At 37.2% G+C, this 99,421-nt stretch carries 102 protein-coding genes, 1 pseudogene and 2 riboswitches; of the genes and pseudogenes, 24 read left to right on the forward strand and 79 right to left on the reverse strand.

Features of this window, described 5'->3' with window-relative positions; all coding sequences use genetic code 11:
* Positions 1–45 precede the first annotated feature (45 nt).
* The 3 genes from QGM71_RS16585 to QGM71_RS16595 are packed head-to-tail and all read right to left on the reverse strand — an operon-like array spanning position 46 to position 2,782.
* Positions 46–456 carry a YwpF family protein gene (locus QGM71_RS16585; RefSeq protein WP_327608686.1) on the reverse strand — a complete coding sequence of 137 codons (411 nt, stop codon included), beginning with the start codon at positions 454–456 and terminating at the stop codon, positions 46–48.
* A 23-nt stretch (positions 457–479) separates the two neighbouring features.
* Positions 480–1,502, reverse strand: coding sequence for a GTP 3',8-cyclase MoaA (gene moaA / locus QGM71_RS16590; protein ID WP_327608687.1), 1,023 nt, complete (start codon positions 1,500–1,502; stop codon positions 480–482).
* A 17-nt stretch (positions 1,503–1,519) separates the two neighbouring features.
* Positions 1,520–2,782: a molybdopterin molybdotransferase MoeA gene (locus QGM71_RS16595; protein ID WP_327608688.1), complete on the reverse strand. Its 1,263-nt coding sequence runs from the start codon at positions 2,780–2,782 to the stop codon at positions 1,520–1,522.
* A 171-nt stretch (positions 2,783–2,953) separates the two neighbouring features.
* Here QGM71_RS16595 and QGM71_RS16600 point away from each other — a divergent pair, with 171 nt between their 5' ends.
* The 5 genes from QGM71_RS16600 to nfsA are packed head-to-tail and all read left to right on the forward strand — an operon-like array spanning position 2,954 to position 5,301.
* Positions 2,954–3,274 carry a hypothetical protein gene (locus QGM71_RS16600; protein WP_327608689.1) on the forward strand — a complete coding sequence of 107 codons (321 nt, stop codon included), beginning with the start codon at positions 2,954–2,956 and terminating at the stop codon, positions 3,272–3,274.
* 29 nt (positions 3,275–3,303) lie between these two features.
* Entirely contained in the window at positions 3,304–3,450 is a 147-nt protein-coding gene (locus tag QGM71_RS16605) for a hypothetical protein (RefSeq protein WP_327608690.1), read from the forward strand.
* 59 nt (positions 3,451–3,509) lie between these two features.
* Complete coding sequence (locus QGM71_RS16610) at positions 3,510–3,689, forward strand: hypothetical protein (RefSeq protein ID WP_327608691.1); 180 nt, start codon at positions 3,510–3,512, stop codon at positions 3,687–3,689.
* Complete coding sequence (locus tag QGM71_RS16615; RefSeq protein WP_327608692.1) at positions 3,652–4,533, forward strand: hypothetical protein; 882 nt, start codon at positions 3,652–3,654, stop codon at positions 4,531–4,533. The genes QGM71_RS16610 and QGM71_RS16615 overlap by 38 nt, the downstream gene beginning before the upstream one ends.
* Positions 4,534–4,548: 15 nt before the next feature.
* On the forward strand, positions 4,549–5,301 hold the full coding sequence (gene nfsA / locus QGM71_RS16620) for an oxygen-insensitive NADPH nitroreductase (protein WP_327608693.1): 753 nt from the start codon (positions 4,549–4,551) through the stop codon (positions 5,299–5,301).
* A 150-nt stretch (positions 5,302–5,451) separates the two neighbouring features.
* Here nfsA and QGM71_RS16625 read toward each other — a convergent pair whose 3' ends face one another.
* Positions 5,452–5,895, reverse strand: coding sequence for a hypothetical protein (locus QGM71_RS16625; RefSeq protein ID WP_327608694.1), 444 nt, complete (start codon positions 5,893–5,895; stop codon positions 5,452–5,454).
* A 175-nt stretch (positions 5,896–6,070) separates the two neighbouring features.
* Between QGM71_RS16625 and QGM71_RS16630 the strand changes: the two genes are divergently transcribed.
* From QGM71_RS16630 to QGM71_RS16665, 8 genes are all read left to right on the forward strand, one after another.
* Positions 6,071–6,277, forward strand: a complete 207-nt coding sequence (locus QGM71_RS16630) for a DUF1657 domain-containing protein (protein ID WP_327608695.1) — start codon at positions 6,071–6,073, stop codon at positions 6,275–6,277.
* Positions 6,278–6,319: 42 nt separating this feature from the next.
* The gene (locus QGM71_RS16635) at positions 6,320–6,835 is read left to right on the forward strand and encodes a YhcN/YlaJ family sporulation lipoprotein (protein WP_327608696.1); all 516 of its coding nucleotides are present in this window, start codon (positions 6,320–6,322) and stop codon (positions 6,833–6,835) included.
* A gap of 18 nt (positions 6,836–6,853) precedes the next feature.
* Positions 6,854–7,333: a stage V sporulation protein AC gene (gene spoVAC / locus QGM71_RS16640; protein WP_327608697.1), complete on the forward strand. Its 480-nt coding sequence runs from the start codon at positions 6,854–6,856 to the stop codon at positions 7,331–7,333.
* Complete coding sequence (spoVAD, locus tag QGM71_RS16645) at positions 7,333–8,349, forward strand: stage V sporulation protein AD (protein WP_327608698.1); 1,017 nt, start codon at positions 7,333–7,335, stop codon at positions 8,347–8,349. Before spoVAC ends, spoVAD begins: the two co-directional genes overlap by 1 nt.
* Positions 8,346–8,696 (forward strand): stage V sporulation protein AE, encoded by a 351-nt coding sequence (spoVAE, locus tag QGM71_RS16650; RefSeq protein ID WP_327608699.1) that lies wholly within the window; start codon positions 8,346–8,348, stop codon positions 8,694–8,696. The genes spoVAD and spoVAE overlap by 4 nt, the downstream gene beginning before the upstream one ends.
* Before the next feature lie 11 nt (positions 8,697–8,707).
* Entirely contained in the window at positions 8,708–8,908 is a 201-nt protein-coding gene (locus QGM71_RS16655; protein WP_327608700.1) for a DUF1657 domain-containing protein, read from the forward strand.
* A gap of 27 nt (positions 8,909–8,935) precedes the next feature.
* Complete coding sequence (locus tag QGM71_RS16660; RefSeq protein WP_327608701.1) at positions 8,936–9,793, forward strand: DUF421 domain-containing protein; 858 nt, start codon at positions 8,936–8,938, stop codon at positions 9,791–9,793.
* A gap of 109 nt (positions 9,794–9,902) precedes the next feature.
* Entirely contained in the window at positions 9,903–10,427 is a 525-nt protein-coding gene (locus tag QGM71_RS16665) for a thermonuclease family protein (protein ID WP_327608702.1), read from the forward strand.
* A 33-nt stretch (positions 10,428–10,460) separates the two neighbouring features.
* On the opposite strand, the gene QGM71_RS16670 is transcribed toward QGM71_RS16665, so the two are convergent.
* The 5 genes from QGM71_RS16670 to QGM71_RS16690 all read right to left on the reverse strand — a co-directional run bounded on the left by QGM71_RS16670 (position 10,461) and on the right by QGM71_RS16690 (position 16,227).
* On the reverse strand, positions 10,461–11,444 hold the full coding sequence (locus QGM71_RS16670) for a zinc-binding dehydrogenase (protein ID WP_327608703.1): 984 nt from the start codon (positions 11,442–11,444) through the stop codon (positions 10,461–10,463).
* Between the two features lie 19 nt (positions 11,445–11,463).
* Positions 11,464–12,387 carry an ArsA family ATPase gene (locus QGM71_RS16675; RefSeq protein WP_327608704.1) on the reverse strand — a complete coding sequence of 308 codons (924 nt, stop codon included), beginning with the start codon at positions 12,385–12,387 and terminating at the stop codon, positions 11,464–11,466.
* A gap of 28 nt (positions 12,388–12,415) precedes the next feature.
* Positions 12,416–12,676 carry a cory-CC-star protein gene (locus QGM71_RS16680; RefSeq protein ID WP_327608705.1) on the reverse strand — a complete coding sequence of 87 codons (261 nt, stop codon included), beginning with the start codon at positions 12,674–12,676 and terminating at the stop codon, positions 12,416–12,418.
* Positions 12,677–12,762: 86 nt separating this feature from the next.
* Positions 12,763–14,502: a carbon starvation CstA family protein gene (locus tag QGM71_RS16685; protein ID WP_327608706.1), complete on the reverse strand. Its 1,740-nt coding sequence runs from the start codon at positions 14,500–14,502 to the stop codon at positions 12,763–12,765.
* Between the two features lie 303 nt (positions 14,503–14,805).
* Positions 14,806–16,227 carry a hypothetical protein gene (locus tag QGM71_RS16690; protein WP_327608707.1) on the reverse strand — a complete coding sequence of 474 codons (1,422 nt, stop codon included), beginning with the start codon at positions 16,225–16,227 and terminating at the stop codon, positions 14,806–14,808.
* Between the two features lie 152 nt (positions 16,228–16,379).
* On the opposite strand from QGM71_RS16690, the gene QGM71_RS16695 reads away from it, so the two are divergent.
* Positions 16,380–16,730: a general stress protein gene (locus QGM71_RS16695; RefSeq protein WP_327608708.1), complete on the forward strand. Its 351-nt coding sequence runs from the start codon at positions 16,380–16,382 to the stop codon at positions 16,728–16,730.
* 160 nt (positions 16,731–16,890) lie between these two features.
* On the opposite strand, the gene thiT is transcribed toward QGM71_RS16695, so the two are convergent.
* Both thiT and QGM71_RS16705 read right to left on the reverse strand, forming a co-directional pair.
* The gene (gene thiT, locus QGM71_RS16700; protein ID WP_327608709.1) at positions 16,891–17,460 is read right to left on the reverse strand and encodes an energy-coupled thiamine transporter ThiT; all 570 of its coding nucleotides are present in this window, start codon (positions 17,458–17,460) and stop codon (positions 16,891–16,893) included.
* A 106-nt stretch (positions 17,461–17,566) separates the two neighbouring features.
* Positions 17,567–17,668, reverse strand: a riboswitch (TPP riboswitch).
* Between the two features lie 75 nt (positions 17,669–17,743).
* Positions 17,744–19,528: a M3 family oligoendopeptidase gene (locus QGM71_RS16705; protein ID WP_327608710.1), complete on the reverse strand. Its 1,785-nt coding sequence runs from the start codon at positions 19,526–19,528 to the stop codon at positions 17,744–17,746.
* Positions 19,529–19,772: 244 nt separating this feature from the next.
* Here QGM71_RS16705 and QGM71_RS16710 point away from each other — a divergent pair, with 244 nt between their 5' ends.
* Positions 19,773–20,309: a YceI family protein gene (locus QGM71_RS16710; RefSeq protein WP_327608711.1), complete on the forward strand. Its 537-nt coding sequence runs from the start codon at positions 19,773–19,775 to the stop codon at positions 20,307–20,309.
* Positions 20,310–20,606: 297 nt separating this feature from the next.
* Here the strand turns inward: QGM71_RS16710 and QGM71_RS16715 are convergent, their stop codons facing one another.
* The 5 genes from QGM71_RS16715 to QGM71_RS16735 form a co-directional block, all read right to left on the reverse strand.
* Positions 20,607–21,467 (reverse strand): VanW family protein, encoded by an 861-nt coding sequence (locus tag QGM71_RS16715; RefSeq protein WP_327608784.1) that lies wholly within the window; start codon positions 21,465–21,467, stop codon positions 20,607–20,609.
* A gap of 79 nt (positions 21,468–21,546) precedes the next feature.
* Positions 21,547–21,798, reverse strand: a complete 252-nt coding sequence (locus tag QGM71_RS16720; protein WP_327608712.1) for a hypothetical protein — start codon at positions 21,796–21,798, stop codon at positions 21,547–21,549.
* A gap of 378 nt (positions 21,799–22,176) precedes the next feature.
* Positions 22,177–23,391 carry an NAD(P)/FAD-dependent oxidoreductase gene (locus QGM71_RS16725; RefSeq protein WP_327608713.1) on the reverse strand — a complete coding sequence of 405 codons (1,215 nt, stop codon included), beginning with the start codon at positions 23,389–23,391 and terminating at the stop codon, positions 22,177–22,179.
* 148 nt (positions 23,392–23,539) lie between these two features.
* Positions 23,540–24,244, reverse strand: coding sequence for an SDR family oxidoreductase (locus QGM71_RS16730; RefSeq protein ID WP_327608714.1), 705 nt, complete (start codon positions 24,242–24,244; stop codon positions 23,540–23,542).
* Positions 24,245–24,257: 13 nt separating this feature from the next.
* Positions 24,258–24,896 carry a hypothetical protein gene (locus QGM71_RS16735; protein WP_327608715.1) on the reverse strand — a complete coding sequence of 213 codons (639 nt, stop codon included), beginning with the start codon at positions 24,894–24,896 and terminating at the stop codon, positions 24,258–24,260.
* 227 nt (positions 24,897–25,123) lie between these two features.
* On the opposite strand from QGM71_RS16735, the gene QGM71_RS16740 reads away from it, so the two are divergent.
* Positions 25,124–25,609 carry an AMP-binding enzyme gene (locus tag QGM71_RS16740; RefSeq protein ID WP_327608716.1) on the forward strand — a complete coding sequence of 162 codons (486 nt, stop codon included), beginning with the start codon at positions 25,124–25,126 and terminating at the stop codon, positions 25,607–25,609.
* Positions 25,610–26,788: 1,179 nt separating this feature from the next.
* Here QGM71_RS16740 and QGM71_RS16745 read toward each other — a convergent pair.
* The 42 genes and pseudogenes from QGM71_RS16745 to dacB form a co-directional block, all read right to left on the reverse strand.
* Positions 26,789–27,130, reverse strand: a complete 342-nt coding sequence (locus tag QGM71_RS16745) for a hypothetical protein (RefSeq protein ID WP_327608717.1) — start codon at positions 27,128–27,130, stop codon at positions 26,789–26,791.
* A 114-nt stretch (positions 27,131–27,244) separates the two neighbouring features.
* Positions 27,245–27,622, reverse strand: coding sequence for a hypothetical protein (locus tag QGM71_RS16750; protein WP_327608718.1), 378 nt, complete (start codon positions 27,620–27,622; stop codon positions 27,245–27,247).
* A gap of 12 nt (positions 27,623–27,634) precedes the next feature.
* Positions 27,635–29,518, reverse strand: a complete 1,884-nt coding sequence (locus tag QGM71_RS16755; protein WP_327608719.1) for a hypothetical protein — start codon at positions 29,516–29,518, stop codon at positions 27,635–27,637.
* 230 nt (positions 29,519–29,748) lie between these two features.
* Positions 29,749–30,183, reverse strand: coding sequence for a hypothetical protein (locus tag QGM71_RS16760; protein WP_327608720.1), 435 nt, complete (start codon positions 30,181–30,183; stop codon positions 29,749–29,751).
* Positions 30,161–30,454 (reverse strand): IS200/IS605 family transposase, encoded by a 294-nt coding sequence (gene tnpA, locus QGM71_RS16765; protein WP_327608721.1) that lies wholly within the window; start codon positions 30,452–30,454, stop codon positions 30,161–30,163. The genes QGM71_RS16760 and tnpA overlap by 23 nt, the downstream gene beginning before the upstream one ends.
* Positions 30,455–30,564: 110 nt before the next feature.
* Positions 30,565–31,116, reverse strand: a complete 552-nt coding sequence (locus tag QGM71_RS16770) for a hypothetical protein (RefSeq protein WP_327608722.1) — start codon at positions 31,114–31,116, stop codon at positions 30,565–30,567.
* 12 nt (positions 31,117–31,128) lie between these two features.
* Positions 31,129–32,403 (reverse strand): hypothetical protein, encoded by a 1,275-nt coding sequence (locus QGM71_RS16775; protein ID WP_327608723.1) that lies wholly within the window; start codon positions 32,401–32,403, stop codon positions 31,129–31,131.
* A 625-nt stretch (positions 32,404–33,028) separates the two neighbouring features.
* Positions 33,029–33,391 (reverse strand): annotated as a pseudogene (locus QGM71_RS16780) (recombinase family protein); the annotation flags it as partial.
* A 678-nt stretch (positions 33,392–34,069) separates the two neighbouring features.
* On the reverse strand, positions 34,070–34,384 hold the full coding sequence (locus tag QGM71_RS16785; RefSeq protein WP_327608724.1) for a hypothetical protein: 315 nt from the start codon (positions 34,382–34,384) through the stop codon (positions 34,070–34,072).
* 15 nt (positions 34,385–34,399) lie between these two features.
* Positions 34,400–35,809 carry a hypothetical protein gene (locus QGM71_RS16790; RefSeq protein WP_327608725.1) on the reverse strand — a complete coding sequence of 470 codons (1,410 nt, stop codon included), beginning with the start codon at positions 35,807–35,809 and terminating at the stop codon, positions 34,400–34,402.
* Complete coding sequence (locus QGM71_RS16795; protein WP_327608726.1) at positions 35,758–36,042, reverse strand: hypothetical protein; 285 nt, start codon at positions 36,040–36,042, stop codon at positions 35,758–35,760. Before QGM71_RS16795 ends, QGM71_RS16790 begins: the two co-directional genes overlap by 52 nt.
* A gap of 268 nt (positions 36,043–36,310) precedes the next feature.
* Positions 36,311–36,556, reverse strand: coding sequence for an Imm59 family immunity protein (locus QGM71_RS16800; RefSeq protein ID WP_327608727.1), 246 nt, complete (start codon positions 36,554–36,556; stop codon positions 36,311–36,313).
* A 12-nt stretch (positions 36,557–36,568) separates the two neighbouring features.
* A complete protein-coding gene (locus QGM71_RS16805) occupies positions 36,569–36,784 on the reverse strand; it encodes a hypothetical protein (protein WP_327608728.1) in 216 nt (71 codons plus the stop codon).
* A gap of 190 nt (positions 36,785–36,974) precedes the next feature.
* Complete coding sequence (locus QGM71_RS16810; protein WP_327608729.1) at positions 36,975–37,757, reverse strand: hypothetical protein; 783 nt, start codon at positions 37,755–37,757, stop codon at positions 36,975–36,977.
* Between the two features lie 241 nt (positions 37,758–37,998).
* Complete coding sequence (locus QGM71_RS16815; RefSeq protein WP_327608730.1) at positions 37,999–38,772, reverse strand: hypothetical protein; 774 nt, start codon at positions 38,770–38,772, stop codon at positions 37,999–38,001.
* A gap of 71 nt (positions 38,773–38,843) precedes the next feature.
* Positions 38,844–39,620, reverse strand: a complete 777-nt coding sequence (locus QGM71_RS16820; RefSeq protein ID WP_327608731.1) for a hypothetical protein — start codon at positions 39,618–39,620, stop codon at positions 38,844–38,846.
* 115 nt (positions 39,621–39,735) lie between these two features.
* Positions 39,736–40,281: a hypothetical protein gene (locus QGM71_RS16825; protein ID WP_327608732.1), complete on the reverse strand. Its 546-nt coding sequence runs from the start codon at positions 40,279–40,281 to the stop codon at positions 39,736–39,738.
* Between the two features lie 351 nt (positions 40,282–40,632).
* Complete coding sequence (locus QGM71_RS16830) at positions 40,633–41,406, reverse strand: hypothetical protein (RefSeq protein ID WP_327608733.1); 774 nt, start codon at positions 41,404–41,406, stop codon at positions 40,633–40,635.
* Between the two features lie 461 nt (positions 41,407–41,867).
* Positions 41,868–42,179, reverse strand: coding sequence for a DUF4176 domain-containing protein (locus QGM71_RS16835; protein ID WP_327608734.1), 312 nt, complete (start codon positions 42,177–42,179; stop codon positions 41,868–41,870).
* Between the two features lie 62 nt (positions 42,180–42,241).
* Entirely contained in the window at positions 42,242–42,874 is a 633-nt protein-coding gene (locus tag QGM71_RS16840) for a DUF443 family protein (protein ID WP_327608735.1), read from the reverse strand.
* A gap of 169 nt (positions 42,875–43,043) precedes the next feature.
* Positions 43,044–43,706, reverse strand: coding sequence for a DUF443 family protein (locus QGM71_RS16845; protein WP_327608736.1), 663 nt, complete (start codon positions 43,704–43,706; stop codon positions 43,044–43,046).
* A 100-nt stretch (positions 43,707–43,806) separates the two neighbouring features.
* Positions 43,807–44,445 carry a DUF443 family protein gene (locus tag QGM71_RS16850; protein WP_327608737.1) on the reverse strand — a complete coding sequence of 213 codons (639 nt, stop codon included), beginning with the start codon at positions 44,443–44,445 and terminating at the stop codon, positions 43,807–43,809.
* Between the two features lie 115 nt (positions 44,446–44,560).
* The gene (locus QGM71_RS16855) at positions 44,561–45,199 is read right to left on the reverse strand and encodes a DUF443 family protein (RefSeq protein WP_327608738.1); all 639 of its coding nucleotides are present in this window, start codon (positions 45,197–45,199) and stop codon (positions 44,561–44,563) included.
* 118 nt (positions 45,200–45,317) lie between these two features.
* On the reverse strand, positions 45,318–45,956 hold the full coding sequence (locus QGM71_RS16860) for a DUF443 family protein (protein ID WP_327608739.1): 639 nt from the start codon (positions 45,954–45,956) through the stop codon (positions 45,318–45,320).
* Positions 45,957–46,147: 191 nt separating this feature from the next.
* On the reverse strand, positions 46,148–46,801 hold the full coding sequence (locus QGM71_RS16865; RefSeq protein WP_327608740.1) for a DUF443 family protein: 654 nt from the start codon (positions 46,799–46,801) through the stop codon (positions 46,148–46,150).
* 40 nt (positions 46,802–46,841) lie between these two features.
* Positions 46,842–48,380, reverse strand: coding sequence for a T7SS effector LXG polymorphic toxin (locus QGM71_RS16870; RefSeq protein ID WP_327608741.1), 1,539 nt, complete (start codon positions 48,378–48,380; stop codon positions 46,842–46,844).
* 10 nt (positions 48,381–48,390) lie between these two features.
* On the reverse strand, positions 48,391–48,699 hold the full coding sequence (locus tag QGM71_RS16875; RefSeq protein ID WP_327608742.1) for a TIGR04197 family type VII secretion effector: 309 nt from the start codon (positions 48,697–48,699) through the stop codon (positions 48,391–48,393).
* Positions 48,700–48,704: 5 nt separating this feature from the next.
* Complete coding sequence (locus QGM71_RS16880) at positions 48,705–49,118, reverse strand: YwqH-like family protein (protein ID WP_327608743.1); 414 nt, start codon at positions 49,116–49,118, stop codon at positions 48,705–48,707.
* Positions 49,119–49,727: 609 nt separating this feature from the next.
* Positions 49,728–54,176, reverse strand: a complete 4,449-nt coding sequence (essC, locus tag QGM71_RS16885; RefSeq protein ID WP_327608744.1) for a type VII secretion protein EssC — start codon at positions 54,174–54,176, stop codon at positions 49,728–49,730.
* A 57-nt stretch (positions 54,177–54,233) separates the two neighbouring features.
* Positions 54,234–55,508, reverse strand: a complete 1,275-nt coding sequence (gene essB, locus QGM71_RS16890; RefSeq protein ID WP_327608745.1) for a type VII secretion protein EssB — start codon at positions 55,506–55,508, stop codon at positions 54,234–54,236.
* A gap of 42 nt (positions 55,509–55,550) precedes the next feature.
* Entirely contained in the window at positions 55,551–55,808 is a 258-nt protein-coding gene (locus QGM71_RS16895) for an EsaB/YukD family protein (protein WP_327608746.1), read from the reverse strand.
* Between the two features lie 11 nt (positions 55,809–55,819).
* On the reverse strand, positions 55,820–56,326 hold the full coding sequence (gene essA / locus QGM71_RS16900) for a type VII secretion protein EssA (protein ID WP_327608747.1): 507 nt from the start codon (positions 56,324–56,326) through the stop codon (positions 55,820–55,822).
* Entirely contained in the window at positions 56,304–59,825 is a 3,522-nt protein-coding gene (gene esaA / locus QGM71_RS16905; protein WP_327608748.1) for a type VII secretion protein EsaA, read from the reverse strand. The genes essA and esaA overlap by 23 nt, the downstream gene beginning before the upstream one ends.
* Before the next feature lie 318 nt (positions 59,826–60,143).
* Complete coding sequence (locus QGM71_RS16910) at positions 60,144–60,440, reverse strand: WXG100 family type VII secretion target (protein ID WP_249872484.1); 297 nt, start codon at positions 60,438–60,440, stop codon at positions 60,144–60,146.
* A gap of 1,074 nt (positions 60,441–61,514) precedes the next feature.
* On the reverse strand, positions 61,515–63,665 hold the full coding sequence (locus QGM71_RS16915; RefSeq protein WP_327608749.1) for a type IA DNA topoisomerase: 2,151 nt from the start codon (positions 63,663–63,665) through the stop codon (positions 61,515–61,517).
* Between the two features lie 218 nt (positions 63,666–63,883).
* On the reverse strand, positions 63,884–65,068 hold the full coding sequence (locus QGM71_RS16920; RefSeq protein ID WP_327608750.1) for a cation:proton antiporter: 1,185 nt from the start codon (positions 65,066–65,068) through the stop codon (positions 63,884–63,886).
* A gap of 25 nt (positions 65,069–65,093) precedes the next feature.
* Complete coding sequence (locus tag QGM71_RS16925; protein ID WP_327608751.1) at positions 65,094–66,503, reverse strand: sodium/glutamate symporter; 1,410 nt, start codon at positions 66,501–66,503, stop codon at positions 65,094–65,096.
* Between the two features lie 174 nt (positions 66,504–66,677).
* On the reverse strand, positions 66,678–67,538 hold the full coding sequence (locus tag QGM71_RS16930; protein ID WP_327608752.1) for a manganese catalase family protein: 861 nt from the start codon (positions 67,536–67,538) through the stop codon (positions 66,678–66,680).
* Positions 67,539–67,662: 124 nt separating this feature from the next.
* Positions 67,663–69,456: a cation:proton antiporter gene (locus QGM71_RS16935; RefSeq protein ID WP_327608753.1), complete on the reverse strand. Its 1,794-nt coding sequence runs from the start codon at positions 69,454–69,456 to the stop codon at positions 67,663–67,665.
* A gap of 179 nt (positions 69,457–69,635) precedes the next feature.
* A complete protein-coding gene (locus tag QGM71_RS16940) occupies positions 69,636–70,595 on the reverse strand; it encodes an ATP-grasp domain-containing protein (RefSeq protein WP_327608754.1) in 960 nt (319 codons plus the stop codon).
* A complete protein-coding gene (locus QGM71_RS16945) occupies positions 70,592–71,656 on the reverse strand; it encodes an LLM class flavin-dependent oxidoreductase (RefSeq protein WP_327608755.1) in 1,065 nt (354 codons plus the stop codon). The genes QGM71_RS16940 and QGM71_RS16945 overlap by 4 nt, the downstream gene beginning before the upstream one ends.
* Before the next feature lie 89 nt (positions 71,657–71,745).
* Positions 71,746–71,858, reverse strand: a riboswitch (SAM riboswitch).
* 130 nt (positions 71,859–71,988) lie between these two features.
* The gene (dacB, locus tag QGM71_RS16950) at positions 71,989–73,515 is read right to left on the reverse strand and encodes a D-alanyl-D-alanine carboxypeptidase/D-alanyl-D-alanine endopeptidase (RefSeq protein WP_327608756.1); all 1,527 of its coding nucleotides are present in this window, start codon (positions 73,513–73,515) and stop codon (positions 71,989–71,991) included.
* A 217-nt stretch (positions 73,516–73,732) separates the two neighbouring features.
* Between dacB and QGM71_RS16955 the strand changes: the two genes are divergently transcribed.
* Both QGM71_RS16955 and QGM71_RS16960 read left to right on the forward strand, forming a co-directional pair.
* The gene (locus QGM71_RS16955) at positions 73,733–73,894 is read left to right on the forward strand and encodes a hypothetical protein (protein ID WP_327608757.1); all 162 of its coding nucleotides are present in this window, start codon (positions 73,733–73,735) and stop codon (positions 73,892–73,894) included.
* A 90-nt stretch (positions 73,895–73,984) separates the two neighbouring features.
* Positions 73,985–74,107 carry a hypothetical protein gene (locus QGM71_RS16960; RefSeq protein ID WP_327608758.1) on the forward strand — a complete coding sequence of 41 codons (123 nt, stop codon included), beginning with the start codon at positions 73,985–73,987 and terminating at the stop codon, positions 74,105–74,107.
* A 264-nt stretch (positions 74,108–74,371) separates the two neighbouring features.
* On the opposite strand, the gene QGM71_RS16965 is transcribed toward QGM71_RS16960, so the two are convergent.
* Entirely contained in the window at positions 74,372–75,322 is a 951-nt protein-coding gene (locus QGM71_RS16965; protein ID WP_327608759.1) for an MBL fold metallo-hydrolase, read from the reverse strand.
* 552 nt (positions 75,323–75,874) lie between these two features.
* Here QGM71_RS16965 and QGM71_RS16970 point away from each other — a divergent pair.
* The gene (locus QGM71_RS16970) at positions 75,875–77,125 is read left to right on the forward strand and encodes a DNA polymerase IV (RefSeq protein ID WP_327608760.1); all 1,251 of its coding nucleotides are present in this window, start codon (positions 75,875–75,877) and stop codon (positions 77,123–77,125) included.
* A gap of 24 nt (positions 77,126–77,149) precedes the next feature.
* On the opposite strand, the gene QGM71_RS16975 is transcribed toward QGM71_RS16970, so the two are convergent.
* Positions 77,150–77,347 carry an RNA polymerase factor sigma-54 gene (locus QGM71_RS16975; RefSeq protein WP_327608761.1) on the reverse strand — a complete coding sequence of 66 codons (198 nt, stop codon included), beginning with the start codon at positions 77,345–77,347 and terminating at the stop codon, positions 77,150–77,152.
* Between the two features lie 40 nt (positions 77,348–77,387).
* Here QGM71_RS16975 and QGM71_RS16980 point away from each other — a divergent pair, with 40 nt between their 5' ends.
* Both QGM71_RS16980 and QGM71_RS16985 read left to right on the forward strand, forming a co-directional pair.
* Complete coding sequence (locus QGM71_RS16980) at positions 77,388–77,525, forward strand: hypothetical protein (RefSeq protein WP_327608762.1); 138 nt, start codon at positions 77,388–77,390, stop codon at positions 77,523–77,525.
* Between the two features lie 505 nt (positions 77,526–78,030).
* Entirely contained in the window at positions 78,031–78,705 is a 675-nt protein-coding gene (locus tag QGM71_RS16985) for a peptidylprolyl isomerase (RefSeq protein ID WP_327608763.1), read from the forward strand.
* 132 nt (positions 78,706–78,837) lie between these two features.
* Here QGM71_RS16985 and QGM71_RS16990 read toward each other — a convergent pair whose 3' ends face one another.
* The 8 genes from QGM71_RS16990 to yhfZ form a co-directional block, all read right to left on the reverse strand.
* Complete coding sequence (locus QGM71_RS16990) at positions 78,838–80,040, reverse strand: phosphopentomutase (RefSeq protein ID WP_327608764.1); 1,203 nt, start codon at positions 80,038–80,040, stop codon at positions 78,838–78,840.
* A 3-nt stretch (positions 80,041–80,043) separates the two neighbouring features.
* On the reverse strand, positions 80,044–81,204 hold the full coding sequence (locus QGM71_RS16995; RefSeq protein ID WP_327608765.1) for a YhfX family PLP-dependent enzyme: 1,161 nt from the start codon (positions 81,202–81,204) through the stop codon (positions 80,044–80,046).
* Between the two features lie 38 nt (positions 81,205–81,242).
* Complete coding sequence (locus QGM71_RS17000; protein WP_327608766.1) at positions 81,243–82,367, reverse strand: aminotransferase class V-fold PLP-dependent enzyme; 1,125 nt, start codon at positions 82,365–82,367, stop codon at positions 81,243–81,245.
* A 2-nt stretch (positions 82,368–82,369) separates the two neighbouring features.
* Positions 82,370–83,284, reverse strand: coding sequence for a phosphotriesterase family protein (locus QGM71_RS17005; RefSeq protein WP_327608767.1), 915 nt, complete (start codon positions 83,282–83,284; stop codon positions 82,370–82,372).
* A 14-nt stretch (positions 83,285–83,298) separates the two neighbouring features.
* Positions 83,299–84,591 (reverse strand): YhfT family protein, encoded by a 1,293-nt coding sequence (locus tag QGM71_RS17010; protein WP_327608768.1) that lies wholly within the window; start codon positions 84,589–84,591, stop codon positions 83,299–83,301.
* A 3-nt stretch (positions 84,592–84,594) separates the two neighbouring features.
* On the reverse strand, positions 84,595–84,960 hold the full coding sequence (locus tag QGM71_RS17015) for a DUF2620 domain-containing protein (RefSeq protein WP_327608769.1): 366 nt from the start codon (positions 84,958–84,960) through the stop codon (positions 84,595–84,597).
* Between the two features lie 2 nt (positions 84,961–84,962).
* Entirely contained in the window at positions 84,963–85,337 is a 375-nt protein-coding gene (locus QGM71_RS17020; RefSeq protein WP_327608770.1) for a PRD domain-containing protein, read from the reverse strand.
* 90 nt (positions 85,338–85,427) lie between these two features.
* Positions 85,428–86,363, reverse strand: a complete 936-nt coding sequence (yhfZ, locus tag QGM71_RS17025) for a GntR family transcriptional regulator YhfZ (protein ID WP_327608771.1) — start codon at positions 86,361–86,363, stop codon at positions 85,428–85,430.
* Between the two features lie 193 nt (positions 86,364–86,556).
* Here yhfZ and QGM71_RS17030 point away from each other — a divergent pair, with 193 nt between their 5' ends.
* The gene (locus QGM71_RS17030; protein ID WP_327608772.1) at positions 86,557–87,846 is read left to right on the forward strand and encodes a serine hydrolase; all 1,290 of its coding nucleotides are present in this window, start codon (positions 86,557–86,559) and stop codon (positions 87,844–87,846) included.
* Between the two features lie 72 nt (positions 87,847–87,918).
* Here QGM71_RS17030 and QGM71_RS17035 read toward each other — a convergent pair whose 3' ends face one another.
* Both QGM71_RS17035 and QGM71_RS17040 read right to left on the reverse strand, forming a co-directional pair.
* On the reverse strand, positions 87,919–88,374 hold the full coding sequence (locus QGM71_RS17035; RefSeq protein ID WP_327608773.1) for a DUF1801 domain-containing protein: 456 nt from the start codon (positions 88,372–88,374) through the stop codon (positions 87,919–87,921).
* 38 nt (positions 88,375–88,412) lie between these two features.
* Positions 88,413–89,186, reverse strand: coding sequence for a GNAT family N-acetyltransferase (locus tag QGM71_RS17040; RefSeq protein ID WP_327608774.1), 774 nt, complete (start codon positions 89,184–89,186; stop codon positions 88,413–88,415).
* Positions 89,187–89,304: 118 nt separating this feature from the next.
* Between QGM71_RS17040 and QGM71_RS17045 the strand changes: the two genes are divergently transcribed.
* On the forward strand, positions 89,305–90,132 hold the full coding sequence (locus QGM71_RS17045) for an alpha/beta fold hydrolase (protein ID WP_327608775.1): 828 nt from the start codon (positions 89,305–89,307) through the stop codon (positions 90,130–90,132).
* Between the two features lie 7 nt (positions 90,133–90,139).
* Here QGM71_RS17045 and QGM71_RS17050 read toward each other — a convergent pair whose 3' ends face one another.
* The 4 genes from QGM71_RS17050 to QGM71_RS21870 all read right to left on the reverse strand — a co-directional run bounded on the left by QGM71_RS17050 (position 90,140) and on the right by QGM71_RS21870 (position 93,743).
* Positions 90,140–90,811 carry an aspartate/glutamate racemase family protein gene (locus QGM71_RS17050; RefSeq protein WP_327608776.1) on the reverse strand — a complete coding sequence of 224 codons (672 nt, stop codon included), beginning with the start codon at positions 90,809–90,811 and terminating at the stop codon, positions 90,140–90,142.
* A 1-nt stretch (position 90,812) separates the two neighbouring features.
* Positions 90,813–92,165 (reverse strand): hypothetical protein, encoded by a 1,353-nt coding sequence (locus QGM71_RS17055; RefSeq protein ID WP_327608777.1) that lies wholly within the window; start codon positions 92,163–92,165, stop codon positions 90,813–90,815.
* Between the two features lie 23 nt (positions 92,166–92,188).
* Positions 92,189–93,355 carry an NAD(P)/FAD-dependent oxidoreductase gene (locus QGM71_RS17060; RefSeq protein ID WP_327608778.1) on the reverse strand — a complete coding sequence of 389 codons (1,167 nt, stop codon included), beginning with the start codon at positions 93,353–93,355 and terminating at the stop codon, positions 92,189–92,191.
* Positions 93,356–93,464: 109 nt separating this feature from the next.
* A complete protein-coding gene (locus QGM71_RS21870) occupies positions 93,465–93,743 on the reverse strand; it encodes a (2Fe-2S)-binding protein (protein WP_407703043.1) in 279 nt (92 codons plus the stop codon).
* Positions 93,744–93,911: 168 nt separating this feature from the next.
* Here QGM71_RS21870 and dpsA point away from each other — a divergent pair, with 168 nt between their 5' ends.
* Entirely contained in the window at positions 93,912–94,802 is an 891-nt protein-coding gene (gene dpsA, locus QGM71_RS17065; RefSeq protein WP_327608779.1) for a dipicolinate synthase subunit DpsA, read from the forward strand.
* Positions 94,803–94,841: 39 nt separating this feature from the next.
* On the opposite strand, the gene QGM71_RS17070 is transcribed toward dpsA, so the two are convergent.
* The 5 genes from QGM71_RS17070 to QGM71_RS17090 form a co-directional block, all read right to left on the reverse strand.
* The gene (locus QGM71_RS17070) at positions 94,842–95,591 is read right to left on the reverse strand and encodes a hypothetical protein (RefSeq protein WP_327608780.1); all 750 of its coding nucleotides are present in this window, start codon (positions 95,589–95,591) and stop codon (positions 94,842–94,844) included.
* A gap of 182 nt (positions 95,592–95,773) precedes the next feature.
* Complete coding sequence (locus QGM71_RS17075; protein ID WP_327608781.1) at positions 95,774–96,160, reverse strand: ectoine synthase; 387 nt, start codon at positions 96,158–96,160, stop codon at positions 95,774–95,776.
* Positions 96,161–96,213: 53 nt separating this feature from the next.
* Positions 96,214–97,488, reverse strand: coding sequence for a diaminobutyrate--2-oxoglutarate transaminase (gene ectB / locus QGM71_RS17080; protein WP_327608782.1), 1,275 nt, complete (start codon positions 97,486–97,488; stop codon positions 96,214–96,216).
* A 15-nt stretch (positions 97,489–97,503) separates the two neighbouring features.
* Positions 97,504–98,049, reverse strand: coding sequence for a diaminobutyrate acetyltransferase (gene ectA, locus QGM71_RS17085; RefSeq protein ID WP_327608785.1), 546 nt, complete (start codon positions 98,047–98,049; stop codon positions 97,504–97,506).
* 314 nt (positions 98,050–98,363) lie between these two features.
* Positions 98,364–99,119, reverse strand: a complete 756-nt coding sequence (locus tag QGM71_RS17090) for an HNH endonuclease (RefSeq protein ID WP_327608783.1) — start codon at positions 99,117–99,119, stop codon at positions 98,364–98,366.
* Positions 99,120–99,421: the final 302 nt, after the last annotated feature.

Consider the following 99,421-nt stretch of genomic DNA (forward strand, 5'->3'; position numbering starts at 1 on the left):
TTTACCTTAAAATGAAAGAAAGGTCAGCTTTGCACCTGACCTTCCCTACGTTAATTCTTTAAATTTCTCTAACAACTCTTTTCCCTGATAACCATCTTCAATTAATCCGGTTAACATTTCTTCGACTTTTCCTTTACGACGATCTATTATTGTTCCTACAAATAAAACGTTTAAGTTGGTTCCTATTTCATTTATTCCAATAATCGATGTTATAAATGTAGCCGGCTCATTACTTTCTTTCGTTATTTTCACTTGAACCATAATCTCTTCTTTTTCTTTGCGTAACAAATCAAAGAAGCTTAAATAGGAAGATTCTGTGTACGCTTCTATAGTCCACTGGTTTTTTTCATCCTCACGGTTAATAATTAACCCATCAAGTAAAGGGATACGTTGTTGAACAATCACTTCGTCTTTTTGCTCCAATATCTCTAAGGTTTTTAACTTGAATGTTTTCAACAAATTCACCTCTTTTCATGATACTAGCCACCTATATAGGACATTTCAATCTTCTTGCGTTTAGTATCTTTCTTCTCAGCTCGCTCGTCTGAGTAGCGATCTTTTCTTGCTCCCCACAAAGCTGTAAGTTCTTCGTCCAATTGTCCATTTGTTAATCCATCTCTTAACTTCTCTTTTATATTAAATCCATCTGAAGCAAATAGGCAAGTATATAATTTCCCATCTGCTGATAGACGGATGCGAGTGCAAGTGTCACAGAAGGAATCTGTTACAGAGGAAATCACACCAATCTCACCACCGCCATCTTTATAACGATACCTGGAGGCAACCTCGCCATAATAATTTTCTTCTAAAGGTTCAAGAGGAAATTCTTTATGTATTGTATCAACTATTTCTTTTTTTGAAATAACGTTTTTAAAGTCCCATCCATTATGATTACCTACATCCATAAATTCAATATATCGAAGAATAATATCTTTACCCTTGAAGTGACGTGCCATTGGAAGTATTTGACTTTCGTTCATACCTTTTTTAGCGACCATGTTTATTTTCACTTGTAAACCCGCATTTTGAGCGGCTTGAATACCTTTTAGTACAGGAAGCGTTCCAACACCTTTACCATTTATTTGTTTAAACACATCATCCTCTATTCCATCTAAACTGATATTCACACGTTTTAAGCCAGCTTCCTTCAATTTTACAGCCATTTTGGTTAGCAATATGCCATTTGTTGTTAATGCTATATCCCGGATACCTGGAATGCCAGTTAATTTAGCAATTAGCTGATCAAGGTCCTTACGCATTAGGGGCTCTCCACCAGTAATCCGGATTTTTTCCACACCTAACTTGGCAAATGTCGTAGCTAGACGAACAATTTCTTCATAATTGAGTAATTCACTCTCATGCAGAAATGGATAATCTTTTCCGAATATTTCCTTAGGCATGCAGTATGTACAACGCAGGTTGCATTTATCGATGACAGAAATCCGTAAATCCTTCAGCAACCTGCCGAAATGGTCATTAATTGGTGTTGATTCTATACTCATAGAGCCAGCCTCCTAAATTAAAATTCACCCTGGCCAATTGGATCGTTAAGTAATAAAGCTTCTACCTGATCTCCTGACTTAAATCCTCTTGTCCCTCCAGGCAGTACCATAAAACAAGTTGTATGCGCTAACGATGTAACAACATTAGATTTATCCATCCCTGCTAATTGTACATTTACCATTCCATTTTCGTATGTTATATAACTTCTTACGAATCTGGTAAATGGATTTGGCTTAGGGAAGTCTGCTGCTAATGTTGCTTTAATTCGTTTTAAATATGGATTATTATTAAATAAATAGTGCTGTATCACTGGGCGAACGAACAACTCAAAACCTACATAACAAGCCGACGGGTTCCCCGATAAGCCAAATAATAACTGGTTACCTTTTACTGCAACTGTAGTAACACTTCCAGGTCTCATTGCAACTTTATTAAACAACACTTCCGCTTCTAGTTCAGCATATATATCCGGCATCAAGTCAAAGTCTCCGACAGATACACCACCTGTTGTTATTAGAATGTCCACTTCCTCAAGGACATCCTTAATCTTCTTATAACTGGGATCAAATTCATCAGCAAGCTTGCCATAATACTTACATATACCACCTGCTTGCTCAATCTGTGAAGCTATCATATAGGCATTCGAGTTTCGGATTTTTCCAGGAACTAATTCCTGATCAACCTCCAACAGTTCCGTTCCCGTGGCAAGTACTCCTATTACCGGCTTTCTAGCCACTTCAACTTGATTATAACCAAATGTCGCCAGTATTGCTTTTACACCCGGGTTTATAATTGTACCTTCTGGTAGAAGAAGTTCACCATTTTTTACCTCTGAGCCCTCTTTTATTATATTTTGCCCTGCAGCCATTTTTCTCTTAAGAGACATGTATTGCTTATTATTTCTGTCACTGGTCTGACAGACTTCAAACATGGCGACACAGTCAGCACCGCTTGGGATTTTAGCACCGGTCATTATTCTGGTAGCCTGATTTACCTTGAGTGTTTTCGTAGGCAGCTGACCCGCACCTATATGTTCAACTACTTCAAATTCTACGGGATTATCACTTGAGGCATTCTGTGTATCTTCTGATCTGACAGCAAACCCATCATAAGGTGACTTATCAAATGAAGGTATATTATGTTTCGCACTAATTTTCTCAGCTAATCTTCTATTATTGCAATTAAGGATGGACACCTTTTCTCTTTCTCCTGTAATTCGGTGTTCCATAACCTTATTAACCGCTTCTTGTACCGCAATAGGTATTCGTCTTTCGACCATTCATACCGCCCCTTTCTAAGGAATTGGCTTAAACTCTCTATCTAATTAAAGTGTAACAAAGATAACTGATAATTGATATTATTATTCTTTATAAAACAAATGCTATGTTTGATGTTTTTTAAATGTGGGTACTGTTTATAGACGAAACAAACAGTCAAGTGAGGTGATTAAGTGGAAGAAATATCATCCTACAAGATTCAGCTGAATGAAAAACTGCAGACAAAAGATGTTATAAAGATTTACAACTATGCTTCAAAGAGTGACTATAACATATATTTATATCGTGAAAACGTTATAGCTGATGCTGAAAATTTACCAAAGCTTTTATCCTTTTTCTTTGTTACACCACTAAATAATTCACTAGTCATGATTGTTGACGGCAAAAACACTCATGATGGATATGAAGAAGTCAAAAGCATATTAGACAAAACAATCCAGGGCGAATTTCGTGTCAGCCATAAAATGCACACCGGCAAATCGGTAGTTGTATAACTAACTAAACCTAAAGGAGAGTTATTTAAATGGATGAACATAAAGAAATCGAACGCAGAGAAAAGAAATCGGATCCTAGTAAAGTAGGCGTAGCAGTAATAAAGTATGTAACCTATCTCGTTATATTTTTCGGTATTCTATGGTTCCTTATCAATTATGTCTTCCAGTTATTCTAAGCTAACGTATAAGAACTTATTATTTTGAACAACATGAATAAAGAATAGGGAGCGATGTAATGACTTGGATAACGTTGTTGATTATAGTAGTCATTTCCATTCTAATTTTTTCTTTTGTCAAAAACAAAAAGAATGTAATTGGAGAGGATTCAATCCAAACGAAAGAAGATCAGGAAGCACTAGAAGAAGATTATTTATCGCATGGAACAAATAAGGATAACGATCAAAAAAATATTTAAGAAGAACACCGCGAATAGGCGGTGTTTTTTTATAACGAATACCCTGTTAAATATTTTTAATTATTGTATAATTATAGAGAATAATTATGTTTTCAAAGCGGGGGTATTTAACATTAAAAAAAAATTAGGAATTATAACTTTTTTAATCTTATTGGTAATAACTGCATGCCAAAACCGCGAACCTGTAATTGAAAAAGTTGATGCCATACCGGAAAAACCTAATAGCGAACCAGAATTAGTTGAGCAGGTAAAAGAAGAGGAAGTTGAAGAATTCATCGAATTTTATCTGGATGATGAACAAATTACAATCAACTTACAAGCAGTTCCTATACTTAAGGAATATTTACATACAACAAAGGATCGTAGAAAGGCAACGGAACAAATGAGGTTCGAACGCATCTACAATAAGGAGCAGAGTGTTTATCTTCTTGAATTTTCCTGCAGTAATGACAAGTGCTCCTATTTAGCTTTTAATCAAACGAAAGACAACCAGGCACATTTAATAGCAGATTTAGCAAAATCGGTAGATGCAGTTATATCTCCAGAGGCAACAAAAATTTTATTTATATTTGAACGCAGTAACAAGTCCCTCCCCCAACCGTTAACAAACATTGTTGTTATTGACATAGATAACTGGGATATCGTACCATTAGTTAATGAAACAACAAATCGTGATATATTGAACTTCAACTGGCCCTTAGCTACTGTGGAATGGAAAGATGATGATTCTATCTCTGTGACAAAGCCTGCACTACTTGAACCAGATGATGAGCCACATTATGAGTGGCAGGAGGACGGGGAACTTCCTATGAGCACGATTACATTAAGAGCCGCGAGCAATTAACAGAAGGAGAGTAACATGAATAATAATCCTACTTTAGAAACTATTCTTAATCACCGTTCAATTCGTAAATTTAAAGACAAAAGGCTAACAACGGATCAAATTCATACAATTGTTAAGGCTGCACAACAGGCTTCAACTTCCAGTCATGTTATGGCATATACAATTATTGGAGTGACTGACGAATCAATAAAAGCAGACTTAGCTTCTATTTCCGGACAGCCATATGTTAAAGATAATGGCCATTTGTTAATCTTTTGCGGAGATTTAAACAGGATAAAACAACAGGCGACACTACAAGAGCAGGTGGATATGCAGGAGACCCTGGAAAGTACAGAACAATTTATAGTTGCTGCCATAGATGCATCACTAGCTGCACAAAACGCAGCCCTGGCTGCTGAATCCATGGGAATCGGTATTTGTTTCATAGGAAGCATCAGAAATAATATCAGACGTGTAAATGACATCTTAGATCTCCCTGACCATGTCGTACCTTTCTTTGGTCTTGCCCTGGGATATCCTGAACAACAGCCAGAAAAGAAACCTCGTTTGCCTATTGACGTTGTTTACCATGAAAATCATTATCAGGGTACTGACCAACAAAGAGAATTAATAAAAGACTTTGATAAAAGCCTTGCAACCTATTATGAAAATAGGTCAAAAAATTCACGAACAGATACATGGACTGAACAAATGATCAGAAAATACAGCAATGCCGTTCGAATGGATGTATCGCCTTACATAAAAGAAAAGAAATTTAACAGGCGCTAAAACAAATAAAACTTTAACTTCTTGCCGACAGTGGCAAAAGTTAAAGTTTTTTTAGTTCTCATTCATAAAGAAAGCATAACTTGTCCCCCCTGCTAATTTTCTGATTTAAAATTAGCAGCGTCAAACTCTAACGGATACTGATACTGATAGCTACTCAAACAATAGATTCTCTTCATGTTCAATGGATAATCTTTCGCCATTTACATCTAATCTTGCATGAACATAAAGCTTACATTCGCCTTTTTCACTTATTGAAAATGAAACAGTGCTTTGCGGATGGTAAATATCACCTTTTCGTAAAACCTTCATTACCGTGCTTCCTGTAAAGTCATGTTTGTTGTTGCCTATAGAGATAGAAACTAAGGGTGACTGGTGTACAATTTTGACCGGTTCCTCCCCAACATACTGAATAGATCGCATTACTTCGATTCCCTTATCTTTTTCATCTACTCTCATATGTAAAATAAAATCTCCTACCTGTTTCATTGACGAAACATTTTCAGACAGTTTTGCATTGGCACTCCCATATTTCAAATACAATACTGATGATAAACAAATGAATAAAATAAGGAAAATTAACAAGAGCTTTTTCACCACAATGCCCCCTGTGTAAATAACTTCTATAATATAAAACGAAAGTAACTCGGTAAAAGTTTCATTTTTCATTATATTTTTCAAAAATAGTTATAAAAGGAAATATATAGAAAGTATATTTCCGCTCAGTTAATCTAATTATAACTAGAGAAGACCTTATAAAGGAGGGCTTAATATGACAGTTGGAAGTCAAGTAAAACAGACAGTTGCTGGATTAAAAAGTGCGCAGGCCAGTTTCGAGCAATTTGCGTTGCAGACTGAAAATAAACAAGCCAAGCAGTTATATGAGAACGCCGCTCAACAAACGATGGCAATCTTACAAACTGTAGAACCAAGAATATTGCAAATGGAGCAAGAAGAACCACAATACAAAGGATTCTAGTGGACATATTTCAACAGCACGAAACGGATTTAATAGAGGAGGTTGGTCAATGCCAGCCTTCTTTATCCACATAACGGAGAAATGGGTGAAAATATGCCTGGTACTAAAATAGTTATTACTATCGCTTTACTCTATCTATTATCTGGATGTGGTCCAGATACAACGTCTGATTCTACAGGTGTTGAAAATCAGGATATTGAGTTTACTACCATATCGACCAATTCCTCAATAGACCAATCGGTTTCAAACAAAGCTAAGGAAAGCCTAAGCTCAAATGATGCTTTAACGTCAGTAAACGCAGTTAATACGGATAAAGATCTGTTGATAGCAGTAGAAGTTCATCATAATCAGCGTTTTAGATTAGCTAAATTACGTAAAGAACTGACCAAACAAATGGAAAAGGAATTCCCAAAGAAAAAAGTAGAACTTTCGACTGACCAGAAGATCGTTCTGGAACTGGAACAACTGGAATATGAAATTCAATCAGAAGCGATGAGTAAAAAAAAGCTGGAGAAGAAAACAAAACGAATAATTAAGTTGTCAAAAGAACAGACATAACGAAATGAGTGAAGGGCAATGGCAGATAAAAAGAAAAAAAAATTACCACCAGAAGCTCAGGAATACCAAGCTTTTCAGCAGCAAAGAGAAGTAAAAAGACCTATTATGAAAAATTGTATAAAAGCATTTTTAATTGGTGGGTTAATTTGTTTTATCGGTCAGTTAATATCCACTTTTTATATACATTTCTTCAATTTCACAGAACAAACTGTTGGCAGCCCTACTGTAGCTACATTAATTTTTATCACGATGATCTTAACAGGATTTGGTGTGTATGACCGAATTGGGCAATTTTCCGGAGCGGGCTCTGCGGTTCCAGTAACTGGTTTCGGTAATGCTGTTATTGCTGCGGCAATTGAACACAGAACAGAAGGGTTCATTCTCGGTGTAGGAAGTAATATGCTGAAGTTAGCTGGTCCAGTTATTGTGTATGGCGTATTCGCTGCTTTCGTGATTGCTCTTATTAAAACTATATTAATTCAGTGGGGTGGCTTTTAATGCTAGTCGGACATCAGACATGGACTTTTGAAAATAGACCTACTATTATTTCCACCGGCACTGTTGGTGGTCCGTTTGAAGCAAACGGAAGTATTCCAAACGATTTCGATATTTTACATGATGATATGTGGCTGCAACAGGATTCATTTGAAAAAGCACAACAAATGATGATGGAGGAAGCATGTCAAGTTGCCATTAAAAAATCTGCAATAGAAAAAGAACAGGTGCAATTTTTTATTAGTGGTGATTTGATAAACCAAATCACACCTACCAGTTTTGCAGCTAAGACCATGAGCATCCCCTACTTAGGGATATTCAGCGCCTGCGCAACCTCCGCACAAAGCCTGGCATTAGCTGCTTTTTTTATTAATGGGAATGGAGCCAACTACATTTTAAGCGGAGCATCAAGTCATAATGCTGCTGCTGAGAAACAGTTTAGGTATCCTACAGAATACGGAGGACAAAAGCCTCCTACTGCTCAATGGACAGTAACAGGAGCTGGTTGCGCCCTTGTAGCTAAAATGGGACAAGGTCCGGCGGTAACCTCTGCCACTATAGGGAAAATAGTTGATATGGGGATTACAGACCCGTTTAATATGGGAGGCGCCATGGCTGCTGCGGCAGTAAATACCATTGAGACTCACTTTAAGGAAAGAAATGTGGATCCCTCCTATTACGACCTAATCGTAACTGGTGATCTGGGACATATAGGCAGAGAAGTATCATTAGATCTTTTAAAGGAACGCGGTCTGCCTATCCAGGAGCAGCAATATGTTGATTGTGGTCTTACCATATATCGTGAAGGTCAGCCTGTATTAGCTGGTGCCAGTGGACCTGCATGCTCTGCCATAGTAACCTATGGACATTTCTTAAAGAAGATGGAAAAAGGCGAGATTAAACGATTACTTATGGTAGCCACCGGCTCTCTGCACTCCCCATTAAGTGTTCAACAAGGTGATCCGATACCATGCATAGCCCACGCCGTATCAATTGAAACAGGAAGTGATAGGATATGATCTTTTTTTGGGCATTCGTAGTTGGTGGAATTATTTGTGTAATTGGCCAGATTATGTTCGATGTATTCAAACTTAATCCCGGTCAAACGCTAACAATTTTAGTTGTAACAGGAGCAGTCCTGGATGGTCTTGGGCTCTATGAACCCCTAATTGATTTTGCAGGGGCTGGTGCTACTGTACCAATTACCAGTTTTGGCAACTCCTTAGTTCATGGAGCAATGGCTGAAGCTGAAAAACACGGTCTGATCGGGGTCGTTACCGGCATGTTCGAGGTAACAAGTGCAGGTATCTCGGCAGCAATTATTTTTGGGGTGATTGGTGCGATTTTATTTAAACCAAAAGGATAGGAGCTGAGCAAATGACGGTAGGTTCTCAAGTGAAAAGTTGCTACTCTTCAATAAAAAGCGTTGAAGCAAGTCTCGAATTATTGGCAAGTAAAACTCAAGAATTAGAAGCGCATGAAAAGCTTAATCAAGCAAAAGCTATTGTATCAGAAGTCAAAAATGATTTAAATTATCAGGTTATCCAACTTACGAAAGAAGAACCGCAATATAAGTAATTATACCAGGGAAGGAAGAAATCCTACATGCCAGAATGGATCATTGTTATACTCAAAACAATAACCTTGCTTACTATCCTTTTTTTTCTTACTAAATGGCTTGGTAAAAAACAGATTTCCCAATTAAATATTTTTGAATACATTTCTGGTATTGTCTTGGGTGGAATTGTGGCTATTCATACTGTAGATCCGAATAGCAATCTTGCTTATGGATTAATTGCCATGTTCATATGGTTTATTGTTCCATTTGCAGTAGAATTTATCTCATTAAAGAGTAAATCTTTCCGTAATTTTACCGAAGGAAAGAGCACCGTATTCATTCAAGATGGAAAGATTATGGAGGACAATCTAAAGAAGGAAGGCTATTCAACAGATGACTTACTTGAAAAACTTCGGGACAACAATGTTTTTCTTGCGGCAGATGTGGAGTTTGCTGTACTTGAGCCCTCTGGAACCCTTAGTGTGTTACCAAAAAAAGAAAATCTCCCGTTAACCGCCAAGGATCTTGGATTAAAATTAGCACCGCAGAAGGAGCCTCAAGCTGTAATAATGGATGGAAAGGTGCTGCTTGAACCATTAGCAAACCTTAACTTAAATACTAACTGGCTTGAAACTGAACTGGATAAAATGAACATTAGCATTGAAAATGTATTCCTGGCACAAGCAGACACAGATGCACAACTAACTGTAGATTTGTACGATGATAAAATCGCAGTGCCTGCCCCTACAGAAAAGCCCCTTCTTTTGGCAACACTCAAGAAATGCCAGGCTGACCTGGAGCTTTTCGCATTAGCAACACAAAACGATGAGGCCAAGAAGATATATAGTCAAAACAGTAAAAAACTGCAGCAGGCTATTGCTCTTGTAACGCCGTATTTAAAGTGATTGCATTTAGTAGTTAAAAGAGGATGTCTCATAGAAATGAGGGACACCTTCCCTTTTCCCATGTTATACTCAAAGCGACAATGAATGACTATTAAGGAGTATAACTAAAATGAAAAAGATAAGCATTCATATTATTTTTATAATCACAGTAATCATACTTACTTCCTGTACAAATAATTCCATGCAACAGAATAGCACTTCATTTGTTCGGGTAGTTGATGGAGATACATTAATTGCATCTATCGATGGAACTGAGGAGTATGTTCGTCTCTTATTAGTGGATACACCAGAAACAAAACATCCGGATAAGGGGAAACAACCCTATGGAGAGGAAGCAAGTATGCTGATGGAAAATACATTTTCTCCATCAGATCCTATTAAGTTGGAGTATGGAACCGAGAAAAGAGATAAGTACGACCGTATTCTTGCCTATGTTTATACAGAAGAAGGGGAAATGTTTAACGAAATGCTGCTGGAAGAAGGTTTAGCACGTGTAGCTTATGTTTTTCCCCCAAATGATAAGTATGTAGATGAATTTAGGAAATTGGAACAGGTGGCAAAAGATAGGGAAATTGGTATATGGAGTATTGAAGGCTACGTTACTGATTACGGATTTGATTCAGAAGCAGATTAGACTCCCTCTCTGAGAGTCTAATCATTGTATGATTCAATCACTGATTTTTACTGCAAGTTTACCAAATTGCTTGTTCCCTTCCAGATAGTTAAACGCTTCCTGGATATTACCCAGCAAATAGGTCTTATCGACAACAGGATGCATGTTGAAGTTTGTTATATGATCCAACATTGCTCGCAATTCCTGTCTGCTTCCCATTGTAGTACCGATTAGCTGATATTGCCCATAGAAGAACTCTCGTAAATTAAAGTCGATTGTATCCTCTGTAGTAGCTCCAAATATTACCATTCGTCCGCCTTTCTTTAACACTTTTAACGAACGATTGAACGTAGCACGTCCCACACTATCAACGACAAGATCAATTGTCTCCTTTTCTAATTCTTTTGGCCAATCAGAAGCTGTGTCTAATACGATATCTGCACCAAGCTCTTTTGCCTGTTTTTGCTTCTCCTTGCTCCTCGAAGTTACAATAACTTTTGCTCCAACATTTTTGGCGAACGAAATTAAGTAAGTTGCAACCCCACTTCCTGCTCCTGGAATGAAGACAGTATCTCCTTTTTTGACTTGGCCCTTTGTAAATAATGCCCGATATCCAGTTAAAGCAGATAATGCTAAAACTCCCGCTTCTTCCCAGGACAGATGGGCAGGCTTGGTTTCTACCTGATCTGCTGAAATGGCAATTTTCTCAGCAAATGTACCATGGTCAGGCATTCCTAAAATATCAAACCCTTTTGGTGGAGCATCACTCGTCTCATACCAGCGCAGAGCTGGATTTATAATAACCTCATCGCCCACCGAGAATTCAGTTACCCCTTCACCTACTGACTCAATTATTCCAGCTCCATCTGAACCTAAAGCTAAAGCCTCTGCTTCAGCTCCCCTTCTATTAGGAATATTCAGGTCTCGTCGATTAAGCCCAGCGGCTTTCAAGGAAACAACTACCTCCCCACTTTCAGCAACTGGTACCTCTATTTCTTTAATTTTTAACTCTCCGTATTCATGTATAAATGCTTTCATTGCTGTCATCCTCTCTACTCTAGTAAAAACTACTAAATTCTTCCAATTGGCTTTTATTTGTTATGTCGTGTGAAAATAACGGAACATAAATCAGTTCTTGTTTCTGAAATGTCTCTTTAATCATTTCCAAATATTGCTCTTCGTGATTTTTTCGTTGCAGCAGAAATTCTCCATCTGCATTTTCTGGTAATACTTTATTCACAATCAATGTTTTCACATTCAGGTGGTATTTATCAAGTAATCCGATCGCTTTTTTTGTTTCCAGAATGGGAAGCCGTTCGGGATTCAATACAAAGATAAATCCGGTCTCTTTCATATCGAGCAATACTTCTCTAGCTCTGGAAAACCGTTCTTGTCTTTCTCTTAAAACATCATAAATTGGATCTTCAATTGGTTCACCGTCATTTAGTAGCTGTGTATAATTTTCGTTTGTTTTTTTGCGCTTTTGCAGTAATCCTTCAATCCACACCCCCATTAACTCTGGTAAGGAGAGCAGGCGAATCGTGTGGCCCGTTGGTGCTGTATCAAATATAAGTTTATCAAAATGCTCTCTTTCTTCCAAGATTATTTGGATAAGCTTATCAAACAGTGCCGCTTCGTCAGCACCTGGGGAAGCTTTGGCTGTATCTAATTGCCGATGAACCTCTTCCACCATACCTGAATGTACAATACCCTTAATATTTTCTTTTACACCTTTTATATAATTATTCGTTTCTATTTCCGGGTCAATTTCCAAGGCGTGCAGATAGTCTGACACCTTTGTTATTTTACCGCCAATTGACTGATTAAAGATATCGCCAAGATTATGAGCCGGATCCGTGGATATTAGCAAAGTTTTATTACCTGCTTGAGCTGATTTCCAAGCGATTGCAGCTGCCGAAGTCGATTTCCCCACACCACCCTTGCCACCTACAAAAATAATCTTTTTCTTTAATTCCTGCATTGAATCACCTTTTTTCTTATAGACTTTTTCAGCAACAGCGTATTCCGGTCATTGGAGACTTCTCCATTCCCATACGTAAATGCCAATCATGGAATTTTTCTATCATATAGGGATAAAGCTCTAATGTATAATAATAAACTGGATTGGGTATCCCTATCATTTCGGAATAGAGCAACAACAAGAATAAATCATCCTCGTCCCGGAGTTCCCTGGCAATTTCCTGGCGATGCGGCATGCTTAATACTTCTTCATAATACTCGATCAATTTTTTCAGTTTATCCAGTACCATAAAATAAACCTCGCTTTCTTAAAATACAGAAAAGGGATCATGGTTTAAATGATCCCTTTTCCTCCTATTTTGCAGTCTCACTCTTATTAATCATCATCATTATCCACTGGTAAGTCGTGCTTCCCAGTTAAAGCTGATATGGCTGTTAATATAATCCATACAGCAAAAACCAGTATAATGGCTCCCAGGACAAATAATAACATATTCGAGTTATTCCCCATCCATGACCATTCAAATGCTACTTGCTGGAACATTGCGTACAGTGTCATGAACATCAAGAATATCATTGGGATTAATGCAATCGCATAATTACGACCCAGTCGCTTTAGCCATATAGCTATTAACAATAAGCTAATCCCCGCGAGCAGCTGATTTGCTGTTCCAAATAACGGCCATAGCAGATACCCTCCAGATCCAAATCCTCTTGGTCCTTCCGGTAACAGAACTAAAGCTGCACTCGACACAACAGCAACGCTAGTCGCTACATGCGTTCTTGTCAGTGCAGGTATCTTATATTCAACACCCAGTTCCGCAATAATATAACGCATTAAACGTACAGATGTGTCCAGGGTTGTTGCAGCAAAACTTACGATTATAACAGACACAATGGTTGTCGCAATATCAGGTGGTATTGCTAAGCCTGTAGCAAGGACGGCAGCGCCCTCTACAAAGACACCAAGACCAACTGCGTTTGCATCTGTAAAACTGCTGTATGTTGCTAAAAATTCATCTGTATTCGAAAAGAATGTAGCAACGGCCAGAATCGCAACTAACGCCAGAATACCTTCACCAACAGCACCTAGATAACCAACAAATCGAGCGTCCGTTTCTTTATTCAATTGCTTAGACGACGTCCCGGAAGAGACCAGTCCATGGAAGCCTGAAATGGCACCACAGGCAATTGTAATAAACAATAAAGGGAACCATGATATGTCTGTATTAAGATTCGCAACAGGGGCGGTAATTTCTGGATTTAAAAAGAGCAAGCCCAGATACAAAATCCCCAGACCAACCAAAAGCTGGTGAGAATTAATGAAATCCCGTGGCTGCAATAGCTTCCAAACAGGTAATGTGGATGCAATATAGACATATACCATCAAAATAATAATCCATATAAAGAAAGCAGAGGAAACTGCGCCTAATCCAAATAATCCGGTGCCATCCTCACCACCCATATAACCAACTAAGTCTATTTGCAGAAACTCTATTCTGCTGGCCATAATAGCAGTTAGATACATGACTGCTAATGCAATTAAAGACGGAACCAGCATCTTTGTATTTCTCTTATATACAGCATATCCAATCCATATTGCAAGTGGAATCTGAATAAATACTGCCAATACACTTGCTGGATAAGAAATAAATAGATTGGCAATTACCCATGCAAACACCGCATTAACCATTAAAACAAGGATTAGGATAATAAATAAAAATAAAACCTTTGCCCTTTGGCCAATTAAACGGTGTGCTAATGTACCAACTGATTGCCCTTTGTTTCGTACTGATAGAACTAGAGTACCAAAATCATGGACTCCCGCCGCAAATACCGTTCCTAATATTACCCATAAAAATGCTGGCAGCCATCCCCAATAGACAGCAATTGCAGGACCAAGAATGGGTGCTGCTCCAGCAATGGAAGTAAAATGATGACCCCACAAAACAAACTTATTTGTGGGAACGAAATCCACCCCGTCCTTGTATCGATGTGCGGGTGTAACATAATTGGGATCCAGCCGAAAAATCTTTTCCGCCACAAATTTTGAATAATAACGATACCCTAAAGCAAACACAATGATACCAATAAGTGCAACTAAAATACTAGACAATACGTTCTACCCCCTCCAAATTTATTAGGACAGTCCCAAACAATCTTAAAATAAAATCAAACGAATAATCAGACTTATCCTATATAACGCTATGTATAAGCATTTCACATTATTACAATCTTATGTTAATTCAAAAATATACAAATTGCAACATAGTTTTACCATAAAAAAGAACTGTATCAATTAGAACAGTTCTGTGTAAGAATAAAGATTTTTATAATATAGCTTACTCTGTCGATATATATTGTTCGATAATTTCATCACACCACGAGCATATCAATTCTGTCTAAGTGGAAATGCATCCTACAGAAGAAATACAGCAAACAGAGTAGTTACGAATAAACCAAGCATAACAGGAAGGAAGTTTTTCCGTACTAACTCCATTACAGAAACACCACAGAACCCTGCAATTGCTATTAATGAAGACCAAGCGACCAATGTCCCTCCTCCAGTCCATATCGAACCCATTTGACCAATCGCTGCTAAAGTCGCAGCATCAATCGAACTATTTTCCAGCGATGCAGCAAGCGCTCCGGTAAGAGGCAGACCGGAAAATCCCGATCCATCAAGTCCTGTAATGATACCAATGATTAATATACTAAACGCGGCAAATAATGCACCTTGCGGCAAGAAATCCTGTGTCGATTGTACAAGGTCAAATAATAAAGATGGGGCATTTTCTTCTACCCCCAGTATACTTCCTGAAAAGTCAGAACTTCCCAAGAAGAAAAATCCTGCAATTGGAATAACAGGCCCCATAGCTCTGAAAGCAAATACAAAACCATCTGTAATGTGAGAACTAATGTAATCCAAGGCATGTTGTCTTCCGAACGCTACTGTTGCTAGCAATAGAAGGATAACAGCAACACCACCAACAAACGCTGCCCCGTCTCCTCCTTCAAGTCCACTCATTCTGCCAGATAATAGCTTTTCGTAGACCATATAAATAACAACACCAAGTAGTGTTATCGGAACCATTATTGCAAATACCTTACTCCATGCAGATAAATTCTTAGCATATGCTTTATTCGCTGATTCTGTTGTGGATTGCATATTTTGCAGATCTAACTCATTTTCCTTATCACCTTTAGACCGGATTGATTTACGGTAGAATAAATAAGCCAGCAGAATTGCAACACTACCTGCCACCACAGATAGGATAAGAGCTTTATCTGCAACTAACGCCGTATCAACACCAGCTGAGGCAGCTGATAAACTAGGTGCAACCTGCACAATATAGTCAGAAGAAAGCGCCATCCCCTGCCCTGCAAGCGCTATGGCAACCGCAGCGGTCATAACTGGTAAGCCTGAACGTACAGCAGCAGGTACTAATAACGCACATATGAGTGGTACTGCGGGTGTCGGCCAGAAGAATAAAGATATAACAAAAGTCACACCTACGAGAACAAAGAATGAAACATGACCATTTATCATCATTTTCTGGATTGGCCTGATCATTCTCTGATCAGCACCCAAATCACGTAACGAATGCAGTAGGGCCAACATGAAGGTAATGATTAAAAAAATACTGAAAAGCTCTTGCGCAGCTACTAAATTCGCATTAAAAATGGCTGTAAATCCATCAATTAAACTCCCCTTGTATACCCAAGCTATGACAAATGTTCCAAGTAAGGTTGGTAACACAACCCCCTTACGGAAAACCATGGTACCTATAATTAGCAGTGTGAATAAACCATACAACCAATGAGAAATTGTTAGATCCATGTATACCTCTTCCTTTCCTGATGAATAGTCCTATAGCCTATGCATAACACAAGCTTAGCGCTACCAAGCTAAGTTCAAGTCCGGTTTACATGTTTAATTCTTTTTCACCTGGGAATATAATAATTGAACAACTTAAGAGGAGGAGATACTACTTGAAACCATTTATTAAGACGTATTCAAATGATGAACAACTTAAGACAGATATAAGCCTTTTAAAGGATAAGGGTGTAAACAAAGAAGATGTGTATGTTTTATCACATGATGAGGATCGAACAAAACGCATAGCTGGAAGTGCGGACACGAATACCATCGGAATCAAAGAAATGGACTTTGGCAATGCGGTAGGAACACTATTCAGTAAAAAAGGCGATGAACTACGCACGAAGCTGGAAGAAATGGGGTTCTCCAAAGCGGAAGCAGAAAATTATGAAGAAGATATGGATGAAGGTAAAGTGCTGTTAATTGTGACAAATAATGAAGCCGTAAATAGCTATTTACTTTAAATAAAAGTGGACAACCTAATGCGCATAGGTTGTCCTTTTCATTTTACATCGTTTTATGATTTTATAATAATTGCAGCAAAACGTGAGGGAATGAACCAAATGAAAAGGTAACCTCTTTTATATGAAGAGGTTACCTTAATGTGAGCGGACTAGTAATCTTTTAAGACGCGTTTAATAATGTTTTAGGCTGCTTGTGGAATAAAAAGAATACAAGCACGGTACATAAAATAAAGGATGGTAACATATAAGAACCATTATATACTAACGAGTACAACCAGACTGGCTGCCCTTCAATTGCCGATCCAAAAAATACGATGCCAGCAAAATAGTGTGCAATAAAACGTAATACTGACCCTAGAAGCACGCCGAGTGCGATATACGTAAGGTATACCTTAGTACTCTTTTCTTTAACTGCTTGTTGGATTTGTTTTGCAAAGATACCAGCGAACCCTAATACGGTAAACGCAATAGCATAATCAATAAACCCTTGTAATGGGTGCAGGATATATGCAGTACCTGTAGCAACCTGCAATACCCCCCATAAAAACCCTGCAAGCAAACCGCCTTTAATTCCCCAGCGAAATGCTATGATAAAAATCGGAATCATTGCAAAAGATATGGATCCACCCTGTGCCCAAATTTTGAAGGACAACGGAAGAATATCCAACAATAAAGCCAATGCTGTAAAAATTGCTACCTCAATTAAAAACAATGTACGCTTTGATTTCATCTAAACTCTCTCCCCTTTTTAAAGCTAAGTTCTATTTTTTGCACAAAAAAAGCAATGCCAAGGGGAAGACTTCCTGATGGGGAATCCGCTCACATTGCTTTTATTCCATCAAAAAAGCCACCATCCCTACGCTAGTATTAACTAACAGGTTCAAAGGGTAAGAACAAATTTGTTCACTCTCAGCCAAATGGCTCCCCCTGAAGGCTTCTATTATATTGCTTTTTTCGTTACTTATAGTATACCGTATCAATCATATATTTACAATTTTACATAACATTCCTTACTAGAGTGAGAGGAATTCCTCTACGTCCTTTACACATAACTGGATGGCAGACTCCCAAAAATCAGTAGTTGTTAAATCTACGTTTAAGTGCTTTCTTGCCAATTCTTCCACATTCATCCGTCCAGTATCCCTAAGCAACTCAATATATGATTCTTCAAAGCTTCCACCCTTCTCCTTTGCATGCGCATAGATACCCAAGCTGAAAAGATAACCAAATGTGTAAGGGAAATTATAAAACGGCACACCTGTAATATGGAAGTGAAGCTTAGACGCCCAGAAGTTTTGATCGTACTCTTCAAGCGCATCACCATATGCCTCTTTTTGTGCTTCGATCATCAACTCGTTTAATCGATTCACGGAAACTAAACCTTCTCTTCGTTCTTCATAAAAATTGTTTTCAAAAATAAAACGGGCATGTATATTCATAAAGAAGGCAACGCTGCGTTGAATTTTGTCTTCTAGTAATGCCTGTTTCTCTTTTTTATTTTGTGCACCTTTCACAGAAGCATCAGCAACAATCATTTCTGCAAATGTAGAAGCTGTCTCAGCAACGTTCATTGCATACCGCTGGTTTAATCCATTAACATCATTCATTACATGCTGATGATAAGCATGCCCTAATTCGTGTGCAAGTGTTGCAATATTAGAGGTAGTTCCAGAGTACGTCATGAAAATACGTGTTTGTTCACTATCCGGAAAACTAGTACAGAATCCACCTGGACGCTTACCAGAACGGTCTTCCGCTTCTATCCAGCGTTTATCAAACGCCATCTGAGCAAAGTCAGCCATTTTCGGACTAAACTCCCGAAATTGCTCAACAATAAAGCTTGCTCCCTCTGTATAACTGGACTTTTTAACAGATTTAGTCACAGGAGCACCAACATCGTACATGCTCAGTTTCTCCAATCCTAATATTTCAGCCTTCTTTTCAAGAAATTTTACAAAATGATGTTTATTATTCGTTATCGCCTTCCACATAGCGTCTAATGTTTCTTTCTGCATACGGTTAATGGTTAAAGGTTCTTTTAAAACATCAGCCCAGTTTCTGTGTTTATAGGTTTGGAGACGAAAGCCTGCCAAATGATTTAAAGTTTGTCCAAATAAATCAGCCTTTTCTTTCCAAGCTTTATCTAATTGTTCAAAAACATGCTTGCGAACTTCCCGGTCGGGGTTGCTTAACTTATTGGAAGCCTGCCCTACAGAATACGAGTTAGTTTCTCCCTCCTCTTCTAGTTCCACACTCATACTTCCAACAATGGTATCGTACATTTGACTCCATCCATGATAACCATCTACAGCAAGATCATTAATCAGTATTTCGTTCTCTGCCGATAATAGTTCTTTTGCCCGTTTTCTATTTTCATTAAGTACAAAAGAAATTTCTATTAATTGCGGGTGGAGCATCATTTCTTTCCATGCAGTATCATCAATTAAGACTAGCTTTTGTTCAAAATTAGTAACAACAGCGCTTAAATCAGCCTGTAATGCACTACGTTTGCCTACTAATAAATTAGCTTTATCATCGTTTACATCCTGTGCACTTAAGCAGCTGATAAAAGCAAAAGCTTCCCGAACCTTCTTCATAGTACTCTCTAAATGTGTAACAATACCTGCTAATTGATTTGTGCTGCCGCCTTCCTGACCAGGTACAAAGTTATCGACAGTCTTTGATAGTTTACCCATTTCTTCCTTAATGGTTTTGAGATAAGTAGTGAATTCTTCAGACTCACTTCCGCCTGGAAAAATAACATCCAAATCCCATGTCGGATTGTAGCTTTGCTGCATTAAATCGCTCCTCATAAAATAATAATTTCTGATTTTTACCCTATCTTTTTATTATAGCGAATAATAGAAATAGTTTCATTAAAAACATAATTTCTGGAAAATAAATGTTTTATTATTCAGTAATAAGGGTAGATGTGCATTAATCATAGGATTAACTACTTGACAACATATCTTTACTTTTGTACACTTAGTAACATAAAGTAACTTACGTACTTTTAATTAAAAACACTTGGAGGGATTTATAATGACAAAAACAGTTTGGAACATTGACACAGCTCATAGTGAAGTGGGATTTTCCGTAAGGCATATGATGATATCAAAAGCCAAAGGTGCCTTTAATAATTTCGACGCAGTTATTGAAGCAGATGTAGAGGATTTAACAAATTCAAAAATTGAATTTACGATTGACGCAAGCAGCATTGATACCCGTCAAAAAGACCGTGATGATCATTTACGTTCTGGAGATTTTTTTGATGTTGAGAATTACCCAAAAATAACATTCATTGCTACTGATATTAAGAAAAAATCAGATAGCAGGTATGATGTAACGGGTGACCTAACTGTTCGTGGAACAACAAAACCAGTTACAGTAGATGTTGTCTTTGAAGGACAAAGCAAGGATCCAATGAGTGGCAATGAAGTTGCTGGGTTTAGCGGCGAAACGAAGATTAACCGTAAAGAATTCGGCTTAACATGGAATGCACCAGTAGAAACCGGCGGTGTGTTGGTTGGAGAAGACGTTAAAATACAATTTGAAATTGAAGCACACAAACAAGCATAATTTAATTTAAAAGCCGAGCACAAGTACATTACGTACTTTGCTCGGCTTTTTTATTTTTTTCTCATGTGAGGTATAAAACTAGTAGACACGCTATGAGGAGAAAGATTAATGGGATTGAATGTTACTCAAAAGTTAATACCAGATCATCTAGTTTCAGGGGTTTCCTTTGAAATTAACCCCCATTTCCGTCAAATGTTAATAAATTTGGTGAAGGAGTTTAACTTTGCAAGCCTCTTAACATCACATCAAGCCAACATCCAACCTCCAAGCTTTTATGCTGTGAACCTGATACATACTTTATTTACCAGTAAAATATTCCGCTGAAGCAGATGTATATAGTTGAATAAGCATTTTCCCATTGTCTGAATTAGCGCGAATAAGCAATGGCTGATTATACATATTCCTGAATACAAAATCTGGCCCCCACCAGCTGACTGTTGCATCTCTGCCCTCCGGTACATATGGAACTGACCTGCTATGTGCATACCTCTCTACGATCTGAATACCTCTTAAATCAACAGCATTAAAAAGGGTGGATGATACCTGGCATATCCCCCCACCGATATCTTCTGCGAGCTCTCCTTTTACGATAACTGGTGCACGCTTATAGCCTCTTTCTTTTGTTCGTTCCCCTACAACATCATTAAATGAAAACACTTCTCCTGGGAATATAACATAATTATTAATCGCTTTTGTTGCTAAATATATATTGTGCGACCGCTCTTCATTACTTTTTTTAAAATGAGTAACATAGCTTCCTAATTCTTTTTCATAAATTTCCTCCAACAGAGCACGGTCAATCCTTGGGTAAGTATTCATGAGCGGGGCTTGTAATCCTTTAGCGTCTTCTTGATAGAATGTCTTTCGGAATAAAATAGTGAATTTATCTATATCCAGTGTAACTCCAAGTTTCTCAGGGATAATTTCCCCACTTTTATTTAGTTTTGCATTTTCAGGTTCTTTATGAACCTTATCCTTTAGTGTCCGAATCAAATTATCTAAACGAATCTCATCTATGAAGAGATGATCTAAATAATTTAATGAATACCTGTCAACCTCCAGTTTATCCAGCCATATGGTATTCTCTTCTTCCTGAACTGAATTTGCCAGGACATGCTGTAATGGAAAGATTACTATAATAATTAATAAAATAATCACTTTCTTCAATTTCTCACCTCCTACGCTTAGTATGAGAAAATGAGAAAAAAATAACCAGTATTTCTCCTTGTTTAATTTATTAGAAAATATAAATAGCAAATGCAACTATTGATAAAATAATAGTAACTGTATATATCCATAATTGTATAGGAATATTAGACTTCAGTGAACTTTTTTCATAATCGAGTGATCGTTTTAATTCATCTTCTACCGTGTCTCCATCTTTTTCATATTTTTTCATTTTATTTTCTTCCTGCTTAAATGCAAAAAGGGTTCCTACTAATGCTACAATAAATAAAATAGCTAAAAAGATAAGCAGCTCTAAACTCATTTTTAATCGCCTCCAGCTTTATAATACACGAATAGTTAACACTATGTCAGTGATGTAAAACACATTTGAAAAAGATAGCAGTAGAAAAATTTAATTATTTTCCATACCGCAGTATTCGTATCAATCTCAGTATTCCCTATTTGGCTATTTCTTTTTTTACAACTTTATGTAAAAAAAGAGCCATCAGTTTAATTAAACTAAATGGCTCCTTAAACCTCAAATTAACGAAAATCTCTTGATTCATCTATATATTGACTTGCAATTCTATATCCTACTAATGAAGCAATTAGAAGTATTATTCCATACAATGTTCCTTTTCTCATTATAAATGTACCTCCTCATTTTGCAGCTTATTTAGTGGTAACACTTTGAAATGTATTAAAACGGACGCATTTTTCCTTTTTTAAGAACTAGCTTCACTCCACCCATAAGGTATAATGAGCGATTATCAACTACTTTTTTCATTACTGCTGCTCGTTTACCTGATAGTTTATAATTAGAGAAAATACTACCAATACCATCCGACTGACCGAGTGAAGCAACTGTACCTTTATCATCAAATACGAAATCTTTTAATGGCTGATTTGTAAGTAATGCTTCTAAATTAGCAGCCACAACATCGGCCTCTTGCATTGCTAACTGGGCAGTTGGTGGATAAGGACGATCCGCTTCCTTATTCCAGACCCAAGAACAGTCACCTATTACAAAAATATTTTCCTCGCCAGGCATACGAAGATCACTATCAACATTTACTTTTCCTTTTGTAAGTTCAAAACCAGAATCTCCTAATACTGGGCTGCCTTTGACTCCACCAGTCCATACTACAGTTCCAGCTTTAATTAATTCATTATCCTCACCTACAATGAAACCTTCCGGCGTACATTCTGAAATAGCAGCACCTATTTTAATCTCTACTCCACGGTCCTCAAGTGATTTCTTCGCGTAATCAACAAGATCCTTATCAAACATAGGAAGGATAGATGGTGCAGCTTCAACATTAATAATCCTTACTTTACTGCGGTCAATATCATATTTTTTACACAGAGCTGGTACTTTTTCTGCAAGTTCCCCTACAAATTCAATCCCAGTGAATCCTGCACCACCGATTAAAATGTTCAGGCTGTCATCCTCAGCCTGCTCGTCACTATTGAATTTGGCAAACTGATATTCGATATGTTCGCTGATTAAACGACTTGAATCGATATCCTCAATTGCAAAGGCATTCTCCGCCATTCCCTTAATACCAAAGTCATTTGACTTCCACCCGAGGGCAACAACCAAATAATCATAGGTAATTTCACTATTTTCGAGTACTACGCGTTTTTCATCTTTTTTAATTTCTACAACTGAATCATAAATTAATCTTGCTTTATTAGGATTAATTACATCACTGATCATTACACGTGCATCGTTAGGTGTTATCGTTCCTGCCGCCACCTCATGCAACCATGTTGCTTCATAGTGATAATTATGTTTGTTGACTAGGACAATTTCTGCCTGCTCTGGTGATAGCTTTTGAATTAATCTTTTTGTAGTTGTCAACCCTGCATATCCTGCCCCAAGAACAACTATTTTTGGTTTATTTAAACTCATAAAATTTCCACCTTTCTCATTTTGTTCTAAGTAAAATTACTAGGAAAAGCACTCAATTAAAATAATGCCAATGCCTGTATGATTGCTCACGCAATAATACACTAATAATATCAAAGTTTCATTAATTACGCTAATAAACCAGCATTATTTATACAGGTCTAACAGTTATTTCATTTACATTTACATAATCCGGCTGCGTTACTGCATAAATTACTGCCCTGGCAATATCATCCGTCTGGAGGGGCTTCCGGTCTTTTGGCATCCGTTCTGTATTCCGTTCGGTCTCTACCATCCCTGGCGAGATATTTGTGACACGCACTCCAGACCGTGCTAACTCTTTTTCAAGTCCCATAGAGATGGCCCGGACTGCATATTTGGTCGCACTATAAACCGTACTGACCTTTGTTACTTCATGGCCTGAAACAGAAGCCGTATTAACAATATGACCAGTGGAGCGTTCCTTCATCTGAGGCAGTACGGAATTAATTCCGTACAATAAACCTTTAATATTCACGTCAATCATTCTGTCCCATCCATCCACGTTGCCGTCCGTTATTGCAGCACGCTCCATCAAGCCGGCATTATTAACATAAATATCAATAGGCCCAAAGGCTTCACTGGCTTTCTTTACCAATGCTTCTACATCTGATTGTTTGGATACATCTGTTACTACAGCCATTGCCTTTTTGTTCCCGGTCTCGTTAATACGTTCGACCACCGCATTCAGCTCTTCCTTTCTTCGGGCCGCAACTACCACATTTGCTCCTTCAGCCGCAAGATGCTCAGCTATTGTTGCTCCAATCCCACTGCTGGAACCGGTAATAATTGCAGTTTTTCCTGTTAACTTTGACATCGGCTTGTCCTCCTTATGGGTTTGGTTCTTCATTCTCCACAGTATCCTCATCCTCATTTGCTTCTCCGTCTTCTTCCTCCGTTGTTTCCTCCTCTATTGAGGATTCTTCACCTTCATCTAGTTTTGGGGCATCTTTATCTTTTTCTTTTTCTTTTTCTTTTCCCTGCTTTTCTGTCTCTTTCTTTTCAGTTTCCTGTTCTTTTTTCTCTTGTTCTATTACCTTTTCCTTTTCTTCTGCATTATTTTCATCTTTAACCGGTTGCTCATTACTATTTCTATTTTCCGTATTGGGAACATCCTTTGTTTCTGAGTTGTTATGTATCTCTACTACCAGCTGTTGTTCTTCCACAATTTCCTCTTCTGCTACTTCTTCCTCCTCTACATTATCCCTCTCTGTCCCTTTTTCTATAAGTAATTCCTGATCTAGGAGAATTCCATCATCAATCCTTATCTCGTCCGGCTCCATCGCACGCTTCACTTTCGAGTCACTAATGCGTTCTTCTTTTTCTGCTATGCCGACATCCTTTTCTGACAGTTTCACCTTCCCAAATTTATCTTTTGATGCTTCCGTTTGGTATATACCAGTACTAACAACTAAGATAAAAGCAACCAAGGTGAACAAGTTAATAACAATGAGTTTTTTACTCTGCATAATCACACTCCTACTTTCTATGTAACAATCAAAAAAATTAGCCAAATTATACCTTCTATTTTTATTGTAAGCTTTTATAACTACAAATTTCAAATTTTATTTTGGTTTTGTTCATAAAAAGTTCAAATTATGTAAAACGCTTACAAAATATATGGTATACTTTCTGTAACAAATTATAAGTTTACTAGTATAACTTAACTATTATTAACATAAAGGTGGGTTGTCATATGGCTGAAACGCAGATACGTGTAGTAAATGAGCTTGGCGAAGATGTAGCACATGACGGAAAAGAAGTTGGAGAGATCATTGTTAAGGGCCGTGGAGTCATGCATGACACAGAAGGCGGCTGGTCACATACAGGTGATATGGGTACAATAGATGAAAACGGTCAGATCCAAGTCATCGACCGGAAGAAAGACATCCTTAGCGATGGAGAAGGTGTTTCTTCTTTTGAAATAGAAAAAGTAATAACAGGGCATCCTGCAGTACAGGAAGTTTCCATCATTCCTACCCCCCACGAAAAATGGGGCGAGATAGCTCATGCATTTGTTGTATTGCATGACGGACATGATATAACTGAACAGGAATTAATTAACTTTACTACGAATAAAGTCAATTCGTCTAAATGTCCAAAGGCCGTTACATTTTTAAAAGAGCTTCCTAAAACAGCCAGTGGGAAAATTTTAAAAACGCAATTAAAAGAAACAGTTTAGCAACGCGATCACTTATAAGTATGAAACAGCTGCCTCACTTCATGGTGGCTTTTTTCATACTTATAGGTTCTTGACTAACCTCGGATACAACTTTAAATACTGTATTATCTCTTTCTAGATACATTAAAATTCACTTGTGAAGATCGGCCACGCAACAGTTTGTCTATAGCTAAGTGAATTTGAGGTCCTACATTGCCAGGTAAAACGGGTAGTTCTTTAACCACCTCATAGGTTACAACTTTATCTATATCTTTTTTTTAATCATGTTTAGCGGCCGAATTATCTTACGTAATTCACATTTGAAATATCATAATGTTCCAAAACCACAGGGTCTACTAGAAGGTTGCCTAGGAGATAATACCATATTTATTTTAGTACCTTTCTCCAGATTAATTTTCTCTGGAGTGTATCCTTCTGGCCATGGTGATTGTTCCTTTATTAACTTAATATATGAATCTTTAATGTCTTCCACTGTTTTATTTCCATCCATTGATAGCTCTAAGAACTCATTCCATGTATTTTTAGATCATCCTTGGTTTATAGCCTCTTGATTTATACTTCTCAAGTTTATTCTAGAATGAATTTCTTCTGAAGTAAGTTTCCCATATTTATTTCTTAAATACTCAATTCTACTCTGTTTTGATTCAATATTATTATTCCCAACATTCACACCATCTGTCTTACCCAATGCATCCCTTATCTTACTAGAAAATAAGTGGGTATTCTCGGTAGGCATACGTATGTTGTCAATCTCATCCATCGCTACAGATTTCGAGACGAAGTAATATTCCTCGTATTCGTAATCGCTGTATCAGCAAGCCTTCCTAAATCTGCTGCGTCTCTTGCTAACTTATCCTTTGCTAGTCTTGCAGTATCACTTAACACATTTCCCGCACTTCGTAGGGGCTTGAGATTGCTTCCCACCTTCAATCACCAAATTGCCAACATGGTTCAATTCCCGCTGAATGCTTGTCTGAAGGGCTTTATTTGACAACCATGACCTCCAATTTTGAGTTGATTTGTCCTGCGATCTCTTGGCTGTTTAATCACCCATTTAGCATTACATCAACAGTGTGGTCATCGTTTATCTTATAGAATAAAAAGAAAAGCCAACCGTTATATTAAAAAAAATCTTGCAGTTGGCATTTCTCTTTCAATTAATTATTTAAAAAACAGGATTTACTTCCAACCATGAAATTCTAAAAATTTATCTGGTATTCTTAATTCTATTTGTTGTTCTAACTCTTTTAAAAAGATAGTCATGTCTGCCTTGTCATACCATTTTTGGCTGCTTTTTAAACTAATTCCCACTTCACCATTAATAATTGCACAACCGAAAGCTCCTCGATCATAATTGAGAACAATATTGAAATAGTTATACATAGTAAATTGCATACTGAACATCGTATAAGGTGTATCTGTTTGTTCATATATAGAAAAACTTCCAATTTTGTCCTTAAAATATCCTTTAAGTTCATTTTTTATCTCATCTTTTATTACTTCGTAACCCCTATTTTGCAATCCATATCCAATCCTTTTTAATGTTAATTTATCAAAACCATAACTATTTTGTAAATACTTTCCCTAAGTGTTTCCTTTTAACCTGTTCTTTTATAAAAAACATATTCTGTTGTATTATAATTTCTTTTTTCTCTCACAAAGGATAACTTCATCTAACGGAACAATTTTTTCATAATAATATTTATCTGTCCTATCAAAGCCCATGCTGTTTGCAATTGTAGAATCTGATGTTCCTAAATTCACAGTTTTCTTTTTTTCATTTACTATAGCATCATACTCTTTATCCCGATAAATTGCATACGGATGTATATAATATACATCGCCTACTTCATTGGAGTCTATTTCCTTTTGATATACTCCATCTGCGTATCTTTCAAACCCTTTTTTCAGATCTTTACTAGCGTTACTAATTAAGAATGATTTACCGCGACTTCCTTTTACTAATCTATATTCTTCACCATTATAATTCGTATATTCTCCTTTTCTTACCATAATTAATTCCTCCTACGGTACTGGAATAAACAGTTTTAGTTTTTCATCGTAAACAGCAACTAGCTTTTCAATATTATTTGTTACACTATAAAGTTCTGCACCATCATTAGGTAAGTATCTACCATCAAATTGCCATTCAGGTACTATTTCTCCGTTTCTCGAGCCAGTAAAACAATTCTGTGTACAAGGGGGACCATCAGTATTTCGTCCTCCAAAACTTTCTCCATACGGTATATCAAAATTATCTACTCTATTTGATTTGAAAATTATCTTACCATAACTATCACCTTCATCTGGAAATGGTCTACTTCCATCCCAAGACTTATAATCTAAACGAGAAGATTCAACTACATCATTATAGTTTTTTATATGACCTACATCATCAGTTTTTGCAACATAACCGCCTATTTCAGTGTACTCACCTAATAAATACTTTTCTATATCATTCGCCGGTATTGTTTTTTGCAGTACAGTATCCTTTGTGATAGGAGGAACAAAATCACGAATATGCTTCATTATCAAAATCTCAGACTCATTAAGCTCAGTTACTGATTTTAATTTCAACTTATTAAACTCATCTATTGTTAAATTATGTTCCTTTAGCACTCTATCTATTTGATTCCTAAAACTACTTGGAGATAATATAGATTCATTCACCTTTGCTCCAACGTTTATACTCTCTGATTTACTTAACGCATCCTTAATTTTACCTTCAAAGAAATGCGTATTCTCGGCATTCACACGTACATTTCCAACCCCATCTATCGTAACTACTTTCCGAGTGGATAATATATTTTTTCCACCAGTAACTGCAGAATCCGCTATTCTCCCCAATTCTACTGCATCTCTAGCTAACTTATCCTTCGCTAATTTTGCAGTATCACTTACCACATTTCCAGCATTTCTCAGGCGAGCTTGAGATTGCTTCCCAGCTTCAATCACCAAATTCCCAACATGGTTCAATTCCCGCTGAATGCTTGTTTTAACACCTGCTTTCAGACCAAATTGTCCCATGTCTGCTGCTTGATTCGATACACGCACAAAACTACTGAATTTCTTCATGCCTGCTACACTCGGGATGATATCCAATGGTGCTAAGGCCCCTCGAAACCAGCGTTCTCCCGTATTCAGTTCTCTACCTGAAATCCAATCCTTACCGGATACGGCTGTTGTTATTTCTAGACTACCATAGACAGCTCCTAGCGCCAAGGCGGCTGGTGGACAAATTACCGCTGTCCCACCAATGACAACCAATGCCCCGATATTCACCCAAAATTCTTTATTAAACTGTTGATCTTTAATGGACTCGTATTCGAACGCATTCATATTAACTGCCGCCATACGATACGATTCGAAGGAAAAATCTTGATCGGAATTTTCTGCCTTCCACATATCATATTCAATTCGCATCTGGTCTCCATAAAAGGTATCTCCGCTGAATAGATCGTCCAGGCTTACTTCCGCTTTTGGCACCTCCCGCTTTTCCTGAATACCTTGCCCATGATAAATAATCTGCGTCTCTGTTACCCCAATTCGATTACTCGTTGTGTAATTCGATATTGTTGCAGCTTGCATGACTTCAATAAATGCATCGATATCTTCGTAGAATGGCTGATCGATTGTACGCTCTACAATGTCACCAACCTTCCCCGTAAAGCTGTGCATTACCTTAAAGTTATCGAATAACTGTTGATACTCATTTTTACGATCAATGTGAGAAAAGGAAATGACACCATCACTATCAAATATTGCAATATCTGATTCTGCATCCTCTAGATTCTCAGTTACATCCTTTAACTCATCGATCATCCCTTTGCCCCAACGTCCTAACCCTATTAGATCTCCTAGGCCCGATCTCATCTTCTCCCAGTCTGCAGGGATGTATTTAACATCCATCTATTAGACCTCCAATTTTGCGATGATTTGTTCTGCTATCGCTTGATCGGTTTCAATGATTATATTTGTATGATAAATTCCATATAAAAGCCAACAGGATCTATTCGAAAGATAGCTGCTGGCTTTTTATTATAAAAGGTCCTAAATTCTTTTGTTGTTTATTATAACTTTATTAATATAAGGAAGATTTAACATTTAGTTCCTAATAATAATTTGGTATTCTTAATACTTCATTTACCCTTACTAACGCCCCCACCATTCCCCTTCCTCACTGCAAAATGATACCCACCCATGCTATCCTGCACAAGTCCGATTTCAGGCATATGTACCCGATACCACTCTCGGATATTCGTTAAGGTTGGTAGCTTTGGGGCAGCTGTAATTGGTGAGGTAGCTACACCACTTTTTGCCGAACTTACGGTTGCTCCGCCTTTTGGGGTACTTGGTTTGGTTTTCGGAGCAGAGACGCCTCGAACGCCAGCAAAGGTGGTCGCAACTCCGAAGCTTGCTAGCCAGTGTTCCTTTGAAAAGGATTCTTCTGGACTTACGGCTGACTGAACCATCTCAACACTACCGATTGTTGCCCAGTTTACAAAATCTTTTGGGGAATTGAACATGTTTTCTGCATTATACTGTAGACCGCTATACGAACTCTGGAAATTCATCCTGCAATAATCTCGATGATCGACCTTTTAGATACTGCATTATTTTGCTTGAAGCCATACTTGGAGGACAAGACAGCAACAAATGAATATGATCCTTCCCTACACTTCTTTGTAGAATTGTTATGTTTCTCGCTTCGCATCCTTGCTTAATCAACTCTCTTGTTCTGAACGCAATTTGGCCTCGTAATACCTTATATCTATATTTTGTCACCCAGATCACATGATACTTTATGTCATAAACCGCATGACTTCTTTTTCTATACCCGTCCATACTTTCACCTCACATTACCAGTATGGACATAGAAGGGAAAGGCTAAAAGCTAATACCGTCTAAAGATGGTGGAGTTAGACCACGCATTTGTAAGTTAAAAAGAGATGATATTAATATGCTAAATTAGCTTTACTCAATTTCCCAGTTTTTATATCTATCATACAATGCCAAGTATTTCTACCGTATGAATCAGCATGTTTTTTACTACCTTCAGTTACAACAGATGGTCTATTGTTAATTGATGACAAATATAGTAATTGATATTCTTCAGGAACAACTTGCTCAAATAGCAACATACCGTTTAATTTAAAACCTAATAATTTTCCGTTTCCTTGCCTAGTTCTGGTAATAACCATAACTACCTCTTCTTCAACATATAACCTTGCATTCTCAATATAATCACAATTAATATCAATGATTTCCCCATTATGTTCCCATGAAATTCCCCCTAATTTTTTATTATATTCGAATATCTTCTTCCCCTCATATGATAGATAGTATATTTGATTTTCTGAGAAGTCTTTTCCACATACTACATATATATGCTTTTGATTTACTTCTAAATTTGCAAAATTAATATCTTGTAAATTTAATGCTATATTTCTCCCTTTGTGATTCCATCGAATACTGTCGGAATCCCATGTAAAATCCTTTATATCCATATTCAAACCCCTTTATCTATTCGGCCGTACCGAAGTAATCTCCAAATAATCCACTTTATTAACTTTCCTATCTAGTAATAATTGCAACTGTGTTCCCCCACCTGGTAAAAACTTATCTGCTGCAAGGTCGATTTGGGGACCAACCGGACCTTCTAAAACAGGTAACTCAACCCCCTTTTTAACTCTATATGTTACTACTTTACCAAAGTCTTCCTTCCACTCTGATTTTATTGCTAAATTATTCTTAGCATACTCCACACCTGCAATCTTGTCGTACGTTCCAAAACCGCCCGGTCTATTTAACGGCTGAGCATTATCTAATACCATTTCAAATGTATCTCCAGGTTGAAGTATCTTCTTAGTTGGATTATACCCTTCTGGCCAAGGTGATTGTTCTTTTACTAATTTTATATATGAATCTTTGATTTCTTCAACTGTTCTTTTTCCACTTTTTGACACTTCTAAAAATTCACTCCAAGTATTTTTTGAACCTTGCTTTATTGCCTCTTCGTTTATTCCTCTCATATTTATTCTAGAATGGAGTTCCTCTGGGGTAAGCCTGCCATATTTATTTCTTAAATACTCAATTCTACTTTTAGTAACACTACTATTTAGCTTAATCCCTCCGACTTCCACATTATAAGTCTTACCCAACGCATCCTTGACTTTCCCTTCAAAGAAATGCGTATTTTCTTTAGGTATACGAACTGTTCCAAATCCATCCATTTGAACAATGTTTCGGGTTGATGTAATATTTTTCGTTTTTGTGAGGGCAGTGTCCGCAACTCTTCCAAGTTCTGCTGCATCTCTCGCTAATTTATCCTTCACACTTGTTGTTGTTTCTTTTATCACTGCTCCTGCATTCTTCAACCGAATTGTGGATTGCTTCCCAGCTTCAACCACCAAATTCCCAACATGGTTCAATTCCCGCTGAATACTAGTCTTAACACCAGCTTTCAGACCAAATTGTCCCATGTCTGCTGCTTGATTCGATACACGCACACCACTACTGAATTTCTTCATGCCTGCTACACCCGGGATGATATCCAATGGTGCTAATGCTCCTCGAAACCAGCGTTCTCCCGTATTCAGTTCTCTACCTGAAATCCAATCCTTAACGGATACGGCTGTTGTTATTTCCAGACTACCATAGACAGATCCTAGCGCCAGGGCTGCTGGTGGACAAATTACCGCTGCCCCAACAATGACAACCAATGCCCCGATATTCACCCAAAATTCTTTGTTAAACTGTTGATCCTTAATGGACTCATATTCGAACGCATTCATATTAACTGCTGCCATACGATACGATTCGAACGAAAAGTCTTGGTTAATTCCTACTTCATTCTCTTTTAATTTGTGATTCCCAAACCAATTTATTTACTTTAAACCTTCCTCAACAATTATTTTCTAGTAAGATAAGGGATACGTTGGGTAAGACGGATGATGTTCATGACTGTTGATCCTTAATGGACTCGTATTCGAACGCCTTTGCCCCAACGTCCCAGTCCTATTAGATCACCTAAACCGCATTTCATCTTCTCCCAGTCTGCAGGGATGTATTTAACATCCTTATCAAGAACAAATATCTTGGATTAAATACCTGCTCAACTACTGTAAACTTACACTTAATTACAGATTGTGATTTTAAAATTATTTCACATGCCTAAAATGTATTTACAGTCACTATCATAGCTAATTAACCAGGATTGTTAGTAATTTTATTGACTTAAATTCCAGACATAGTAACTGTTTTTTACAAAGAGAATATTTCTCTTGATGCGTAAGAGCCATCTATAGTTTATTCAATCTTTATATCTTTCCTCATTATAATGCTTTTTCCAACCTAGACAGTGACCATTTTCTATGTAACTGTTTAAGCTCAAACAACCGTTTCACTACTTCTGCATGACTTATGAATACTGTAAAATGGTTGTTCAATACTTTTAATATCACAACCGTATTTCTTCAACTCTCTCTGTATTAGCACCTTGACAATATCCGACCGCCATAATCGACTTGTATTGAGCACGACCACGTAATCTATTTGAACAGACGAAAGGTGAGCCAACATTTCCTGTAAGCCCACCCTGTCTATTTCCAATGCTTCTTCATTCAGTTTGGCACCGCTAATTCCTTCATCTCTAAAAATATGTATCAAGTTCCAGCCTTGTTCTTCACAATATGCTTTGATTTCATCTTCTTGATACTTCAAGCTGTATCCATCTCTTGCTTGTCCTTGAGTTGAGACTCGTATATACCCAACAACGTTCAACTTTTGACCCTCCCGTTACGGAAATTACAATTTATGTAACGTTTTTTTAAACGAATAGCGAGTATTATACGACCGTCTCTAGTAAAAATACAACCCAATTTTTATAAGCCAAAGCAGTATAAAAAACACTCTTTGGCTTTACCCATTATTAATCGCCACGAGCTTTTTCATTCTCGTTAGTTTGGTAGTTATGTAATGTCATAACTACCCCTACCATTTAAAATGTCATCTCGCCTAATTCTCGTTCTTTTCAACCAACCTAAGTATTAAAATGGTACTCCATGATGGTACAACCATCATGAGTTATGAATTTCAGATAAAATGTCATTAATGTTACCCTATCATAAATTCTTTATTTCTTTTTCGTTCGTTTTACTTAATGTAACAGTTAAATTCCTCCATAATCACTACTAGCTTTGTTTTTCTCGTTTCCAAATAAAATTCGAGTATATAATGTGCTTTCTTTTTGTATCTTTGGTAATTCAACCAACCTTGTACGTCCGCTTACCATCATGAGTTTTTGACTCAAATATTCGTTTTGAAAATAAAGCATTTTAAATTTTTTTTAAAAAAACTTTGAAAGGCATCTTCCAACAAGGCCATTACTATTCTATATCGTTCATTGAACATTTATTGTACTAGGAATCTATTCCTTTTCCCTAAGAAAAAAGTAAATAATTATACTACATCAGTTTTTACTAAATTCCATAATTTATCATTTAGTTCGCTAATAGGTTTGTTTATCATAACTCTTTCCTTGGCATCGTCTTTCCAGACATAGAAATCAGTTAATCCACCTCTGATAGGATAAAGACCTTCAACTAAAGTATTTATTCTGTTTTCTTTTATCTCATTATTGGAATTGGATTTAATAATATTCAATATATCTTCAAGTTGAGCTATTTGATAGGAAATTTGTCCGTTATTATACCTTTTTAATATAGATAGTAAATCAATCACAGTGCTCTCAATATTTTTAATTTTATTATCCATAAAATCAACTCCAAATTATTTTAATGGGCTAGAACCTATCACGCTAACGCCTTCTTCAATGTTCCATGGTTCTTTGATGTATATTTGAATAATATCCAATCCTCCCTGATAAATACCACCTTGGTTCCCAACTGGACCTTTGTAAATTGTGGTTCCAGCAGGAATTTCAATTTTAAATACTGTATTTAATCGAGATGTTCCGCTTAATACACCATTTTTATCAATCCACTGTTCTTTAACTGCTGTATCTATCCTTACTTCCGCAACTGAACTAGGAGGTGTTTCAGTAAACCACTGACCTAAAGGACTATTAATATCACCTGCTCTATAAAATATTTTCGGTTCAGTTAAAACCTTCATATTATATCTACCACCATAGAAATTCTTATTAGGTTGCCCTCTAAATTCTGCCAAAGCTCCAGGATTATTAAAAGAATTATACTCATAACTGTAAAAATCATCATAATTTGAAATTGGATTAGGTCCACTAGCTATTTTACTAGCTTCACCCGTACCCTTAATATTCACCCCTTCAGCCTTATTCCATCCCTTAATCTTATTCTCAAAGAAATGGGTATTCTCGACTGGCACTTTTACTTGACCTACTTGATCAAATGCAAGGACATTTCGAGTCGATGTAATGTTTTTCGCATTCGTAATCGCTGTATCAGCAAGCCTTCCTAAATCTGCTGCGTCTCTTGCTAACTTATCCTTTGCTAGTCTTGCAGTATCGTTTAGCACGTTTCTGGCACTTTGTAGGCGAACTTGAGATTGCTTCCCCGCTTCAATCACCAAATTCCCAACATGGTTCAATTCCCGCTGAAAGCTTGTTTTAACACCAGCTTTCAGACCAAATTGTCCCATGTCTGCTGCTTGATTCGATACACGCACACCACTACTGAATTTCTTCATGCCTGCTACACCCGGGATGATATCCAATGGTGCTAATGCTCCTCGAAACCAGCGTTCTCCCGTATTCAGTTCTCTACCTGAAATCCAATCCTTACCGGATACGGCTGTTGTTATTTCCAGACTACCATAGACAGCTCCTAGCGCCAGGGCTGCTGGCGGACAAATTACCGTTGCCCCAACAATGACAACCAATGCCCCGATATTCACCCAAAATTCTTTATTAAACTGTTGACCCTTAATGGACTCGTATTCGAACGCATTCATATTAACTGCTGCCATACGATACGATTCGAACGAAAAGTCTTGATCGGGATTTTCTGCCTTCCACATATCATATTCAATTCGCATCTGGTCTCCATAAAAGGTATCTCCGCTAAATAGATCGTCCAGGCTTACTTCCGCTTTTGGCACCTCTAGCTTTTCCTGCATGCCTTGCCCATGATAAATAATCTGGGTCTCTGTTACTCCGATTCGATTACTCGTTGTGTAATTTGATATCGTTGCAGCCTGCATGACCTCGATAAACGCATCGATATCTTCGAGAATGGCTGATCGATTGTTCGATCTACAATATCACCAACCTTCCCTGTAAAGCTGTGCATTACCTTAAAGTCATCGAATAACTGTTGATACTCATTTTTACGATCAATGTGAGAAAAGGAAATGACACCATCACTATCAAATTTTGCAATATCTGATTCTGCATCCTCTAGATTCTCAGTTACATCCTTTAACTCATCGATCATCCCTTTGCCCCAACGTCCTAACCCTATCTTATTATGCTACTGGACTTTAATCGATGTTCAATCATTGTATTAACATCAAAAATACCATATAAAAGCCAACAGGAATCTAATCTTCTTAGGGTCACTGCTGGCTTTTGATTTAAAATAGGCTCTAAATTCTTATATTTGCTTGTGCTAAAATTAAATAGAACTGCACTAAATAAAGGGAAATGAAAGTAAGGGAAGTTAATCCACCATCTTTAATCTATTTAACAACAAAATAGATAAATTACCTAAATAAATTTTTTTCTGTTCTTGCCCGAGCAATAAAATTGTCTAAAGCTTTATCCTCCTCAACAAATTTCGTTATAGACCCTGTAACAATGTTAGCTCTCTCATCAGTTACATATACTTCCCATTGATTATCTTCATACTTAATTCCTACTTCATTCTCTTTTAATTTGTGATTTCCAAACCAAATTATTTGCTTTAAACCTTCCTCAACAATTATTTTCTTCGCTTCATCCCTAGTCATGAATTTTCCTCCTTAAATTACTTCTCTTAATAATCCTATTTTTTCTAACCATTCTACTGGTATATATAAAAACCGGATAGCTTCTTCATCTGTGTTTGATAATAAAACCCCTCCAATTATAGTTGTAACACCCGTTATTGCAAAAATAATCGGAATTAAAATACTTAAGCGTGAATTTTTCTTAGCATAAGATTGTAACAAATTCCATGCCATTTTATCGTTTGACATATTCAAGGCTCCTTTTCAAACTCCCAACTATTAACTGAATAGCAGAATATTATCTAATGTGCCTGTAAGTTTAGGGGCTTCATCTAATTTTTAATCAAGTATATTCCTTATTGCTAATCTTTCCTAAACTGCCTTGTTACCGTAGACTAATAGATTATCGATTTGAAGTGAACGCACCTCAATATTCATCTTACACACCCTCTCTACCCATTGGTTTCAATTTCCAATTTTTATTATAGTTAAAACTGTCAAAACGGTATTTGCAGTATAATATGACTAGCTGTTCGGGAAGAACGAAAAGCATGGCGTAGAACAGTGATACACCTAGCACTATGATCCCAATTGATTCTATATCAATAGAGTTAGAGTTTCTGATTACAAACTGTATAATATATACAATACCAGTACTACCAATAATTATCATTGGTAAGAATGGCTTTATATTAAACTCGGCTTTCGTTCTAATCTCATCTTTTTTTGATCCCTTTTTATACTCCCCTCTTTGAAGTAAAATATAAAACCTGACACACGTTGCCATAAAAATTAACAGCCCTATAAATAAAGTTATGAATGTAGACGTTAGTAGCGTTTCCTCTGTTATCAAGTCTCCTTCACCAACTATAAATAAAGCACTAATATATAAAAACATTCCGAACAAATTTTGTGAAACTAAAATAACAACTATGTACTGTATCTTTTGACCTTTCAAACTTGTATATAATTTTGGCATAGCATAAACACCAGATAACAAAATAAGCGTACCTGTAATAATCAAATGGATAATCAATATGCTTTCTTTATATGGAAAGATGGTTGCGTCTGCAGCGACAACATAGGTTAAAATAAACATTAACGCTTGCAAAAAGATGGATAATACTAACATAGGTGCTAAAGCATTAGGGCTCTGTCTCCCAGATTCAAGAGCTCCCCTCAACACAGCAAAATCTTCTTCTGATAACTTTTTTAATAACAATAGATTTTCCTCCTCGTAACTAGCTAAACCAACTATACAATATTGGCCATATAAAACGTTGCTCATATAATTAGCTTCCCCTATAACTTGTTACGACTAATCTTTTCACATGTGTCAGGGACATTGAAAAAGAGGATTTTTTTCAATTAATACGATTACTTATCTTGAAGATCAAGGAATGATTTAACCCCAAGTCTACTTAAGATAACCACCCTATCCAAGTCAGGTATAACCGATGCACTTAGGCTCGCTCCCTATCCATTGGCTTCAATTTTCCGTTTTTATTAAAATTAAAGCTTTCGAAGCGGTACTTACAGTAAAGTATGACTAGCTGTTCAGGAAGAACGAAAAGCATTGTATAGAACAAAGAAAAGCAAAAAATCATCATTATTGTAGTCTCTATATCTGCTAAACCAAATGTTCTAACAAGGAACTGAAGAACAAAGACCAAACCTATACTGGCTGTAATAATTATAGGCATATATGATTTAATATCTAATTCTAGTTTGGATCTTAACTTATCTCTTTTTGATTCTTTTCGGTATGCACCGCTCTTTAATAGAATATAAAACCTCATACAAGTAACTACAAAGTTCAATAGACCGAATAACAGCGTAATATAGGCTAAAGTTAATAAAGACGATTCGGAATCAACGTTTTGTCCTATAAAAAATAATGCCATCAAGTAAAAACTTATCCCGCCTATATTTTGTGATCCCAAAATAACCAGTAAGTATTGTATCTTTTGATATTTCTTATATAAAGTCTTTATTGAAAAAATTGCTGAAAGTACAACAAGACTGATTGTTATAATTAGGTGTATATAATAAATATTATTTATAAATGGGAAATTGGAAGAATCTGCTGCAACGACATATACCAAAAAGAATAGTAGTGGTTGAAAAATAACACATAGAACGAGGGTGAAAGCCAAAGAATTTGGGCTTTGCCTCCCGGATTCCAAAGGACCTCTTAATACTGCAAAATCCGCTTCTGATAACTTTTTTAAAGGCAATAGTTTCCCCTCACAATCTAGAAAACAAACTTTTCTTCTTTATTTTTTTGCGGTGTTTACATTTCAATTAATTATTGAACAGCCCCAAATGTGGACCCTGAACCAGTAACAACACCAGCGCCATCGCTTACTTTTTTAGGTAGACTATAATTACTACCAAGCCCCTTACCTACTAGTGCGAATGTGGCAGTTGTGGCTATTACGCCTTGGCTATAGCTGAATATACTTTGTGTGTGCATTTCTTCTTGATACACATATCTTTCTTCTGCCATAAAATAAAATATTCCTTTACTATCAATTCTATAATGAAGCGTACTCCCGTCATCTAACTCCAGTGGTTCTTTTGTATTTATAAAGCTTAAATCTTTCTTTTGGTAAACGACATAAATATACAATGAAAAATACAAAAATATTAATAGAATAATACCGTGAGTTATAAAAAATAAAAATGCTAGTATCAAAACAACTAAAAGACTAATTACTGCAATTCTTATTTCTAATTTAAAACCTTTCTTTCCCCGTTCAATGTACTCTTTAATCATAGACTCTGTTAAATAAATCTCCCTTACTTCTTCATAAACATATTTCTTATTAAAAAATATACCGGAAAAAATCCCTGAAATGAGGAGAGTTAAAAATATAAAGATGGCCCCTATATTTGAAATAGATATAGATACTTCTTGTATGCCTCTCAGGATTGCTAATACAATGAAAAATGCAATCCAATAAGTCGCTTGACTGGGTTCTTTTTGATATGCCTTGTATGTTAAATTTGTTTGTTTGTCGATAAAGATCGTGTAATTTTGTCTACCTTTTACATTCTCTGTATAGATTGGAATCAGTTTCATACTCATCATTTCCTTACTTTATTATTCTCCCGTGTAGATGCATATTTGAATTCATCCTTCGTACCCTTTCTTAGTAGGTATCTGGATATTAAGTTAATAGTGTATGGTTCCTTTTTTACAATTCTATTTCCCCTTTTTGAAATTGCCTCAATATTTTTATTCGTGTAAACGGTCTCATCAGAAGAAAGATAAAAATAGCTAAACTTCCTAAGCAACCAATAACTAAAAGCTCAAAATGGCTGAACACAAAAAATAAAACAAAACCACCTATTGTAAGTAGGAGACTTAACGTCGCACCTAAATATAACTCAGTACGTAATTGGCTTATTCCTTTGGCTGCATAATTTTCCAGGCTTTCCTTACCTAAAAAGATCTTCGGTGACTTTTCTTGAATATAAAATTTTTCATAAAAATATATTGCCATGAAATAACTTATCACTAATACAATAGTAAACAATACAACATCTACTAAAGGACCTTTATAACTTTGATAAATACGATCAGCATATCTAGAACCATAAAGTACTGCCAGTAAAAGAAAGAAATTCATACCGGATGATTTTTTCCGATGTTGAAATCTATATAAATGATTTTTGTCTGGATCGTAAAAAAATGTGTAAAGTTCTTTTTCTCTATAAATTGGAATTAATTTATTTTTCACTGTCTCACTCCTATCGACCGCTCGTCTATCTATAAACAGAATCTAGATTCCCCAAAAAACCAGAAACTGCATCGTACAATTAGCCTCACTAACGTTTGGATTAGGTCTGTTTAGACTGATTTCTTTTTGAAGCAGCAAGTATTTCACTCGGTAGTAATATGTAAAGTGACCACATTTCTTCTCATTTTGTTCAGGGGCTACGGAGAAGAAATAGTACCGACTTTAAAATTTTCTAAACTAAAATAAAATATTCCATCAAGAATATCCCTTCTTGCCATTCTCTCCTAAACTGCCTTGTTACCGTAAACTAATCGATTATCGATTTAAAGTGAACGCACCTCAATATTCACCTTACACACCCTTTCTACCCATTGGTTTCAGTTTTCCATTTTTATTATAGTTAAAACTGTCAAAGCGGTATTTGCAGTATAATATGACAAGCTGTTCGGGAAGAACGAAAAGCATTGTATAGAATAATAAAATAAATAAAATCATCATTATTATCGTTTCTATTTCAGCTATACCAAATTCCCTAACTAAATACTGAACAACGAAAAGTAAGCTAATACTGGCTAAAATAATTTGGGGCAAAAAAGATTGTATGCTAAATTCAAGCTTCAATCTTAATTTATCTTTTTTAGATTCCTTTCGATATTGACCTTTAACTAACAACACATAAAATCGAATGCAAGTTACAATAAAAATCAATAATCCAAATAATAGAGTTATATAGGTGAAGATTAATAGAGATTCTTCACTTATATATTTGTCTTTTCCAATAATAAATACTACGCAAATATAGAAAAAAACTCCAAACAAATTCTGTGATACTATAACGGTCAATATGTACTGTACTTTTTGTCCTTTCATATACACATTTGGAATAGAATATATAATAGAAAATAACATAAGAATACCGGTTATCAATAAATGAATTACAAACATCTCTTCTTTATATGGAAAAAGTGTTGCATCCGCCGCTACCACATATGTCAGCACAAACATAAGCGCTTGTAAAAAAATGGATAAAACTAATATAGGTGCCAGTGCACTAGGACTCTGTCTACCAGATTCAAGCGGACACCTTAATACTGCAAAGTCCTCTTCGGTTAATTTTTTCAACATTAGATGACCCCCAAAAAATTTCACTAACTAAACCAGCTCTTTCTTTTGTTAATGGCTGATTTTGTATGAACGTAATTGACTTTCTACTTGTTTATCAAATACGTGGATATCATAATAAGGCCTGCCGCATTCTTCCATTATATATTATTTATTATTGATTCAAAAAAGAAGGATTTTTTTTGACATCGGACCTTTAGGAAAGGACAAGCCTTTTCTAATCTTGTCGACTATCTCGGTTCTCCATTAATGACGACCAGATTGAAACTGTGCTCTTGTCACTCCAGTTTTTCCTACGTATTCTTTTTGCGAAATTATATTTGAGTTAAAGCTTTGAATGATCGCTAATTTAATTTCTGGTATAAATTTTTCATAAAAAACTGCATCTCCAGTTGTTAGAGTGTGTCTAACAATTGTGGTGCAGTTCATTTCCACATGCTTCTTTTGTTTGAAAAGTAATTGATTTATTCCAAAGGCCCTGTTACATTTCCCTTTATAAGCGTTGATTTATTGTCCTTCATCCAATTATCATAAATCTCTTGAAAACGCTCTTCTTCTTCATCTTTAAACCCTTCAAAAAGGACTTTATCTATATTTTCTTCATTAAAATAAAATACATTAGTAGGATTCAGACCTTGGGGGTAAAGACACCCTGAATAATCATACATTACTCCTTGACTATCTCCTTTTTCTGGCGGGATGATAGGTCCCCTGTTCAAAATCATTAATTTGCTTGTTCCTTCTTTTAAATAGACGATCGATCCAATTGGTAACATTATTCATCTACCTCTCTCTATATTATTTATTTATATATTCGTATGCAGTCTCCAATTCAATCTTAAAACCACACAGCAGTATTGCCTTCTTGCACTGTGGCACGAGATGATAATAAAATGACAAACGTGAAAACCGAAACAGCAAATAATATCATAATATTCCCAGATACAATATAAACCATGAAAAAGAATATGATAAGTATTAGAAACCAGATATATGCTGCTAACAACTTGAACATCTGTTTTTTTGAACTTGGGCGAATCCATAATTCACGCCTTGATAGCTCTTCTAGATTTACAACGATTTCCAGTTTCTTCTTTCGACGATAGCTCATCGACATATATAAGATAGTAACGAGGATTATAGCAAACACTATAAGCATCCCATTCACCAAAGGAGACATTGGTATCTCAAAGTAACCCATTAAAGGAGCTAGTAGGATACCGAGAAAGTAGCCTATTCCGGCTAAAGACATCACCCATGAACCACCAACTTTCTCCTTATTCGGTTCTTTCAACCGTTCCACGATAGAAGAATCTTCCACTTTAAAAACTGTACTAGGAAGCATCCAAACGAAAAAAGGAAAGATAATTTTCCAAAAGGACCGCTCCATATCCAGGATGTACTGTTCCCCATTAATAGTTAAAATCCGATACCGGATATTATCCTCTAAGCGTTGTACTTCGCAGTTCATGAAACAACCCCCCTTTTTACATTCAACAATTAAACCTCATTAAAAAAGTTAATTTAGTAAAGGACAGCGATCATGACCTTGCCGACACTTGCTTCATGCCTCCATCTCCAATTACAGATAACCTATTCCACTCTCAATATATTTTTAGCATCTAATTCTTTTTAAAGTTTCAACCTGCACGTTTTAAATTTTTAAATCTAATAGTAGTATGGCATTCTTCCACCGTTATTCGACCTAGTAATAAAAGAAGGAACAATAAACCTGATGCAATGATTAGCAACATGATATTTCGAGATACGACATACCCCATAAAGATAAATACATCGAACCCTAAAAGCCAAATATATGCTGCTAATAACGTAAATACTTGTTTTTTGGACTTTGGTCGAATACATAATGCATGTTTAGGAAACATCTCAAGTTTGACAGTACTTTCTAACTTCTTCTTACGATTATGGCTGATAGATAAATATAATAGAACCACAAGATTTAAAGATATTATTAAAAGCATGATATTAACCAACGGAGAAATCGGAATTTCAAAATAATCCATTAATGGAGCTAACAGGATACCAAGAAAGTAGCTAATCCCAGCTAGAGATACCACCCATGAGCTACCCACTTTCTCTTTATTTGGTTCTTTCAATTGTTCCACGATAGAAGAATTCTCAACTTTATATACCTTATTAGGAAGCATCCAAACGAAAAACGGAAAGATAATCTTCCAAAAAGACCTTTCCATATCCAGGATGTACTGTTCACCATTAATAATTAAAATTCGATACCGAATATTATTCTCTAAGCGTTGTACTTCGCAGTTCAGATCTCCCATTCTTAAACTTGCATTAAAATTCGTTAAGTAAGCACATGAATCTTTCTCAAGTTTTATGAATTTTACGGGTATTATTCTTACTGTAACTAAGCTACTCTTTTCAATCTATAAACTTTATCGTAGTAAAGCCTTCTTCCACAGTAATACGGCTTACTAATGAGACTATGAACAAAATACCTGTTCCAATGATTAATGCCATGATATTACCTGTCTGTAGATATGCTACAGAGCCTAATAAAACAAATCCTAAAAACCAAATGTAGACCACTAACACTTTGAAGATATGTTTAATAGATTTTGGCCGAATCCATAATTTATCTTTTTGTAGTGTTTCAAGTTCAACCACATCATAAAGTTCCTTTTTTCGCTTATGGCTGATGGAAAGATACAGTACAGCCACTAGTATTAACAACAAAACTAGTAGCATTGTGCTGGCTACCGGAGTCATTGAGATATTAAAGTATTCCATTAAAGGTGCTAATAGAATTCCAATTAGGTAGGCAATTCCTGCTAATGAGATCAGCACGGAGCTGCCCGTTTTTTCTCTTTTCGGCTCCTTCAATTGCTCCACAATGGCCGGATCATCAACTTTAAATACGGTGCTGGGCAACACCCAGAAAAGGAAGGGAAATACAATCTTCCAAAAAGATCGCTCCATATCCAGGATGTACTGTTCACCATTAATAATTAAAATTCGATACCGAATATTATCCTTTAAGCGTTGGACTTCGCAGTTCATTAAATGATCTCCCATTCTTAAACTTGCATTAAAACTCGTTAAGTAAGCACATGAATCTTTCTCAAGTTTTATGAATTCTATGGATATTATTCTTACTGTAACCTATCTGCACTTTTCATTTTAAAAACTTCACTGTAGTATGGCCTTCCTCCACAGTAATACGGCATGCTAATAAAATACCAAACAATAAACCAGATGCAACGATTAATACCATGAGATTCCGTGTTTGTATATATCCCAGAAAAAAGAATACATCAAGCATGATTAGCCAAGTATATGCTGCCAATAACTTGAAAACCTGCTTGTTTGACCTTGGTCGAATCCGTACTACATGTTTTGATAATTGCTCAAGTATAACAACGTTTTCTAATTTCTTTTTACGCTTATGGCTGATAGATAAATACAATAAAGCCACGAGTAGTAAAGCAATAAATAGAAGTAGAATATTGACCAGAGGAGACACCGATATTTCAAAATAATTCATTAATGGAGTTAAAAGGATACCGAGTACATACGCAAACCCCGCTAAAAACACCAGCTGTGAACTGCCTGCCTTTTCATTTTTCGATTCCTTTAATTGTTCTATGATAGCCGGATCATTAACTTTAAAAATGGTACTAGGGACTATCCAAACGAAAAACGGAAATAAAATCTTCCAAAAGGATCGCTCCATATCCAGGATGTATTGTTCGCCATTAATAATTAAGATTCGATACCGAATATAATTCTCTAAGTGTTGTACTTCGCAGTTCATTAAATAATCCCCTATTCCCATACTTACCAATTACCCAATCTACCAGTATCAGTTGTAAGATTTTTATCATCCAAGCTTGTAATCTTTTAAATCTGTCCTGCTCTTTAACATAGTTCTTTCAATCTTTAAATTTCACCGTGGTATGGCCTTGTTCTACAGTAACACGGCTGACTAATAAGATAGGAAATAACATAATAGATCCAAAGATTAACAACATAATCTTGCGACTCTCAATAAATGCATAAAAAGCTACTAGGGTTAATACTAAAAACCATAAATAAACTAATGAAACTTTAATAATATGTTTGATTGACCTTGGTCTTAACCATAATATAATCTGTTGTAATTCCTCAATTTCAACAGTGCCATCTAGTTTTCTTTTTCGATTGTGACTAATCAAGAAATATATTAAACCTACTAGTAATAAAGTAAGGATAAGAAGTATGGTATTAACTAACGGAGAACTTGGTATTTCAAAATAATCCATTAAAGGAGCTAATAGGATAGTAATCGCATAAGCAATTCCTCCCAATGACAGAGCCATCGAACTACCCATTTTTTCTTTTTTTGGTTCCTTTAACTTCTCCACAATGGCCGGATCGTTAACTTTAAATACGGGACTAGGCAACAGCCAAAAGAGGAAGGGAAATACAATCTTCCAAATAGACCGCTCCATATCCAAGATGGATTGCTCGCCGTTTATTATCAAAATTCGATAACGTATATTCTTTTCTAAATGTTGTACCTCGCAGTTCATGAACCAATCTCCCTTTTCCAAATAAAACAATTAAACCTCGTTAAGAAAGAAGGTTAATCCAGTCAAGGACCTGTAATGGCCTCGCAGATACTATCTGAGAAATCAGCTTCATGCCTCTTCATATCAATTAGTAACCTAGATAAGCTATCCCTCACTCCATGTGTTTTAGCATCTGTATTCTTCTTGAAGTTTTAAACTGCATGTTTTATATCTTTAAATTTCACTGTAGTTTGGCCTTCTTGCACTGTAACACGAGATGATAATAAATAGACAAACGTGAAACTCGATGCAGCTAATAATACTATAATATTTCCGGTTTCAATATAACCTAGGAAAGAAAATCCGATTAGTACTACAATCCAGATATATGCTGCTAACAGCTTGAACACCTGTTTTTTCGAATTTGGGCGAATCCATAATTCACGCCTTGATAACTTCTCTAGATGTATAACGTTTTCTAGCTTCTTCTTTCGACGATGGCTCATCGCCAAATAAAAGATAGCGACGAGGATTAAAGCAAGCACTATGAGTATCGCATTGACTAAAGGAGACAATGGTATTTCAAAATAACCCATTAAAGGAGCTAACAGAATACCGATAAAGTAGCCTATCCCTGCTAATGATGCGACCCATGAACCACCCACTTTCTCCTTATTTGGCTCTTTCAACCGTTTCACGATAGAAGAGTCCTCCACTCTAAATACCGTACTAGGAAACATCCAAACGAAAAAAGGAAAGATAATTTTCCAAAAGGACCTCTCCATATCAAGGATGTACTGTTCCCCATTAATAGTTAAAATCCGATACCGCATATTATTCTCTAAGCGTTGTACTTCGCAGTTCATTAAATAATACTTCCTTTCCTAAATAACATATTAAAATCCTTTAAGAAAACGGATTAATCCAGTCAAGAGCACCTGTAATAGCTTCGCCGACAGTATCCGCAGCATCAGATACCCAACTATTTATCGTATCAAAGCCTTTATTTAATTGTTCGCCTGCCCAATCAAGTTGTTGTCCTGCCCAATCCAAACCAGTTTGCAGTCCCCTGAAATTATTTTCATAAAAATACTCAAAAGTTATCGTTGCTGCTACTCCTATCCCTATAACGCCAGCAACTCCCCATCCTACCGGATTAGAAACAAAGAAAGCCGTAGTTGCCACAGCTCCAGTCCCGACTAACAAGGATGTTGCATTATGAGCAACCGCCTCACCTACAGTTTTATCTTTCTTTACCGTATCTTCATACATGCCATAACTAAATCCAGCGGCTGCGAAAACCGGACCTATTACTTTTCCGTATTTTAAGATCTGTCCAGCTTTATCAAGTAAATCTTTTGATGCCTTCGTCAGTGGAACTGGTTCGTCGCCTAAATACTTTGCCACATCTTTCATCGTAAGCCCTAGTCTGTCAGCGAAGATAGCGATTGCGCCAGGTGTTGCCTCCCAGCCAATCCTAGGCAGGTTATTTAATACGTATTCTGCAAAACTCTTATTACTTGCTACATATTCTTCCAGCATCTGACGTTCTTCCAGGTATTCAATAAGAACTTTATAATCATTATTTTGTAATTGATCTGCATTCACGTTTCCGTCTGTCTTCTCAACAGATGACAGAATGGAATAGAATGTTTCTTCATCAATTTTACCATTGGCAAATTCCTTATAGGCGAGATTGATGACTTCTTTAGACGCTGAATATTTAACATCTTTTAAAGCCGCTTCCTTTGCATCCTTCGCCTTACCTATTATCGCTTCATATCTTTCATCATTATATCCCTTCAAAATCGCTAGACCAGCAGACTTGGAATTTCCAGCATAATCCGTAAAGCGGGCACTCCCAGCTACCGCCCCTGCATTCTTAATTGCAATCTCCAAGTGATGAAGCATTTCCTCTATTTGTGCAATCTCCGGTCTGCCTGAACTTATATAGGATTCTAAATCACTCTCCAAATCTGTTATTACTTTTATCGTAGACTTGTGATTGCTATTGACTGACATCGTTGAGGGCTGGTTTGCACTGCTAATATCAGAGACACTCGCAATTGTCTCCCTAATAGACTCTCGTTCCTCGCTTAAAAGATCAAAATCATCTGATACAGCCCCTTCTGTATCCATTAAATAATTACTCTCTACAATTGCTGAGTCACTAGCATCCACTCTGAATTGGAATGCATTCAGATGTTTCTTTAAATGCTCATCGAGATCGGTAAATAAGATCTCAAAAGATTTTAGTAGTGTCTTATGAAGATCATTAAAGTAATTTTTCGCTTCTTTCGCTGTTTTTCCAGAAAAGGAACGCATTGCATCCAGCCTACTAACACTTTCTTCAACATGGTTCAGACTAGACTTGAGATCTGCGACTGCTGTTTTCAAGTCGTCCGAGAGTTCAATAACCTCAGATATATCTACTTTATGCCCCATTTGTATCCCCCTACGTACGTAATGGTTGCGGACCTGTTACATCAATGTTGGATATTGCCGCGATCCTTTCGTCATTCTCTTTCATTTTCTCTCCGGTTTGTTCCAGCGTATCGATATCCGAATTCAAAAGTGTTTGGTATTTCCTAATCAATTCAATTGCTCTGATGATATGTTCCAAATCATTTGTAAATGGTTCGATATTTGTTTTATTAAAAGTACGATTTGTTTTAATACTACTTTCTATACCGGAAGCCGAAGACCTTAACCTCGAAATATTGGATTGGAATTCACCTAGATTTATGCCGACTTCTTCTATCATCAATATCACTCCCTTTGTGCTTGAATTATTTTCCATTCAAGTGATTCAAGCGTATTTTCCAAGTTGTTTAACCCTGTTGTCCAAGTAGCTTTTTCTGCTTCATACTGCTTAATATCCTGATCAATGGCATCTTTGGCATCTTCTGTGCTAGCTACAAATTTTTTCACACTTTCTTTGTAACTACTATAATTTTCCTCAAACTTATCTTCCTCTTTGCCCTTCCATCTCCCTGTGTCTATTATCAAGCTATTTATAGAACTTTTAAGTGTTTCCAATTCTGAAATACTTGTTGCCAGATTACTTGAAGCCTGTTGTAAGCGTGAGATCTTATATTCCACATTTGAAATATTGTTTTTCGTATCTGCCATGCCCCTTAACACTGTTTTTTTTTGACTCTGTAACTGACTAACTGCCGTCATTTGTTCTCCTCCTTACTTAGGTATTTTAATTCTTATATAGCTGATGATCTAAAAACGGGAAAATAGTGCATCTGTTCTACACGTATGTTCTTCACTTTCTTCACACTCAAGGAAAATCATATCTTCTATATTGGGTCGGTTATAAAGATTTAAGTAAATTCCACTTGCTGTCATTTTATATAATACTAGTTCCTCTTCTATACCCGGAAGCTTGACAAGAGATTTGTGTATTCTTCTTTCTTGGCAAACGTACTAGAATATAGCCTATTAAAAGCTTCCAATACCGTTTTATGAAGCCATCCATATTCCTCCATATAAAGGTTACATTATGCCGTTGTCTTTAAATGGCTTGAGATAACATCATTAAATGTATTACCTCGTTGATTTAATAATGTTAGGTTAATTGCTAATGAACGTTTATCAGGTCGATATATTCTTAAAAAATAAGTCGTGACTTTAATACTTCCTGCACTAACTATCCTTTGTCGAAGCTGTTTGCAATCTTGTAATTTTGTCAGCATTGTTTCCTGGAATTACTCATTCCCTGTAATACGGTAGACCTTTGCCGTCGCAATAAACTTAGATCAGTGCTCATTCTTAACATCCTCCTTATTCTGGTATTTTTAATTTCACATGTTGGTGGTCCATGGCGAAATAACATTCAAACGGATTCGGATATGTTTCTTGCCTTATATACGGCTGCTTGAATATGTCTTGATCACTAAGTCGCATGCTGATTAACCCTACAGTAGACTGACTTCGTACATATTTAGCTACTTGCTCAAAGCTCTGTCCGATATAACTGTAGTCTCCACACAAAACAAAATGGATACCTACTTTTGCCCCTTGTTCGAGCAAGACGGCTATTTCATCATCACCGAGATTACTTCGTTTACAGAAATCCTCTAAGTCTGTTATTTGGACAATCCAATTTATACTATTTTCATTATTTTTTAGACGACTGTTAATTTCCGTTAGTAAATCTTCTTTTACTACAACAATTCCATTTTGCTCAGAAATATAAGCGTTCATCATTTTTCCGATTTCGACTAACTTTTGTTCACTTGTATCAATAAGCATGGTTTGGTAAGAACTGGACAAATTCGAAATATTTTTTGCTAAGGATTGGTTCAGTTTATCGAGTCCATCTCTCCTATCACTCACTACAGTCAGATGACCATGCCTGCTAGGATTAAATGCAACAGGTTCCACCTCTTCAAATTCGAGACCTAGTGGAAATAGATTGCTTTCTATTAACTCTTTTGTCTTTCTTTGTTTTTTAAACTGATTGAAGTCCAGAACCCCTTCAGGAATCATCGGTATCCCCTCCGGCCGCTCACCTTCCCAATGTTCATCCATTTCCTTGGCAATTTCTTGAATGGAACTGATAACCTGCAGTGCTTCTTCACCTTTTGTCGGCAGCATTGTTTGAAACAGAACTGGATCCTCTAATTTAATTAGTCCGCGTCCAGCAATTTCTTCTAATTCAATCTCTGTTCTCCCTACAATCGTGCGTACCTCTGTTGTTTCAATTAAATAAAGTGATATTTGTGTTTTGATATTTGAAATGAGTGGCATGCGCATGGCACTTTGTCTACCTGCACTAATTACTAAATGAATGCCGATACTTGCTCCCTCACGTGCAATTTGCGTCATTAACTTCTCAAACTCATCGGAAAACTCCGCTTCCCGTACGGAATCGTAGTTATCCAGAATGATACATACATTCGGTACTGTTTCGCCGCTAGCTTTCTCATACATTTCCATATTTGCTACACCATAGTGGCTTAGTTTCTGCTTACGTTCTTTCATTTTCGTTGTTAATAAACGAAGTAGTTTACCAATTTTCTCATCCTCATCAATGAGAAGGGTGTCTGCAACATGCGGAATATTTTGCAATGGTAATAATCCATTCGTACCGAAGTCTAATAAATATAATTGCAATTGCTCAGGATTTTGCTGGCGTACTAAGTCCATTACAACCGTTTGTAAAAAGGTAGATTTCCCGTATCCCGGGCTTGAGAACACCGCAATATGACCATCTTTTGTTAGATTGAGTGTAAGAGGAGTCTGTGCCTGCAATTCTGGTTGATCCAATAGCCCAATCGTAGCCTGTAACGGCTTCTTCGGCTCCAGCCACGCTTCTTTAAAGCTGACAGGATGTAGTTCCTCTGGAAAGATTCGCTCTGGAAGCGGTGGAAGCCATGGACGTGCTAATGGATCAATTTGTTCTGCTTCTGTAAAGTCTGCAATATAATCAATTACCGCATCTAGCTCTGTTGACGCCTTCTCAATCTCTTCCTTATTTTCTAATCCACTTAAATCTTCTGTTAAAATATCATATTGACCAAGCTCATTGATCGCATAGATCGTTGTATCCACATACTCGTGATCATCTTTATCTGGAACATAGGCCGCTCCACTCCATGCGCTTTGAAATAATTCGTAGATCTCATTGTTTCCAACCTGTAAATAAGAACGTCCTGGCAAGGTAATTTCTGCTGCATCCGGTGTTTTCAATATTTCATTCGAGTCACTCTCATTTTGTACTTTTAATGCCAGCTTAAATTTGGAGTTTGACCAGATTTGGTCGTCTACCACACCGCTTGGCTTCTGTGTTGCCAAGATTAAATGAATTCCTAGGGAACGCCCAATTCTTGCAGTTGAAACAAGCTCCTTCATGAAGTCCGGTTGCTCCGACTTTAGTTCAGCGAATTCATCGGAGATTAAGAATAAATGTGGCATCGGTTCGCTTGCTTTTCCTTGTTTAAAGAGCTTTTGATACTGGTTAATATGATTTACATGATGTTCCCCGAAGAGCCGTTGCCTTTTTTGTAATTCGGCCTTGATCGATGCAAGCGCCCGCATCGATTGAGCACGCTCCAAGTTTGTTATTGTTCCTAGTAAATGTGGCAAATGTTTAAATAAATTCGCCATTCCTCCACCTTTATAATCAATTAGTAGAAATGCAACCTCATACGGGTGGAAATTTACTGCAAGCGAAAGAATATACGATTGAATAATTTCTGATTTTCCCGATCCAGTCGTACCAGCAACTAAACCATGGGGGCCGTGTGCTTTCTCATGTAAATTTAACTGCACAATATCTTCTTTACCACGCAAGCCAAGTGGTACGGCGAGACTTTTATATGTCTCATTAACATTCCAGCGTTTGGATATTGCTAACTCTTCTACCTTCTCTACACCATACATTTCTAAAAATGTGACACTTTCAGGAATCGAATTTTTTAAGTTCTGCAAATGATTAATCGGTGCTAATGCACGGGATATTTCTTCTTTATTAAAATCTTTGCGGAAATGATCAGGCGTAAAATGCTTGTTCACTAATTCCCCTTCCTCTAAAATAATCGTCCCGTTTTTAGTATCGCGAATATCGATTACCGTTTTCACATGTTCTGGTAGTGCCTGCATCACATCCTGAACAAAGACTAAAGAAACGCCCAATTCACTTGGATCTTCATTAAAAAACTCCATCACGGTATGATCCAGAATCATTTTTTCATCGGTAACAAGTACCATATAATGTGGTGAAAAATACGTTTTCTCATGTTGACTTGTTTTTTCATTTAATATATTCTGACGTTCCTTTAATAACTGATACAGGGAATGAAGAACCTGATCGCGTGACCGCTCATGATAGACGAAGCCACGAACATTCACATCCCGAACACTTGCATGTGGAAGCCAGCGCATCCAGTTCCACTGCTCTTTTTCCTCTTGTGGGAAAACCGTAATAAATTGCAAATCATGATAGCTATGAAACAAGGAAAGCTGCATCACCATTAATTGTAGCTGTTCAATAACTAGCTGCCGATGACCAATATAACCAACAGGTCCTTTATTAAACGAGGTAACGACTGGGACATTTGTAATTTCCTTATATTGCTGGAGCAATTCGATTGCCTCGTCAACCAGTTCATCCTTCTCTTGTGTAAATTCTTCTTCATTAAATTCAATTTCAAAGCTTGAATCAACCTTACCCAGTCCTGTACGGAAACTGAGGAAATCATGGTGGTAAATCGTTTTTTCATAAATTCTCGCTGTTAATCCTATGGCCATCTCCTTGATTTGCTCCACTGTAGGATAATGATACGTCAGAGCGTGCCGTTGTTCTTCACTCGCTTTAAAAAGCTCCTTCGTTTTACGCTGTAAATAAGCTTTATAGCTCTCTTCTCTTTCCTTCATATCTGTCTTATATTTTTTGACACTTTTCACATAGGACGTAATCGAGAATATGATCGTGACGATTGTTACAGAAAGCATGACCATAATATAAATTCCCCGTGGCTGTACAAGCGAAATAAGAACAAGTGCAACAATTAAAACGAGTGGTGGCACAATCGTTCGTGCCAGTTGCTCACTTGGTTTTGATGGCTTATTGGACGGTTTAGCAATTGTCCGCTTATCCTCAGGCTCCCGATAGATGATTCTTGGTGAACGGTGGTAGTCTGGATATTCTCCTTGATAGGGATGATTCTTACCAATTAACGCAACTAGCCGCGAACGAAATTGTTTGTTCGAGGCAGTAATTTGTATATCATTATGATTGACAACAATGATGACACCATCGATAAATAGTTGATCACCTGGTTCGACCGTTGCCTGCCCCTTCACAATGGCAAAATTATGGTAAACATCTCCTTGCTGTACATCCAATGTAAAAGGGAGTGTTGCTTCTCTTCGTAACAGGACGAAGTTAGCTGTTGTATCATGAATCACTACATCATCGTAGTCAGAAGCACTACATGTAATGGACTGTTTACCAGCAATATCATAAAAATACCCCTGATCGAAATGAAGTAAATAAAATTCCATTGGTTGACCTGAAAGCTGTATGGAAAGGTGATTATGTAAAAGCTCATCCCCAACTCTACAAGCTTTCCCATCCCACTTGACTGTCAAAGAACCATCGAGCCCGGGAAAGGTTAGATTGTCCGACCAAGCATTACCTACAGTTATTTCCTTTGGTGTATCCTCAACTAAATGGCATTTATGTAATTGATGATGATAGGTAACCATGAGTAATTTTTGTGCCATTTCTTTCTCCCTCTCTAACGCAAAAGCAAATGTTATTTATTCCGCTAATGACTGCTTTTAATCTTCGTCTTCCGTTTCCACTTGTTCTTCCGTTTCTTGTTCATCTGTTTCATGCTCTTCCATATCATCGATTATTTCACTCGTCGTTTCCTCCACTTGCTCCGCCCCATCACCATCTATGTTGTAATCCTCACTATATTGTCTTAATTGATCCTGTAATGCATTCACTTCTTCGTCTCGTTCTGTACCTGTTAGTGTCGGATCATTTTTAGCCTGTTCTATTTTCTTTATGAGTCCATACATAATAAGCTGTGGGTCATCCATGTACTTTGCCTTTTCAATAGTCTCATCAAATTGACCACGACCATTGTAAATCCAATAAACCAAATAATCTGGAGCGCTTTTCAAACTTACATGCTTTAAAATAACCTCTTTCTCTTTCCCTGATAGATTCTCAACTTGTATATAGGAATACGCTAAAATATATTTCGTTTGACTTGGCAAATCTTCAGGATTCGTTCCTTCTAATGTAGAAATTACACTACCATAATCAGATGCAAGAAACTCTCCATGGGCATCCAATAAATCACCTTGATAAGGATCTTTTACAAAGCTATAATAGGTAAGTGGTGCAGCCAGTAGTATGGATACAATGATCATGATGATTGCGAGTTGTTTAAAGAGGCGAAATCGTTTTCTAAGAACAAGTTCCATTGTGCTTTCGGTTTTCTTTTGTTCCTTTAGATAACTGTCGAACAGAAAGGTTTTCAGCTGGGCAAGATCATTTATTTCACTGATCTGACGTTCAAACTCAGTATCCGTCGCATTTTGCAAGGAACCATTATACAACTGCTCGAACGTATATTTTTTGGAAAAAAGGGCAATGCTCAAACATTTATACTGTTTTAAGAAAACTGCTTCATCCATTTCAAACGGGGGTACCATGTTGCGTAGACCTCGATAAATAATAACCGGCATCAAATTTTCATCATACATCATATTATCTGGATGCAGGAAGAATGTGAGTCTCGTAGATAGATAACTTTCGAGCTTTGCAATATTACATAAAAGCCTTAACTTATCATTCTTATTTAGCTTCCCGGCTTGTGACCAGCTTCTTCGGTTCGGATCGATTGGATAGGAGATAAGAAATGCATCGACTTCTTCAACGATTTGAATAGGAACAAATGATTCCGAGGGGTTCAACATCAAGTCCATTTGCCTGATATCTGTTACCTTTGTTTGTGACTTCGGCAATTGAAGTTGCCAATGATCCTTCTGTATATGAAATTGTAGGGAGATATTCTCCATCTGTATCGTTTTATGCTCCATATGAATTGACTCCTCCATAAATTAACAAACCAAAAATCATTTTTATAAGACAACTAGAATATCCCCGTCAGTAACTGGAAAATCTGTTAATTGGTCGTCATCAGCTAGTAAAAGATTTTTGGTAATTACTTTGATCGAACATCGTGTAACGGCACGATAATCCAGATTTAAAATTTCCATCACATACTGAAGTAGTTGTTTGACGGATAACTGTATCGGAATTCGCAAATCATACATTCCACCTTCATTTATCCATTTACTAAAATCCATTGTCACATTAATATGCGTATTCTGAGCCATCTTCTTACCTCCTAATCAAACAGTTTTTGCATCATAAAATAGAGGCCACCGCAAAGCAGGAGGGCTAGTGCTGTCAACGTTACTAAAACCTTTTCCCCAAAACCAGAGCCACTATCTTCCTGACTCACTTGGTTGGTAAATGATGAAGCAGAACTCGTATAATCACTTGCAAATAAAGCCTCTTTGATATCAAGTGCTGTCGTATTTGAATCGATTTCTTTTGTAAATAAAGAACGTTCCAATTCTTCAAGTGATTCTTCCTGCTCTTTTTTTACTTCTGTAAACCAGACTTGTGTCTCTTCTGTAAATAGTGTTGGAAAAACCTTTTCTAATTCCGTTTGATTCATTTGCGTACGTTCACTCTCACCCTTAATGATTCGATCAATCTTCAACTGTAAACTACCAGATTTGGGTTCCATATCATTCATATTTGTTTCTGCTGATGTCTGATTCACATCAAACATCAGCAGTATGAAAGTTACCAATAAGAATACATTAACTTTCAGCCTTGACTTCATTGTCTAGATCCCTTTCCCCTTTTGAATGATTTAGAACGAGTAAATTAGCTAAAGCTCCGATTACAATCACTCCAGTGATAACTAGAAATGCGAGTGGATAATTTGCCGTTTCTTGAGATATACGTAACAACAGTGATTCAACGTATTGTAAAGGTGAAGCCTTTCTTAATCCTTCTAATCCCGCTATACCTAAGCCAAGTGCATTTGTTAAAAATAAATACAGGCTTAAAGTAATCAGCAAGATAAACATACCAATCATTTTTAACTGTCTTAATAAGTAAGTTGCAACCAGTAGCATCGCGGTCACTAACAAAATAATTAATGCAGTGAGCAATACCATACTTCCGTCGCTAATTTTCAAGAAATAGCTAGAAGTGACACCAATTATTGTTCCTTCTAACACACCGATTCCTGCAGTAATTAACGTAATAGGCGTGTTCCAAGCGATTAATGACTTCTCGGTCGCAAATTGATCAGTATCCACCCGTTTTTGGGTAATGGTTGAAATAACATAGGATGTAAATAAGACAACAATAAAGCAGATCAGAACAAGGAAATATGGTGTAAATGTTTGATTCGCTGTAATTGTCCCTGCATTACTTGTTTGTACTGGATTAGAAAGAAAATCATATAGATTTTCATTTTCTCTATCTCCAATACGACTATTCGCAAGCACACCCGCAAATTTTTCTGCAAATTGTTGATCTTCCAGGAGCTTATTTGTCATGTCTACCGACAATACTTCAGCCTGGTTGACCAAAGCCACACCACTCTCTTCAATTGTTTCTGCCTGAAGGTCGATATGATCAAACGTTTCATACACGTGTTCAGCGGAATCGAAGTTCCTCTGTGCCTGCTCTGCAAGTGATTCACTTGTCATTAAGAGCGGCCTGAACGCATCGCTCAATGTCATAATCGCCATTTGTTCGCCATCATCATTCACTTGAATTTCCATTTGTTCATCGAGCATAGCATTACTTTCATCTCGCCATGCATCCACTTTTGCTAAGGTTTCTCCAAGTGCTTCATTCAGTGCAATTGCTTGCTCTCCTGTAGCAACAACTTGCTCTACAAACTGTTCAGCATTGTTAGCTGCTTGCCGGGCCTCTTGGCGATACAAGCGGATTTGCGCTTCTAGATTTGCTAAAGGCTGACGAATTTCTTCTGTTACACCATCAATGACTTGATTCACAATGTAATCGTTTAGTAGGTCTGCAATGTCTTTTTCATTAAATAAATGATAGAGCGATAATTTAGATTCAGCTCCCCATTCTGTCAATCGTTTTTCATTCAGATCGTTCCTTAAATCATGTGATCCCATTTCTAGCCCGAAATAACTTTCATACGAGGAGAGCAATTTTTGATAAGGGCTTATAGTATTTATAACCGTATTAATCAGGCTTTTTGTTGTTATATCCATTTCTGTTAGTGGTGACATTACTTCATGACGAATCGTATTATTGATCACTTTTACTTTTTCAATAACAGGTGTTTCTTCATCCTCTTTATTTTTTTGAACATCACCAGCAGCGTCTGAATCATTATCACCTTTATCTGGCTGATTACCTGATCCCGATGTATTATCCTCGTCACGTACATCGGTATTGTCATTATTAGTTTCATCTGACTGGTCAGGGCTTTCTTCCGAGTCAGATGGATTTTCTTCTTTTTCAGTAGAATCTTGTAGCTCATTCGATAATTGATTATTGGATTGCTCCAAGTCATCTTCTTGGGCTTCAACGCGCTGGCTTGCAATTAATGGTGCTTTTGCCATTTGTATGGCAACCTCATCTGGTTCATCGACATTGGTTATATCTTCTTGATGCAGTTCCCATCCCCATGATACAGTTTGGTATATATCAATTTCCTTATCTTTATCCAATAGCAGCGTTACATCAACGGTAAAATTACCTTTTTGATTCGCTCGAAGGTTAATTTTTCCATCTTCAAGATACTTTGTATAATCTTTTTCTTCCTTATTTGGAAGCGTTAGTGATAACCTTTCAACCGAATACCCTTCTGGAATTCTTAATTTAAATGTTTGACCAGATTTTTTTTTATTTTCCGGAAGCTCAACCGTGTCTGTAATGGTTATCCCATTTGTTCTAATGTGATCCTTAAGTTCTTTGATCTTATTTAGATCCGATAAAATTTCGTCACCATCACTACGATGCGCCACAAATTCAATTTCCGAATTATATTTATTTGTTACTGCTATAACATTTTTTATCTCGGTAACCGTTTCTTCAGGTAAACCATATCCACCAAAATCCGCTTCGTTTAACGATGGTAATTTAGAGATTTGTTTTCGAATGTTTTCTCTTACGTTTGCATCTGGATTCTCAAATAATGTATTGATATTCAACTGATTATCTTCGGCAAATGCATTAGCCAACAGCTCAGACAAGCGGTTCGATACCTTATTTTTAAAGCTGTTCGGATTCTCTGGATCTAACAGCTGATATAATTTCAACTCGGTATCTTCGACTTTTTTAAGCGATGATTGTAAATGATCCTGCAGAGCTAATGATCCATTCATAATAGTGGTACTACCGAATCCAACTGGTTGGTTATACATCAGTGTGTTTATTGCATCATTTCCTCTTTGCTGAAACTGCTGATTAATAATCGTATTAGCAGCTTGCAGTTGTTCAAGCTGACGATCTACATCTTGATGGCTTAAATCGTTATGGTATTCATTAAAAATTTCATAAAAGTATAATAAAGATTGACGATTCGTTTCTTTTAATTGTGTAACTTCGTCAAGATTAGATACATAGTCTTGCTCTAATTCAGCACCACTTACCAATTTTTCCTCATAGGCCCTCAGCATTTCTTCAAAACCGCTAAAACTATCTTTCGATAACGCTGTGTTATCTTTAATTTGACCGAATTGGCTCGTATACCCTTCAAGTGGATTATAGATCGCACTGTTATATGTATTTGTATGTAGTGCCTGTTTTTCTATTATTTCGCCAATATTGTCCTGTGCATCTTGTAGATTACCGATAATACTAGCAAAATAAACATCGATGATGCGGCGGTTAAAATCATTCAGTATTTGACTAGCTGTTTTTTCAGCTTCAACACTAACTCTTTCATTTTCCGATGCATTAATTTTATAACTTAGTACGACTGGCTCTGGCGCTTCCGTTTCGAAAGATAATGCCTTTATAGAAAAATCGTTCGGGATGATAATCATCATGTCATATGTATTTCTTTCCAAGCCACTTTCCGCAACACCCCGACTAACAACATACCAGTCATGTTCATTGTTACTATCTACACTCTTTACAAAGGCGTCACCAAACACTAATTCGCCACCATTAAACGTGTCACCCTCATCTTCATTTACGAGAGCAATGGCCATTTTGTGTGTTTCATTGGGCGTTTCTTTTTCAGTTTCTGCTTCTTGATTCAAAACAAGAAAAGATAAACCTGAGGCGAGTAAAATGATTAAAATAAGAAAAAGTAACCATCGCTTATCCATATATTTCATTTGCTACTTCAGCTCCTGCGAATTAAATGTACAAAAAAACTCTTAAGCATGATTCAATTGTTAACTAAAATTCAATTCTAGTAATAAGAATAATAGTAAAATGCCGATTAGAAAACTTGGCAACTGCCTAAGCCTTTGGGTGTATGCCTTAGTTGCTAAAAATAAGACACTACTTCTTCATTATGTTGAGTATGTAGAGTTAATTAACTGACATTCTATTGGTAGATTACGAATACATGGGCCACACAACTTTAATTGCGTAGCCCACCATGTGATAGAAGGTATTCTAACTTTAGTTCTCTACGCTAAGCTCACTACTTATCTTAAACCAAAGTTTTGTGAAAGAGCCTGATCCTGCTGAGCAACCGCTTCAGCTGTTTTCGTTAATTGCATTTCAATCTCTTGCATTAGCTGAGAAAAATCTTGTACTTTAGGCTTCAGTTCACGGAATTGATCATCAAAGCGTTCAAACGCTCGACCTTCCCATTCCCCTCTAAGTTCTTCCTGTAAGTTAGACAAGTCCCTTAAAATCTGATCAATTTGTTGTGAACTCTGCCCATACCTTTTTGCTTTTGCCTGTAACTGCTCTGGCGTCATACGAATTTGTCCTGACAAATTTCCCATCTCCTTTAAATCAATAGTGATGAAGGTATAAAGTAAGCTTTTGCTAACACTTCTTCTTACTTAAGACTAATTAACTAGTATTTGAATGTCAACTAAATATATACAATATTTTGAAAAATAAACATTAAGAACCAATTTTAACCAAATAATCGTTTTTTAAATTAAAAAATAGGTAATTTGAACTTACGTTAATACAGGGCTTTTTGCTTATGAAGTGAGATTTACGATATTCAAATAGATTTGTAGTTTTTTACAAAGTGAGTTTTTCTTTTTGGAAGGGATGAAAGCCAAAAACACAGCTTATGTTAGAACGGCTTTCTTTAGGAGAAAGGCGTTTTTCAATGAAAACGCTTTTTGTACTGTAATGAAAATGGTTCGGGGTAAATATTGATAAAGGAATACGTCTCGCTTTTGCCGCATCAAGAACCCCTTGATTAGATAATGGCCTGCTCCATTCATCCGGTGTAAACGTAGAATGTGCATGCCGGACAATATACAAGTTCGTCTGCATGCTTCATCTGTTCATTTTTTCGATGTACCCACTATGTTAATATGATAAAGCACTGTGGTGTAGGATAGGAGCTTGTCCCTTGAAGAAACAGAAGCATCTTAAAACTGATCATGTGAGACTAAAAATACTTAAAATCTAACGTTCTCAAAAAATGAAGAGCTGCGTCTTCTTAAGTATTTTCTTTTTGGCGATATTCTAGAAGTTAATTTTCATGGTAGGTTTGTTAGAGAAATAGATTCACATGTAAAAATATAGTTATACAATGTGATTCCTATATACTTATCCAATTGAGTAGTCAATACTTACATAGAATAAATTGAATCCTATAAGAAGGGAGGGAAATAATTTGGAAAAAAACGATGATTTAGTTCAACAACAACCAAAACCGGAGTGTCCTACTTGCCCTGAAGGATCTATTTGTGAAGATCCCTCCGTTAAATGGACCTATTGTTGAGGAGAAAGGGCTTGCCATTAAAAAAACTTATTTTAACCCCGCCCTTAAATCAGAACGAGGTTTTAAAATTAAATAACTTTATTGTCACTCTACATCAACATCACTTAGTAAATTCCATTTTCCAGCTAAAAAAATTGTTATCTTGATTCTTTTCATATCTCATATTTGCATTAAATTTGTTACCTTTTTTGCTTGTTAATCCTTTTACTGTTACAACTCCGTTTTTCAAAAGAGATTTCACCATCGTTTTAGACGGTTTTTTCTTCATCGTTGCTAGAAATTTATCATTCTTCCAAATGACAAATTTACACCCACTTTTCCAATTACTACAGCCAAACCCTTTCTGTCCTTCAATAACTCCACTTCTGCAAATAGGGCACTTTCCTAATACTTCTTTTGTGCTTGAGGTGGAAACAAGTTCATTAATAATGATGTCCTTCCCACCTTTGATCGTTTCAACTGATTCATTTGTAAAGGAGAAAATCATGCTTAGAAATTCGTTTTTACTAGACTTTCCTTTTTGAATATCGGATAAGCTTTTTTCTAACCGCCCAGTAAACTCTAAATCAAATAAATCCTGAACAGGAAACGTTTCTACTAATTTCTTTCCTAATTCAGTACAAACAAGATTTTTCCCACGGGCAGTGATATACCCTATGTCCTTCAGCTTCTTCATTGTTTCAGCTCTAGTAGCCGGAGTACCTATGCTGAAACCACTCAGAATAGTCCCTGCCATTTCTTCACTTTCGTCCTCCTTGTAGCCTTTTCCGCATGTTTCCATAACTCGAAGCAATGTTCTCTCCGTATGAGACTTCGGGGGTTTGGTAACATGAGAGGAAACCTTGGAATCTAGTAAGTCTACCTCCTCCTGCACATGGACTAATGGTAAAATGGTATCTTTAGATTGAATATTTTCTACTTTCTTCCACCCTTCGACTAACTGTACTTTTCCTTTAGAAGCGAACACTCCCTCTGCTACATCTACTTTTGTCGTTAACTTCGTTTCTTCGTATTCTGCTAAGGGCATAAACTGCATAATAAAACGATTTTTTATTGCTGTGTACACCAGCTGGTCATCACTGGAAAGCCGCTTCGGTTTTACGTAAGTAGGAATAATCGCACTGTGGCTTTCTACTTTGGCGTTGTTAAATACCCTTTTCGTTTTCTGAAATTTAACCTCATCTTTATATGGTAAATCAGAACTATGTGTCTCCAGAACCTTTGCTGTTTTACCAACTAAACTCTCTTCTAATGCCATACTGGAAGTTCTAGGATAGGTAATAAACTTTTTCTCGTATAGTGATTGGGCAACTTTTAATACCTTATCTGATGTCCATCCTTTATACTTGTTTGTTATGTAACCTTGAAGATTAGATAAGTTAAATAGTAAAGGAGCGAATTCTTTCTTTTTCTCCACTTGTTTATCTATAACCACGGCTTGTTTAGCCTGAATAGTTTGATTAACTTTATCTAACATTTCCTTACTTTTAAACTTCTCTTTATTCCCTTCTACATAGGTTCCCTCATACTTATGCTTGTCTTTTGTTTGGAACGTGGCAGTCAGTTTAAAGTAATCCTCCGGAACAAAGGTTTCAATTTCCATATCCCGATCATAAATAATCTTGAGAGTCGGCAGTAATACACGGCCTATATTTAAAGCCTTCCCTTTTCCTTTTTGATATTTAAGAGTTGCAACAGATGTTAAATTAATACCAATAACCCAGTCCGCCCATTGTCTGCTTATACCAGCATCCCGTAATGGCTTCATCGTATCATTTGGCTTAATGCTTTCCAGCCCTTTTAGAACTTCCGTCTGTGTCCACTCATTAAGTAATAAGCGGTAAACTTTCTTGTTGGGCTTCGTGCCACGGTAAATTATGCTATCCCCGATCAACTGACCTTCCCGATCGTAGTCACAAGCGGAAATAATCATATCCACATCATTTCTTTTCATTAAGTTGTGAATAATTCTCAGTTGTTTCTCTGCTCCCCGGTCTGACCTTTGTCTGTTCCGCGGATCGCTTTTAACTTTGTATTTAAAATCAGCTGGGATAAATGGAAAGTTGTCTATTTTCCATCTGGCCATTTTACTTTCATAGTCTTTAGCGTCATAAAGCTGTACAAGATGACCGAAGGCCCACGTTATTACATAATCGTTGCCTTCAAAATAACCATCTTGTTTGGTCTTAATCTGTAATGCATCTGCAATATTTTTTGCTACAGATGGTTTTTCTGCTAAAATGAGTCGCATCTTATCACCTATTTTAATTAAATTTGGAGTTTTATAGAATTCATTTAAAGGAGGGAACTCTGAAGGGGGAAAGGGATAAAGGAATACAGTTAGTATACTATAAATCTTTAAAACATGCCCCTGAAAATAACTTCTGATTTAGTAATATATCATAGCCTGACTAATTTCCTGTTTTAATTTAAATCAATCACCAGAAGTAAACAGGAGCACATTTTTGTTTATTTTTTCAATTGCTTTGTAAGTGGGTGAATTCCAGCGCTTTGGATTACCAACGATAATAGCACGGATGCAAATGTCAGTGAGATTAATATGTCATCCTGATCAACTGATGCTTCCAAGCCCATTAGAAGCGCTACAGACATGGTACCTTTTATCCCCGACCATGTAATTAAAGCTGTATCGCTCATTTTGAATTCACGTCTCCATGACGGTATGCTTTGCGTAATTCCTGTAAGCACCGCAAATCTTATAATAAGCGATAATAAGAATATAATAACCGCTAGTATCCATTGAGAAAAGAGTAGGTAGTCAGCTGCCTGAATACCTATTAATAAAAAGATTAAAGATAAAACGGATGGTTCAACAACATTCCAAAACCCATCCAGCGAATCACGAAAATGATCTTCCTTAATATTTTTTCCGAATTCAAAGGAAAGCATCAGTCCGGACGACACAGTAGCAAGAACTCCAGATACACCCGCTGCTTCCCCTAAGTAGTAACTTCCATACGCAACGATCATACTCAACATTACTTGGTATTCCCGGTGATGGGTATAGTGAACAGCTTTGCTCATCAGCCAGCCGAATGTAACTCCTATGAGGATACCACCTAATGAAACAATCAAAAATTCTCCAATGAATGAACCAAGAGAAAATGTAGTATTTTGCACAAACATGACCAACAGGAGGGAATATAAAACAATGCTCGTACCATCATTCAGCATGGATTCTCCTTCTGCTATATCGGCAATCTTCTCATCGCCGGATGAACCCTTTAGTATAGAAACAACAGACACAGGGTCAGTCGGTGATAATATAGCAGCGATCAACAAGGATCCTACCAAGGATAGGGACACAAACAGATTGCCCACAGCGTAAATGGCTAAGCCAAGCAACAAAACAGTTACTACTAAGCCGATGGTACCTAAAGTTCCTATAATCCACTTATTTTTACGTAAGTTATCCAATGGAAAGCTATATGCCGAAACAAACAATAACGCAGGAAGAAAAATAGTAAAAATCATTTCCTTAGTTATTGAAATAGAATCAAAATAGGGAATGACTGCCAGAGCTAAACCGATACACACCAGTACTACTGGGACTGGAAAATAGTTCTGCTTTTTATCAATAGAAAATACAATGTAGCCAATAGTTAACAACAGTAACACTTGATGTGCACTCAATTAAGCTTCTCTCCCTTTCACATGTTTACTTCCTCCCAAAGTGCAGCAGTCCAACCAAAGCTCCTCCAACACACATGATAATTGCGAAGATAAGAAACGGTATGGCGCCAAGCTGGTAAATCAGCGGGATGGATAATGCGGTAACAAGACCTCCTCCAAGAAAAGGCTCATAAAGCAATTGCTTATAGCCAAACCCTTCAAATGCTGGCGATTCCCCTTTCGGATCAGCAACGCGCATTAATAAAAGCCCTGTCGCTGTAATCCCCATAGACTGACCAAAATCACCAATCCCACGCTCAAACCAGTAGGTCGGAATAATTCTCGGTGCTAGGATCAAGAATCCAAAGACGTTCCAGGCAATTCCGGCACCTGCCATAAGTAAGAATGGCACAATATATTCACCAATTACATCCAGCGAAACCGTTGCAATTGCTGTTAAAATTAAAACATCCAGCGAAAACCCCTGAATCCGATTAATCATTCTGCGATCAAGCACTTCCGCATTATCAATCTTATTGAAAATAACTTGAATAATGATACCGCCAATCATTGCTAATGGAAACAAGGGAATATAAGTCATAAATTCGGAATCAGTAATTGCACCCCATGTAACACTTTCAATCCATATGAGCATTTCAAGGAGCAGCCAACCGACAAACACTGCCATACCTACCACTGCAAAATGCAGGGATAATGGTTCAATTGATTCTGGTCTGACAGTCATATTCGCAGCAGGTTCCCTGTTCTGAAACTCCATTATCCCTTGCTTTCTCAATGTAGAAAAACCTTTAACATCTTTTATGATATTTGTATTTCCTTTACGAACAGCCCAATTGATTAAAATTATTCCAATGATCACACCTGAGAGCACACCTATTGTAGCTAGTCCAATCGCAAGGTCATACCCTTCTGCAAAACCCAGCTCTTCAAATGTTCCAGATAGCCCAGCTGCAGTTCCATGCCCACCTTCAAAGGCCACTTCTATCAGCGCACCAGCCATTGGAGGCAGACCGAAGAACGGTGATAATACAAGGACAGCAAGTAAGATACCAATAACATATTGTCCCCAGCCTATTGTCCAACCAAAGGCTAATTGTGGGCCACCATACTTCCATATCTTAGATAATGTAGGAATGGTTGCTCCGAGAAATAATGTGGCAAATACAATATTAATTGTTAAACCAGGTAATGCTTCCCAAACCTCCATTACTTCCTCAGTCATTATTCCATTCACCCAAAAAGAATCCTCGTTAACAAAATTTTTCAATATATTCCCGAGTAATTGTGGTCCTAAGAAAAGCGCCAGAAATCCACCAATTATAGATGAGGGTAGAAATAAATTCTGCAGCCATTTAATACGAACACGAATCCATTTACCTAAAAGTAAAAAAAAAGCCAAATATAATAAGGTAAACCCTATTTGATCAGGTGTCATCGCTTATACTCCTTTTTTAAAAAAAGTTTTAATTTCTAATTGGCTACCCCATATATGTTTTTTTCAAACTACTATGGTTTACAATTAGGAGTTTATTACCAAACGAAAAAGGCTGAACAAAGTAGATTTCCTATCTTTGTTCAGCCTTTTTATAGAATCTAAAAAAAATCACGATTACATCATATCTGGATCAGGCGCATCATCTGACTTCCGCAGCGCCCACAACGGCGTATCATGGATATACGGTGGTGCCGGAGCAAGATGAGGCGCCGGAGCAAATGCTACAGGCTTATCAACGTAATTAAAAGTACCACAGCTATCCATACTTGGACCATGTGCCCAGCGTCCTGTTGCGCTTTCGTCTCCAGCAGAATAATTAAACAGCGTATATGCTACCTGTTCTTTTTGTAATTCTCTCGGAAATGTACTAGGAACTACAATGTTCTCCTTCTCTTCCAACTCACGGCACGCTGCATACCACTGGTTCTGGTGCATCGTATCCCTGGCAATCAACCAAGAGAGCATATCCCTTACCCCACGGTCAGTTGTTTGTTCATATAATCTTACAGCCTGCAGTCTTCCCTGAGATTCGGCATTCAAATTAGAACGAAAGTCTGCTAGCAAATTTCCGCTCGCAATAATGTAATCGGCGGTCCAGCGATTACCTACACTGTCTGCTGGCATGGCGCCCAAGCCAGATACAATCGTGTGCTGCGGATTTGAACCACCTAAGATTGCTGCTATAACCGGATCTTTAGCAGCATCCTCTAGTTCCACATCTGGTGCTCCGTCTAATAATCTAGCAATCATTGTAGCAAGCATCTCGATATGTGCCAGTTCCTCTGTACCTGTATCCATCAATAAATCCTTATACTTGCCATCTCCACGAGTGTTCCATCCTTGGAATAGATACTGCATTGCTACAGAAATCTCACCAAATTGTCCTCCTAATATTTCTTGCAGTTTTTTAGCATAGACAGGATCAGGCCGTTCTGGCTTTGCGTGGTACTGTAATTCCTTTACATGATAAAACAATACACTCACTTCCTTCATGTAGTTACAAGCTGGGTATTTACCTACCCTCTTACTTAATTATTCCACCAGCCTGAACAATGTGAATAGAAATAAGCGTGAGATCAAATGATATAGCCTATTGTCTTTAGGCAGGTGGTTCTAAACTAATAATAACATCCTCCGTCTCCACCTTTACTTTTTGCTCATCTGTGAAAAATTGCAGTTTCCCAGAAGGTTTCAGATTAAATAGCGGTATCACTTTGGTATTCCTATCCTTTCGAAAATCATCATAACTATAAGCTTCTGTTAAATGTGTTTTTTTAAATTGATACCCTGTCTCCACCTTTTCGATTAACTCTTCTATTACTATCTCTTCTGAAAATAAAACTTCGCCACTTACGGTCCAAATTGGTGAAGTAGACTTCTTGTCTTGTTGTTCTCTGGTATTTAATTTAAATACATGTCTTCTTCCAAATTCTTCGATATGCCTGGAACTGACCAGTGCATTATAAGACTCTGTTTCAGTAGCGCTGATCAAGTAGTCGTAAGTTTGTTTATCAAACTGACCGTCTGATTCTGCAGCTAAAATTTCAGTTTTCACATAAGGAAGCTCGTGATCATCAGCAGACTTCAATCTCTTTTTAGATGTATCAACAAGTAATACCGGAATCCCCATCTCCTTCATAAAGCCACCGAACTTGACAGTAAATGGATTACTTCCGACTAACAAAACACTTGGCTTGCCTTCCATAGCCAACCCTAATTTCCTTGCCAGCCACCCCAACGAGAAGCCATGGAGACATACACTGCCAAAGACCAATGCAAATGTTATAGCACTTACCATTTCTGCGCCTTCAAACTCCTGATCAATTAATAAAGCAGCAAAGTAATTGGCAACCGTTAGTGCAACAATTCCCCGAGGAGCAATCCATCCAAGCAGGATTTTTTCTTTCATTTGCAAGTCGGTTCTTATGGTAGCAATATAAATTGCCAATGGACGGATAATGAACAGCATCACTGCAACATAGCCAAGTACTTCAATATTCATGATCTCGTGTAATGTTTCTCTTGCAATAGAAGCTGTTAACATAACAAAAATAGCTGAAATTAATATAGTGGACACGTTTTCCTTAAATGCCCTCATATCCTGAATAGCAGGAAGATTTAGGTTAGCTAACGTAATCCCCATAACCGTAACCGCTAAAAGTCCTGTCTCTTCCATGATCAAATCTGAAATAGTAAAGGTAGTAATGACGACTGCAAGCATGATTGGCGACTTTATGAATTCTGGTACATACCCTTTTACTAATAACCATCCCAAAACCTTAGCAATTAAATACCCCATTACCCCAACAAGTCCAGAGGTAACAAAAAATACTAATAAAGACAAATAACCAACATCATTATTAAATAAAAATAGGACAACCTGGTAAGCAAGTACTGCAAGTAAGGCGCCAATAGGATCTATAATAATTCCTTCCCACTTAAGTATTTTAGATGGTCTGGATTTTAATTTTGCTTGCCTTAAAAGAGGTAGAATAACGGTGGGCCCTGTTACAATAAATAAAGCACTAATTACAAATGAAACAGGCCAGGACAAACCTGCAATAAAATAAGCAGCAAAAGCCCCAAGCAACCAACGAATCAAAGAGCCGATAGTGACAATACGTGTAATCGGCCGACCAAGACCCCGGATCTCCTTGAAGTGTAAGTTAAGACTACCCTCAAACAGGACAATTGCCACAGCTATTGAAATAATCGGGTCGTACATTGCACCAAAGTCTTCAATAGGGTTAACAATTCTCAATCCCGGTCCAACAAGTAAACCCGTTACCGACATGATTACAATTGCTGGTAATCGAAACCTCCATGCCAACCACTGGGCACTTATACCTAACACGATGACGATTATGACCTTTAATAACATTGAGTCTATCATTAAACTACCCCTTGCATTTTCACTCTAACGTATAAAAATTATACCCTTATTTATCAAAGTGAAACTTTCATGCGAAGGAAACATCCATAACTGGTAGATCACCTGTTTTGATGAATTCACTATACCTACACAAAAAAAACAGCCCCTACATCCCGCTGTTGGGTGTAAGGACACAATTTTCACGATGCTGTAGTAGATCCTTCCAGCCTTTTAAGCTCGTTACCTAGAAAGTTAGCTACTTCCAGCATTCCATATTTTTTACGACTCTTAGCTTCAGCATCGCTATTATAATTGGTGTTTGTATTAATATCATACGTATAAATGTTTCCATCTTTATCCTCAATGAACTCAATTCCCGCGACTTGGATATTGTTTGCAGCAAGGACTTTTTCATATTTTTCAAGTACTGGATGATCAAATCCTTCTCTGATTTGAAATTTATCTGGTGCTGACGCTTCTTCGCCTGCAGGACAAAACAAATCATCAATGGTACAAGCATCTGCTGGACATAGTTCAAAGCCTTCAGATGTATCTACACGAACTGCATAGACAAACTTACCACCAACAAATTCACAGCGCGTAATGTACGACTCCGGAGATTCGATATACTCTTGAATCAATGTTATACCGTCAACCGGCTCTTCAAAATTCTCCCCCTCTACATAGCTTCGTAATGCAGTGACAGATTGGAAGAGTTGGACACCAAGACCTTTTCCAGCCCGGTTATGCTTCGTAATAAATTTAATGCCTTCAAAAGTCTCTGCAGCTTTCAATAGTTCCTCTTTTCCGACTGCAGCTATCGTCTTCGGTGTTTTGATTCCAAATTTCTCAAGTTCCAAATACTGTAATACCTTACTTACTTCCAACTGAAGTGCCCTGCTGCCATTAACCACCTTTCGACCATTTTGTTCCAGCCATGAAAGTACCGCACTCGTTAATTCAGGCGCAAATCGATGTCCCCTAGTATGTGATGAAGCACTCATCCGATTATAAAAAATACCTTCCGGTGGCTCGGACGTCAAGTCAACCTTTCCACTATCCAATAACCAATCCTCATAAGGAAGCTCTAACTCTTCCAATCTTTTAAATAAATGCTCTGTCCATTCATTATTTTCATGTATCACATATATTTTACTCACTGCACTACCTCCTGGTCCGTTTTTTTTGCTCGCAATTCCTCTACCTTGGGCATAACCTGCTTTGAAAAGTTTTCCAATTCCTCTAATTGTGGCGAACATTGTAATAACAATAAGTCGACTCCTGCGTCTTCAAATTCGAGTATCTGCTTAGCAATGTGTTCAGGTGTCCCTACTAAGTTGGGTCGTATTCCTCGATTTGATACGGAGTAATCCTGCAGCTGAATTTGTTGTTCAAGCTGGGATTTGGTTGTAAAATCTTTGAATCCGGCATATGCTCCTGATTCTTTAACAGTAGTAATCCGTTTTAATTCTTCAAGTGCCTCTTCTTCCGTTTCCCGACAAATCACATAGGCTGCCATACCAAAGGATTTTAATGGTTCACGGTCTGAATATTTCCTTCGTTCTTTCATATCCAAAATTTTTGCTCTTGCTTCTTCTACTGTATGCCCGTGCATGACATAAGCATCACATAAAGATGATATAACCTGCTTGCCTTTTTCACTTTCTCCACCAGCATACAATAATGGGTTCGGTCGTTGAACTGGCTTTGGTGCTAGCTTTGTATTTTCAATTTGATAAAATTTACCATTATATGAAAATGTCTCTTCTGTCCATAAACCTTTTAAAACTTCAAGAAATTCGATGGTACGTTCATAACGCTCATCATGCTCTGTGAAATCAGCACCGTACTGTTTAGCTTCCTCAGCCCACCATCCGGAAACAACATTTAATGTGAATCGACCATTACTGATATGATCTATATTAGCTGCCATCTTTGCTGTCACCGCGGGATTATGAAAAACCGGACGAACTGCTGTCATTATCTCAATTTTCTCTGTTACTGCTGCCAAAGCTGCTGCAGTCGACCAAGCCTCTATGGAATCTTCATCTGTTCCCTTTATATCATTTAAATACAATTCAGCAATTAACGTTGTATCATACCCCCATTTTTCAGCGGATTGTATAACTTTTTTTGCATAATCAAATGTGGGTGGCATACCTTCATCCTCAACATTCCTCAACCATCCGCCAAAAATAGGTAACCAAAATCCGTATTTCATGTACCCACTCCTGTTCTTCTTTGCTATTTTAAACAAAAAAACTCTTTTCAGGTTAAGAAAAGAGTTTAAGATCACGAAGGATTCTTCCCCTCTTATCTTTCAAGCTAGCGCTTGTTGGAATTGGCACAGTGTTCTAATAGATTATTAAAACCTGTTGCCGAGGCTTCGCAGGGCCATATCCCTCCACCTCTCTAGATAAGAAACAAAATAAAAATTTATTTAATTGGTATAACTAACCATAGGGCAAAAAGTTAGAACTGTCAATATATTAAGCGCAATATAATCGTATTGCCTAAGCTTAAGAATAAAAGCATCGCAATCCATGCAATGCTTTATCTGTCATTAACAATGATCTCAATTATTTTGTCTTCTATTAATTTGCCATCATCTTCATCTAATAAGTTATTTACCATTATAGAAAAAACAAGCTTATTACCGTTATTTGTTTCTAAAAAACCAGATAAAGTACTAACCCCATTAATAGTTCCCGTTTTCGCTTGAACCGAATGATCATGCATGCGATTTCTCAATGTTCCCCCAATCATTCGGTCTTCCTTTCCAGCAACTGGCATTGAATTCAGGAATTCAGGAAACCATTCTTTATTTTGAATGGTAAATAAGAGATTCGATAGTTCATTTGGAGGGATTGAGCTTACATGCGATATGCCAGATCCGTCTCTAATTAAGATTGTATCTATATTCACGCCAAGTTTTTGGAGTTCTTCTTCCAATACTTCAATTCCCTTCTCCCAACTTCCTTCTCCTCGAACTCTCTTACCCATCTCTTTTACTAAAATTTCACCAATTCCATTATTGCTTAATTTCATAAAAGGTATGAGCAGCTCCGATAAAGGCATTGATTCATGCGTTATAAGTACCGTTGTTTGCTTTGGTGATTGCCCTGTCTTTACCGTTCCTTTCCATGAAATTTCATATTTCTTAAGTGCTTGCTGAAATAGATCCAATGCATAATTCGTTGGTTCCCATACAGCCATCCATTCTCTTTGGTTAGCTGAATCAACTGGAATGACGCCTTGTATGGTTATTGTATTTCCTCCATGCTCCCTCTCAACTTTTAAATCCTCTTCATCGTTTTTAGCTCCCGTGATTGCTGTATTTTCAATTATTATGTAAGCTGTTTCAGGTGATACTGTTACGAATGGCCTTTCTCCTTCTTTTGTGGGAATTATTTCTACAATTACTGTTCCCGTATCATAATCCTCATTCGGTGACACTGTAAGTGCTGACACCTGTGACCCATAATAAAAATGTTCATCACTCCAAATCATATCAGGCGAGAGACGTACATCGTCGAACCATGTATCGTCAGCAATAATATCTCCTTCAATTGTCTCGATCCCCTGAGCCTTTAGCTCCTGGGCAAAATAGTCATAATCAGCTGGCAGTAATGTCGGGTCTCCTTTTCCAGCTAAATAAAGGTTTCCCTCAAGCTTATCATCTCTTTGTTTACCATCTGTTTGCACCATTGTTGGAAACGTAAAGTTTTCCCCTAATACTGAAAGCGCTGCCGTGGCTGTCAGTATTTTCATATTGGATGCCGGACGAAGGCGTATATCACCCATGTTGTCAAATAGGATTTCCCCTGTATTGGATTCTCGAATACTAATACCCATTAGTGCGCCTTTCAATTTTGGTTCATTTTGTATGTAGTCCCTGAGATTTTGTTTTAATTTATTATCTTCTACCACATTGAATTCCGTTTTACTCTGTGAATTCATTTTGTTGACCTCCCCGCTATCTTTAGCCTCTTTACTATTACTTTTTAGAAAAATAGATGCCACGATTAGGATTAAGCTTAATATAATTATAGCACCAACCATATACATGACTTTTTTCATCTGATCACCTCAGCATCAGTAGCATATCTCTCATTTGTAATAGTCTAGCCTTTTAAATCATGATTTACCCTCGCTCCTGCCATATTAATTATTTCCACATAGTTAGCTCAAATCCCTTTTTTATGTAAAAAAACGTGGCAAAACACAATTCTAAATAAGAATAAATAACGCTCTGTTGCCAAAGGATAACAATAGACTTAAAATGGAGGTTATTAGAATGGATGAACACAATCGGCAGTATCGAACAGGACAGGGCGTACCCAAAAAAGGCGAATATCTCTGTCAGTCTGGTAAAAGAGTAACATTTAAAGATAATGATGAATTCCCAGTCTGTCCGGTTAGCGGGGAAGATACATTTTGGAAACATGAAGAACAGTAACATAACACCTGTACTTTTTTTAAATGGTGTAGTATCTCCAGTAACATACCAAATACAGAATAAAAGCACCCTTAGAGGTGCTTTCATTCTGTGAAAATAATTATTGTTGGTTCATCTGTTGTTGACATTGTGCAACCAGTTGTTGAATTTGTTGTAACTGCTGTGCTGCGTTTTGTTCACGCTGGGCCATTGATTGTTGTGTACCCATGTTAGCGTTGTTGAAGTTGCTGTGCATTTTGTTGCTCCTGCTGCTCCAATTGTTGAGCGACCTGAGCAATCTGCTGAAGTGTTTGTTGTGCTTGTTGCTGTGACATAGTATCTCTCCTCCTTTTATATTAAATACTGTTGTATTGTGTGTCTTATTTTTTATTTAATGCATTGATTAGAAGGATTTATATTAACGTTAAATTAAGTTGGAAGCATAAAAAGACCCAAACCGCTCACTTATATGATCATTAGCGTTTTGGGTTTCTCTATTCAGCTATAATACCAGTACTCCCCACTTCTGATTTCCCTATGACAATTTCCCTCGTACCTTAAAAATTCAAGATGAGCCAGTGTTTCTCCAATGGCAAATCTCATCTCGTGAATGGTTAGCTTTTTTTGGAATAGCTTTTGGCAGGTATCGTAGACTGTTCCTCCACTACGAACCCCCTCTACTGTTTGTATAAGCCGATCCTCATGGTGGGATTTTATTTCGTCAATTCTTTTGTTTGCCCCGTAAAAAGGCTCTCCATGCGAAGGAATTACAAAGTCAACATCCAATTTCTTTATTTTATCCAGTGATTGTAAGTAGCTTCCTAATGGATTAGGATCACCGTGAAACCAATAAGAAATATTTGGTGTGATCTTCGGTAGGATATGATCCGTTGAAAGCAGCATGTTTTTCTCTTTATTATAAAAAACCACCATGCCATCTGAATGACCTGGGGTAAAGATAACCTCATAATCATAGCTGCCGAGATTTACCATCTCACCTTCTTGAAAGTAGTGATCCACCTCAGGATATGGTGTAACAAGCGGTGTAAATTCATTGGTGTTACTGGTCATTTCAGCAGAAATCTCGTTTGGTATACCTGCTAAGATGTAATTATCTTTCAATTTACGGATAGAAGCATCCTGCCATGACTGCATCCCATTAGCCTCATCAATCTTCGTCATGGATACCTTTGCTCCTGTCTTTTCTTGTAGAGCGCCAACATAACCGAAGTGATCTGGATGATAATGTGTTACCAGAATGTCTGTGACTTCTTTTCCTGCCAATTCATCCTCCCATCTCTTCACTGTTTGCTTGTTATGGAGACCAGCGTCAATTACTTTCCAACCGTTTTCTCCCTCTGCAATAAAACAATTTACGTGGTTTAGACGAAAGGGAAGATCGAGTTTTACCAATTTTAGGTTATATTCTTCTAACAACTTATCATTCACACTGCTCTCCCCTTTTTCTTTATTAATGGCTTTTTTCTAAAAAATTGGAACTGTACCTGCACTTGCGATTACTTAGTACAAAAGTAAGACACGTGCTTGTTCCCGCAGGAGTCAACGGTCCTCCGCTCCAATCAACTGCCATAATAGTGAAAATTCATGTTTTGATCAATAACGTGATTACTATCGTTCCATAATTGGACATCACATCAGCGGAGGAAATACACGAAGACTTCTGCGGGAGGAAAGGCATAGGTGAGATTCTGAAATGCGTCAGCATGAAGAAGCTCACCAGCCGCCCGCGAAAAGCGTAGTGTATTTCCAGAGCGGTGGCGTACGATGTCGCATTTTATATCAAATGCACGTAACTTTAGCAGTCTTATTAAACTCACTACATAAATGATAATATACTTAGTTCCCTCTTACAAATACAATGCACTAATTTTTAAAATAATCAAATAAATATTTAAATAATAAAAGAATAAATTTCCATTGATAATTTGATTCTCTTTCCATATAATAAGAACAAACGTTCTCAAAAGGTGGTGAATTCGTATGGATTATTCCTCTTATCCTCGTAATGACATACTTTGTATTGATATGCGCTCTTTTTATGCGAGTGTAGAAGCTGTTAAATTAGGGCTGGATCCAATGAAAACGTTGTTAGCAGTAGTTGGTGACCCAAGCAGATCCGGCAGTATTGTTTTAGCTGCATCTCCTGAGTTAAAAAAGAAATATGGAATTAGCAATGTAAGCCGATTCTTTGAGTTGCCGAAAGATCCGGAAATCCACATTGTTCCTGCTCATATGGCCGACTATCTTCATGTTTCCGTAGAAATAACCAGACTGATTAATCAATATGTACCCAAGCAAGCCATTCATCAATACTCCGTTGACGAAGTGTGGGTAACAGTAAATGGCCTGGAAAAATTATTTGGAGATTGCTGGCAGGTAGCCGAGAAAATAAAAAAAGATATTTTGGACAGCTTTGGTATTACATGTTCGATTGGGATTGGGGATAATAAATTTCTGGCAAAGGTGGTCATGGACCTGCATGCCAAAAAGGTAGGAATTGCTGAGTGCAGGTATGAGGACGTAGAAGAAAAGCTTTGGCCATTTCCTGTGGAAGATATTTGGGGGATTGGCAGCAGAATGAAGCATAATCTCAATCGAATGGGAATTGTCACACTTGGGCAGATCGCCAAGTTTAACTTAGCACATCTAAAAAAGCGATTTGGCGTAATGGGAGAACAATTGTATTGGCACGCTTGGGGTATCGACCTCAGCCCCGTTTATGGCGATTTCACAAAGACGGAACAAAAAGGCTTCGGACATGGAATCTCCTTGCTGCGGGACTACACAAAAGAAGACACCGCGATTTGTATTCTTGATCTGTGCGAAGAGGTATGCCGTCGCACCCGCACAGCAGGAATGACCGGGAAAACGATTCATCTTGGTGTATCCTATTCGAAAGAAACAGGTGGCGGATTTTCACGTTCGAAATCTGTTCCCCACCCCACTAATGTAACGATGGATATCTATCAAATATGCATGCAGCTATTCAGCCAATTTTATGATGGAAAAAGCAAAATCAGACATGTATATGTAACCTTGGACAACTTATTTGAAAAAGGTGAAACACAGCTGGATCTATTTGAAGACCGTTCCAAGAAAAATGATATCGGCTATGTCATGGATGCTATTCGTGACAGGTTCGGATCTACTGCCATTTTGCGTGCCTCAAGCTACACCGATGCCGGGATTACACTGGAGCGGAGTAAGAAGATTGGTGGACATAAGGCATAACATGGCCCGCGTTCATATTTATCTTTATAATTTCAATTCCTTCCGCTTGCTTGAAGATGGAATATTGAGTTCCTCACGGTATTTTGTCACTGTTCGCCGGGAAATTGTAATACCTTTTTTCTTTTTAAAAAAATCGGATATTTTCTGATCTGAGAATGGTTTTTGTTTATTCTCGCTTTTCACAAATTCTTCAAGCAGTAGCTTCATTTTTACTTGAGACATAGTAGAGCCGTCTTTTGTTTCTAATTTTGATGAAAAGAACATGCGAAAATCAAAAGAAACTGTTATTGATAATTATCATGGTGTAAAGGTAGCGGATCCATATCGTTGGTTAGAAGACTCTGAATCAATAGATACAAAGAAATGGACAGATGAACAAATTAACATCCTGCCCACCTAAAAGATCCGGAAACTATTAAAACAAATTCTAGAAGAATTTGTGTTTAAAGATGTTAAATGAAGATATGGATACCGTATAGAATGCCAGATGTAAGATATTCTATTTGAACGAGCATAAAGCCTCGCCAATTGGCGGGGTTTTATCTATTCCTTATTAATTATCAATTGGTGTAATCGAATCCTCCAAATTACGGACACCTAAGGTACTTACTAACTATAGAAAGGAGTTTTCAGATGTACATATCAAGCTATTGGAGGTTTTGAGCCTAGAAGATGTCGAGATAGCACTAGTTAGTTGTTTGACAGGAACAGGTATTTACCTCCACTGGTAATTAGATTTATAGAGTTAGTCAAGGAATATTTCAAAAAGAACTCCATTAATTAGAGAGGATTTTTTGGCTTACTTTCTAACAATAAACTGGCAAGTATACGTTTTTCATGAAGTATACATGCTATAATATACACATTCATATCCATGCATCATTAACTACAGGGAGGATTTCTTAATGAAAACCATAGCTTTAAAACTACTTTTTACAACTGTATTAGTAACTTTACTTATGGCTGGCTGTGGAAACCAGACAGAGGACAAGCAAGCAGAAGAAAGTACAGATGAACAAACAAATGAGCAAACAAATGAGCAAACAGAATATCCAAACGTGGAAGAAAATCCGGTTGTTACAATAACAATGGAAAATGATGATGAAATCATTGCTGAATTGTATCCTGATATTGCACCAAATACGGTTGCCAATTTCATATCATTAATTGAAGACGGCTTCTATGATGGATTGATTTTCCATCGTGTAATTCCTGGTTTTATGATTCAGGGTGGTGATCCAGAAGGAAATGGAACAGGCGGTCCAGGTCATGCTATCGAAGGTGAATTTAGTTCAAATAGGTTTGAGAATGATTTAGCACATGATAAGGGAGTTCTCTCGATGGCACGATCTCAGTCTCCGGATTCAGCTGGATCACAATTCTTTATCATGGCAGAAAACTCACCACATCTTGATGGGGACTATGCTGCCTTTGGACAGGTAGTAGAAGGAATAGAAGTAGTTGATCGTATTGTCGAAACAGAGCGAGGTGCTGCTGACAAACCTTTAGAAGACCAGCGGATGAAAACAGTTACCGTCGATACGAAAGGGTATGATTATCCGGATCCGGAAGTGCAATAATCGCCATTTCCATAGAAACCTGATTGACTGCTTATACAAATTAAAATAATAATCAAACATTCTTAGTATAGTACAAAACAGAAAAATACTTTTCGAGATGCTTAACCATGCATTCGAAAAGTATTTTTTAACTTATTCTTCTCTTATCTCATGCAGAAAGCTTTTACCTTCTGCTGTATTTGGTAAATTAAAAAAATCACAGAAGGTGGCTCCTACATCTGCCATAGTTTCCCGTAATCCAATATTGGTTTCTTTTACCGTATTTCCGACAATTAATAAAGGTACATATTCTCTTGTATGATTGGAATGACCAATCGTTGGATCATTACCATGATCAGCCATGATAACTAAAATATCATCTTCACTCATCGCAGGTAGAAACTCATCTTGCAACCACTGATCTGTTTCATTTAATAAATCACAGTACCAATCCACATCTTCAGCATGACCTGCAAGATCTGTTTCCTGTATGTTTACTAAAAATGCTGCATCACTTGTTTCCTTTTTATAGCTAGCAGTAACTTTACGCAATAAATCGGTCGTGTTTACGATTGGATCTTCTGGACCTTCCCCATGCAGGACATCTGCAGTTTTTCCTAGACGATAAACCTTGAGTTGGTTTTTTGCGGCTATCATAGGAAATTGCTTTTCAATGTCTACTCCATATCCCATGTGAAACACTTCGTAACCTTTTCCATAAACCTTGGCTTTTGGAGTATCGACACCCCATTGACCTGGATTCTTCTCTTTTACGCAAGAAAGTATGTGTTCAATAGACGTATACGGACCACCAAAAGCAATAACTCTAGTAGTATCGACATGTTGCCGAACAATTCGCCCTATTTTTTTCACTTCAAAAAAGGGCATCCTTTTGAAATCTGCTGTTAAATTAATAATATTCCCTACTGCAGACTCTAAATTATCAGCTACAACAACTGCATTATTTACTAGTAGGACCGGGCATTTTTCAAAAGGATAAGAAACCTCGTAACCATTCTCTTCGAGTGCAGCTTTCATTGTAATATGAATGTCCTTCATTAATCTCTTAGTAGATTTTTTGGGGCAGCTTCCCACTATTTCCTGGTGACCAAGGTAAGTATCGGCACCATGATGTGCCAATTTTGAATAACCATACGCATTCTTCGGAGGAGCCTTTCCATCAACCAGTGTACCTAATCCTATACGGTATAGCAGTGGGATTTGCAATTGATCCTGCTTTACTTCACGAATATGTTTATATGTGTTCGCGTTACAATCAGATGGGACGAATTCTTTACAGTCATCCATTGCACCAATCCCAAAACTGTCAATGACAAGCAATGTCATCTTTGCCATAAGTCACCACTTCCTTTCTAGATGGATGAGCTTTGGCTCCCCGGACTGAATACCTTCAACTAATGCGACATGAGAACGAGTCACAAAAATTTGGGTGCGAAATGCAAATATAGCAGTGTCCCCAATTTCAATCGTAAAACTTGACGAACTTTCTATGCTACCGTAATAATCAATTGCTTCTGGGTTACTTTGGTGGGCTTGTACATATTGATTATGAATGGTGTTTGGATCGTGTCCAACCAAACATCCTCTCATATTTGAACGTCCATAATAACCTCCTGCAATAACCTGGTAATTTTCCCGGTATTTATGAGATACCTCAGAAACATAGATAATTGCAGGCTTTTCTGGTAAATCTCTAAATGCATGTAGAGGGGTGGTTCCTGTTAAACCATGTCCAGGTTCCCCATGTGTTACTCCTTGATTTGCCAGAAAAGGTATGGTTTCACAACTGGTACCACTTGGCCCATTCACTTGTTTTATTGGTATTCCTTTTTTTGCAAGTATTTTCTTTGCTTCTAATAAAGTTGTTAAATTATTTGTAGGGACCATTCCGTTTTTATCTTCTGCCAACTCGAGATTTGGAAAAGTAGTTACTCCAACAATTGTAACTCCGTCTAGAGATTGAATCTGATCAATCGCTAAGTCTAAGTCAGCTAAGGGTATTCCTCCTTCCTGGCATTCATATATATTGTCATCAGGACCAACAACCTTTAATAAAATATCCTGACACACGCCTTCTGTAATAGCTGCATTAGACAATTGCAGTGCTCGCTCCCGCGAAAAAATAGTAACTACTTCAGGTTTCCAGCTTAGAACTTCTTGCCATTGATGCTTGCCTGGCTGAACAAGATGCCCAATATTTCCAATAGGTATGCCATTGTCTGCAAGAACCTTTCCTTCATCAAAGTCCACAGCCACCGCTTTCGTAATTCCACTACCAGCAATAATTTTAGCCACTTCTGGGAACCTGCCTAACTGTTTACTCATAAAGTAAAGCTCCATGTTTTGTTTTGAAGCCATTGCAGCAAGCATTTTAGTATTTTCTTTTATAACATCTACATCAACTAAATAGGTGTTTGGGGGAATTTCTCCACTTTGATGAAATGTTATACCAGCATTTATTAATTCTGGATTCCTACGTTGTGTTACATCTAAAAACATGGAAGAAACCTCCTGATTTTATATTGAAAAATACTAGTTTATTTGATTGAGTTAATGGCTCTATCCAATATTTTTAATACTGTCGAAGCTCCTGACTTCATTGGATTAATTCGTAAACCGTATTGTTTCAGACGCGGTTGAGATTCTATAAAACTTCCAGAAACACGATATATCATTGGAGTGATTTCATATTTCGATTCAGCCCCAACTGGATGTGTTGCAGCGCCAAATTCATTACTTCGTTTAATTACTTCTTGCGCTATTGGTGACTTTAATTCTACAATGACATTTTTGGACTGTGCATTAGTCATATAAGCCGATTCTATTCCTTCTATAACACCTTCGTTTAGTTTTCTGCAAACCTCTTCAACCTGCTCATTTTGCGTGGCAAGTGATACCGGGGCAAATGTCATCATACGTAATAATTCCATTGCTTCATAACCTTGTACTTGTCCGCCTCCAGAGTAATTCCTTTCTTGTAACAAGTTGATATGTTTCTCTTTACCAATAATTACTCCTATACCTTCTGGGCCGAGTATTTTAAATCCTGAAAAAGTGGAATAGTCTGCCCCATATTCAACTCCAATACCATATGCTTTCATGGCGCAATAATTATCATCTACCACAATAGGTAAATCTGGTTTCACTCGTTTAACCATTTCTATTATTACTTTCAAATTATAAGTGTCAGTTGGTTGCTGTCTTGCATGTTGGATATAAAATATCTTGCACTCTTCATCATCACGGACAGCCTCCTCAACAGATTGCAGATCATTAAAATCTACTGCTTTTGTCTTAATACCTAACATTCGAATTGTATCCTTCGTTGTTGTATAAACAGGAGCAGTATGAATAAACATACTGTCCCCCGCATTAAGCAATGTACTTAAAATTATTCGTATAGCTCCTGTTCCCGCACCACGAACAAGAGCCGCTTTTTGAGAACCAAAGAAATCTGCTAAAACACGCTCCACTCTTTCTGTTTGCTCAGGTTTTTTGTAACGTGGAGAAACACCTAGATCCCCAAGTGAAAGAAACTGATCCCCTGTAAAGTGTTTACTCATATTGTCGACTAATTTAAATTGCAGTTGCTGTGCTTCCTTAATGGTCAACGAAGGAAGAACCGAATCCGCATACCTTAAACGTGATGGATCATAGACCATAGTTAATTCTCCTTTATAGAAATTGCTTGTGCTGGGTTATGAACTAGTAAATCTGTGATGATATCTTCAGAGACACCACAGTCCTTTAAGGCTGGAATAAAGTCCCGGAGTACTAAGCCATACCCAGGTCCTCCATGTTTTTCCCAATGTGATTTCCTTGTTAGATCAGCAGATAATAAGATCTGTTTATGGAATCCTCTTTCAATAAAATCCAATAGAAATGACAAACGATCTTCATCAGGTCTATAATTATTCTTTCCAATCGTATCAAATCCAATATAAACACCTGATTTTAATACGTCTAATACTTCTTCTAAGTTGGGGTTCAAATCCTGATGACCTATGATAATTTGTTCTTTTGGTAAACCAAGACTAAATAGCATGTCTACTTGTTTACTTCCTAACGTTCCAAGAGAAGTATGCGTAGAGACGGTCAGCCCTGTTTCTAAAGCAGCCATTCCAGCACCGAGAATCAGTTCTTTTTCAATAGGCTTAATTTCATTTACACTTGTACCAACTTCCCCAATTATCCCAGGGAAGATATGTGTATCGCCTATTCCTTCATTAGCTTCTTTTATGAAGTGATTAGAAAAATCATCGCGATTCCAGTCGGCTGCAAAATCAGGAATAAATGGATCTTTATAAAAACCAGTGCATGTTACAATGTGGATATTTGTTTTTCCACTCAATCGCGCTAAGCGCATGGCATCTCTGCCCATCCCTTCGTTTGATAATTCAATCATAGAACGGCCACCGGCCTGATAGAAACTCTCGAGCTCTGTACTCATTCCCTTTTCATCATCTAAAATGGTATCTGGATCACCCTTAATTCTGGATAAATCAATGGAGAGATGCTCATGTGCTGCACAAACACCAAACTCCTCTTTCTTAATCTTTCCTCTAACTGTTTGTATCATGTTTGGTCAGCTCCTTATTGTGGTATAGTCATTATCCCCATGAGAACTAAGATATTAGCAATGATACCAACCGCAATTGCTCCAACAGGCCCAACTGCCATTCGGACAATTGGTCGTCCGCCTACCTCATTTAATAAATAAAAACCTGCAATAAAGAAGAACCCAAAACCAGGTGCAATCATATTTGCTGCGTTTGCACCACCGATTAACAGGGCAACCTCAAGTAGTTTTGTCATTGCACTGCGAATGTTTTCGCCTGAGTTACGAACACCAGGGTATCTATCTAGGAATCTAGCAATAGCACTCAATAGCATAACTTCAAGGAAAATTACAATTGCACCTACAATTACAGCTATCCATACATTCGGTGAAAATAAACCTACAACAAATATCAAAGTGAATCCAACTGGGCTGTATACACCTGTAGCAATAGCAGTACTAGCGATTAAAGGTATAAATCCTATAGCTCTAGCTGCAGCGGCAATACCTGCATCTGCTTGTTTCCCTTCTGCAAGAAGACTAAGTGAAATAGGATCACCTGCCATTAAAAGTAAATTAGTTGCACCAGCAATAAGCGCCCCAATTATCATAAAATAAGCAACATTTTTTTTGATTGATTTTACTTTCTCACTAAATATAGAAGCTAAATCAACCGAGCTGCCTTCTTCAGCTTTTTCTCGCATGGCATAACCAAATAAGAAGAACATTCCTGCAATCAAGGCCATTCCTTCTTGGTTGATAGTAATCGGGTTTCCAGCTATAGATAAGAATCCGCTTTCATTCACAAATACAGCTAATTGCCTTACTAAAGCTGCAACAATAAATGTTAATACACCCTTTTTAACACTAAACTGCATCGCAACAGCTAGTGCTGGAAATGCCATAAACGTAACAACAACTGGAGTACCTACTTCTCCCATTGGTTCAAGAAAATTTACCGGTAAGTATTCAAATAGTTTTACAAAGCCTTCTAATCCAGCTAGTAATCCCCATCCATACAACCCACCTACTACCGCAGCTACTGGAGTTCCCCACTTATTTTTAGGCGTTATTAATCCAATAATATCTGTACCCAATAAAATACTATGAATTAATATAATGCTCGCAGTGATTGTAAATGGGATACCAAAACCCACAACCAAACCAAAACTCATTGCAAATGCAGTCAAACCTAGTTCTCTACGTTTAAGGCGTCCTTCTATATGTTCTCCCACAATTGGACGCAGTCCATCATTAAATACTGCAATATTCATGTTTGCCAATACTGCCGCTACGGCACCAATTAATACAACAAATAACAACTCCATCAATTATTCCCCCTTATATTTATTTAACGCATTAATGATCATTGGTACTGCTGTTTCCATGTGATCCCCAGTGAATCCAAAAGCCTTCTTACCACTAGATACCGCTTCCTCCACCTTGCTTACCTGTGGTTTTTTTCCTGGCATAGAAACGGTTTCACATTGGCTTCTGCCAATCATTGCAATCGCCATCGCAAGCGCCCCTCCGCCGCCTGTATGACAAGCACCCAAATAATAGTCAGCTTTACCTGTTTTAATTTCCATTGCTGCATCCAAATCAGATTTTACGACAGTTTCAATTGAAGGATCAATCTCCTTTATTAATGCCTCAATACCTTTCTTTTCTACCTGTCCACCGATTACAATTTTCATAGTTATTCTCCTCCTATATTTAATTGAATGACATTCGTATAATGCATATATAAATATTCTCTTTCTTCTTGCGGTAACGCTTTTCCCCACTGTTCTTCAATATAATAAATTTGGCTTACTGCTATAGAAAAATGAGTTGAATTCCTTACTTCATTCATAATTGCAGAACCCGGACCCTCCAGCGTCTCTCCTTTCTCTATTCTTGTTAATGAAGAAGCTAGATGTGTAAAAAGCATTTCACCTTGTTCTAAATCATCCAGCTCCAAGGTATCAAGTAATCTTTTAAATGCTAAGTTTGTAATATTACTCGCTAGTTTAGAAGCTACCCCTCCCAATACTAATATGTTAAGCCTATCTTCCAATTCTGATATATTCATTGAGATCCCCCTCCAAGAAGTAAAATACAGTATTTTGTATATTAGCGACAAAAGAAAAACCAACACGTTTTACAGATTTCAAGAAATAGATTAGTAATGTGGCAGCTTTTCTTTTTTAACGACCTTGTCCTGAATGTCCAGTATCTTTTCTTTATCAAGCTGCAAAAGATATTCCAGTATATCTTTGCGGTCTTTTTCAATTAATAAAACTGATGTAGCAGCTTTTTCAGCAAGAGCTTTTGCTTTTTCAGAAAGAAAATCCCCAACTGAAAACGTCTCTTTTGATCTATTCTCATCTGCGTTCCAGACTGCCGCATCTAATTCGCCATCAAGCAACATATCGAATAATTGCATATAGTTGACTGGAACTAAGTTAACATCAATACCTTCACATTCCAATAAGGTAATTGTTGATTGATCAATTGATGTATAATCAATACCAATACGCATACCATCCATTATCTTAGTAGTTGCCAACTTATTCGCAAAAAATATTTTATGTGATGTAACATAAGATTGCGGACCAAAGTTCACAACTATTTCTAAATTAGTATCATTCATTAATTCTTCCTCAGCTGCCAACTGTGACATGACAATAAAGTCATACCTTCGCGACTTCAGCGCATCAAGTCGATGCTTTGATCCCCTCATATAAGCTAAATCAATATGATTTAACATTTGATCTGAGACCTCGATCAATCCTGTCGCTAATCCTTCGTACTTTGAAGAATAAGGCAGTGGCATTGCCCCAATTAAAGAACCAACTCCTGCAATCTCTTTTAACAAAAGAACATCTTTTTTGATTAAAAAAGTTCCCAAATGACCTCTCGATTCAAGACCAATAGCATGGAGTTTATCTAACACCTTCAGTGCACCTTGAACAGTACCATTTCCTATAGATAAACGTGTTGCAAAATCACTAACTCTAGGTATTCTACCTCCTTCGTCAATAAGTAATAATTCCTTTGCTATTTCTTTTGCGGCTAATCCATTTTTTGAAAACAAACTTCTCCATATCCTACTCATTTCGACGCCTCTTCCAAAATACAAAATATCGTATATTCCGAGTATAACGCTTACATTGATTAGTTGCAATAGTTTAGATGTTAGTGCTTTTTAATCATGTTATAAGTTAATAGTTACGGTATACTACTAGAAGTGGCTATTAGTTAGTATATTCACCATTATTTAAATTATTATTTAATTAAGGAGGATTTTTATGAAAAAGCTACCTATGTTTCTATTTATCTGTTTCTTTTTCGGTGCTGCACTACTGCCATCTGAATCAGTTTTAGCTCAAAAGCCTTCAACGCCAAAGTTGAGTCACGGGAGTCCCAATGACGCAGGAATAAACAAAGACAAATTAAATGAAATCGATACAATTGTAGAGCAAGCAATAACGAATGGTGTTACTCCAGGAGCTGTTGTATTAATTGCTAAAGACAATAAAATAATTAAAGAAGAAGCATATGGCTTTGCAACGAAGTATGATATGGGTGAATTGGTTAATAATCCGAAGAAAATGACACAAAATACTATATTTGATTTAGCTTCCGTAACAAAAGTGATGGGTACAACGCAAGGAATCATGAAGCTGGTTAGCGATGGTGTTCTATCTGTTGATGATAAGGTGTCTGATTATATACCTGAATTCGGTAAAAATGGTAAGGAATCTGTAACGATTGCTGATTTGTTAACGCATACATCAGGCTTAACTCCATGGGAACCGACTTATTTATACGCATCAAACTCAAGTGAAGTTCTATCCTATATTAATGACCTTTCACTCGAATATGAAACTGGAACCAATCGCCGGTACAGTGATTTCAGTTTTATGATGTTGGGTTTTCTCATTGAGGAAGTATCAGGTCAACGATTGGATATTTTCTTAGAAGAAAATATATATAAGCCTTTAAAAATGCAAGATACTATGTTTAACCCTTCTACTAATACAAACAAAAGAATTGCCTCGACATCGTGGGGAAATCCTTATGAATATAAGATGGTTGACGATCCTAATTTTGGCTACTATGTCGAAGAAGATGCTGATGACTTTAAAAGATGGAGAAATTATACACTTCATGGTGAGGTGAATGACGGAAACAGCTTTTATGCAAATAACGGAATAGCCGGACATGCTGGGCTATTTTCAACTGCCCGTGACTTAGCAGTTCTTGGACAAACAATGTTAAACAATGGAAGCTATGGAAACTTTGAATTATATGATGAAGAGGTTATAAACACATTTACTTCTGTCCAACGGTATGGTCAAGGTTTTGGTTGGGAACGTAATCAACAATGGTATATGGGAGATCAACACGCTGAAGAAGCTTTTGGTCACACAGGTTTTACCGGCACCCAAGTTATTTTTGATCCAACTCATAATTTACAAATTATCATTCTAACAAATAAACAACATAACGGCCCTTTAGAGAGTGGATCATATCCTAGTACTGGAACACTATCTAAAGAGATCTCTAACACAGTATATGAATCTATCATTGATTGATATGGCTTAAACGCCAGTAATTATATGAATATAAGTGCCTGGTAGTTTTAATTAATCCAGGCGTTTATTATTTCATTGTTCTCCCCCATCTCCAATAACAAAAATTAAATTACCAGGATAAGTCTCTCTCAGGAATGTTATCGAACGATTTATCAATGCTTTTAAGACATCAACATCCACATCTGCTACTTTATTGATATATACACACGCTTTTCCAGTTGTGTGCTTTCCAAAGTCATTTAATAATTCTTCCCGCTCTGTATCCCCTGTCGCGAAATAAAGGCTGATCTTGGCTTTACGTGGGGAAAAGCCAACTAACGGTGCATCACCTTCGTGTCCAGTTGCATATTTGTAATGATAGGCACCGAATCCAATAATACTCGTTCCCCATATTTTCGCTTTACAGCCTGTTGTTTCTGTAAAAATATCTAGCAATTTGTATGCATCTTCACGTTTCTTAGGATTTTCAACAGTTTCAATAAATTCGATAACACTGCTATCATTTTCCCTCGTCTTAAGTTCGTACATAATTGTCATCTCTCCTTTTATAACAGTTCTACCAACTTTTAGCCTTCATATCTAATATAATACGTATCGTATGGTTCATTTAAAACATATCCAAGTTTTTTTGCTAACTTCACAGACTCTGGATTTGCTGCATCCCAACTTGGATACCATCCTTTATCAAGGCAAGCTACAATCAATGCGGATGCCGCTACCGTTGCTAGTCCTTTTTTTCTATGCTCAGGGTCTGTACCAACTTCAACCTCAATCCCCTCATCGTATATACTGTAGGATGATGCGCCGCATACAACTTTTCCACCGAACATAATAGCAAACCCTATCCCCCTATTTATATAATCCTCAACAGAATTAAACTGACCTGTAAAATCTTCTGATATTTCATGCAAAGAGGCTTCCTTCGCTACAGATGCATCTATTTTTTTCAAGTCATATCCTTCTGGAAGTATAGATAATAGAGTCAGTAAATGATCACGGTCTAAGTCTTCACGATTCTTTCTGAAACTATAGCGTTGAAGTTTTTCAACAGAACCTTTATGTACTGTTTCTATACGGTATTTCCATTCATCCGAGTTTACAATCGCCAAAATATTTTCAGGCAAATTACATAGTAACTCCAAAGCTTCTTCTGTATCTGGATTTCCAGCATAGAATACAAAATCACCTACTAAAACTTGGGCAACAGCAGGGTTCTCAAGATCATCTACCCATACTGAGCCCATATGGCCTTGAAGACCCGAAAGAATTATTGTATCGTCCATATCCTCAAACATAGGAAGTATCTTTTTGTACAAGCTACTATTTGCTTCATATATCATGAATATTCCTTCTTTCTTTTCTATTCCCACTAGTTAATTAACTTATATAATAATAGCATGAATTAATGGGCGGTGTTATCATTTAAGGTGCAAAACATCTTAAACAGGTGGTGCTACATTGAAACTTAATCAATATACGAAAACAATGCTTCCACTAACTCATGGAACAATTTATTGTGAATATATATTAAACGGAAAGCCCCCAATAATATTACTGCATGGGTTTGTATCATCTACATATACATTTAACCGACTTATACCATTATTAAAAGAAAACTTTTCAATTATTGCCATCGACTTTCCCGGTTTTGGCAGGAGTGAAAAATCAAAGACCTTCATTTACTCTTATGATAATTATGCAGAACTTGTAATAGAATGTATGGATTACTTTAAGCTTGAAAATGCAGTTATTGCTGGTCACTCCATGGGTGGTCAAATCGCTTTATATACTGCCGAGAAAATACCACAAAGAGTAAGTAAACTCATTTTATTAGCAAGTTCCGGATATCTCAAAGGTGCCAATAACTTAATGAGATACACTTCTTACTTACCATTATTCAGTTTAGTAGCCAAACATAAAGTACAAAAACAAAGCGTAAGTGAAACCTTGAAAAATGTCCTGTATGATCACTCGTTAATCACGCCCGAGCTGATAGAGGAATATAAAAGACCTTTGAAGGAAAAAGATTTTTATAAGGCACTGGTACGTTTATTACGGTACAGAGAAGGCGATTTAAGCAGTGAGCGCCTTCATAAAATACAAACTCAAAGTTTATTGATCTGGGGTGATGCTGACAAGGTTGTGCCACTGTGCATCGGTAAAAAGTTGGTTGAAGATTTGCCAAATGCAAGAATAATATCCTATAACAAAACCGGTCACCTAATTACTGAGGAAAGACCGGCGGAGGTTAATGAACAAATTATTTCGTTCACACGAAGTACGTAAGGCGTATTTAATCAAAAGAGCGATACACATAATTCGCCAACGTCGTTATGTCAAACACTGGTAAATGAGTTGCTTCTCTTAACGCATCTCTGTATGGCGGCATATTGGTACATTCTAAAACAATAGCGCGTATGTCTGGTCGATCTTCTAAGAGACTAAAGGTAACTTGCTTCATTTCCAGTGAAACAGCCTCCATGTCCAAAGCATGTGTTTCATCAACAATTGCTTTTGTGAATGCTGGCATGTGATCCATTCCTGCCATAACAATTGGTGTATGTTGAGCATTTACCCCCTGAAGATGCTTATGCGTTAGGCTTTCTTTTCTTGCAGTGAGCACCCCAACAGTTCCACCCGTTAAATGATGCACCATAGGAATTTGCATAAGGCTGGATGAAAAGAAAGGGATCTTTAGTTGCCTTTGAATATCCTGCTGGAAAAGGGCAAGAAAACCACAACTAGTGGTGATTGCCTTTACCCCATTACGTTCCAGTCTCTTTGCTGCTTGAATAAAAGGTTCAATTAAACTAGAATCACTCTTTTTCATTACACGCTCGATCGTTGCTTTTTCGACGACTTCAAACTCGACTGGAAACGTGAAGGTTTCTGGATTTCCAATATCCCCTATTGGTCTATGAAAAATGGTATCCAACATTAAAATTCCAAGTTTGGATTGACTCATTTTAAATAAACCACATAAGTAACCCGATTGCTAAAAAGTAAAGAGAGTTTGGTAATGCTAACATCATTACCTTTAAAGGGTCAACTTTTGTATTTAAAATACCGCCAATTAATCCACAGACAACAAATGCAGTTAAGCCTACAGGTGGCATATTTTGTCCTGCAGCAGCAATATGGGATGCCCCTAAGGCAATCAATGTCGGATCAACATTCATATTTTCCAGTATAGGACCAAGGAATGTAACATTTACAGACTGTGATGTTGTTTGAGATCCTGTAAGCATGCCAACAACCACCATTGAAAATGCTCCTCCTAGTTTTACCATAGAGGACCCTAGTCCCTCTGTCATTAGTGCAACTTTGTCTATCAAACCTGAAGCATAAAATACCCCAACCATCACACCTGCGCTAAGTTGAATTTGTACCGTCTGGCTTACTTTTGCTAAACCATTTTTAAAAACCCCTTTTGTTTCTTTTCGAACAGATGGAAATAAGAAGCTGACAAAAATGGCTATGATGATTGCGGATACAACTTGGAAAGTTACCCCTTGTAAGATAGGGATTTCTTTTAATGGTTCCAGAACCACAGCAAAAATTCCCCATTCAGTGAAAATATTGTATTCAAAGAGTGTGTTAGCCATAACGATAGCAATCAATACAAGGAGTGGAATTAACGTCTTCCATCTTTCCTTCAGGATTTTTAGCACAGAGCTTTCCGGGATTAACTCTGGTGGCATTTTTTTCCCGCGTACAAATCGAAACGACTCTAAAATAGCAATTATTGCACCAATCGTAACCGTTATAAATGCGAGTTTGATAACAGGATTAGGATCTGTGCCCACCAGTGAAGCAGAGAGAAAAACACCTTGTGTTATTGGAGGCATAATCGATCCGATGGAGGCACCAAGCAGTATGATCATCCCAATTTGTTCTGGCTTTAACTTTAATTCAGTTAACGAATTGATAACTAGAAATCCTATAACAGTTGCTGCTGCAATCGCATCACCAAGGAAGGAACCAGCAATAATTAACGTAATGAAGATGGCAGCAATTAACCCTTTTGGTGAATTACCAAAAGCAGCTCGAAGACTATTTAATGTAGTGTCCATTGCACCTAATTTGACCTGTGATTCGGCATACAAGCTTCCAAAAACAGATAACATGATTACCCACGATAATCGATCAATCCCATCAATAAAAGCAAGCACAGTCTCACCTGGATTTAAACCTGATATGATTGCGGATGAAACTGCAGCTACGATCAGCGCAACTCTAATATCACCACCGATCTTTGGTATTTGTTTAACTAAAGCAATGATAAATAATAAAGTTAAAGGAATTATAATTTCGAACATAAATCCAACCCCTTATTTAAAATTTATGAACTAACCGTATGTAATCGATCCAATTTTAGCGGTTCCAACAGATCTTTATAATGCATTTGTTTTTCTACCAAACTAGTAACTAAGTGTCCAGTAATTGGAGCAAGGCAAATGCCATCTCCTTCATGACCAGCCGCTATAACAAATCCTTTGACGTGTGATTCGTCAACTATAGGAAGACCGTCACTAGTAAATGGTCTGAACCCGACCATAGAACGAATAATTTGTATTGAATTTAAAGAAGGAACTATTCGACTTGCATGAGATGCAATAGCGGAAAGAATACTTAGTTCTACAGACTTATCAAATCCTTTGAATTCCCTGCTCCCCCCAATAAGCAAGTTTCCACTCTCTGTTTGGCCTAATGATAAACCTATTCCAAAAGGAGGCTCTTTTTTGTCATTCCGGTTAGTTAAATGCTTTGCAGCTATATACTGTGAACATAATATACTTCCGTTTACGATTTGCTTTACTCTTTCAGAAATTAGAATTACGCCACGTCGAGGCCTTATCGTAAGATCAACTCCTGCCATGTTGGCTATTTTTGATGCGAAAGGACCTGCAGCATTTATAACAAGTTCTGTCCAGATATAACCATCAGTTAATTGAACACCAACAACCCTTCCATGTTCACAATCAATACCAATTACCGTTGTATGTGTACGTATTTCAACGCCCCTCCGCTTTGATCCTTCTGCAAAAGCTTGACTTAATAATAATGGGTTAACTTCTGCGTCCTCTTTACTGTAGGTAGAACCAACAATGTCCGGAGATAAACAAGGCTGCCTTTCCAACGCTTCTCTTCTATCCAATAAGGTTACATCGATACCTGCATTTTTTTGTTTTAGAACAAATTCTTTCATAAAATCCAAATGACCTTCTTCTTCAATTACAACCATTCCCCCTCCTTTCTTGAATTCAACAGAAGTCTCTAATTCTTCTTCCAAATTCTCGTAAACATCTCTGCTTGCCTTAGCTAACTGAATAGGAAAGCCTGGTTTCTTTGATTGCAGAAAGATTGCTTTATCACAAGCGCCTGATGTTTGAGCCCCAATCTCTCCTTTTTCTATTAATATCACTTTTCTATTAGTCTCTGCTAATCGATAGGCAATAGATGTGCCTATGACCCCACCACCAATTATTACAGCGTCTGCTGTTTCCACGACACTCCCCCCTGCTTTCTATGTCCGTTAATTTCGACCAGCAATTGTATTATAATCTCTCGTCTCGGTAGTGTTTTTAAATTTAAGAGCTGCTTATTCTGCGTTCTCATCAAAGATTTTTACTATGTTGAGATAGTTCAGACAATCGTAATGGCCGTATAAGTTTACTAGACGACATGCTTGATGATTCAGATAGCTTTACTTTTGTATGAAAAGAAATAATCTTATCAACTAGAGGACGACAGGTCCTGCCTTGACATATGCCCATTCCGGCCCTGGTTTTTAATTTTATTTCTTTTGTAGTGATTGCTCCATTCTTAATAGATGTTATAATTTCACTTAACATGACTTCTTCACACCTGCAGATTACAGTATCTTTAATATTCATTACCTCCAAATTGTAAATTATAGGAATTATATATTATTTCGACGTTTTGGGTTCTACAGCCCTTCAAGCTAATGTATTTATAATAATATATATAATTTTATGAATAATCAACATATTAATGCGTTAATTCTTATAAAAATATTAAACAAAAGAAAGGTGGAATATGCATTGCTAACCAAACTTAATATTCTCATTATGGGTGGAGATGCCAGAAATCTGGAAATAATAACTAGACTATCTAGTGAAGGGGCAAAGGTTTTCTTAGTGGGGTTTGATCAACTATCATTCTCTGAACCTACTATTGTTCAAACCAGATTAGATGAAATGGATTTACATAGTATCGATGCTATTATACTACCCGTAGCAGGTACAGATTTGTCAGGGGAAGTAGAAGCTACCTATTCAGAAAAACCAGTTATTCTTTCCGAAAAATTAGTGGCTCAAACAAAGGAGCATTGCATTATCTATACAGGTACTTCCAACACTTTCTTAGATAATCTAGCTCATTCAAACAACAGGAAACTAGTTAAATTATTCGCTCGAGACGACATTGCTGTATATAATTCAATTCCCACCGCTGAAGGTGCATTAAAGCTGGCAATAGAACAAACAGATGTTACGGTCCACGGTGCTGATGTCATGGTGCTTGGTTTTGGCAGAGTTGGTAAGACCGTTGCCAGACTATTTGATGCTGTGGGGGCAACTGTTACGGTAGGGGCCAGAAAGGCTGCCGATATTGCTCGTATTACCGAGATGGGGTTAGAAGCAATGCAACTAAGTGACCTGGAGAAAAATATAAGCAGCATCGACATTTGTATTAATACAATTCCATACCCAATTGTGGACTCCAAGGTGATAACCGAAATGAGACAGACTACGCTCATCATAGACTTGGCTTCATCCCCCGGAGGAACAGATTTTGGATTTGCTGAAAAGCGCGGTGTTAAAGCCTTACATGCATTAGGGTTACCAGGGAAAACAGCTCCCAAAACGGCAGGTAGAATTATTGGTGAGGTAATCGTGGAGTTGATGGTCGAGAATAGGAAATTCATTAATTAATAATGGAGCATACCAGGTGGTATGCTCCATTTCTTCTGATTATTTTTCTATCTTTACATCCTGCAGCTTCAGGTATTGTCCCTCACTTATTGTAAGGTAAGTATCGGCTTGAACATTTTCGTTTGTCACAATGCTCCCAAGCTGGTGACTGCTATCCGAGCTGACTTCCAGATAGCCCATCCCGAGCGAACTATCCAATATTATTTTATATTCCCCTGCTGGAATATCCTGACCAACCTTATACATGCCATCACTGTATATACCGTCATCAGGTATAACTGAAGGAGCCTCTTTAACTGGATACATTTCAGCACTTTGCAATTTAAAATATTCTCCCTCATTTAATGTCACATATGAATGCGCCCCATTCATTAGGTTGTCATTGAATACAATGCTTTCTAATGCACCTGTACTATCAGAAGCACTCTCAATGTAACCCATTCCAGAAGCGAAAACCAGGTATTCACCTGCTGGGATGTCTTCACCTATTTTATATGTCACGGCATCAATTCTATTGCTTTTATCAGCTTCTGTATCTGCTTCCGACCCGCTGGATTTATTTTCATCGGCTGTTTCAGCTGCTTCGTTCGTTTCTTCCTCTATTTCTGCATCGGACTCCGACTCTTTTTCATCTTCTTCCACTTTATCTACAGCACTACTGGCTGCTTCTACACTCGGGTCACTTGCATCCTCCTCATCGTCCACGGTTACAACTGCCACAATGACGACAACAGCAATCAACCATACCCACCATTTCTTATGCAATGGCTTTTTTATCTTTTTATCCAAAATTAACATCTCCCTTTTTAAATGCCCTAACTAAAAGTAACATAAAGGCTATACAAAATTATGCCTATGCTTATTAGAAACTTTCTGCCCATTGGAGTATTTATACTTATAAAAAAGCACGGAAGCATATCCAATTAAGATACGCTTCCGTGCTTTTTATGACTAGCTAGTTATACCTTTTTTTATTCTGTCAATAAAGGATAATATCCTTCTTTAGTATGCGTTTCCGTACCTACGAGTGGAGGATTAAACACACATACCATACGCATTTGAGTTCTGGCACGTAGTCTGTGCTTGTCGTTTTCATCTAAGATGTACATAGTTCCTGGTTTTATTTGATAGACATCTCCAGTTGAAACTTTTTCAATCTCTCCTTCTCCTTCAATACAATAAACCGCTTCAATATGATTTTTATACCAGAAAAAGTTATCTGTACCCGCTTTAATAAGTGTATCATTCATACTAAACCCTACATTGTCTTTCTTTAACAGAAATCTGCGACTAGTCCAGTTTTCACCGGATGTTTCATCCTTAGTTCCAATAATGTTCTCAAGTGATTTTACGATCATTTCCATTTCCCCTTTGTCATTATAATTTTATTTATTACTATGTTCATTACTGCTTATGCCAGGACATGTTTAATACTATCTTCTAAAATTTCCAGCCCTTTCTCAAGGCCTTCTCTGTCAATAATCAGCGGTGGTAGGAATTTAACAACTTCATCATCCGGACCTGAGGTTTCAATAATTAATCCTCTAGTAAAGGCTTCCGCACAAATTTCCTCAGCTAATCCTGCAACGTCAACTGCAATCCCTTGCATTAGTCCTCTGCCTCGAGCTTCACCTTTTAATTGTGGATACTTCTCGATAATCATTTCCACAGCCCTACTCAATAATATTGATTTTTCTTGAACTGTATTACTGAATTCGTCAGTTTCCCAATTGGATAGTGCTTCTGTCGCTGCAATAAATGCCAGATTATTTCCACGAAATGTTCCATTATGCTCGCCTGGTCCCCATTGATCATATTCCGGTTTTATTAAAGTAATTGCCATTGGAAGGCCAAATCCGCCAATTGATTTAGACAGACAAACAACATCTGGATTAATACCAGCTGGTTCAAAGCTAAAGAAAGTGCCTGTACGGCCATTACCTGCTTGCACGTCATCAATGATTAATAATATATCCCATTGTTTACATAGACTTTCTATCTTCTTCAGCCATTCCATTCTGGATGCATTGATGCCGCCTTCTCCCTGAACAGTTTCTAAAATAATTGCTGCAGGTAATGCCACACCACTACCACTATCCTCTAGGAATTTTTCCAAATAAACAATTGAATCCTGGTCTTCCACATAATCATCAAATGGCATTGAAACAGTATGATGAAGAGGAATCCCTGCCCCTTTTCGCTTAAATGAATTACCCGTTACAGACAGTGAACCAATTGTCATTCCGTGAAATGCATTGGTAAAGCTTACTACCGTATCACGACCTGTTACTTTTCTGGCAATCTTTAATGCACTTTCTACTGTATTGGTGCCTGTCGGTCCTGGAAACATTATCTTATAATCAAGATTACGAGGTGTAAGGATTACTTCATTGAAGCGTTCAAGAAATTCCTTTCTCGGGGGAGTTCCCATATCGAGGCTATGAATAATACCATCGTTACGGATATATTCAATTATTTTTTCCTGCATTTTTTCATCATTATGACCATAATTCAGAGTACCCGCCCCAGCAAAAAAGTCAATATACTCATTTCCATCTTCATCCCACAGCTTATAACCTTTAGCCTTTTTAAAAACAGTCGGCCAACTGCGGCTGTAACTTCTTACTGCAGATTCCAGTTCTTCAAACGTTTTCATAGTCGTGTTGGTTTTTACTGCTGTTGTCATTGAATCATCCTTTTATCATTTAATTTTCTTCTTGATCGGTCCAATCTTAAACAATAGTTCATCCTCGTGTCCTTCACTAGGAAAATCATCAGATGAAAAGTAATCGTCAATCTCACACTCTGTGTCCAATTTTTTTGAAAGGCCTTTAAATAAAAGTTGAGAAGGTGTATTTGATGGTGAGACAGTTGCCTCTACGTAATGAACGTCTTTACATGCTGTACGATTCAGCAACTGAAACAACATCCTTGTCCCTAGCCCTTTACCTCTTTCTGACTCATTTACAGCTACCTGCCATATAAACAGGGTATCTGGATTGTCCGGGTGTATAAAACCAGAAATGAATCCTATTATCTCTTCATCTTTTTCAGCCACAATAGACGTTTCTGAAAATATTTCACACCACATTAAATAGCTATAAGAAGAGTTTAAGTCAAGAACACCTGTATGCTTAATTAATTCCCAAACAGAAGCTCCGTCGCTTTTATCCGGCTTACGAAAATGAAATTCTTTTTTACTTTCAGTTGATTTTGTCAGTTCACTTACTCCAGTATTATAAATGATCTCACCTCCGACTGATTTATTTAACGTACTTTATAAGACTAGAGTTAATCATACATTTCGTCAAAGCGTTTTAAATACGATATAGCCCACTTAAACATGGTCTCATACGATTAGTTCTTAGATACGTTACAAAAACGGTAAATAACTAGCAAATAGTAAGCATTTATTAGAATCTTACGTTTTTACCAAAAAAATAAATAATAAACTGACTTATGCTTATTATTTATTGATTCATGTATAGACCCCATAAAAAAGCAGGTTGCTTTAGATTTTCATCTGAAGCAACCTGACTGGTCTTTTGCATTTGAATGGTATTACACGTTGCTCATGGTTAGTCGTTTTTCCAAATAATCAATACGTGGCCAATGAGCCTTTTTCTTTGGAAGTCTAATTTCTTTCCCTTCCAACTTAGACTTGTACCCATTTACTCCAATGGTAAAGTCAGTATTAATAAAATAGACACCACTATCATATAACTTGTGGTGGTTACTGCATAGTAAAAGTCCATTCTGGATATCCAGTTTCTCTTCATCACTGGATTCAAACCAAGGTACGATGTGGGCTGCTTCTAACGCTTCAGTTATTTTAAAGTTACAAAATGCACATTTATTACCATGTACTTTTAATAATGCAGCCCTGAAAATACTCTGTGCCACACCTCTTACTCTAACTTTCGAATACACAGTCTCAGACCCCTTTCCGGTGATGATTTCCTTCGTAAGCTGTGCACTTGTTTCGTTTTCTTTTGCGTAGGTAAAAGGATTGGGATAATGATCCCAGTTGAAATTAAAAACAAGCTGCTGTCCCTCAGGCAAATTATCGGCATCCCATGCAATGAAACCTTGACCGACTTTTCCTTTTTGGTCTACAACAATACTTGTAATAGGGGGGATTTTCTGCTCAATACAATAATTCTGAATATAGTCTAAAAAATACCTGGACACTCGCGGGTGAATATCTAATTCCTTGCCCAACTCCTTGTATGTAATTGTAGACTCTTTGTTAGCTTGCTTAACCAATAGATTCCACGCCTCAAATGCTCTCATTTCATGGTTAGGTTTAATAGTCAATATACACTCTCCTCTGTACTCTTAACTCTAATAATAACTAAGTTTAAATACGCGCTCTATATACTATTCGACAAATAAAGATAAATACCTCTATTTTTGCTAGCTATTACTAAACTTAAGCAATTAAAGCAGGTAAGCCCTCCCAAAGGACTATTAACTTTTCTTTATTTGGTGTAAGACGGAATCTTGCCCTGTCCTGCTTGTCAGAGCTGGCAAGGCTTATTTTACAAGTTGTGAATTATATTTAAGAATAGAAGACAAAAAAACCCAGGATACGATGACGTATCCTGGGTTTTTTTATT

The organism is Virgibacillus tibetensis (genome assembly GCF_036026595.1).
Taxonomy (GTDB): Bacteria; Bacillota; Bacilli; order Bacillales; family Amphibacillaceae; genus Virgibacillus_P; species Virgibacillus_P tibetensis.

What these genes read in the sequence shown, in the direction of transcription:
- QGM71_RS16970 (WP_327608760.1), top strand. Translation starts at nt 75,875, where the DNA reads ATGGATTATTCCTCTTATCCTCGTAATGACATACTTTGTATTGATATG.
- nfsA (WP_327608693.1), top strand. Translation starts at nt 4,549, where the DNA reads ATGAATAATAATCCTACTTTAGAAACTATTCTTAATCACCGTTCAATT.
- QGM71_RS16725 (WP_327608713.1), bottom strand. Translation starts at nt 23,391, where the DNA reads ATGAGTTTAAATAAACCAAAAATAGTTGTTCTTGGGGCAGGATATGCA.
- spoVAE (WP_327608699.1), top strand. Translation starts at nt 8,346, where the DNA reads ATGATCTTTTTTTGGGCATTCGTAGTTGGTGGAATTATTTGTGTAATT.
- QGM71_RS17010 (WP_327608768.1), bottom strand. Translation starts at nt 84,591, where the DNA reads ATGGAGTTGTTATTTGTTGTATTAATTGGTGCCGTAGCGGCAGTATTG.
- QGM71_RS16845 (WP_327608736.1), bottom strand. Translation starts at nt 43,706, where the DNA reads ATGGGAGATCTGAACTGCGAAGTACAACGCTTAGAGAATAATATTCGG.
- QGM71_RS16800 (WP_327608727.1), bottom strand. Translation starts at nt 36,556, where the DNA reads ATGACTAGGGATGAAGCGAAGAAAATAATTGTTGAGGAAGGTTTAAAG.
- QGM71_RS16880 (WP_327608743.1), bottom strand. Translation starts at nt 49,118, where the DNA reads ATGACGGCAGTTAGTCAGTTACAGAGTCAAAAAAAAACAGTGTTAAGG.
- QGM71_RS16830 (WP_327608733.1), bottom strand. Translation starts at nt 41,406, where the DNA reads ATGTTGAAAAAATTAACCGAAGAGGACTTTGCAGTATTAAGGTGTCCG.
- QGM71_RS16750 (WP_327608718.1), bottom strand. Translation starts at nt 27,622, where the DNA reads ATGGTAAGAAAAGGAGAATATACGAATTATAATGGTGAAGAATATAGA.
- QGM71_RS16805 (WP_327608728.1), bottom strand. Translation starts at nt 36,784, where the DNA reads ATGTCAAACGATAAAATGGCATGGAATTTGTTACAATCTTATGCTAAG.
- QGM71_RS16975 (WP_327608761.1), bottom strand. Translation starts at nt 77,347, where the DNA reads ATGTCTCAAGTAAAAATGAAGCTACTGCTTGAAGAATTTGTGAAAAGC.
- QGM71_RS17050 (WP_327608776.1), bottom strand. Translation starts at nt 90,811, where the DNA reads ATGAGTCAATCCAAACTTGGAATTTTAATGTTGGATACCATTTTTCAT.
- QGM71_RS17075 (WP_327608781.1), bottom strand. Translation starts at nt 96,160, where the DNA reads ATGATCGTAAAATCACTTGAGAACATTATTGGAACTAAGGATGAAACA.
- QGM71_RS16705 (WP_327608710.1), bottom strand. Translation starts at nt 19,528, where the DNA reads ATGCAGCAAAGCTACAATCCGACATGGGATTTGGATGTTATTTTTCCA.
- spoVAD (WP_327608698.1), top strand. Translation starts at nt 7,333, where the DNA reads ATGCTAGTCGGACATCAGACATGGACTTTTGAAAATAGACCTACTATT.
- QGM71_RS17035 (WP_327608773.1), bottom strand. Translation starts at nt 88,374, where the DNA reads ATGTACGAACTTAAGACGAGGGAAAATGATAGCAGTGTTATCGAATTT.
- QGM71_RS16605 (WP_327608690.1), top strand. Translation starts at nt 3,304, where the DNA reads ATGGATGAACATAAAGAAATCGAACGCAGAGAAAAGAAATCGGATCCT.
- QGM71_RS17040 (WP_327608774.1), bottom strand. Translation starts at nt 89,186, where the DNA reads ATGATATATGAAGCAAATAGTAGCTTGTACAAAAAGATACTTCCTATG.
- QGM71_RS16840 (WP_327608735.1), bottom strand. Translation starts at nt 42,874, where the DNA reads ATGAACTGCGAAGTACAACGCTTAGAGGATAATATCCGGTATCGGATT.
- QGM71_RS16665 (WP_327608702.1), top strand. Translation starts at nt 9,903, where the DNA reads ATGAAAAAGATAAGCATTCATATTATTTTTATAATCACAGTAATCATA.
- QGM71_RS16990 (WP_327608764.1), bottom strand. Translation starts at nt 80,040, where the DNA reads ATGGCAAAGATGACATTGCTTGTCATTGACAGTTTTGGGATTGGTGCA.
- QGM71_RS17020 (WP_327608770.1), bottom strand. Translation starts at nt 85,337, where the DNA reads ATGAATATATCAGAATTGGAAGATAGGCTTAACATATTAGTATTGGGA.
- spoVAC (WP_327608697.1), top strand. Translation starts at nt 6,854, where the DNA reads ATGGCAGATAAAAAGAAAAAAAAATTACCACCAGAAGCTCAGGAATAC.
- QGM71_RS17005 (WP_327608767.1), bottom strand. Translation starts at nt 83,284, where the DNA reads ATGATACAAACAGTTAGAGGAAAGATTAAGAAAGAGGAGTTTGGTGTT.
- QGM71_RS16675 (WP_327608704.1), bottom strand. Translation starts at nt 12,387, where the DNA reads ATGCAGGAATTAAAGAAAAAGATTATTTTTGTAGGTGGCAAGGGTGGT.
- QGM71_RS16855 (WP_327608738.1), bottom strand. Translation starts at nt 45,199, where the DNA reads ATGAACTGCGAAGTACAACACTTAGAGAATTATATTCGGTATCGAATC.
- QGM71_RS16945 (WP_327608755.1), bottom strand. Translation starts at nt 71,656, where the DNA reads ATGAAATACGGATTTTGGTTACCTATTTTTGGCGGATGGTTGAGGAAT.
- QGM71_RS16730 (WP_327608714.1), bottom strand. Translation starts at nt 24,244, where the DNA reads ATGTCAAAGTTAACAGGAAAAACTGCAATTATTACCGGTTCCAGCAGT.
- QGM71_RS16980 (WP_327608762.1), top strand. Translation starts at nt 77,388, where the DNA reads ATGCGAAAATCAAAAGAAACTGTTATTGATAATTATCATGGTGTAAAG.
- QGM71_RS16710 (WP_327608711.1), top strand. Translation starts at nt 19,773, where the DNA reads ATGACAAAAACAGTTTGGAACATTGACACAGCTCATAGTGAAGTGGGA.
- QGM71_RS16820 (WP_327608731.1), bottom strand. Translation starts at nt 39,620, where the DNA reads ATGAAACTGATTCCAATCTATACAGAGAATGTAAAAGGTAGACAAAAT.
- esaA (WP_327608748.1), bottom strand. Translation starts at nt 59,825, where the DNA reads ATGAAATATATGGATAAGCGATGGTTACTTTTTCTTATTTTAATCATT.
- QGM71_RS16610 (WP_327608691.1), top strand. Translation starts at nt 3,510, where the DNA reads ATGACTTGGATAACGTTGTTGATTATAGTAGTCATTTCCATTCTAATT.
- QGM71_RS16740 (WP_327608716.1), top strand. Translation starts at nt 25,124, where the DNA reads ATGGCTGAAACGCAGATACGTGTAGTAAATGAGCTTGGCGAAGATGTA.
- QGM71_RS16860 (WP_327608739.1), bottom strand. Translation starts at nt 45,956, where the DNA reads ATGAACTGCGAGGTACAACATTTAGAAAAGAATATACGTTATCGAATT.
- QGM71_RS16655 (WP_327608700.1), top strand. Translation starts at nt 8,708, where the DNA reads ATGACGGTAGGTTCTCAAGTGAAAAGTTGCTACTCTTCAATAAAAAGC.
- QGM71_RS16595 (WP_327608688.1), bottom strand. Translation starts at nt 2,782, where the DNA reads ATGGTCGAAAGACGAATACCTATTGCGGTACAAGAAGCGGTTAATAAG.
- QGM71_RS16955 (WP_327608757.1), top strand. Translation starts at nt 73,733, where the DNA reads ATGGATGAACACAATCGGCAGTATCGAACAGGACAGGGCGTACCCAAA.
- QGM71_RS16670 (WP_327608703.1), bottom strand. Translation starts at nt 11,444, where the DNA reads ATGAAAGCATTTATACATGAATACGGAGAGTTAAAAATTAAAGAAATA.
- QGM71_RS16720 (WP_327608712.1), bottom strand. Translation starts at nt 21,798, where the DNA reads ATGAGTTTAGAGCTGCTTATCTTTTTAGCTATTTTATTTATTGTAGCA.
- QGM71_RS16915 (WP_327608749.1), bottom strand. Translation starts at nt 63,665, where the DNA reads ATGCGACTCATTTTAGCAGAAAAACCATCTGTAGCAAAAAATATTGCA.
- yhfZ (WP_327608771.1), bottom strand. Translation starts at nt 86,363, where the DNA reads ATGAGTAGGATATGGAGAAGTTTGTTTTCAAAAAATGGATTAGCCGCA.
- moaA (WP_327608687.1), bottom strand. Translation starts at nt 1,502, where the DNA reads ATGAGTATAGAATCAACACCAATTAATGACCATTTCGGCAGGTTGCTG.
- QGM71_RS16790 (WP_327608725.1), bottom strand. Translation starts at nt 35,809, where the DNA reads ATGCAGGCTGCAACGATATCAAATTACACAACGAGTAATCGAATCGGA.
- dacB (WP_327608756.1), bottom strand. Translation starts at nt 73,515, where the DNA reads ATGAAAAAAGTCATGTATATGGTTGGTGCTATAATTATATTAAGCTTA.
- QGM71_RS16760 (WP_327608720.1), bottom strand. Translation starts at nt 30,183, where the DNA reads ATGAATTTCCAGAGTTCGTATAGCGGTCTACAGTATAATGCAGAAAAC.
- QGM71_RS16630 (WP_327608695.1), top strand. Translation starts at nt 6,071, where the DNA reads ATGACAGTTGGAAGTCAAGTAAAACAGACAGTTGCTGGATTAAAAAGT.
- QGM71_RS16935 (WP_327608753.1), bottom strand. Translation starts at nt 69,456, where the DNA reads ATGATAGACTCAATGTTATTAAAGGTCATAATCGTCATCGTGTTAGGT.
- QGM71_RS16895 (WP_327608746.1), bottom strand. Translation starts at nt 55,808, where the DNA reads ATGGCTCAGAATACGCATATTAATGTGACAATGGATTTTAGTAAATGG.
- QGM71_RS16835 (WP_327608734.1), bottom strand. Translation starts at nt 42,179, where the DNA reads ATGTTACCAATTGGATCGATCGTCTATTTAAAAGAAGGAACAAGCAAA.
- QGM71_RS16755 (WP_327608719.1), bottom strand. Translation starts at nt 29,518, where the DNA reads ATGGATGTTAAATACATCCCTGCAGACTGGGAGAAGATGAGATCGGGC.
- QGM71_RS16925 (WP_327608751.1), bottom strand. Translation starts at nt 66,503, where the DNA reads ATGACACCTGATCAAATAGGGTTTACCTTATTATATTTGGCTTTTTTT.
- QGM71_RS16690 (WP_327608707.1), bottom strand. Translation starts at nt 16,227, where the DNA reads ATGGATCTAACAATTTCTCATTGGTTGTATGGTTTATTCACACTGCTA.
- QGM71_RS16680 (WP_327608705.1), bottom strand. Translation starts at nt 12,676, where the DNA reads ATGGTACTGGATAAACTGAAAAAATTGATCGAGTATTATGAAGAAGTA.
- essC (WP_327608744.1), bottom strand. Translation starts at nt 54,176, where the DNA reads ATGGCACAAAAATTACTCATGGTTACCTATCATCATCAATTACATAAA.
- QGM71_RS17015 (WP_327608769.1), bottom strand. Translation starts at nt 84,960, where the DNA reads ATGAAAATTGTAATCGGTGGACAGGTAGAAAAGAAAGGTATTGAGGCA.
- tnpA (WP_327608721.1), bottom strand. Translation starts at nt 30,454, where the DNA reads ATGGACGGGTATAGAAAAAGAAGTCATGCGGTTTATGACATAAAGTAT.
- QGM71_RS16795 (WP_327608726.1), bottom strand. Translation starts at nt 36,042, where the DNA reads ATGATCGATGAGTTAAAGGATGTAACTGAGAATCTAGAGGATGCAGAA.
- essB (WP_327608745.1), bottom strand. Translation starts at nt 55,508, where the DNA reads ATGGAGCATAAAACGATACAGATGGAGAATATCTCCCTACAATTTCAT.
- QGM71_RS16985 (WP_327608763.1), top strand. Translation starts at nt 78,031, where the DNA reads ATGAAAACCATAGCTTTAAAACTACTTTTTACAACTGTATTAGTAACT.
- QGM71_RS16660 (WP_327608701.1), top strand. Translation starts at nt 8,936, where the DNA reads ATGCCAGAATGGATCATTGTTATACTCAAAACAATAACCTTGCTTACT.
- QGM71_RS16785 (WP_327608724.1), bottom strand. Translation starts at nt 34,384, where the DNA reads ATGGATAATAAAATTAAAAATATTGAGAGCACTGTGATTGATTTACTA.
- ectB (WP_327608782.1), bottom strand. Translation starts at nt 97,488, where the DNA reads ATGACAACAGCAGTAAAAACCAACACGACTATGAAAACGTTTGAAGAA.
- QGM71_RS17055 (WP_327608777.1), bottom strand. Translation starts at nt 92,165, where the DNA reads ATGTTCGAAATTATAATTCCTTTAACTTTATTATTTATCATTGCTTTA.
- QGM71_RS16870 (WP_327608741.1), bottom strand. Translation starts at nt 48,380, where the DNA reads ATGGGGCATAAAGTAGATATATCTGAGGTTATTGAACTCTCGGACGAC.
- QGM71_RS16850 (WP_327608737.1), bottom strand. Translation starts at nt 44,445, where the DNA reads ATGAACTGCGAAGTCCAACGCTTAAAGGATAATATTCGGTATCGAATT.
- QGM71_RS16775 (WP_327608723.1), bottom strand. Translation starts at nt 32,403, where the DNA reads ATGAATGCGTTCGAATATGAGTCCATTAAGGATCAACAGTTTAACAAA.
- thiT (WP_327608709.1), bottom strand. Translation starts at nt 17,460, where the DNA reads ATGAAATCAAAGCGTACATTGTTTTTAATTGAGGTAGCAATTTTTACA.
- QGM71_RS16875 (WP_327608742.1), bottom strand. Translation starts at nt 48,699, where the DNA reads ATGATAGAAGAAGTCGGCATAAATCTAGGTGAATTCCAATCCAATATT.
- QGM71_RS17030 (WP_327608772.1), top strand. Translation starts at nt 86,557, where the DNA reads ATGAAAAAGCTACCTATGTTTCTATTTATCTGTTTCTTTTTCGGTGCT.
- QGM71_RS16770 (WP_327608722.1), bottom strand. Translation starts at nt 31,116, where the DNA reads ATGGATATAAAGGATTTTACATGGGATTCCGACAGTATTCGATGGAAT.
- QGM71_RS16865 (WP_327608740.1), bottom strand. Translation starts at nt 46,801, where the DNA reads ATGAACTGCGAAGTACAACGCTTAGAGAATAATATGCGGTATCGGATT.
- QGM71_RS17000 (WP_327608766.1), bottom strand. Translation starts at nt 82,367, where the DNA reads ATGGTCTATGATCCATCACGTTTAAGGTATGCGGATTCGGTTCTTCCT.
- QGM71_RS16735 (WP_327608715.1), bottom strand. Translation starts at nt 24,896, where the DNA reads ATGCAGAGTAAAAAACTCATTGTTATTAACTTGTTCACCTTGGTTGCT.
- essA (WP_327608747.1), bottom strand. Translation starts at nt 56,326, where the DNA reads ATGAAGTCAAGGCTGAAAGTTAATGTATTCTTATTGGTAACTTTCATA.
- QGM71_RS16995 (WP_327608765.1), bottom strand. Translation starts at nt 81,204, where the DNA reads ATGTTTTTAGATGTAACACAACGTAGGAATCCAGAATTAATAAATGCT.
- QGM71_RS21870 (WP_407703043.1), bottom strand. Translation starts at nt 93,743, where the DNA reads ATGAATATTAAAGATACTGTAATCTGCAGGTGTGAAGAAGTCATGTTA.
- QGM71_RS16615 (WP_327608692.1), top strand. Translation starts at nt 3,652, where the DNA reads ATGGAACAAATAAGGATAACGATCAAAAAAATATTTAAGAAGAACACC.